The following is a 104,587-nucleotide window of genomic DNA, read 5'->3' as shown; positions in this document are numbered from 1 at the left end:
CCCCCAACGAATCCAGCGAACCAATAACCTCCCCCAACACATCCGACTCGGTCATTTCCTTGAGCAGCGCCACAACGGCGTCAGAAGTATCCACACACAGAACGTACAACCGACCACCGACAGTTTTCGATGTCATAGACATCGCTGGCGTTGCCGTTTTCCGGTGACGACACAAATTGGTTCGGCAGTAGTGCCGCTACTCGCCCAACGGTGGGGCCGGGAAGTCCCATACGCAGGGGGATCTTCCAGCGTCCGGTTCACAGGTGCCACGAGCGTCGCCGTTTTCCGGCGACGACGCAAACCGGCTCGTAGTGCTGCTACTCACCCAAGGTCGGGTAGTCCTGAACGTAAAGGAGATCTCCCGACATCCGTCCCCGTGAGCGTCGCCGTTTCCCGGCAACGAAACAAACCAGCTCAGTAGTAGTGGCGCAACTCGCCCCACAACACGGACCAAGGCCGGGAAGTCCCCGCGCACAAGGAAATCCGCACCCCTTGCTCGTCGTTCTCCACTCCGAGCCCGTTGTCGTGAACGGCCTCCTCGCGACATCCGGTGAACCACGCCGGAAGATACGGGCCCACGACGACCACGGGCCCGACAGCCTCAGCGGGAGGTGGCCCCCAGTCCGCATAGGACATGTGTCCCGAGTGGACAGTGGGAAGCCCGTAGTACTCCAAGGCCCCGGCTTGCCCGTAGTTCCGCGTGAAGATCACCGCGGTGGATCGCTGCTCGGCGGGGATCCGTGACCAGACCTGCGTGACCGTCGAAGCCAGCTCCGGCCAGCCTGCCTGCTCGCCTTGTTCTTTGTTCACCACCAAAACCGGCGCCAGCGCGGACACTGGCAGCAAGGGCAGTCCGACGACGAGGGAGACGGCCGCGCCGACGAAAGCCAGCGCGGCAGCGAGAGCGCGGCGCCAGGTGCGGTCGAGCAGGCGCAGGCAGGGTTCGGCGCCGGCGGCCGCGAGCAGTAACAGAAAGGGTGCCGAGTAGTACGGTTTTCCGCCCAGTACCAGCAAGATCACGCACAACACCGGATAGGCCAAGGCCAACGAGCGAGCCCAGCGCAAATCCGGATCGCGCCAGAGCCGGAGGGCGCCGGCGACCCAGACCGGCACGACCACGGGGGAGAGATAGAGCAGCTGCATCGGCACGAACAGGATCCGGTTCTCCGCACCGTCGTCCTCGCTGATACCGGAAGCCACGGTCAGCAAAGGGAAACCGTGGGCCGCCTGCCAGATCAGTCCCGGTGCGGCCAGCGCCAGCGCGAGCAGAATCCCGGCGGGAAGCCAGCCGCTGCGGAAGATCTTCCGCGGGCCGACGGCGAGGATCGCCAGGCCGATCGAGGCGACCATCAGCAGGACGAGCCATTTGGCCGCCAGCCCGACGCCGACGACGGCGCCGATCGCGAGCCACCACCGTCCGTCGCCGGTGCGGAGAAGGCGCAGCACCACCAGGCCGAGCGCACTCCAGACCAGCATGTCGACGGTGGCCGTCGACAGCATGTGCCCGTCGACCACGACGAACGCGGCCAACGCGGTCATCGCGGCGGTGAGGACCTGCGCGCCCCGGCCACCGCCGAACTCGCGGGCGACCAGTGCCAGCAGGACCACCGTCGCGGCGGCGCACAACGTGGCGGCCACGCGCAGACCGGCAGGAGTGGCGCCGAAGACGTCCGTGGAGATCCTCGCGAGAAAGGGTGTCAGCGACGGCTGGTCGACATAGCCCCAAGCGAGCCGCTTTCCGGCGGCGAGAAAGTACAGCTCGTCCCGGTGGAAGCCGTACCGGCCCGACACCAGGGTCAACACCAGGACCTGTATCGCGACGACCAGACCTACCGGACCCCGAGCGAATCGCTCCATCGCGCCTCCCCAGCCGAGGGGAGCCTACTGCGTGGGAGGGGCGAGTTCGACGCGGTTGCGGCCACCTTGTTTCGCTCGATACAGCGCGGTGTCCGTGGCGACGAGAAGGTCGTCGACGCTGGTGATGTTGGCCGCCGGGTACAGCGCTCCGCCGATCGACACCGTCAGATCCGTGAGCACGGTGTCGCGATCGGGCAGCGCGACCGAGACCACCGCCACCTGGTGCCGGATCCGTTCGGCCACTTGGCGCAGCGTCTCCTCGCCGTGGATGTCCGGGATGACGATCGCGAACTCCTCGCCGCCCCACCGCCCGCAGACGTCCTGCTCGCGGATTTCGGCGCGCAGCGCGTCGCCGACCGCGCGCAGGACGAGGTCGCCGTTGGGATGCCCGTAGGTGTCGTTGATCGTCTTGAAGTTGTCGAGGTCGAGGAACAACACGCCGAGGTTGCGGCCGGCGCGCGTCCGGCCGAGGTGCTCTTCGGCCAGCTGACGCCACCGGCGTTTCGTGACGAGGCCGGTGGTGGCGTCGGTGTGCGCGTCGCGCCGGTACTGCGTCAGCAGCAGCCCGCGGTGCAGCGCGACCAGCGCGATGACGACCCCGACGAGGACCAGCGGGTTGGCCTGCACGAGGACGACGGCCGTCACGAGACCGAGGCCGAGCGCGCCCGCCTCCAGGATCTGGTCGCCGAAGCCGGAGAACAGTTCGCCGATCGACTTGGGCGGCGAGGAGAGCGCGATCGCGATCATCACCAGCACGGTGTTGATCGCCCAGCGCAGGGCCGCGGCCACGATGATGACGGCGAGATCGCCCAGCCCGGCGAGCAGCCCGGAGTCGGGCGAACCGGGGTAGTGGCGCATGCCGAGGCTGAGGACGACTACGGCGGCCTGCGTGCCGCAGAGCACCGTCGCGGCGGAAAAGATCCACCGATGGGGGAGTACCGGCCGTTGGTGTGGCCAGATCCGCAGCCATGCGATGGTGTAGGTCACCACGACCATCGCGGCGGCGAGTACCGGAGGCAGCGCGATGACGGCGGCGACGCTCCAGACCGCCTTGGTGTCGACGTAGGCGACCGACGGGGCCCTGTCGTACTCCCGTTGGCGTTCGATCTGCCGGGTGCCCTCGATCGCGATGGCCGCGCACAGCGTCAGGACGCCGAATCGGGCGAGGTCGGTACCGGTCACCGGGACCAGCCGGGCCGTGGCGGCGGTCGAGAGGACTGCGATGAGATTCACGACCAGGACGTAGGAACGCACAGGTCGCGGCAGGCTCCACAGGTGCCAGGCCTTGAGCCGCCGCCGCGCGCCGCCGAGTCGTCCGTCCACGCACCCTCTTCCGTCGGTGATCTACACCGTAATCGAACCGGGACGGCGACGACCGCGTTGTCTCCGACGATAAGACACGCGGCCGCGAATTCCCCCGGACAGCCCAACCAAAACGAGGGAGGTGCACCGATGCAGGACAACAACTGGTGAGTGTTTTGCCGGATAAATCGCTATTTCGAGGGAGGTGAACGACATGCGGGACAACAACTGGACCTGAGTGATCCGGCCCACAAGAGCGTGCGGCATCACGAAGGGAGGTGAACGTAATGCGTGACAACAACTGGACGACCCGTCGTGACAACAACTGGACGTGATGTGTCAGGAACCGTGCTCGCCAACGGGTGTCGTCCCGCCGGCCGGACCCGCGGGATCTTCGGATTCCTCCGGGCCGCGGCGGGACGACACCGCCCGTGACCAGCCCACCCCGGCGACGCAGGCGACCACCACGCCCGCGCCCGCCGCGACGGTGACCACGGTGGTCGGCGCGACGAGCTGGGCCAACAGCCCGGCCACCGCGATCCCGGCCGCCTGAGCCGCCCGCAACGCCGCTATCGCGACCCCGATCACCTGGCCGCGATGGGCGGCCGGCGCGGCGAGGCTGTACTGCGTCTGAGTGATCATGTCGTGCGCGGAGAACACCCCCGAGAGCGTCCACAGCACGACGATCGTGACCAGGCCCGGCGCCCAGCCGGTCGGGATCAGCACCAGGCTGCTCGCCACCGTCAACGCGCCCAGCACCTTGACCTGCCGTTCCCGCGGGATCCGGCTCAGCAGGATCCCGCCGAGCACCGAACCGACCGGGTTCGCGGCCAGCAGCCACGGCAGCGCGTCCGCGCCGCCCAGTTCGGCGGCGACCGGGACGGCGAGGCCTTCGGGTACGACGTAGAAACCGCAGCAGCAGGCGATGAGCAGCAGCCAGCGCAGCTTGCGGTCGCGCGCCACCAGACGGCAGCCCGCGATCAGGGACGGGCGCTTGTGATGGCTCGGTGCCGACGGTGGGAACCGTTCGAGCCCGAAGTGGAGCATGAGCGCGGAAAGCGCGAACGTGCCCGCGTCGATCAGCAGCGCGCCGGGTACGCCGAGGCTGGTGACGACTGCGGCTCCCGCGCCGAAGCCGACCACGAGCCCGGCTTGGTAGGTGGAGGAGATGACGGCCTGTCCGACGACCAGCCGGTCCGGATCGAGCAGGTCCGGCAGCATCGCCTGTCGGGCCGCGTGGAACGGCCCGGCCATGAGCTGCACGACGAACAACAGCGCGGCCGCGGCGGGCAACGGCAGACCGGGCACCGCCATCAGCGCGATCAGGACCGCCCGGCCGACGTCGGTCACCACCATCACGGTGCGCCGCGAGAACCGGTCCGCGATGCCGCCCAGCGCGCCGCCGAGGAGATCGGGCACGAACGTCAGCGCGTACGCGGCCGAAGCCCAGCCCGCCGAGGACGTCCGGTCGAACACCAGCACCGTGAGGGCGACCCTGGCCAGCTGGTCACCGGCGACCGAGAGCAGATGCGCGAGCCAGATCCGGCGGAATCCGGCGACCGCGAAGACGCTGCGGAACGACGCCGCCCGTGCTGGCATGCGCTTCAGGCTGTCGTGAGGCGGCCACTTTGCGCAACCCTCGAGAAAAATCCGGCCGCCGTGTCGAACCACCGAGGGCCCGTTCGACGTGTGGGTAAGAGAAGGAACGGAGAATCCGATGTCGCATTCACTGGGCCCGCTGGCGAACAACCTGGCCGCCTACGCCATCTACTCGACCGCGCAGACCGAGATGCGCCACGCCTACAAGCTGATCGAGGCGGGCGACTACCTCGGCGCCGCCGCGGAGATCGATTCCGCCGCGCACGCCGCCGAGGTGCTCGCCCGCGCGACCTCCGCACTGGACGCCGAGCGTTCGGAACGATGGCTCAGAGTCGTCGTCGCCCGAAGGCGGTTCGCCGAACAGGCCCGCGTGCGCGCCTCGGACACCGCACCGGCCCTTGCCGCTTAACGGAAAGCGCGTCGATAAGTGCCGGGGCTGACGCCGGTCGTGCGCTTGAACCGGTCGCGGAACGCGGTGGGCGAACCGAAACCGACTTCGGCGCCGATCCGTTCGACGGCGTACTGGGTGGTCTCCAGCAGATGTTGTGCCTGCCGGACACGCGTCCGGTGCAGCCACTGCAACGGTGTCGTCCCCGTCTGCTCACGGAAGTGCCGGATGAGCGTGCGCGTACTCATCCCGGCGCGTGCGGCGATGTCGGCCAGTGTCAGCTCGCGCGCGAGGTTTTCCTGCATCCAGAGCAAAGTGGGTTCCAGCGCCGAGCCGCGGGGAGCGGGAGGATGCCGCAATGCGATGAATTGTGCCTGTCCGCCTTCGCGTTCCAGCGCCATCACGGAAAGGCGGGCGGCGTCGGCCGCGATCGCGGAGCCGTGGTCCCGGCGGATCAGGTGCAGGCACAGGTCCAGGCCCGCGGCGGCGCCCGCCGACGTCAGGATCTGCCCGTTGTCGACGTAGAGCACGTCCGGATCGACGTCGACCTCCGGGTACGCGGCGGCCAGTGCCTCGGCGGCGACCCAGTGGGTGGTGGCGCGAAGCCCGTCGAGCAGGCCCGCGGCGGCGAGGATGAAGGTCCCGGAACAGATCGAGGCGATCCGCGTACCTCTTTCGGCGGCCGAGGTGAGCGCGTCGTGGACGGCTTCCGGCAACGGTCCGGTGGGGTCGGCGGTGCCGGGGACGATGATCGTGTCGGCTTCGCGCAGCGCCTCCAGCCCCCACGGGGCGCGCAGAGTGAAGTGGCCCGCGTCGACGTCCGGCTGTTCGGCGCAGACGATGACCCGATAGCCCGCGCTCCCGTCGGCGAGCCGCGTCCTGGTGAAGACCTCGATCGGTGTCGAGAGGTCGAACGGGATCACCTTGTCCAGCGCGAGGATGGCGACGGTGTACATGACCGCAACCTACCCGCCCGGTGGCGAGATCCCGTTGGAAGGCGTCGTTCGCGCCACTGGGACCGGGCTCCGTCCGCTTCTAGCGTCGAACCATGATGATCATCGCGCCGATTCTCGTCGGCCTCGTCTACGTCGTGCTGATGTCGCTGATCCACGAGCCGCACCGTCGCCGCTTCAACGCGGTCATGGTGGCGGGCGCCGGCGCCGCTTATCTGAGCGGAGGCGGCCTCGGGATCTGGGAGTTCGCGTTCGCCGCCGTCGTGACCTATGTGGCTTACCGCGGCCTCGAGTCCTGGACGTTCATCGGTATCGCCTGGCTGCTGCACACCGGCTGGGACGTCGTGCATCACCTCAAGGGCGCCCCGATCATCCCGTTCGCCGGGCATTCTTCGTTCGGCTGCGCGATCTGCGATCCGGTGATCGCGATCTGGTGTTTCGCGGGCGGGCGATCGGTGACGGATTTCTTTCGCGCCCGTGTCGGTTCCCGTCGTTCGCGTTCGTCGGTGGGGTGAAGGACCGAACGAAGGGATAGCGAGATGACCGTGATCGTTGCGGGCAAGGTGTACGTCGACCCGGAGGAGCGGGACCGGTACGTGGCCGGGCACCAGGTGATCGTCGAGAAGGCGCGGGCCCACCCCGGATGTCTCGACGTGGTGATCTCGGCGGACACGCTCGAGCCAGGCCGGGTGAACATCTTCGAGTACTGGGAGTCGGAGGAGGTGCTGAACGCCTGGCGCGCGATCTCGCCGGGGCCGACGTATTCCGCCGAGATCCTGGACGGGGAGGTCTTCAAGCACCGGGTTTCCCGCTCCGGACCGCCGTTCGACTGATCGGGCGGCTTGGCCCGTGGGCCGTTCGATGCGAACATACGTTCTATGACGCCCGAGGGTCCTATCCTGCACGCCGACCTGGATTCGTTCTACGCGTCGGTCGAGCAGCGTGACGACCCGAGCCTGCGCGGACGTCCGGTCATCGTCGGCGGGGGCGTCGTCCTGGCGGCCAGTTACGAGGCCAAGGCGTACGGCGTCCGCACGGCGATGGGCGGCGGCCAGGCGCGGCGGCTGTGCCCGCACGCGATCGTGGTCCCGCCTCGGATGCGCGCGTATTCCGAGGCGAGCAAGGCGGTCTTCGAGGTCTTCGGCAACACGACGCCGCTGGTGGAAGGCATCTCGATCGACGAGGCCTTCCTCGACGTCGGCGGGCTGCTGAAGATCGCGGGCACGCCGAGCCGGATCGCCGCGAAGCTGCGGAAGGACGTCCTGGAGCAGGTCGGCCTGCCGATCACCGTCGGCGTCGCGAGGACGAAGTTCCTCGCGAAGGTGGCCAGCGGCGTCGCGAAACCCGACGGTCTCCTCGTCGTGCCGCACGACAAGGAGCTGGAGTTCCTGCATCCGCTCCCGGTCGAGCGGTTGTGGGGCGTGGGCAAGGTGACGGCGCAGAAGCTCCGCGAGCGCGGCGTGACGACGGTCGGGCAGATGGAAGGCTTCGGGGAGAAGGAACTCGTCCGGATGCTCGGCCGCGGCGTCGGCGCCCACCTGCACGCCCTGTCCCACAACGACGACCCCCGGCGCGTGCAGACCGGCCGCCGTCGCCGCTCGATCGGGGCGCAGCGCGCGCTCGGCAGCAGGCCGCGTTCGCCCGCGGAACTCGACGCGACGCTGCTGACGCTGGCCGATCGCCTGTCCCGCCGTCTGCGTTCGGCGCACCGGGTGTGCCGCACCGTCGTGCTGCGGATGCGGTTCGGCGATTTCACCAAAGCGACGCGTTCGCACACCCTGCTGGAGGCGACCGAACAGACCGGTGCGGTCGTCGCGGCGGCCCGTGGCCTGCTCGCCGCGGCGAGACCGCTGATCGACGAACGCGGGCTCACGTTGATCGGGCTCGCGCTCACGAACCTGTCGAAGGACGACGCCATCCAGCTGGCCTTGCCGTTCGGGGCGAAGCCGAGGGACCAGCTCGACGCGACGCTCGACACCGTCCGGGACCGGTTCGGCTCGAAGTCCATCACGCGCGCGGTGCATCTCGGGCAGGCCGAGGAGCCGTGGGTGCCGCTCCTGCCGGACTGAACCCCGTCGCTAGGGTGTCCCGGTGGCGGAAGTCGAGATCTACACCGATGGTGCGTGCAGCGGGAATCCCGGTCCCGGCGGCTGGGGCGCGCTGCTGCGGTACGGCACGGTCGAGAAGGAGATCTACGGCGGGGATCCCGGGCCGACCACGAACAACCGGATGGAACTGACCGCGCCCATCGAGGCGCTGGAAAGCCTGAAGCGCCGGGTCGCGGTCGACATCTACACCGACAGCACCTACGTCCGGAACGGCATCACCAGCTGGGTGCGGAACTGGAAGAACAACGGCTGGATGACCTCGGCCAAGACACCGGTCAAGAACGCCGATCTGTGGCGCCGTCTCGACGAAGCCGCTTCGAAGCACGACGTCGAATGGCACTGGGTCAAGGGCCACGCCGGGCATCCGGAGAACGAGCGAGCGGACCGGCTCGCCGTCAAAGGCGTGGAAGAGGTCGTGGGGCGACCCGTGATCCAGCCCGGCGAGCGGTCCGCTCCGCGGCGCTAGCAGCTGACGTTGACCTTCGCGCCCTTGGCGAAGGAGACGTGCACGTGGTCCATGTGGTTGGCGGTCGCGCCGCCGCGGTCCTCCATGGTGTCCCAGCCGCTGCCGTCGTTGTAGCGCTGGCGCCAGATGACGTAGGTGACGCCGAAGTCCTTCTGGTTGGCCAGGAGGTACTCGGCGATGGCGTTGCCGGTGGCGGTGTCCACCATGAAGTCCAGCGCGAGGCCGGAGGGGTGGTCGCTGGCGTTCGCCCGGCCGGCGACGCCGCCGACGTTCTTGACGCCGAACTTCGCCTTGACGTGGTTTCCGACCTGGGCCACGTGCGGCTTGGTGCCGGCGAGGTCGGTCGAACACGCCGTCGCGGCGGGCACGGTCTTCTTGACCGGCGCGGGGGCCTTGGTCGACGTCGTCGGCTTCGGGGGAGCCGAGGAGGTCGACGGAGGCGGGGTCGTCGTGCTGGAGGAGGGCGGGGTGCTGCTGGTCGACGGCGGGGGAGTCACGCTGGAGACCGGGGGAGCCTGCAGCGCGAGCGCGGCACTTGCCGCTTCGACGTCAGGGGAACCTGCGGTGGTCAGCCACATCGACGCCGGGAGCGCCGTGGCGACCGCTGCCGCGATACCCGCGGGGAGCTTCCACTGCGGAGCCTTGTTCTTGCGATGTCTGCCGGCCATTTCTCTGATCACTCACCACTTCGGGGACGGGAACTCGCGTCGGGGGCCGCGAGCTCCGGGCAACATTACGAAAAGGACACGGCAATGTCACGCCCGAGTGTGTTCGCCCACAGTTACCTTGATCGTTGAACCAAAAGAGGCTCACAGCCGTACAGACACAAGAAGTGCTTTTATGTGACCACCGTGAGTGACGAAGTCAGTCCGCTTTGCAGGACTGGAAGTACATGTCCCCGTCCGGCGAGGTCACGTTCACTCCCGAGGAGCTCGGAGTCCGCGTGGTCGCCGCCGAGGCCGCGATCGTGGTGCAGACCAGCTGGTTGATGGCCTGATTCGACAGTTTTCGCATACTGAACGGCAGCACGATGGCGGTCGGATCGCCCGAGTACACCTCGACCCGCCCCACCTCCGCCGGGACGAACGTGGTGAGCCCCTGCGCGGCTTCCCGCTCCGTCGGTCCCTTCAGCAGCATCGTGAGCGCGCCTTCGGGTGACATGAAACCTTCGGTGGGCCGCGTCACCGGGATGACCCGGCCGTCGGAGACGAAGTACAGCGTCAGACCGTTGCCCACGTTCGGCCCCGTGGTGGCGCGGATCGACGGCCCCGGCCCGGCCGGGACGACGCCGGTCGGCTGGACGCCGCAGGCCGCCACCAGCGCCGCGGCCGCGAGAGCGGGCAGCACCCGGATCCTCCTCATCGCGTCCCTCCTTCGGTCCGGTGCGGCAGGCGCAGGACGAACCGGGCGCCGTGCCCGGTGTCGGCGGCGGTGAGGTCACCGCCGTGCAGGCGGGCGTTCTCCAGCGCGATCGCCAGTCCCAGCCCGCTGCCCTCGGAGCGGGCGCGGGCGGTGTCGGCCTTGGTGAACCGGTCGAACACATGCGGCAGGACCTCGGGATCGATCCCCGGCCCGTGATCTTCGACCTCCAGCGTGACGCCGTCGTCGCCGGCGCGCAGGCGGACTTCGACCGGGGCCGCGCCGTGCCGGAACGCGTTGCCGACGAGGTTGGCCACGATCAGGTCGAGCCGCCGCCGGTCCACCCGGGCGAGAACGCCTTCCGGCAGGTCGGTGACCAGGTCTTCGCCGTCGCGCCAGCCGCGCGCGTCGAGGCTGTCCCGGATCGCCGTCGCGAGATCCCATTCGTCGAGCACGAGTTCGGCGCGGCCCGCGTCGAACCGGGAGATCTCCACCAGGTCCTGGACGAGCCGGGTCAGCCTGCGGGTCTCGCCCGAGACCAGCCGCGCCGCGACGGCGGTGTCCGGCGGCAGCGTCTCCGCGTCCTCGTCCAGGACATCGGTGACCGCGTTCATCGCCGCGAGCGGTGTGCGGAGCTCGTGCGAGACGTCGGCGACGAACCGGCGCGCGTCGGCCTCCATGGCTTTCAGCTCGCCGACCGTACGTTCCAGCTCGGCGGCGGTGTTGTTGAACGTGGTGACCAGTTCGGCCAGCTCGTCGGATCCCTTGGCGGGCAGCCGGACGTCGAGCCTGCCTTCGCCGAGCTGGGCGGCGGCGGTGTTGAGCGCCCGGACCGGCCGCAGCACCTGTCTCGCCGCGAGCAGGGCGAGCGCGGCGGCCAGCGGCAGCACCAGCGCGGCCGTCTGCCAGGCGGATCTCGCGAGTTCTTCGATGGCCTTTTGCTGCTGGACGAGAGAGGTGAGCGAGTACACCTCGACGCCGCTGGGCCCCATCAACCCGTCCGGCTGCCGCACCAGCACCGGCAGGCCGACCAGGAGTTCGGGGATGGGTTCCGGGCTGGCGTCGCGGTTCACCCGCTGGAACTGGATCCGGGTGTTGTTCGCGATGCTCTGCCGCAGCTCGAGAGAGAAGGTGGTCAGATCCGGGCCGTTGACCGACCGCAGGTTCCGGTAGACCGCGACCGCGTTCAACCGCAGGCTGCCCGCGAAGTCGTTGAGCTGTTCCTGTGTCGGCGGCGTGGACAACGGGCGGGTGTAGGCGCTGACCCGGTCCTTCAGCTGGTCCATCGCCGCGTCTTGGACGGATTTGAGGATCGCGTTCCTTGCCGAGACGTAACTGACCCCCGCCGTGGCCGCCGCCCCGATGATCGTCATCGCCGCGAAGGCCAGGATGAGCCGGGGCCGCAGCCCGGAGAGCAGCCTCATGAACGGCCGAATCGGTACCCGAAGCCACGGACGGTCTGGACGTGTTCGGGTTTCGCGGGCACGTCTTCGATCTTCGCGCGCAGCCGCTGGACACAGGCGTCGACCAGCCGCGAGTCGCCGAGGTAGTCGTGATCCCAGACGGCGGAGAGGATCTGCTGGCGGCTGTAGACCTGCCCCGGCGTGCGCGAGAGCTCCAGCAGCAGCTTCAGCTCGGTCGGGGTCAGCGAGACCGGCTCGCCGTTCTTCGTGACCACCAGCCCGGCCCGGTCGATGACCAGACGGCCGTGCCGTTCCCCGCCGGGTTCGTCGTCGTTCGCGGGTTTCTCACTCACCGCGCGCCGCAGCACGGCCCGGATCCGGGCGTCGAGCACGCGGGGTTCGATCGGCTTGGTCACGTAGTCGTCGGCGCCCGCCTCCAGGCCGGCCACGATGTCGAAGTCGTCGCTGCGGGCGGTGAGCATGATGATCGGCACCTCACCGGCCGAGCGGATGCGGCGGCAGGTCTCGAAGCCGTCGATCCCGGGGAGCATCAGGTCCAGCACGACGATGTCGGGCTGGAACACCCGCAGTTTCTCCAGCCCGAGCTCACCGCTCTCGGCGGTGTGGACGGTATGCGCCTGCCGGCGCAGCGCGAGTTCCAGCCCCTCCCGGACGGACGCGTCGTCTTCGATCAAAAGGACACTTGCCACGCCGCCATTATTCGGATGTCGCCGCGCGTGTGCGACTCGGCTCGATCTTGTAGCAGAACCATGACATTGTCCGGACCTCCCGGCTAAACGGCGTGGGGACAGTGAGACGCATGGCCCTACTCACCCACGAAGCGAAGCCGACCCCCGCCCACCGTCCGCTGCCGGGACGGCACGCCGAGCCGAGGCGCACCCTGTCCAGAGCAGTGTTCCAGCTCGCCACCGGACTGGGACTGGCCGCCGCGTTCGTCGTGACCTACGTGCTCTTCGTGCACACGTCGGCCGGGCAGCTCGCGGAAAACGGCGTCGTTCGCAGCGCGCAGTCCGGTCGGTGGTCCACAATGGACTGGTCGGGACCGCTGCGCGATCAGGACATGGTGCTCGTCATCGGCGCCGCCGGGATCGTGCTCGTCGTACTGGCGCTGCTCCGGCGCAAACCCGGCCTTCTGATCCCCGCGCTGAGCGTGCTCGTGCTCCCGCTCGTCGCCGCGCAGTTGCTCAAGCTCTACGTCCTCGTCCGCCCCGAACTGCCCGACGGCGGTCGCGGGCCGGGGCACAACAGTTTCCCGAGCGGACACGTCAGCGCCGCCATGGCCATTCTGATGGCCCTCGCTTTGGTTCTGCCCCAACGGTTTCGCCCGGTGATCGTCGGGATCGGCGGGGTCGCCGTCGCCTGGGTCGCGTCGTCGACCATCGCGCTGGGCTGGCACCGGCTCAGTGACACGGCGGGCGCCTGCCTCCTGGGCGCGTCGTTCGCCTGCCTTCTCGCCGCCTGGCTGACCACCCGGCGCCGAGACCTGCGCCGCACCCCGGCCGCGCTGGTGGCGCTGGCCACGGTGCTGCCCACCGGGATCGTCCTGATCGGCTTCGCGGTGCTGAGCACGGCGACCGACGGCGCCGCCCAGTTCGTCGCCGCGCTGGTGCTGGCCGCCCTCGCCGCGGTGGGCATCGTGCTGGTCGCGCTGTGGCCGTTGCGCGGATCCGCGTTCGAACGGCGGACCGGCGTGGAGACCCGCGTGGTCGACGACCTGCTCGAGACTCGCCTCGTGACCCGCCGCTGACGCGGGCTTCAAGACGTAACTCGCGTGATTCAAGGCGTAACTCGCGTGATTGGAGCCGTAACTCACGAGTTACGGCTCCAATCACGCGAGTTACGCGCCTGGACACGCGAGTTACGTCAATCCCGGCGTGAGTCTCCGGCCCTGCTCAAGGGCGACATCGGGGCCCGCGGCGAAGGAGGAACGACGGAAGGCGCCATGACCACGCGGTTGCGCCCGTTCCGTTTCGCTTGGTACATCGCCGAGTCGGCCGCACGGAACAGCTCGCCGTAGTCCGTCGAGTGCTCGGGCGAGAGCCCGACGCCGATCGACACGGTGCAGCCGAGGATCGGTCCCACCGCGCGGGGTTCGTTGGTGGCATGTCCGCTGGCGAGCTCGGTCAGGCCGGTGATGGCGGTCTTCGCGACGGCCTCCCGGATCCGCTCGGCGATCCGCATCGCCACTTCGCGGGTGGTGTCCGGCAGCAGTACCGCGAACTCCTCGCCACCCCACCGCCCGACGACGTCGGTGGCGCGGGTGTTCTGCCGCAGCACGGCGCTGACGCAGCCGAGCACGATGTCGCCGCCGGAATGCCCGTACTTGTCGTTCCACTGCTTGAAGTGGTCGAGGTCCAGCATCAGGAACGCGGTCGGCCGCCGGTCGGTCTGGTCTTCGAGCAGCCGCAGGGCGGCAGGGGCGTGGAAGGAGTCCTCGGTGAGCAGCCCGGTCTTCCGGTCACGCTGGCTGCGCGCGATCGTGTCCGCCAGCGCCTGCGAGAGCCGGGTCGAGCGCAGCGCGACACCGATCATCACCAGCGGCACCAGTGCGATGTTGACCGCGCCGAGGATCGTGGTGCACGCGGCCAGTTGCAGCGCGTAGACGAAGTCCGCGTTGTCGGCCCAGCTGCCGATCAGCTTCTGCCGCCGCCAGCCGCCCCACGCCAGGCCGCGCGCGATGCTGATCAGGAGGGTTTGCGACGCGAAGTACCAGAGCGCGGCGCCCACCAGCGCGACGGCGGCCATCACGATGTCCTCGGCCCGCTGGGGGAGCGTGCCCGAAGCGAGCCAGGCGTGCAGTGACGTCAGTTCGGTGATCGTGTGCACGCCCAGGATCGACGCGGCGTGCGCGGCGGTGGTGAAGAGGAACGTCGTCATCGCCTTGTGCGCGATGGAGTAGCGCTGCACACGCACCATCAGCAGCAGCACGAGCGACAACGTGGGCGGCAGCAGGACGGCCGCGCTGCCCAGCCAGACGGCGGTCTGGTCGATGTGCTCGCCGCGCCGGTCGTCGGCGCGGCGCTGTTCCTCGGGATGCTGCGTCTGGACGAGGTACCAGATCGTGCAGCCGGCGATCACACCGAAACGGACGAGGTCCGTGGCGGTGACGGAGTCCTTGAAACCGCTGTACAGGGCCCAGACGGCGACCGCGATCTCGGTGCCGAGCATCCAGAAGACCGCCGCGGGCGGCAGCCGCCACAGTTCCCATCCCGCCGGATGCCGCAGGGTGTTCCAGGCGCGTCCGCGCAGCCGCCAGACGCGGGCGGCGGCGAGGCCGACGGTGTCGGCGAAACCCCGGAGCGAACCGCGCGGGCGCTCCGAGACCGGGTCACGGTCGTGCTCGGTGAACTCGCTGACGAGGGTCACCTCCATCCGTCACACACCGCACCCGCTCGATCTTGCTGGGTCACCACGAGGGGGTGACAGGGGGACCGCGTTGACGATCGCGTGAGACAGGCCGATGCCTGCGTTCGCCGGACGCGATACCGCCACAAGCTGGCATGGTGACTCGTATGCCTGATGCCGCATACGACGACGCCGCGGTCCCCGTGATGTTCGGCCCGGAATTCGACAGGGATCCCTCGCCCGCATACGAATGGCTCCGGGCGAACGCCCCGGCGTTCCGGCTCCCGCTCCCCGGCGACACCTGGACCTGGCTGCTGACCCGGCACGCGGACGTCGTCTCCGCGATGGCCGATCCCCGGTTGTCCAAATGCCCGTCCGTCGCGGCGGAACACTGGCGCAAGGCCAACCTGGGCCTGCCCGCCGACCACCGGCCGTCGCTCATCGGGCATATGAACAACTTCGAGGGCGAGGAGCACGCGCGGCTGCGCAAGGCCTGCGCCGGCGCGTTCGGCCCTCGGCGGTTGCAGCATATGCGCGACCGCACGCATCGGCTCGCGAACGAACTGCTGGACCCGATCCTGGACCGGGGTGAGGGCGACCTCGTCGAGGATTTCGCGTACCCGCTGGGAATCCGGTCGATCTGCGAGCTGATCGGCATCCCGGACACCCTGCTGGACGAGGTCCGCCCGCCGGCGCTGGTGGTCGCCGCCGGCGACGTCACCGACATGGCGTCGATGCTCAAGGCGACCGACGATCTGGACGCGTTGCTCGCCGACGTCGTCGCCCGCAAACGCGCCGAACCCGGGGCGGACCTGATCAGCGACCTGCTCACGCAGGAAGCCGCCGGGAAGCTGACCGACGAAGAGGTCGCCGCGACGGCGTTCCTCTCCTTGATCGCCGGGCACGAGACGACGATCAGCCTCATCGCGTCCACCGCGCTGACCCTCATCACACATCCGGAGGAGGCGGCCCGCGCCCGCGCCGATGGCTCGTATCTGACGCTCGTCATCGAAGAGGTCCTGCGCCGCGACACCCCGCTGCAGAACACCAGCTGGCGGTTCGTCACCGAGCCGATGGAACTCGCCGGGCAGCGGATGGAAGCGGGCGATCCGATCCTGTTGTCGTTGCTGGCGGCCAACCGCGATCCGGAGGTCCACCCCGAACCGCTCGCCTTCCGCCCTGGCGAGCGGCCGGTGCGGCACGTGGCCTTCGGCGTCGGCCCGCATATCTGCATCGGCGCCGCGCTCGCGCGCATGCAGGCGTCCGCAGCCCTGGAGACGCTGTTCGGCCGCGCGCCGTCGATGACGCTGACCGTGCCGGAAGACCGGCTCGTGTGGTGGCCGAGCGCGATCACCCGCGGCCTGCACAACCTGCCGGTGAAGCTCTAGGCCGGAGCTGAAGGCGCTGTTTGCGGAGGGGCCGTGAGTGGCGATTCGGGTTAGAACCCGAATCGCCACTCACGACCCCGGTCGAAAACCGGACATGGCAGCGTAAGCCGAACGGCCACTCAAGCTCTGCCCCTTCGGACAGTCGACGATATCCGGTTCGAATCATCAAGAGCGACACCGACCAGCGGATATTCGACGTTGCCGGGACCCTGGCGCCTAGTACAGGAAGGGGTCCTTCATGTACTTCAACGCGCTCTAAACCGCGCCTTCGAGGCGGCCCCGCAGCACGCTCGCCTTCCGGTCGTCGAGATCCATGACGAGCTGGAGCGCGTCGCGCCAGGCGGTCATGGCCTCATCGGCCCGCCCCCGCGCGGCCAGCGCGCAGCCGCGTTCGTCGAGTGCGTCGGCCTGCCCCCAGACGTCGCCGCAGTTCCGGTAGGCGGTCAGCGCCTGCTCGCAGTACGCGAGCGCCTGGTCCAGATCGCCGAACCGGCGGCCGGTCCTGGCGAGCGGCACCAGCGCGAAACCCATGCCGTGCTGGTCCGCGTCCTTCGCGTACGCCTCGAAGGCGCGGAGCCCGTGGTCGAGAGCGAGGTCGCGTTCGCCGAGATCGCGGTACGCACGGCCGAGGTGGACCCGCGCGGTCGCTTCACCGAGCCGGTAGCCGATCCGCGCGTTCACCTCGACGCTCTTTTCGGCCAGCCGCACGGCTTCGGCGTAGTCCTCCCGCTCGTGCGCGATGTTCCCGAGCCCGACCAGCGCCCAGCCGAGGCTCGGGTTCTCGCCGATCTCATCGGCGATCTCGACGGCTTGGCCGAACAGTTCGTGCGCTCGGTCGAGGTCGCCGCGCCGCCGGTGCGCCTCGGCGAGGTTGATCGCCGACCACGCCAGCCCGCCGAGGTCGTCGCCCGCCTTCGCGGACTCGATCGCGACTTCGTGGCTGGAGATCCACGTCTGCCATGGCCTGCCGAGCAGGTGGTAGTCGAACAGTTCCACCGGCAGCCGCCAGCCGATCTCGTACAACCCGTGGTCCAGCGCCAGCCGGGCGACGCCGGTGATGCTCGGCATCTCCGACGCGCACCAGATGTAGGCCTCGTCGAAGGTGGCGAACCGGAGCGGCTCGACGCCTTCGGGTGCGGGACCGAGGTCGACGTGGTGGTCACGGGCCGGGGTGAGCGTCCAGCTCGCCGCGTTGGCCGCGTGGAGATACCAGTGGGTCAGCCGGGAGACCGCCGCCTGCCGCTCGTCCCGCCATTGCCCGGCTGCGGCTTCTTCGGCGGCGTAGACGCGGAGCAGGTCATGGAAGCGGTAGTACCGCGCGCCGATCTGCTGGACGAGATGGGCCTGCACGAGTTTGTCGAGAAGCCGGCGCGCGTCGTGTTCGGGCAGCCCGGCGAGTGCGGCCGCCGCGCCCGCGGTGAACCGCGGGCCGGGGTGGAGGCCGAGCAGCCGGAACATGCGGGCGGTGTCGGCCTCCAGCGCGCGGTAGGACCAGCTGAACGCGGCCCGGACGCCGACCGCGTCGTCGTCGACCGCGAGCAGTTCCAGCCGCCGCCCCTCGGCGACGAGTTCGCGGGCGAGCTCGCCGACACTCTGATGCGGATGCGTGGCGACCCGTTCGGCGGCGATGTTCACCGCGAGTGGCAGCGCCGCGCACAGCCGGACGAGCCTGCCGACACCTTCGGGATCGCCCGCCGCGCGTTCGTCGCCGATGAGGTCGGCCATGAGTCGCGTCGCTTCGAGTTCTTCCAGCGGTTCCAAGGAAACCTGGACCGCGCCGCTGCCGACGACCAGTCCGGACAGCCGGCGTCTGCTGGTGATCAGCACGGTGGTGTCCGGCGTGCCGGGCAGCACCAGCCGCACCTGCTGCGAGTCGAGGGCGTTGTCCAGCACCACGAGCGCGCGCTGGCCGCGCAACAGGCCGCGCAGGAGCGCGAGCCGCATGTGCTCCTCGGCGGGGATGCGGTCGGGGCGGACACCGAGGCAGCGCAGGAGGTCGTCGAGGATGTCGGCGGGTTGCGCGGGGGAGCCCGCCGCGTAGCCGCGCAGATCCGACCAGAGGACGCTGTCGAACTCCTCCTGGCGCCGGTTCGCCCAATGCAGGACGAGCGCCGTCTTCCCGACGCCGGGCGGCCCGGCGACGAAGACCACTTTGGCCGCTTCGGTGAACACTTTTTCGTCGAGCAGGGCGAAATGTTCCGCACGGCCGACGAAATGGCCCGGCGGCGGTGGAAGGTGCACATACGGTTCGGCGCGGGCGGCTTCGGCGAGCACGATCAGCGTCCCGCCGGCCCCCAGCGCGCGATCGCAGGCCGCGGCGAATTCCGCGCTCGGCGGGGTGAGGCCGCGTTCGACCCGGCTGATCAGACTTTTGTCGACATAGGCGAGTTTCTGGAGATCGCGCAACGCCAGTCCGACGTCCTGCCTCCGCTGTCGCAGTGCGCGCCCGAACGTCAACGCGGCCGTGGAAACCGGTCTCGGTTCCGCGCGTGCTTTCCCGGTCTCACCGGATCTGGCGGAGCCGGAATTCTCGGTCACCAGAAGCACCTTTCTCCCCGCTTCGCGGCAGATCGTGCCACAACCTTCCCATTGCCTGGGTCACAACACGGACACCGGGTGTGCGGAGGTGCGAAGACAGCCCGCAAACTGAGCGAGAACGCGCCCGTTCCCCACCGGTGCGCCAGTCGAAAGGGAGGTGGATCATGCGCGACCGCGAAATGTGAGCAGGCCCTGTTCCGCCTTGCGAACAACCGGGCGAGTACTGATCTCCTCGGAAACCGGTCGTGGCCGCCTTTCCCGGCGGCCACGGCCGGGACCCTTTCGGAACATGTAGGAGCGCTTAACGTCGGTGTAGATCTTTTCACTTGTCCTGACGAGTCGCCCGAGGCAGCTTGGAGAGGTATCGAAGCGGCCCGGCGAAAGGAAACAAGTGGGCATCGGCGCGCCGGGAACCCTGGTCCGGATGGGTGTTCTCGCCCTGTTGTGGGGATCGGGGTTCCTCTGGATCAAACTCGCGCTGACCGGGCTTCCGCCCGTTCAGGTCACCGTCATCCGCTGCGCCCTCGGCGCGGCCGTCCTTCTCGTGCTGAGCCGCTGGGCCGGGCAACGCCTCCCGCGCGGCCGCCGGATCTGGGGCAGGCTCCTCGTCGCCGCCTTCTTCTGCAACGCCTTGCCGTTCGCGTTGTTCAGCGTCGGTGAACTGACCGTCGACTCCGGTGTCGCGGGGGTGATGAACGCGACGACCCCGTTGTGGTCGTTGCTGATCGGCATCGGGATCGGCACCGAACGCCGGATCACCGTGTTCCGGATGGGCGGGCTGATCCTCGGTTTCAGCGGCATCCTGCTGATCTTCGCGCCCTGGCAGAAAAGCGGCCTGCTCGGCTGGGGGACACTGGCCCTGCTCGGCGCCGGCATCAGCTACGCCATCGCTTTCGCTTACATGGGAAGGAAACTCGTCGGCGAAGGCGGCCCGATCGCGATCTCCGCCGCTCAACTGCTGACCGCCACCGGGTTGAGCGCGCTCGCCCTGCCGTTCGACGCGGCACCGGCCGGACCGCTGAACGTGACCGCGTTGATCGCCGTCGTCGTCCTCGGCATCTTCGGCACCGGCGTCACGTTCTACCTCAACTACCGGCTCATCGCCGACGAAGGCGCCACTTCCGCGGCGACCGTCGGCTACCTGCTGCCGGTCGTCTCGGTCGCGCTGGGCGCGATCGTGCTCGGCGAGGACCTCGGCCCGCGGGTGCTCGCCGGGATGGCGGTGGTGCTGCTCGGAGTCGCGCTGACGCGTTACGTGAGGTCTTCGGCGAGCAAATCCATCAACAGCCCGTCGTGCCAGCCGTCGCCATCGGTGTCGCGTTCGTAGCCGCGCATCACCCCGACCTCGCGGAAGCCGACGGCCTTGTAGCAGCGGATGGCGGCGTCGTTGTCCACGGCGGGATCGATCACCAGCCGGTGGTGCCCGCGATCGTGCAGCAGGTGGCGGGCCATCGTGCGGACGGTGTCCGTGCCCAGCCCGCGGCCGTGCGCGGCCGGATCGAGGAACAGATCGACCGACGCGTGCCGGTACATCGGGTCCTCCTCCTCGCCGTATTGGACGAAACCGCGGACGACGCCTTCCTCGAGGACGGTGAAGCAGGCCGTCGTGGGGTCGTCGAACGGCCAGGTGGGGGAGTCGTCGACCGAACCCCAGCGAGCCCCGACCTCGGCCGTGCCTCGGATCCGCCGCAGATCGGCGACGTGGGCTTCGGTGACCGGGGTCAGCGTCACGATCTCCCCGCGCAACTCGGTGGTCAGTTCCCGCTCCGTCCACTCGTACGAATGGCGCCAGTCTAGGGAGAAATCGGCGGGGGCGCCGCCGGAACAGCACGGAGAGAGGGTGTCTTCCCGGCCCGGATCAGGTATCAACGAAAGGGAAGGTGGAGGTGGGTCATGGGGAACCCGATCGAGGGACTTCGTCCGGTGGAAGAACTGGCCGACGGCGGCCCGACGGCCGTGCGGGCCGCGGTGCTGCGCAAGGCGACCGAAGCGGTCGTCGGGAACGCCCGCGACGCGACGGATTGCCGGATGCTGCTGGAGATGCTGGGGCTGCATTCCGAGCCGTCGGTCCGGGCAGGCGATCAGGCGGCTTGAGCCCCGGCGGAGCCGCGCTGCTCAACGGCGCGGCAACACGCAGAATTCGTTGTCCTCCGGGTCGGCCATGACCACCCAGTGATCCGATTCGGGGTCCTCGACGATCCTGGCACCGAGTGACACGAGCCTCGCGACCTCCTCGCGTTGCTCGAGTTCGGTGGGGGCGAGGTCGAGGTGCAGCCGGTTCTTGCCCGACTTCCCCTCGGGGACCGGCTGGAAGAGCAGGCTCGGCACGTCCGGGCTCTTCAACTCGACATAGGTCACGCCGTGACCGTCGGTCCAGCGTTCGGTTTCGGGATAGCCGAGTGCTTCCTTCCAGAACGCGGCCAGTGCTTCTGCCTCACGGCAGTCGACGGCGACGGCGATCATCCGGGTTCGCATGATTCCACGGTGGCACGGAGCGGCGAGGTTTGCCGGATGCGCGGACGGGCATCCGGCGGAGAACTGGTCCACTCGCCGAAGGGAGCACCATGAAGGCCGTCACCTGGCACGGGAAACGTGATGTCCGGGTGGACACCGTCCCGGATCCGAAGCTGGTCGAGCCGACCGACGCCATCGTACGCATCACCTCGACCGGTATCTGCGGCTCTGACCTGCACCTTTACGAGGTCCTCGGCGCTTTCATCGACGAGGGCGACATTCTCGGGCACGAGCCGATGGGCGTCGTCGAAGAGGTCGGCGCCGAAGTGACGAACCTGAAACCCGGTGACCGGGTCGTGGTGCCCTTCAACATCTCCTGCGGCCACTGCTTCATGTGCGACCGCGGTCTGCAATCGCAGTGCGAGACCACGCAGGTCACCGACCACGGCAAGGGCGCGGCACTGCTCGGCTACACCAAGCTCTACGGCCAGGTCCCCGGCGGCCAGGCCGAATACCTGCGGGTCCCGCAGGCCCACTACGGCCCGATCAAGGTGCCGGACGGCCCGCCGGACGAGCGGTTCGTGTATCTCTCGGACGTCGTGCCCACGGCTTGGCAGGCCGTCGATTACGCGAATATCCCCGAAGGCGGCACGGTCGTGGTCTTCGGGCTCGGCCCGATCGGCCAGTTCTGCTGCCGGATCGCGAAACACCGGGGCGCGGGCAAGGTGATCGGCATCGACCTGGTGCCCGAACGGCTCGCGAAGGCCGCCTTGACCGGCGCCGTCACCTACGACACGCGGGAGCACAAGCGTCTCGGCGACCTCATCCGCGAGACCACCGGCGGCCGGGGCGCGGACTCGGTGATCGACGCCGTCGGGATGGAGGCGCACGGTGCCCCGGTCGGGCGACTGGCGCAGAATCTCGTCGGTCTCCTGCCCGATCCGATCGGCGCGAAGATCACCGAAAAGGCCGCGATCGACCGGCTCAGCGTGCTGTACGCGGCCATCGACTGTGTCCGGCGCGGCGGCACGATCTCGCTGAGCGGCGTCTACGGCGGCATGGTCGACCCGCTGCCGATGATGGATCTCTTCGACAAGCAGATCACCTTGCGGATGGGGCAGGCCAACGTCCGGCACTGGCTCGACGACATCATGCCGCTGATCGCCGACCCCGCCGACCCGCTCGGTGTCGAGGGCTTCGCGACGCACAAGCTGCCGCTGGCGCAGGCACCGCACGCCTACGAGATCTTCCAGAAGAAGCAGGAGGGCGCGGTCAAGATCCTCCTCGAACCGTCTGCGGCCTGAGGTGTCGGCTCGCGGATGGCGGGTATCCGTAGGCGGATCCTGACGAAAGGAGCGAAGGGATGACCACGGCACGAGAGATCATGACCGCCGACGCGACCTGTGTGTCCGCGTCCGACACCGTGCTCGACGCCGCGAAGAAGATGGCCGCCGAGTCGGTCGGCGCACTGCCGATCTGCGGTGAGGACGGCAAGCTCAAGGGCATGCTGACCGACCGCGACATCGTGGTGAAGGTCCTCGCCGAAGGCAAGGACCCGAGGGCGCTGCACGCCTCGGAACTCGCTCAGGGCGAGGCGGTGACGATCGGCGCCGACGACGACGCCGAGGCGATCATGCGCACCATGGCGAACCACAAGGTCCGGCGTCTGCCGGTGATCGACGGCCACAAGCTGGTCGGCATCGTGGCGCAGGCCGACGTGGCGAGGGCGCTGCCCAACCCGGACAGCGGCGAACTGGTGGAAGCGCTGTCCTACGACTGACCGGCCATACTCCTTCGGTGGCGTTCTTCGACATCGAAGGTTATGCACCCGTGTGGCTCTCCGGACTCGAGACGATCCGGAGGGCGCACGGGGATCGTTTGCGCGCGTTGGTGGGCGAACGGCTCCAGCGCGTCCACCTCACCTGGTTCGTCGAGTACGCCGAGTGGCTTTCGGACGCGCCCGTGGTGGTGGACTTCGGTGCCGAGCGGCTGGAGATCACGCACTGGAAGTTCGACGAGCTTTCCCTGACCTGGAACACGATCGACCCGTACGGCAGGTCCGCATGGGACTGGGGTGACCCGGCCGAGCCCAGCCCGCTCCGGTGGCGGCAGGACGTCCACCCGGAACTGTCCGCTTTGGAGGGTCAGGTACTGCAGGATGTCGAGCTCCTGCAATCCGTGAGCCGGGACATGGCCGGACGCATGGTGGCGCTCGGGTTTGTCTTCCCGCGGGGCCGGTTCACCGTCTTCAACGCGCTCGACGAGAACGGCATCGAGTTCGTCGAGCCGGACTCCTCCTACCGGAGGCATTCCCTGGCGGGCTGAAAACGGGATGCGGCGGTCTTCGATCTTGGCGATACTTCCCGGCATGTCCCGGATCAAGCTGGCCGAAGCGCTCGCCTTGCGCGCCGACGCGACCAAGAAGGTGGAGGCACTGCGCTCCCGGATCGTCGACAACGCGCGGCACCAAGAGGGCGAGGAACCGTCGGAAGACGCGTCCGCACTACTCGTCGAGGCCGAAACCGCTTTGGACGAACTGGAATCGCTGATCCAGCGGATCAACCGGACCAACGCCGCGACCCCGCTCGGGGACGGCACGATCACCGACGCGATCGCGCGCCGCGACGTCCTCCGCCTCCGGCACGGGGTGCTCACCGCGGCCGCAGACGCCGCGGCCGGTCGCAACCAGGGCGGCTACGGCCGCCAGCTCCGTTCGGAACTCCGGTATCTCTCCGCGCTTCCGGTCGCGGAACTGCGGTCCCGCGCGGACCGTGTCGCGGGGGAGATCCGGGTGGTCGACGTCGAGATCCAGCGCACCAACTGGGAGACCGATCTCCTGGACTGAACGTGGAAAGCAGGTAGCCCTCCGGGAAGCGGGCACAAGCCGAGGGCCGGCGGTACTCCGGCCCACCTCCTGGCACGTGGCGGGCAGCGTGGGGTTCGACTCCCCGATCACAACTCCGCCCAGCACGACGCACAGGTGACGGCGCAAACGGCACAGTTCATCACCACGTGCCGGTCCCGGAAGGCGAGGGTGGGTACGGGGTCTTTCCACGATCCGGCGGTTCCGCACCGCATTCCCCTCCGCACAGTGGTGTTCCCGACACCCGTCACTCGGTCGAGGCATGGGCGGAGCTGATCGACTCTGTGCCAAGGTGAAGAGCGGAACAACCCAAGAGCCCAGGTGGTGACCCCGGATGGCACTGAAGATCGGTTACAAGGCGTCGGCCGAGCAATTCGGCCCGCGCGACCTCGTCGAGTACTCCGTGCTCGCCGAGCAGGTCGGGCTGGACAGCGTGATGGTCAGCGACCATTTCCAGCCCTGGCGGCACCAGGGCGGGCACGCGCCGTTCTCGTTCGCGTGGATGGCGGCGGTCGGCGAACGCACCGAGAGGGTCGTTCTCGGCACCAGTGTGCTGACGGCGACCTTCCGCTACAACCCTGCCGTGGTGGCACAGGCGTTCGGCACCCTCGGCAGCCTGTACCCGGGCCGCGTACTGCTCGGTGTCGGCAGCGGCGAGGCTCTCAACGAGGTCGCGGTCGCCCGCATCGAGTGGCCCGCGTTCAAGGAGCGGTTCGCACGGCTGCGCGAGGCGATCGAGCTGATGCGCAAACTGTGGACGGAAGAGCGCGTCACGTTCGAGGGCGAGTACTTCCAGACCACCGACGCCACCGTCTACGACCGTCCCGAGGGCGGCGTGCCGATCTACATCGCGGCAGGCGGCCCGGTGATGGCGAAATACGTCGGCAAGCAGGGTGACGGCTTCATCTGCACCAGCGGCAAGGGGATGGAGCTTTACACCGAGAAGCTGCTGCCCGCGGTCGCGGAAGGCGCGGAGCAGGTCGGCCGCGGCACCGGCGACATCGACAAGATGATCGAGATCAAGCTGTCCTACGACCCGGATCCGGCGCAGGCGCTGGAGAACACCCGGTTCTGGGCGCCGCTCTCGCTGACGCCGGAGCAGAAGGCGGGCATCGAGGACCCGGCCGAAATGGAGAAGGCCGCGGACGCGCTGCCGATCGAGCAGGTCGCTCGCCGCTGGATCGTCACCTCCGACCCGGCCGACGCCGTCGAGCAGATCAAGCCGTACGTCGAGGCGGGCTTCAACCACCTCGTCTTCCACGGCCCCGGCCACGATCAGGAGCGGTTCCTGCGCTCGTTCTCCGAGCAGGTCGTCCCGGGTCTCCGCGAACTCGGCTGACCCGGCGCGGGCGGCGGCACCGCGCGGACGGTGCCGCCACCCGGCTCCCGGGTGGTGAGACCTTGTCGACCCGTCCCGGTGAACGATCCGCTGCTGTGCGACCAAGGGCCGGATCGCCTGGAACATCGTGACGTCCTATTCGGACAGCACGGCAAGCTGCGAAGGGGTGCTCGCCCTGTCCGGCTGTTCACCGACCTCGTGGTCCCGGAATTGCGGCAGTGCGGATCGGGCGCCGCGTTCGCGAGCATCCCGCCGGCGATCAGGACTCGGTGACGAGTTTGCCGATCTCCTGGTCGAAGTCGAACCATTCCGGCTCGGAGCCGGCGGGCACGATGTCGTAGGTGCGGTCGAGGAATTCGGCCAGTTCCTGTGCCGGGGCTTCGAGGACCGCGCAGCCGTCGGGCGCGCTGAGGGCGAAGATCACGATCGAGGTGTCGTCCGCCGGGCTGATGATCACGTCGCCCTCACCCGATGGAGTGAGGAGTCCGTCAGCGAGGAGGTCACGGCCGAACATCCACCGAACCGTCCCCCCGCCCGAGTGGTAGGCCACCACGACGGCGTAGGGATCCTCCGGGTCGTATTCGAGATCGGCCTGGACCGGGAGCGGGTCCGCACCGAAAGTGCGCAGGCCGAAGACGATCGTCCCCCGGATGAGGTCGCTTTCCTTGTCCAACGCTTCAGCCCCTTACGTTCGGTTGCTGTTGATCTTCAGCTATTGATAACGCAATGTGAAGCCTTTTCGTGACCCGAGTTGACAAGGTTCACACGTTCGGCTGAGAGCTGCGTCTCAGGTGCTCACGGACGGTTCCTGCCGGGCACGTGGGGTGAGCAAGCCGGGAATGCGATCATTCGTGCAAAAGAAAGAGATTCCGCACGTGCATATTCCGGTGAATGAAAATAGCCAACCGTTCGGCGGAGTGCATCGGTATTTGTCGTGGTTAGCATCATTGTGCGTCGTTCGCGTATTCCAGGAGATCGGCGTTGCTCCGTCCTGGACCTTGACGAGCTTGATCGTTGTGGATCGGGAGGGAGCGATAATGGGCGTACGAATCACCGTCACCATTCCGGTGCGTCGACCAGGCGCGTCGCCGTGATCGACCGGTTGCCGCTGCGCGTCGGGCGGCCCGATATCGACCGGCTGGAGGGCGTCATCGCCGCGCTCCGGGCGCGCGACTACCGGGAAGGCGGCGGGTCCTGCCGGGAACTGCTGCGCGTGCTCGAGCCCTATGGTTCGGCACTGCGACGGGGAATGATGTCCGATCAGCTGGCCAGGCGGCTGGCGGGAGTGGTCGCGGATCTGCACAACCTGAGGGGCTGGACGGAATTCGACTCCGGCCGCCCTGTCCGGGCGGAGCGGCACTTCCGCTGCGCGCTCGGGCTCGCGGCGGAGGCGGGCAACGACGACCTCGTCGCCAACGTCCGTTACCGGCTCGGCCGGATGTATCTGCATCATCGCACTCCGGCGGAGGCGCTCGAGCAGTTCGGTCATGGGCAGGTCGCGGCGCGCCGGGCGGGAAGGTCGTTGTCGCAGGCGATCCTGTCGGCGAACGAGGCTTGGGCTTATGCGCTGCTCGGTGACGTGCGCCGGGCGCTGGACAAGCTTTCCCTTGCCCCGGAACAGTTCGCGGAGTCCGTCGGGGACGCGGTCCCGTCGTGGTCCGCCTTCTTCACGGCCAATGACCTCGCCGCGATGATCGGCACGGTGCGCACCGAACTCGCCAGGCTCGTCGACGTCCGGCACAGCCGGGAGGCCATCCCCGCACTCACCGAGGCCATCGACGGCTACGGCCCGGACATGGTGCGCAGCCGGTCGCTGACGATGATCTGGCTGGCGGTCGACCACGCGCTGGAAGGCGACCTCGACCGCGCGGCGGAGGTCGGTCTCGCCGCGATGGAGATCGCGGACGGAATCCGTTCCGCCCGGACACTAGACCGTTTGCGGCCGCTGTCGGAAAGCGTGCGGAGGCGGGTGGGTGACATTAATGCACGGGATCTTCTTGACCGGATCGCAACATTTCGGGCCAGCGCCTGAGCGTCGGAGAATAGGTGGAGGAATGACCGGATCAATTTCGCCGGGCGTAGGCTCGCGGGCATGAAACGGACTTCGTTCGCGCAGTGGCCGTGTTCGATCGCGCGCACCATGGACCTGCTCGGCGACTGGTGGACGCCGCTGGTCCTGCGGGAGGCCTTCTACGGGATCCGCCGGTTCGACGAGTTCCAGCAGGAGCTCGGTATCGCGCGGAACACCCTCGCCGACCGGCTGCGCCGCTTGGTCGGGGAGGGGCTGCTGGAAAAGCGCGCCTACCAGGCCGACCCGGTCCGTTACGACTACGTCCTGACCGAGAAGGGCGCGGATTTCTACGGTGTGCTCGCGGCGATGTCGCGCTGGGGCGACCGCTGGCTCGCCGAGGAGGCCGGGCCGCCCATCGCCCTCCACCACGAGACCTGCGGGCGCGATACGCACGCCGAGGTCGTCTGCGCGCACTGCGCCGCGCCGCTCACCGCCGAGAACACCCGTGCACGACTGGGGCCCGGCTACCCGCCGAAGCTCGCGAACCGGCCTGACGTGGTGCGCCGCTTCGCCGCGCAGGAGGGTTTGACAACGTAAGTCCATCTACGCAACTATCGAGGTCACGAGCACGGGAGGGCGACCACGATGGAGTGGACGGGCGCCAAGTACGCCGACAAGCCGACGGTCGAGGTCGAGGCCTGGGTCGACGCCGATCCGAAGCAGGTCTGGTCGATCGTCTCCGACGTGCGGCTGATGCCGGAGATGAGCCAGGAAGTCCGATCGGTCGAATGGTGCGATGGCGCGGCCGGTGAAGCCACGGTCGGCAGGCGGTTCGTCGGCCGCAGCAAGCACGATTCGTTCGGCGAATGGGAGACGACCTCGTACGTCGTCGAATGCGAGGCGCCGCGTGTCTTCGCCTGGGCGGTGCAGGATCCCGAAACGCCGACCGCGGTGTGGCGCTTCACGCTGGAATCCGAGAACGGCGGCACCAAGCTCCGGCAGTGGATGCAGATGGGGCCGGGGCGGTCCGGGCTTTCGCTGGCCATCGACCAGATGCCGGACAAGGAGCAGAAGATCGTCTTCGTCCGGTTGCGCGAGTTCGAGAACGCGATGACCGGGACCCTCGCCGCGATCAAGGAGCGGGCAGAGGCCGGCGGCGCCTGATGCGGACGGCGACCACGGTCGAGGCCTCGCGCGGCCGGCGTGAAACGCTGGACTTCGTGCTGGAGGCGGAAAAGCTCGGTCTCGACGACTGCTGGGTCGCCGAGGCGTGGGGTTCGGACGCGCCGTCCGTACTCGGCTACCTCGCCGCGCGGACCGAGCGGATCCGCCTCGGCTCGGGGATCATCCAGCTCGGCACCCGGACCCCGGTGGCGATCGCGCAGGCCGCGCTGACGCTCTCGGACCTGTCCGATGGCCGGTTCGCCCTCGGGCTCGGCGCTTCGGGGCCGCAGGTGATCGAGGGCCTTCACGGTGTTTCGTTCGCCCGGCCGCTGACGCGCATGCGGGAGACGGTCGCGATCATCCGTCAGGCGTTCGCGGGGGAGAAGATCTCGTTCTCCGGCAAGGAGTTCGAGATCCCGCTGCCGGGTGAGAGCAGGCCGATGCGGCTGTCGGCCGCGCCGAACCCGGACATCCCGATCTATCTGGCGACGCTCTCGCCGAAGCTGCTGGAACTGACCGGCGAGATCGCGGACGGCTGGTTGGGCACCAGTTTCGTCCCGGAGGGCGCGGAGGCCTACTTCTCGCATCTCGACGCCGGACTCGGGAAGTCGGGCCGGTCGCGGTCGGATCTCGAAGTCTGCCAAGGTGCCGAGGTCGCCTTCGCCGCGGACGAGGACGAGTTGCGCGGGATGGTCGCCGGCCGCAAGGGCGAACTCGCGTTCAGTCTCGGCGGGATGGGTTCGGCGAAGACGAACTTCTACAACAACGCCTACAGCAGGCAAGGCTGGGCCGACGTCGCCGCCGCGGTGCGGGAGCGCTGGCAGTCGGGCGACCGGGAAGGCGCCGCCGCGCTGGTGACCGACGAGATGGTGCTCGGCACGACGCTCATCGGCACCGAGCCGATGGTGGCGCGGCGGCTGCGCGTCTGGCGTGACGCGGGGGTCGACACGGTCCGGCTGTACCCGGCGGGGGAGACGGTCGCGGATCGGCTCACCACCCTCGGCCGCGCGCTGGACCTGGTCCGCGCGCTGGGCTGAATGCCCGCGCCGGTTGAGGTGACCGGCCGAGCGAAGCCGGTCCTGCCTGCTCCAAGCGGGTAGAACTTGTTTCACTTTCGTCGTCGGCTGGAGAACATGACCTCGCTCGATCCCCCACGCGAGGAGGATTCATGAGTCCCGATTTCCGCCTTTCCCGGCGTCAGGTGCTGCGCGGTACGGGGATCGCGCTCGCTTCGGGACTGCCGTTCGCCGGGACGGCGTCGGCCGAGGCCGCGGTGCTCGGCGAATACGACGTCGTCGTGGTCGGGGCGGGCGCGGCGGGGATGACCGCCGCGCTGACCGCGGCCAGACGCGGACTCAGTTGCGTGGTGCTGGAGAAAGCGGCGAAATTCGGTGGCTCGGCCGCCCGTTCGGGGGCGGGGATCTGGATTCCGTGCAATCCGGTGCTGGCCGCGGCCGGCGTCCGCGACACCCCGGAGCAGGCCGCACGGTACTTGGCCGCCGTGGTCGGCCCGTCGATCCCCGCCTCGCGGCAACAGGCCTTCCTCGCCAACGGCCCGGCGATGCTGTCGTTCGTGATGGCCAACAGCCCGCTGCGGTTCCGGTGGATGGAGGGCTACAGCGACTACTACCCGGAACTGCCCGGCGGGATGCCGGACGGCCGCTCGATCGAGCCCGACCAGCTCGACGGGAACATCCTCGGGGCCGAACTGGCCAACCTGAACCCGCCCTACCTCGCGACGCCCGCGGGGATGGTCGTCTTCAGCGCCGACTACAAATGGCTCGCGCTGGCCGCGGTCAACCCGAAAGGCGCCGCGGTGGCGGCGGCCTGCCTCGCCCGCGGCACGGCGGCCGCGCTCGCCGGGCAGAAACCGCTCACCATGGGCCAGTCACTCGCCGCGGGACTGCGGGCGGGGTTGCAGCGTGCCGGTGTCCCGGTCTGGCTGAACACGCCGTTGACCGATCTCGTCATCGAGAACGGGAAGGTCACCGGCGTGACGGTCGCGGCGGGTGTGGTGAAGGCCCGGCGCGGTGTCATCGTCGGCTCGGGCGGATTCGAGCACAACGCCGCCATGCGGGCGGAATACCAACGCCAGCCGATCGGTACACAGTGGACGGTCGGCGCCCGGTCGAACACCGGAGACGGGATCCTGGCCGGAAAACGTGCCGGAGCCGCACTGGACCTGATGGACGACGCCTGGTGGGGACCGGCGATCCCGCTGCCCGGCGAACCGTACTTCTGCCTCGCCGAGCGGACCCTGCCCGGCGGGCTGATGGTGGACGCGGCGGGCAAGCGATTCGTCAACGAGGCGGCGCCGTACAGCGACGTCGTGCACACGATGTACGACCGGAACCCGACGTCGCCGACCATTCCGGCGTGGCTGGTCGTCGACCAGCACTACCGCAACCGGTATCTCTTCCGTGACGTCGCACCGCTGCTGCCGCTTCCCAGCGAGTGGTACTCGGCGGGCGCGGTCAAGAAGGCGTGGACCGTGGAGGCGCTCGGCACCGCGATCGGTGTCCCGCCGCAGGCGTTGCGCGCCACGGTCAACCGGTTCAACGGACAGGCACTGTCCGGTGTGGACAGTGACTTCCGCCGGGGCGCCAGTGTCTACGACCACTACTACACCGACCCGCACGTCCTGCCGAACTCGTGCCTCGCCCCGCTCTGGGAGCCGCCGTTCTACGCGTTCAAGATCGTCCCTGGCGACCTCGGCACGAAGGGCGGGATGCGCACCGACGCGCGGGCGCGGGTCCTGCGGGCGGACGGCTCGGTCATCGCCGGCCTGTACGCCGCCGGGAACGCCAGCGCGGCGGTGATGGGCAACAGCTACGCGGGCGCCGGTTCGACGATCGGGCCGGCGATGACCTTCGGGTATGTCGCGGCGAACGACCTCGCCGAGCAGGCTGTGGGCTGAGGGTTCGCTGACCCGGTGCTCCCAATGTGGCATTGGGGACGCCGAGTGTCCCCAATGCCACATTGGGAGCACTCGCAGTGCGGCTCCCGCGCGGTCACTCGCCCGTGAGCTCGCCTTCGACGAGCTGGACCGCGATGATGGCGCCGAACGCCAGGAGATGGACGAAGCAGTGGTCGGTGTACCCGCCCGCTCGCCAGGTCTTCACGTCGGTTTCGGTGATCCGGCCCGGCGCGACGCCGGCCAGCACGGCGAGTGTGGCGCCCGCGCGGTCGGCCGGGTCCAGGGCGGCGAGGGAGTCGGTGAGCCGGCCGCGGTCGCCGTCCAGGGCGGATCGCCGATGGCGCGCGATCGTTTCACGCACGACGGACTGGGCCGGTTCGGACAGGAGGCCGCCTCCGCGCTCGGCCGCGCGCGACAGCGCGGCGTAGGCGGGGCCGACCGCGCTGGTGCCGGCCCACGCGGGTAGTCCGGTGGACGGGACGTCGTCGAGCAGGGAAAGGCTGTCGCCGTTGGTTCGCTCTCGGTGTATCGCGCGGGCGATCGGCGCGCCGTCGAAGGCGGCGGGGACGTCATCGCGCATGGCACCCGGAAGGAGCTTTTCGTTCAGCAGTACCAGGACCATCCGATTGATGAAGTGCAACGCGAGTGCCGTTCCGAGGTATTCCGGTGCTTCTCGGGCGGGGAAGGGCTGTGGTCCGCCCGATCGCGCCCAGCGGGCGAGTGCGGCGAGGTCCTCGTCCGCCGGTTCCTTGCCGTGTTCCAACGCGTCCGCGGCGTCCTCGCCGCCTGCCAGGCGCAGGAACACCAGATGCCCGGCGGTGTCGTAGGCGCAGTCGTTGCGCTGTGAAACGGATACCGTGACGATCTCCTTGCGCCATCGGGGAACCGCGCCGGCAACGAGCGACTCGCGCAGCAGCGCCCAGCACGGGGCGAGCAGTTCCGGCGCGGGGGAGAGCATCCGGACCGCCGGCCCGATACTGCTGAACTCGGTGTCGACTTGCCGGTAGACGTCGGCGACCGGGCCGGTCGCGTCCTCGGGGGAAATCGGCGTGATGTGACGGAAGAGCATGGTGGGGACCTTTCGGGTCAGTGCACGCGGTCGAGTCGTGAAGCGACGATGATGAGCACGAAAGCGGTGAGCGCGGCGACGGTTCGGATGACGTTGTAGGTCTCCCAGCGATCGAGGATCGCCGCGTGGTCGGCGGGTGCCGAGGTGACGGCCCAGACCTTGATCCGGCCGTTGATCGGGACGTTGCCGAAGCGGGTGACCAGAAACGACGTCACGACCAGGACGGCGGCGATTCCGGCCAGTCGCCGGGTCCGTCCGCGGTTCAGGAAGGCGAGCGCGGCGGAGCTGAGCGCCGCGAGCGCCATCGCGGTCTGCATGACGACGCCGTTCCGCTGCATGAGCGCGGAGTGGAAGGTCAACCGCACGTCGAGCGGGACGACGTCGAAGGTGGCCGCGACATTGACCACGCCGTAGCCGAACGCCCCCGCGAGCAGACCCGTCGACGAGAGGGCGATGCCGGTGACCAGACCCGACCTTAAATTTGACATGCTGTCAAACATAGCGGCCTGCGTTAAGCTTGACAACATGTCTGAGATAGTCGCGGGCCGTCGGAGGCGACGGCGGACCGATGCCGACCGCAGTGCCGCCTCGATCCTCGCCGCCGCCAAGGAAATCCTCGGTACGCGAGGTGCCGCGAGCGTCGAAGACATCGCGACAGCGGCCGGGGTGAGCAGGCAGACCGTCTACGCGCACTTCAAGACCCGGGAAGCGCTCCTGAGCGCGGTGATCGACGCGGTGTCCGAGGAAGCCGCGAACGAGATGGACGCCGCGCGTCTCGACGAAGGTCCCGCCGCGGACGCCCTGCTGCGCTTGCTCGGCGTCGGGTGGCGGACGTTTCGGCGCTATCCCCTGCTGCCCGCCGGCGCCGCCGAAGAGAACGACCCCGAGGCCGACCGGGCCCGTCATTCGGCGGTGTCCGATCATCTGGACCGGCTGCTCACCCGTGGCAAGGCGTCGGGGGAATTCGACCAGGCACTCGGGAACCCCTGGCTCGTCGACGCGATCGTGGCGCTCGGCCATTCCGCCGGACAGGCTGTGGACGCGAAGCAGATGACGTTCGAGGACGGTGTCGACGCGCTCGCCGAGAGCGTGCTGCGGCTCTGTGGTGCTCACGGGCGGTCCCGGACCGGTTAAGGTGGGGCGTTCGCGTGGCATCAAGGGCTGGGGGGTCCGCCATGATCATCAAACGTGCCTATCACCACGGGGATCTCCGACGTGCGCTCGTCCTCGCCGCACGGGAGCTCCTCGTCGAACGAGGTCCCGAGGGGGTGAGCCTGCGCGGCGCGGTCGCGAAGGTGGGCGCGTCCACCGCGGCGCCGTACCGGCATTTCCGCGACAAGGACGCGCTGCTGGTGGCGGTCGCGCTGGAAGGGCATGCCGAGTTGCAGGGTTGCCTGCGTGGCTGCGGCGCCGGGACGGTGACCGTGCTCGGGCATTCCTACCTCGGCTTCGCACTGGAGAATCCGGCGTTGTACCGCCTGATGGCCGGTGCCGGAATCGGGGACCGCGCCGCGTATCCGGAACTGGCCGAGGCGCATCGGGCGACCTGCGCGGCGCTGGCCGACCGGGTCGGGGAGCGGCACGATCCGGGCGGGTTCGCCGTCACGCTCTGGTGCTTGCTGCACGGGCTGGCCACACTGGTGATCGACGGCCACGTCGAGCGCGGCTCCGCCGTCGCGGAAGCCGAACGCAGTCTGGCGCTGCTTCGCCCAGCCGGAAGTGCATGAAGGCCCTGAGCGTCCACCTGACACGACACTTTTGACTTTCGGCTTCCGAATCAGGCACTTCCGCGCCGGAAAGTGTCCCTTGTGGACAGTTGAGCCCGCCGCGGCTCACTGACCGTCCGTACCGCTCACGAGGTGAGCGAGCGCGGCGCTGAACGAGCGCGCGGTGCTCGCCAGTCCGGCGACCGCGGAAACCGGGTCGCGGTGGACGGGGACGACGGCGGCGAGGGCCGCGCCGACCCGGCCGTCCGGGGTCCTGATGCCGACGGCGGCGCAGCCGAGCCCCGCCGTGATGGTCTCCGACTCGGCGGCGTAACCGGCCGCGCGGATCTCCAGCGCGTCGGTGTCCGGTTCGGCGAGCGCGGAGTGGTGAGCGGCGAGGAGCCGCCCGGCGGCGGTCCCGGGCGGCAGCGGGCTGCCCGGCGACACGGGCACCTCGTCGGCGGGCAGGACGGCTCCCGCCGCGACCAGCGCGCGGCCCTCTCTCGGGACCACGAGCACCAGGCTCGCGCGCATCCGCGCCGAAAGCACCGGCAGCCACTCCTTGGCGATGTCGCGGATTTCGGGCTGCCAGAACCGCCCGAGCCGGAACACCCGCGAACCGATCCGGTAGCCGCGGCCCGCCCGCTCGACCGCGCCGAGGTCGGCCAGCTGGTCGAGGAGCCGGTGCACGGTGGTCTTCGGAAGCCCGGTGGCCCGCACGAGCTGGGTCAGCCCGGCTTGCCCGCCGCGCTCGTTGAGTGCTTCGAGCAACGCGAACGCGCCTTCGAGCACGCCGCGTCCGCCGATGGTTTCCCGCATCGCCGACCTTTCCCGAAAACAGGCCACACCGGAGAAGTAAAGTGCGCCCACGGCAGGCCGGGATACGAACTTCCGGGCAGCCGTTGGGGCGGGGTTCCGCTGAACGGCCCAGCAGGCGACGTGACCGACACCGCCCCGGAAACCACCCTGCCGGGTCCTGCCTCCCGGCACGTTCCTGGCATGCTGGCAAGGTTCGCGCGAACATCACAGCTCCAGGGGGACGTCGACAATGGAGGAGATCCGCCGCCTCGCCGACCGGTTCGATCTCATCGAGCCCGTCGGCGGTGGCTCCATGGGCACCGTGTGGCGGGCGCGCGACGAGAACCTGGAACGCATTGTCGCGATCAAGGAACTCCTTCTGCCGCACGGTGCCGGTGAGCAGAAGGCGGACGAGGCCAAGAACCGCGCGCTGCGCGAGGCCAGGATCGCCGCGCGGCTGGTGCATCCGCACGCCATCACCGTCTTCGGCGTGATCGACGAGCAGGACCGCCCGTGGATCATCATGGAGTACCTGCCGTCGAGGAGTCTCGCGGACAAACTGCGTGACGGGCCGATGGAGGTCGACGACGTCATCCGCCTCGGCATCCAGCTGTGCTCGGCGCTGGCGGCCGCGCACCGCGCCGGCATCGTCCACCGCGACATCAAGCCCGGCAACGTGCTGCTCGGCGAGGACGAGACCGTCAAGATCACCGACTTCGGGATCTCACGGGCGATGGGCGACGTCCAGCTCACCGCGACCGGCGAGATCTCCGGCACGCCGGCGTTCCTGGCGCCCGAGGTGGCTCGCGGCGAGGACGCCACGTCCGCTTCCGACGTGTTCTCGCTCGGCGCGACGCTGTACACGGCGCTCGAAGGCGGGACGCCCTATGGCACGGCGGAAAACCCGATCGCGTTGCTGTACCGCGCGTCGAGCGGCGAGATCACCCCGCCGGTCAGGTCGGGGATCCTGACGCCGCTGCTGAACCGTCTTCTCGACGTCCGGCCCGACAGCAGGCCGACGATGACCGAGACCGAACGAGAACTGCGGGCGTTGGCGGCGGGGGAGCCGACGACCCTCGTCGCCGAAGAGCCGCCACCGAAGGCGCGCAAGGGAATGCTGATCGGCGTGATCGCCGTGTTCCTCGTGCTCGCGGCGGCGGCCGCCGCGGCCGTGGTCGTGGTGCTCACCCGCGGTGACGACACTCCGTCGGGCACGGCGCCGCCGCAGGGTTCGCAGTCACAGGTCGTCACCCCGACGTCGTCGGAGCCGGTCGCGCCGCCGCCGTCTCCGGCGCCGTCCTCGACGGCGCCCCCGTCCTCGTCGTCCTCGTCCGCGCCGCCTCCGGCGCAGACGCCGGGACAGGCGCTCGCGGCCTACTACGCGCTCATCCCGGGGAACCTCGAGGCCGGGTTCGCGACGTTGACCGACAACTTCAAGACGAACAGGAAACAGAGCTTCGAGCGGTACTCGAGCTACTGGAGGCAGTACAGCGCGGTGACCGTGTCGAACGTGACCGAATCCGGGAACACGGTGTCGGCGACGCTCACCTACGTCAAGGCCGGCGGCGGCACCACGACCGGGCGGGAGACCTTCGTCCTGGTCCAGCAGAACGGCCGGTACCTCATCGACTCGCAGCGGACAGGCTGAGTTTCCCGGCGAGGCGCTGAAGCCAGGCTTCGACCTCGTCGGGGGAGCGGTCCGGGAGGCCGAAGATCGTCTCGGTGACCCCGGCCGCTTCCAGTTTGGCCAGGTTCTCCGGATCGGGACGGACGCCGAGTGCCGAGATCTCCGGTTCGCCGGCGCGGCCCGCTTCGTGCCAGATCTCGCGCAGCCGCCGTGCCTTGTCCTCGATGTCCGTGTCGCCGGGGGTGGTGAGCCAGCCGTCGGCCGACTTCGCGATCCAGCGGAACGTCTTCTCCGTCCCGCCCGCGCCGACGATCACCGGGATGTGTGCCTGAGCCGGTTTCGGCCACGCCCAGCTGGCGCCGAACGAAACGAACTCGCCCGCGTACGAGGCTTCGTCCTGTGTCCAGAGCGCGCGCATCGCTTCCACGTACTCGCGCAGAACCGTCCGCCGTTTGCCGCCCGGGACGCCGTGGTCGGCCAGCTCGTCGACGTTCCAGCCGAAGCCGACACCGAGGGTGACCCGCCCGCCCGAGAGGTGATCAAGGCTGGCGATCGTCTTGGCGAGCGTGATCGGATCGCTCTCGACCGGAAGGGCCACCGCTGTCGCGAGCCGGATCCGGGTGGTCACCGAGGCAGCCGTGGCCAGCGCGACCCACGGGTCCAGTGTGCGCAGGTAGCGGTCGTCGGGGAGCGACGAGTCGCCGGTGCGCGGATGCGGCGCTTCCCGTTTGACCGGGATGTGCGTGTGCTCGGGTACGTGGAAGGCGTCGAAGCCCGCGGCTTCCGCCGCCTGTGCGGCGGCCGCCGGGGTGATGCCCCGGTCGCTGGTGAACAGCACTATCCCGTGTCTCACAAGCGGCCACGTTATTAGAACGTGTTTCAGTTTGCAACCGTAGTCCGCAGCTTGACCGGCAGGGCGTTCAGTCGCCAGGTGCCCGGGTCCGGGATCCGCAGCGGGCCGCCGTCGAGCGCGAGATCGGGAAACCGGCGCAGCAGGGCGGTGAGCGCGACTTCCGTTTGGGCTCTGGCCAGTGAAGCGCCGAGGCAGAAATGCGGCCCGTGGGCGAACGCCAGATGCCAGGCCGGTCCCGCCGCGCGGCGGATGTCGAAGACGTCCGGATCGGGGAACGCTCGCGGATCCCGGTTCGCCGCGGCGACCGCGACGGTAACAGGTTCTCCTTCGGGGATCAGGACGTCGCCGATCCGCACGTCGGTGGTGGTGAACCGGGGGATCGTCAGCAACTGCGGGCTCTGCCAGCGCATCACTTCCTCGACGGCGCCGGGCATGAGCGCCGGATCGTCGCGGAGTTCGGCCAGTTGATCGGGGTGGGAGAGGAGGATCTCGACGGCGTTGGCGATGAGATTGCCGGGCACCTGACCGCCGAGGACGAGCTGCCAGACCAGGGCGACCAGTTCGGTTTCGCCGAGCCTGTCGCCGTCTTCGGCCTGGATCCGGAGCAGTTGCGAGACGACATCGTCGGCGGGCTGGAGCTTCCGGTCCTCGATGGCGGCGAGGGCGCCCTCGACGATTCCCGGGACCGCCTTCGCGAGCCCTGCCCCGTCGCCCGCCGAGATCAGGGCGCCGTACTCGCGCCATCGCGGGCGGTCGGCGGCGGGGATGCCGACCAGTGCGCAGATCACGTCGACCGGCAGTGGGCGCGCGAAGGCGGTGACCAGGTCGATGTCGGTTTTGCCGTCGAGGCCGTCGAGGAGGTCGTCCACGAGCCGCTCGATTCCCGGGCGGAGGGCGGCGGCCTTGCGCGGCGTGAACGCGGGGGCGACCAGCCGTCGGAGCCGGAGGTGTTCCGGGCCCTCGACCTCCTGCATCGTCCGCAGGTAGGGACGGCAGTGGTCGGGGACGTCCATGCGCTGGTAGCTGTCCGGGCTCAAGGCGAAACGAGGGTCGCTCAGCATCTTCCGCGCCTCTTCGTGGCGCAGGACCGCCCACATCGCGAATCCCGGCGCGACCAGCTTGGCGGCCGGGGAGCGCTCGCGGACCGGACCGTAGGCGGTGAACGGGTCGTGCAGGACCTCGGAGTCGGTCAGGAGGATCTCGGGAACGTCGGACAAGGCGGGCCTCCCAGTTCGAATGCTGACACCATCTGAATGATGACGGTATCTCGATTCGGGGGCGAGAGCAATCGCGCTGGGTGAGAGGAGGTTCGATGGCCCGGCTGAGCGGGGCCTCGGGTGAAGTGTCCCGCGTGGACGTTGTTAGACGATGTCCGTGTGGCGGATCCGGTACACCTGCAGGCGAAGCCCGTAGTACTTGTCGGTTTCCCCGACCCAGTTCATCCCGAGCCGTTTCGCGGTCGCGATGGCACGGGTGTTGTTCGGCCGCGCGACGGCGAAGAGTTCGTCCGTGTCCTGGGTGAACGCCCAGCCGATCAGGGCGCGGGCCGCCTCGGAGGCGTACCCCTCGCCCCAGGCGTCCGGATGCAGCTGCCAGCTGATCTCCAGGTCCTCTTCGTACGGGGGCAGCAGGTGGATGCCCAGCCCGCCGACGACCGCGCCGTCCTCCTTGCGCCGCACCGCCCATCTTCCCCGCGGGGGCACGAGATTCGGCTGCGCCTGCTGCCAGGCCTGTAGCACCGAACGCATGGCCGCCGCGTCGGTCACCCGGTCCATCGCCGGGGTGAGCCACCGGGTCACGTCGGTGGTGCCGTAAATCGCCAGTGCGGCTTCGGCGTCGTCCTCGGACCAATCACGGACGACGAGCCTTTCGGTGGTCAAGTCCATGACAGAACGTTACGCGCACAGATGGGTTCATGGGGTGTCCGGATCATGACAAGTCGGCAACCCGCGTACCTTGGCTTCATGCGCGCCGACGCCACGACGACCCCCGAACAGGCCTGCCCGATCGCCCCGGTGGTCGACCTCGTCTTCAGTCGCTGGACCACGCCGATCCTGTGGGCGCTCAACGAATTCGGCAGGCAGCGGTTCGTCGAACTGGAGCGGCGGATCGGCTCGATCACGCCGAAGGTGCTGACGCAACGCCTGCGGCAACTGGAACGCGACGGCCTCCTTACCCGGACCTATCACGCCGAGGTGCCGCCCCGGGTCGAGTACGAGATCAGCGATCTGGGCAGGAGCCTCGCGCCGTTGTTCGCGACCCTCGCGGATTGGTCGACGGAGAACCTGCCGAAGGTGGAGAAGGCCCGGACGACTTACGACTCCGCTTCCTGAGCTTCCCCCCCGCAAGTAGGTGACTAGTTGCGAGGATCGCTTTCTTGACCGATCGGTCCAGATGTGGCTAAGCTCCCCTCATGTCCCGGGTGAAGGAATTCGACGTCGACGCGGCCTGCGACGCCGCGCTGGAATTGTTCTGGCGGCAGGGGTACGAGGCCACCTCGGTCAGCGACCTCGTCACCGAGCTCGGCATCGGCAAGGCGAGTCTCTACGCGACGTTCGGCACCAAGCACGAGCTGTACCTGACCGTCTTGAACCGCTACATCGCCAGGGGGAACGAGCGGTTCGTCGAGGACTTCGCCGGGCCTGGGCCCGCGCTCGCCGGGGTGCGGCGGCTCATCGACCGCTATCTCGCCGAAATACTCGGGGAATCGGGACGCAAAGGCTGTTTCGTGGTCAACGCCGCCATGGAGATGATGCCGAGGGATCCCGAGGTCGCGAGGGTCGTCGAGCGCAGCTGGGACGCGCTCGAGCTGGCCTTGCGGATGGCGTTGAGCCGGGCCAAGGCACAAGGCGAGCTCGCCGCCGCCGCCGACCCCGAAGCGCTGGCCGGCTTCCTGCTCACCGTCCTGCAGGGGATGCGGGTGATGGGCAAGGGGCCGGATCCCGCGGCGCGGGCCCGTGCGGCGGCGGGGCAGGCCATCGCGGTTGTCGAAGCCGCTCGCAAGCACTGATACTAGAACGACCGGACCAGAAAGTTGGGTACTGTGGGTAGTGCAGGGAAGCGATTCAGCGGCAAGGTCGTCCTGGTCACCGGAGGCGGTTCCGGGATCGGCCGCGCCACGGCGACGGCTTTCGCGCGTGAAGGCGCTCAAGTCGTCGTTTCGGGCCGGGACGGCGAGAAGCTACGTCAGACGGTGAAGGAGATCGAGGTCGAGGGTGGCACCGCCGACGCGGTGACCGCGGACGTGGGTGTCGGTGCCGACGTCGAGCGTCTCGTCGCCGAAACCGTGCGGCGGCACGGCAAACTCGACATCGCGTTCAACAACGCCGGCGTCCTCGGCAGTCCCGCGCCGACGGCGGATCTCGACGAGGACGGCTTCGACGCGGTCGTGCGGACGAACCTCACGGGCACCTGGCTGTCCATGAAGCACGAGATCGCCCAGATGCGGGCGAACGGCGGCGGAGTCATCGTCAACATGGCGTCCAACATCGGCTCGCACCACCGCTTGCCGGGAATGGCCGCCTACGCGGCCTCGAAGGCCGCCGTGGACGTGCTGACCCGCACGGCCGCCCGCGACCACATCGCCGAGGGCATCCGGATCAACGCGGTCAGCCCCGGTGCCACCGACACCGGCATGTCGTTCCGGCCCGGCGAGACCGAGGCCGACCGCGCCGAACGGCTCGGCGCGGTCATCCCGATCGGCCGGATCGGCGCGGTCGAAGAGATCGCCGCGGCGGTCCTCTGGCTGGCCTCCGACGAGTCCGCGTACGTCGTGGGGCACGACATCGTCCTCGACGGCGGCGCGAGCGCCTGAGGGTCAGCGGCGCGAAGGCAGCAGTTCCTGCATCTTGGTCTTGATCCCCTGCGTCACCATGTGCCAGGCGTCGGGTTCGCCCTTGAGGACCGCTTCGGTCATCGACTTCATCTGCTCGATGGTGGCGTGCGGCGGGATCGGGGGCACCTCGGGATCGCAGCGGACGTCGAGCACGGTCGGCACATCGGTCGACAGCGCGACGTCCCATGCTTCGCCGAGCATGGCAGGATCGTCGACGGCGATCCCGCCGAGGCCGACCTCGAGAGCGAAGTCCGAATAGGACACTTCCGGCAGGCTCTGCGACGGCTCGAACTTCGGCGAGCCGCCCATGGCCCGCAGCTCCCACGTGACCTGGTTCAGGTCGCCGTTGTGGAACACGCAGATGACGCATCGCTGATCGGACCACAGTTCGCGGTACCGGGCGATGGTCAGCAGTTCCGCCATCCCGTTCATCTGCATCGCGCCGTCGCCGACCAAGGCGATCACCGGCCGGTCGGGATGGGCGAACTTCGCGCCGATCGCGTAGGGGACGCCGGATCCCATCGTCGCGAGGGTCCCGGAAAGCGTACCCCGCATCCGGCCGCGCATCCGGAGATTCCTGGCGTACCAGTTGGTTGCCGAACCGGAGTCGGCGGTGACGATGGCGTCTCCGGGGATCCGCTCGGACAGTTCGTGCACGATCCGCATCGGGTTGACCGGGTCCGCCTCCAGCATCGCCTGGCGGGTCACCGTCTCGTGCCAGTCGCCGACGTCCTTTTCGATCTTTTCCCGCCAGCCAAGGTCGGTTTTGCGCTCCAGCAACGGAATCAGCTGTTGCAGTGTGCCCTTCGCGTCGCCGAGCAGGTTGACCTCGGTCGGATAGCGCAGCCCGAGGAACCGGGGATCGATGTCGATCTGGACGGCGCGGGCCTGGCCGAATTCCGGCAGGAACTGCGCGTACGGCATATTCGAGCCGACGATCAGCAACGTGTCGCAATCCCGCATCATCTCGTACGTCGGCCGCGTGCCGAGCAGGCCGATCGAGCCGGTGACGTACGGCAGATCGTCGGGCAGGACATCCTTGCCCAGCAACGCTTTCGCCACTCCGGCGCCGGTGAGCTCGGCGACCTCGCGCAGTTCGGTGACGGCGTTACGCGCGCCCTGCCCGACCAGGATCGCGACCTTCTCACCCGCGTTCAGCACCTCCGCGGCGCGGGCGACCTCCTCCGAAGGCGGGATGACGCTGGCCCGCGGATGGTCGGGCGGGGAGGACGGCACGTGCTTGAACTCGTGCCGCGGCGGGTGGTAGGTCTCCTCCTGCAGATCCGCCGGGATGATCAGCGCCGTCGGCGCGCGCTGCGCGATGGCCGTGCGGAGGGCCCGGTCGAGCGCGTTCGGCAGTTGTTCGGGGACGTTCACCTCGACGAGGTACTCACTCGCCACGTCCTTGAACAGTGCCTGGAGATCCACCTCCTGCTGGTAACTGCCGCCCATCGCGCTGCGCGCCGTCTGCCCGACGATCGCCACCACCGGCACGTGGTCGAGTTTGGCGTCGTAGAGACCGTTGAGCAGGTGGATCGCCCCCGGGCCGGACGTCGCCATGCAGACACCGGGCCGTCCGCTGAGTTTCGCGTACCCGACGGCCGCGAACGCCGCCATCTCCTCGTGGCGTGTCTGCACGAAGCGAGGGTTGTTCTTCGCCGCGCCGAACGCGCTCACCAGCCCGTTGATCCCGTCCCCGGGATAGGCGAAGACCTGCTCCACGTCCCATTCGCGCAGCCTGGTCAGAACATGGTCCGCAACGGTTTCGCTCATGGTCGCCGGATACCGCCGCCCTCCGGCGGCTAAACGTCCTCGAGGATCTTGGTGATCCCCGCGACGACATCCGGATGCCCGAGAGTCAGCGGCGGCGGCAGCCGGTTGTACGGTTCGCCGGTGCTGTGGGGGAGGACGTCCACCGCGGTCCCGGCGGAGCGCACCCGGTCGGCCAGTTCGGACGACCCGTCCGGTACCGGGTCGATCAGCAGGACGTGGGACGCGGCGCCCGGGTGTCGTTCGGCCAGCCGGAGCGCGTCTCCCGCCGCCTCGCCGGCGGCCACGACGTCGATCGGCGGGCCGCCGGGTTCCGCGTCACCGAGTACGTCTTCGGCCTGGCTGAGGGCGCCGTCGACCGGCAGCCGGCACCAGATCACCTGACGGTGGGCCGCGAGTGGCCGCCACGTCGCCGGGAGTTCGCCGTGTTTGGCCTCGCCCGCGGGGTCGAGGACCAGGAGCTTCGCCCCGCTGTCGCCGTCGATGACCACCGAGGGGCCTTCGGCGCGGGCGGAATCGGTTTCGGCGGTCATGGTCGTCTCTCCTCTAGCAGTTCGTGCGGGGGAGTTCGGGGGAATCCGTGTCCAGCGGCACCGAACCCGATCGTACGAGTCCTAATTGGACTGTCTGCCGCTTCGTCACCGCTTCGAGCGCCCAGTCGGTGGCGGTGCGCAGCCGGTTGCCTGGCATGGCCAGCAGATGGTAGCCGCGGGTGACCGCCTTGGCGGCGAATCCGGAAAGCGGGATGTGCAAGGGATTCGCGGCGGCCTGGCGGGCGCCGAGGTCGACGACGAATCCGAGATCGTGGTGCCGGTAGGTGCCGTGTGAACCGTGCCCGAGCGAAGCGGCCACGTTCCGCCCGGCGAGTTTGCCCTGCCGTTCGGCGTGCTGAGCCGTCATCGCCGTGTATTCGCCGGGCCTGGTCAGATCGGGGACGGCGGCCGCGTCTCCGCACGCGTACACGTCACGTCGTCCGGGGACGTTCAGCTGCGCTGTCACGACGAGCCTGCCCTTGGCCGTCTTCAGTCCCAGATCCTCGATCAGCGGATCCGGCCGGACCCCGACGCACCACACGAGGGTGTGCGTGGGCACGGATTCACCGGAGGTCAGCGTGACCCCGTTTTCGCCGGCGTTGTCGATCGAGGTCTTCATGAGCACCTCCACGTCGCGTTCCCGCAGCACCTCGTCGGCGGTGTCGCCGAGGCGCCGGTCGAGTTCCGGCAGGACACGTTCGGCCAGGTCCAGCAGCAGCCAGCGGATCTTCTGATCCTTCAGTTCGGGATGCCGGGCGGCGAGCGCGGCGGTGAACGCCGGCCCCTGCGCGGCGACCTCCGTGCCGGTGTAGCCGGCGCCGACCACGACGAACGTGCAGCGCGCGTCGCGTTCTGCCGGATCCTGCGCGGAAGCGGCGAGTTCTATCTGGCGGGTGATGTGGTCCCGCAAATAGAGGGCCTCGGGCAGACCACGGAAGCCGTGGGCGTACTCGGGCACACCGGGGATCGGCAGCAGCTTGTTGACGCTGCCCGCGGCGAGCACGAGGCGGTCGTAGCCGAGGGAGTGTTCGCGGTCCTCGGGGTCGACGTAACTCACGCTGCGGCCGTCGAAGTCGACGGATCTGGCGGTGCCGAGCACCAGCCGCACACCGCGCAGCGTGCCGGGGATGGACACCGAAATCCGCCTTGGCTCAAGGATTCCGGCGGCGACTTCGGGCAGGAGGGGGAGATAGAGGAAATAGTCGGTCGGGTTCAACACGACGATCTCCGTGTCGTCGCCGACCGATTTGAGGAGGGTTTTGGCCGCGTTGTAGCCGGCGAACCCGCCTCCGATGATCACCACGCGCATAGTCAGTCCTCCGTGGGCCAGTCGCCGGTCGCCTTGCGGTAGCCGACCGCGCCCGCCCGTTCGGTGGCGGCCTTGACCGCGCCGAAGATCGCGCCCTGCGCGGCGGCCGCGACTTCACCTGTGTCCAGGTGAAGTCGCGGTCCGTGGCGTCCGGCGCGTCTTCCTCGCCGCTCACGCGTTTCCAGATCTGCTTGAACGCGATCCCGGCGAGTATCCCGCCCGCGGCGCTGACGACCATGTTCAGCGGCTTGTAGAGAACCTTGTTCACGACGAAGACCTCTTTCGCATGATCAGCCGGATCGTCACGAGCAGTGCGAGAACACCGGCGAAGATCGGCAGGGGATTCGCGCGGACGACTTCGGTGCCCTGACGGAACTTCTCCGCCGCGGGCTCGGAGACCTTCTCGGAGATCGCGGCGCTCGCCTCGTCGACCTTGGCGTCGAGGTTGTCGTTCACCCTCGATTTGACGTCCAGTTTCCGGCCGAGCGCGTCGAGCGTCTCGGTGAGCTCTTCGCGGGTCACGTCGCGATCCGCGCGGGCTTCTTCCGCGTTCTTGGGGAAATCGTTCATGAGCGCACTCCTTGCTTGACGGTGTCGACGTCCTCGCGGACACCCGCGATGGCCTCTTCCGGCACCGGCGGGGTTCCGCTGGTGATCTCCTTCTTGCCGATGAGGGCGGAAATGCCGCCGATCAGCAGCAGCGCCGCGCCGGTCACCACGGCCGCCAGCCACGCGGGCATGACCATGGCGAGTGCCAGCACGGCAGCGGCGATCAGGGTCGCGAGGCCGAAGAGCGCGAAAATGCCCGCGGCACCGAACAATCCGGCGCCGGCCCCCATTTTCTTCCCTTTGCTCTGCAACTCGAACACGGCGAGCCGCATTTCGTCGCGGACCAGGTGCTTGACCTCGTCGCTCAGGTCGGAAACCAGTTCGCCGACCGACTTTTCCCCGGACGGCTTCCGGTGGGTTTCTTCGATCATGGAGCACCTCCTCGGAGCGTTCTGCCCGGCGGGTACCCGGCGTCCCGCCCGGTCAATCACAGCGTGTTTCGCCCCGCTGAGCGCCGGGTAGCCGGGGAGTGCCGGCTCGAAAAGACCGAACCGACAGGAGGATGCATGAGCACGATCACCGAAATGGTGGACGTCCAAGTCCCGGTGAAGACCGCGTACAACCAGTGGACCCAGTTCGAGAGCTTCCCCCAGTTCATGGAAGGTGTCGAGGAGATCCGCCAGATCGACGCGACACACACCCACTGGGTGACCAAGTTCGGTGGGGTGAGCCGGGAATTCGACGCGACCATCACCGAACAACATCCCGACGAGCGCGTCGCGTGGACGTCGGACTCCGGTCCCGACCACGCGGGCGTCATCACCTTCCATCGCCTTGACGACAACAAAACCCGTGTCACGGCGCAGATGGAGATCGACCCGGAGGGCTTCGCCGAGAACGTCGCCGACAAACTCGGTGTGCTCGACCGCCGGGTCAAGGGCGACATGAAGCGGTTCAAGGAGTTCATCGAGAGCCGCGGCCGCGAGTCCGGCGCGTGGCGCGGTGACGTGGACCGCCCAGGCAGCTGATCATCACCCGGGACCTCCCCTGGAAGACGGCGTTTTCCCGGGGGAGGTCCCGGGTATCTCAAGGGCGAGTCCATTACGAAGGGAGCGTTCCGGCATGACTACCAACGCATACGTGGCCTTCCTCGTCATCGGGGTGGCTCTGGTCATGCTCGACGGTCTGATCATCTACCAGAGCGGTAAGCGCTACCTGCGAGGTTCCCACGGCGACCCGGCCGCGGGCGCGTCCATGACGTGGCTCGTCACGGTGTTGTTCCATCTCGCGACGCTGGGCGTTTTGGCGCTGCTGTCGACCGTCGACATCGGGGGCAGCGACCTTCCGGGTGTGGTGGGCAGGCTGGGCGTTCTGTTGCTGGTCCTGGCCGTCGCGCACGCGATCACGCTCAGCGTGCTTTCGCGGATCCGTGGGGAGCAAGAGGCCGAAGCGGTCATCAACCGGCCGAAGCGCGTCGAGCCCGAGCAACAGGGCACGACGGTGACGCCGGTGCCCGGCCAGGACGGTCGTTACCCGGCCGCGAGCCCGTCCATCGAACAGCGGGCGCCGTACACGACACCGTAGGAAGTCGAGTGCTGGCAGGAGGTTTCGCCGTGCACGAGATCGAAGACGAACTGTGGGAAGAATTCCACCGCGTGGTCAACATGACTTCGCGGGAACTGGCCGAGTGGTTGCGCACGCGGTCGGCCGACCCCGAGGACGAAGCACTGCCGGACCAGGCGGGTACCCCGACCGGACGGCATGTGCTCGGCATCCTCGGCAAACGCAGGACCGACCTCACCGCCGACGACGAACGGGTGATGCGCTCGGTCGTCCAGCGGGTGGCGGACGAGCGACGCGACGATCTGGAACCGGTCGCGGGCGAGGCGCACTGGCGGCACAAGCTGATGTCGATCGGGCACGATCCGCTCAAGCCCGCTTGACCGTGGCGGATGGCTTGCGCCCCCTCGGAAGTCCGTGAAGGCCTCCTTGAGGGACTCTGGGTCCCTCAAGGAGGCCTTCACGGACCTTCGGCAGCCCGAATCGCCACTCACGACCCCCGGCGCACCTGGTAGCGCAGATGAAGCACCCGGTCGCCCTGGATCACCACGTCGGGATCCTCCAGCAGATGCCGCGCGTCGACCGGCCCGAAGTAGCGCTTGCCGGACCCGAACACCACGGGTACGACGTCCATGCGCACCTCGTCGACCAGGCCCGCGGCGAGCGCCTGGCCACCGACGTCGCCGGCGGCGACCTCGACCAAGCGGTCCCCCGCGAGCTCCTGCGCCTTGGCCACGGCCGCCTCGACGCCGTCGACGAAGTGAAACGGCGCCTCCGGGTCCCAGCCCTCGGGCGACGGCCGGTGCGTCACGACGACCACGTGGTCGATCCCGCTCGGCGGCTTCCCGTCCCAGCCGTCCGTCAGGTCGAAGACGTGGCGGCCGGCGATCGTCACCCCGATCTGGTCCCAGTAAGGCCGGGTGTGGTCGTAGGAGGCCTGCGACACCTTCAGCGCGCCGCTCTCGTCCAACGGGACGTCACCGCCGGACAACCAGTCGAACAGCGGCCCCGGCTGGTCGTTCTCGTCCGCGACGAAGCCGTCCACCGACACCGAGCCGTACATGACCACCTTGCTCACGGGGCGCTCCTCTGCTTGGGGAGCCCTCAAATTAGCGTGTCGTGAGCTGCCGCTCTTGTAAGAAATCAATCGGCGGGCAGCGGCCAGCCGTCCAGCGTGTGGCCGGGATGTTCGCGCAGGAACCGCCGCCGGACTTCGAGGTACCGGGTCGGGGTGAGCCCGGTGAACGCCCGGAACTCGTGGCCGAAGTGGGCCTGGTCGAAGTACCCCGCGCGACCGGCGAGGTCGCCCCAGTCGACCGGTCCGGTGGGATCGATCGCGAACACGGTGGCGGTGAAGCGGTAGGTGCGGGCCAGCCGTTTCGGCGTGACGCCGACGATCTCCTTGAACCGCCGTGCCAGATGAGTGCCGCTGACACCGGCCGCCTCGCTCAGATCGCCGATCGCCACCGCCCCGCCTGCCGCCGCGATGACACTGCTCGTATGGCGGACCAGCCCCAGGCCGTCGGTTTCGCACAGCCGCCGCATCAGCTCCTCCTCGAGCAGCGTCAGCGTCTCGTGCGGTCCGTCCGCGGTGGCCAGCCGATCCCGCAGCTCGGTGACGGCGGGCCGTCCCCAAACCTGCTCCACCGTCACCGGCCGGTCACACAGCTCGGCCGCGGGCATCGGCAGGAACGGCGCCGGCCCCCACGGCTTGAAGTGCACGCCGACGGACCGGGACCGTGCTGGATAGCCGAACTCCCACGCGCGAGTGGGCGTGGTGACCACGCAGCCGTCGGCGTACTCGGCCGTCTCGATGTCGGTCACGGCACGGATCCGGAACGGCGCCCCGAGGTTGACGATGAGCAACGCCGACGGCGACGGCGGCAGTGTCAGCCGGGCGTACGGCGGCGAACCCTCCAGGTAGTAGAGGTCGTCGATCAGCCCGTCCAGCGGCGGTCGCGGCACTCTGGACACGTACTTCACGCACACAGCATCGCATCGCGCGCCGGGATGCGGAGCCTTACTCCGAGAGCTTGCCCCGCAACTGGTCCAGCGTCTGCGCGAGAAGGCGCGACACGTGCATCTGCGAGATGCCGATCCGTTCCGCGATCTGCGTCTGCGTGTAACCGCCGAAGAAGCGCATCACGAGGATCGCGCGCTCCCGTTTCGGGAGTTCCCGCAGCAGCGGTTGCAGCGCCTCGTGGTTCTCCACCAGAGCCATCTCGTGGTCCTCTTCGCCGATCGTGTCGGCGAGCGAAAGGGCCTCGGTGGCGTTGTCATGGACCGGCTTGTCGACCGACAACGTCTGGTACGCCTGGCCTGCGAGCAGCCCTTCGCGCACTTCGTTGACCTCGAGCCCGAGATATTCGGCGAGTTCGGTCGGGGTCGGCGCGCGGCCGAGCCGCTGGGACAGCGCGGCCGTGCCCTGGCTGAGGGAGACGTGGAGTTCCTTGAGCCGCCTCGGCACCCGGACCGACCAGCCGGTGTCCCGGAAATGCCGCCGGACCTCGCCCATGATGGTCGGGACGGCGAAGGAGAGGAAGTCGTGCCCGCGGCCGGGATCGAAACGGTCGACCGCGTTGATCAGGCCGATCCGCGCCACCTGCACCAGATCTTCCCTTGGCTCGCCCCGGCCGGAGAACCGGGTGGCGATGTGCTCGGCGAGCGGCAGCAGTTCGGTGACGAGGCGGGCACGCAGATCCTGGCGGCGTCCGGAATCCTCCGGCAACGAGGACATCTCGTCGAAGAGGACTCCGCAATGAGCGTAGTCGTCCGCCTGCCGCGTGAGGGTCTTGCGCTCGCCGCTCACCCGTCGCTCGTTCCCGGGGCCAGGACGAGGTCGATCGTCGTCGTACCCCCCAGTTCGCCGGGAATCGGCTCGCATCGTGCGGCCACCGAGCCGGCCAAGGTCGTCAGGACGTGCCAGCCGAACGTCGTCTCGCTCGGCAAGAAGGGCTTCGCCGTCCGTGTCGAGATCGAGACGGCGATTCCTTCCGGTACCTCGTGAAACACACAACAAAGTACGGCTCCCAGTGCAGCGGGCTGGACAAGTTGGGAACAGGCTTCGTCGACGGCCATCTTCGCGTCTGAAATGGCGTCCAAGCCGAAGTCCGCACGGGACACCACACCGTGGGTGAGCGTGCGGACAAGGGGAATCTGCTCCGCCTCGGCAGGAAGGCGGAGTTCGACCCGGTCGGACAGCCCGTCCGACTGTGGCCGGGTTTGGGGAGTCAGGCCGCCCCGTCCGTGTGCATCCATTATGAAACCCATCCGTCCGTGGCCGTGGGGTGATCGCGGCGGGAACTCGCCGCGAGACGCTTGATCAACGGCCCAGGGCGCGCTGAAGCTCCTTTTTGGACATCTTCGACCCGCCCTCGACGTTGCGCTGCTTCGCTTCGTTGTAGAGCTGGTCCTCGGTCGGGCCGTCCGGGCCCAAGCGGTTCCCGGACCGTATGCCGCCCCGCCGCCGAGGTGACATGTCCTGGAGGGATGTCCGGCTCGCCTCGCGCGACTCGCCCGCCCGCGCGCGGTTCTTGTTGACCGTGCGCGCGGCGATCTCCTCGGCCGAATCCTTGATGTGCTCGTACTGACGTTCTCGTTTGTCGCTCCAAGCCTGCTGCGGCATCGCGCCTCCTCTCTTCCCGGGTCAGGTACCCCGTTCGATTCGCCGGATAAACGTCCGGTTGACCCCGGGAACGGGCGGGTACGCGGGGGTCGGACGCGAAGGAGGCTTCGATGCGCATCGGCTACACACTCATGACCGAACAAACCGGCCCGAAGGACCTGGTGAGCTACGCCGCCGGGGCCGAGAAGGCGGGTTTCGACTTCGAGGTGATGAGCGACCACTATTCGCCCTGGCTGGACGCGCAGGGACATTCGCCGTACGCGTGGAGCGTGCTGGGAGCGGTCACCCAGAGCACCGAACGGGTCGAACTGATGACCTTCGTGACGTGCCCGACCATGCGTTATCACCCGGCGGTGGTGGCGCAGAAGGCGGCGACCGTGCAAGCGCTGTCGGACGGCCGGTTCACGCTCGGGCTCGGTGCGGGGGAGAACCTCAACGAGCACGTCGTCGGACGCGGCTGGCCGCCGACGAACGTCCGCCACGAGATGCTCGCCGAGGCGGTCCAGATCATCGGCGGGCTGTTCGACGGCGGGTACTTCAACTACGCGGGTGACCACTTCCGGGTGGACTCGGCGAAGCTCTGGGACCTCCCGGAGCAGCGCGTCCCGATCGCCGTCGCGGTGTCCGGGTCGCAGTCGGTGACGCGGTTCGCGCCGATCGCCGACGCGATGATCGCGGTGGAACCGGACGGATCGCTGGGCGGGGAGTGGGACGCCACCAGACTCGGCCCGCCCGGCAGGAAGATCGCGCAGATGCCGGTGTCCTGGGGTGAAGACCGCGACGCCGCGATCCAGCGGGCGCACGAACAGTTCCGCTGGTTCGCCGGCGGCTGGAAGGTCAACGCCGAACTGCCGGGGCCCGCGGGGTTCGCCGGGGCCACCCAGTTCGTCAAACCGGAGGACGTCGCCGCGGCCATCCCGTGCGGATCCGACGTCGACCGGATCGTGAAGCAGGCGGGCGAATTCGAGGCGGCCGGGTTCACCGACCTCGCCCTGATCCAGATCGGCGGCGACCAGCAGGAAGGCTTCCTCCGGTTCGCCGAGGACACGCTGCTGCCGGCGTTGCGAGGGTGATTCACCCGGAACGGGAGTGTGCGAACCCGCGGACGCGGGTACCAATGCGGCACGTCGTCCTTCACCCAAAGGGGGAACTGATGAACAACGAACTCGGACTTCATCCGGTACCCGACCTGTTGCCGGAAGGCCAGGACACGCCGGAACAGGAGGCGATCCGCCGCAAGGCGGCCCTCGCCGTGGCTTCACGGGCGAGGAGTGCCGAAGACTGCGCGACCCTGCTGGACATGCTCGGCCTGCACGACGGCGGCGGCAGCAGTAGCTCCGAAGTGGCTTGATCAGCGACCGCGCGCCGTGACGAGGTCCGCGACGAAGGCCTGATAGGCCTCGTCGCGGTCCGGCACGCGTAGCACCGCGGACGGGTGCACCGTGGCGACCGCGGTGATGTCGAACTCCGCCAGCTCGATCCGCTCCCCGCGGCTTCGGGTGACGCGGAAGTCGTCGCCGAGCAGCGCCTTCGCCGCGGTCGCGCCGAGGAAGATCAGCAGCTCCGGGATGGACCGCCGCCAGTTCGGCGTGCAGCCACCCCGGCCCTGCTGCGCGAGATCACGGCCGAGACCGTCTGGGGTCGCGCGGGAACGACGATCCTGATCTTCACCCCGTTCTTCCACCGCGACCCCGAATCCCTGCCCTGCGCCGACCGGTTCGAACCCGGGATCTGGCTCGACGGCAGCGCGGCGGCCAATCCGGCGTTGGTCCCGTTCAGCGCCGGACCGGCCATTTGTCCCGGCCGGGATCTGGTGCTGTTCTGCGCGAGCACGATGCTGGCGCACCTGATCCGGGATCGCCGCTTCGAACTGGCCTCCGGCGGCGTACTCGGGCCGGAGCGGCCACTGCCCGCGACGCTGGACAACTTCCACCTGAAGTTCTCGGCGGCCTAGGACTCGTCTTCGACCCACTCGAGCAGATCGCCGGGCTGGCATTCGAGCACCCGGCACATCGCTTCGAGGGTGCTGAACCGGACGGCCTTGGCGCGCCCGTTCTTCAGCACCGCCACGTTCGCCGGGGTCAGCCCGACGAGTTCGGCGAACTCGCCGACACTCATCTTGCGCTTGGCCAGTTCGACGTCGATGCGGACGACGATCGGCATCAGATCACCTGCTCCAGATCGGACCGCAGGGTGGTGGCCTGGCGCAGCAGCGTGCGCATCACGACCATGAGGAGGCCCAGCACGGCGACGCCGATCAACGCCAGGAACAACAGCAACGGCAGACCCGGGTCTTCGGCGTTGAAACCGACGTAGAGGAACACGCCCGCCAGCACCACCCAGCCGGCGAGGATCGCCCACACGATGGCGTCCACCCACCGCAGGGACGCCTCGGTGAAGATCTGGTCCTTCTTGACCAGGGTGAGCAGTTGCCAGGTGGCGACGACCACGACCTGCACGCACAGCACCCAGAAGATGGAGACCGCCGTCGCCGGCCAGCGCAAGTACGCCATCTCCGGGTCCTGTCGCGCCATATGCGCGAACTGCCCCGGCAGGGACATGGTCTGGAAGAGGACCAGGATCCCGAACAACAGCAGGAGGAACACTCTGAGCGGCGCGACGGCCCGTTGCCCTGTGATCATGCATCGAGTTTCGCGCGTTATCTATCGAAAGTCAATCGGTTGACATCGAAGTTCGATGACTCATGGTCAAGGAGGCATCGAACGGCCCCGATTTCGGGACGCGGCCGGTGAGAGCGGTGACCTACGACGATCTCGGCGGGCCGGGCCGACGATGGAGGATTCGGGACACTCAACGTCCCGAATCTTCCCCGCTCACCGGGGTACTGAGCCGAGGTCGCGCGGAGGTGCCCAGGCCGAGGCGCATCAGCAGACGCGGTCATGCCACGCCGCCCGTCGCCGGGGTATCCGAAGTGCGGGCATACGCGGACACTGAATCGGCATTCGCGACGAGTCCATGAGGGAATCGCTCACCGCATTCGGTGAAGGGGTTGAATTTTCGTTGTGCGAAGGAATTCACCCGGCGGTAGCTCAGCCGTTGTCGCGCCAGGAGGGGTCTGTCAGGATGCTCGTGACCCGACCAGAAGGAGCGTTCCAGTGGCTTCCCGTCTCAATCCTTACATCAGCTTCGCCGGCGACGCCCGGCAGGCCATGGAGTTCTACAAGTCGGTGTTCGGCGGAGAACTGACGCTGAATACGTTCGGTGAATCCGGGATGGCCGGTTCGCCGGTGGAGAACCAGATCATGCACAGTCAGCTCGACACGCCGAGCGGCTACACGATCATGGCGTCGGACACGCCGCCGGGAATGGAGCACAAACCGGGCACCAACCTGTCGGTCAGCCTCAGCGGCGATGACGGCGGGGAATTGCGCGGATACTGGGAGAAGCTGTCCGCCGACGGCACGGTTTCGGTTCCGTTCGAAAAGCAGATGTGGGGTGACGAATTCGGTGCCTGCACCGACAAGTTCGGCATCTCGTGGATGGTGAACGTCATCCAGTCCTAGGGCTTTCCGGCCCGATCCACCCCCTGCCGAAGCTCCTGGCTTCCGGGGACTTCAGGCCTCGATCACGCGGTTCTTGTCACGGCACCGGTGAAATCGCCGTTCTCCTCCGGAGAGGGTCCGGCGGTTTCATCGGGAGGCAAGGATATGAACAGGATGATCGCGGTACTGCTGGTTTCGGCCGGTGCCGTCGCTTCCGTCGTGGGACTGGGCGGTTGTGGTACACCGACCGCCGGTACACCGATCACCGTGGTGCGCGAGATCGCACCTCCCTCGACCACCACCGCCGTTGTCGTCGCACCGCCGCCGCCCGCTTCGGTGGTCGTGGTGGAGCCACCGACGACGGTCACGCGGGCGCCCGCCGTCCAGCGCCTCACTTCGTGCCGGCGGCTTCTCGCCGAGGGTTACTCCTTCGAGTACGCGTTCAGCGCCTGGGTGAACGCGGGCCGTCCGCTGAGCTGGGACGCCGATCGTGACGGATACCCGTGCGAGCAGTCCTACGGGAACCGGAACTAGGCGGGTCCGCCCATCCCCTGAAGTCCGTGAAGGCACCCGCGCCGTAAGTGTCTAGGGCGTACTGAGGTTCTGTTGAGGGGTAAGGCAAGGGTGGCGTGGTCGGTGCCGGGGGTCGTGAGTGGCGTTTCGGGTTAGAACCCGAATCGCCACTCACGACCCCCTCGCGCCTGACACGGCACGTTCGACCTCCTTGGGCCTGACCGCCATTACCGCTCACCAGGCACACCAGCGCCACGCGTCGGCGTTGATTGTTCTTCCCGAATCAAGGGTTCCGGTCAACCCGTCCCCGGGATGTAGTAGCCCGCGACGAAGCGACGGGCTGGTGGGGAGAGGGAATGAGCTCAGCGGAGGGTGTTGTCCTGGTGATCGGCTGCGGAGCGCGGCCGTACCGGGAGTACCTGTTGGCGTCGGCCGGGCACCGGCATCCCTTGTGGCTGTTCAATGGGACCGAGCCGACCTGGCAGGAGCGCTACATCACCGGCGCGACGGTGCTGGACACGCAGGACCAGGACGCCGTGCTGGCCGAGGCCCGCGCGCTCCACGCCACGACGCCGGTGCTCGGCGTGGTGTCCTGGGACGAGGCGTTGATCGTGGCGGCGGCACACGTCGCGGACGAACTCGGCGTGCCGGGCCCGGGGATCTCCGCGATCGAGGGCTGCCGTGACAAGTGGTTCAGCCGCCGGACGCTCACCGCGGCAGGCGTCGCCCAGCCCGATTTCGGCTTCGTGCACGACGAGGACCAGGCGGTCCGCGTGGCGGAGCGGATCGGGTTCCCGGTCGTGGTCAAGCCGCGTGGGGGAGGCGCCAGCATCGGCGTCAGTCTCGCGGAAGACGCCGGCGCGGTGCGGAAGGCGTTCCACACCGCCGAGGACGCCAGCTTCGACGGCTCTCCCGCGTACATGGGCGGAGCGCTGGTCGAGGAGTACCTGAGCGGTCCGGAGATCAGCGTGGACGGCGCCGTCGTGGACGGTGAGTACACGCCGATGTTCGTGGCGCGCAAGACGGTCGGCATGCACCCGTACTTCGAGGAACTCGGTCATCTGGTCAGCTCCGCGGACGAACTGCTCGCCGACCCGGCCCTCTGCTCGACGCTGGCCCGCGCGCACAGCGCGATCGACTTCCGGTACGGCATCACCCACACCGAACTCAAGCTCACCGAACGCGGACCGGTGATCGTGGAGATCAACGGCAGGCTCGGCGGGGACCTGATCCCGTTGCTCGCCAAGTTCGCGACCGGGGTCGACCCTGGCGCGGCCGCGGTCGACGTCGCGCTCGGCATGCGTCCCCATCTCCCGCACGAGGCCGAGCCCCGCTGGGTCGGCGTGCGGTTCGGTTACCCGAAACAGGACTGTGTCGTCGAGTCCGTGTCCGTCCCGGGTTCCCTGCGGGACAACGGAATCCTCGCCGCCGACGCGCTCGTCGAGCCGGGCGCGCGCCTGCGCCTGCCGCCGGCGGCGTTCATCTCGCGGCACGCGTACGTGATCTGCGCGGGCGCCGATCCCGAAGACTGCGAGGCGGTTCTGGACAAGGCCATGGCCCAGGTCCGGCTGACCGCGCACCCGCTGCTGCCCGCGGTCGCCGCCGGTGGCTGATCGCGCACGCGCACCGCAGAACACCCTTCCCAGCACTCTCAACGATGGCGGAGCAAACAATGGCGAACCGTGATGTCGAGCTGCTCGCAGTCGGAGCAGGACCGTCCAACCTGGCCCTCGCCGTGGCGCTGGAGGAGCTCGCGCCCGGCCTGGCCCGCGAATCGGTCCTGCTCGAACGCGACGAAGAGGTCTCCTGGCAGCGGGGGATGCTCCTGCCGGAGGCGCTGTCGCAGGTCTCGTTCCTCAAGGATCTGGTGACCCTGCGCAATCCGCGCAGCCGCTTTTCCTTCCTCAACTACCTGCACGCCACCAACCGGCTCAACGAGTTCGTGAACATGGGCAGCTTCGTCCCGTACCGGGTGGAGCTCGCCGACTATCTCAAGTGGACGGCCGACTCGCTTTCGCTGGTGGATCTGCAGCGCGGCCGGGAATGCCGCGAGATCACTCCCGTGTGGACGGACGGCACGCTCACCGGCTGGGACACCCGCGTCGCCGACGGCGAGGTCATCCGCAGCCGGTACCTGGTGGTCGGCGCCGGCCGCGACGCGCGGATCCCCGACCGGCTCCGGACGGTGAACCAGGACCGCGTCATCCACAGCACGCAGTACCTGCCGAGGATCGCGAAGCTGCGCAAGGACCTTCCGTACCGCGTCGCGGTGATCGGCGCCGGGCAGAGCGCGGCGGAACTGTTCAGCTCGGTGCAGACCGATCTGCCCGAATGCAAGCCGACCATGGTGATGCGTTCGATCGGCCTGAACTACTACGAGAGCAGCAAGTTCAACAACGAGCTGTTCTTTCCGTCCCATGTGGACACGTTCTTCGGCTCGCGGCCGGAAGCCCGCGAACAGATGCTCAAGGAGATGCACCACACGAACTACTCCGGGCTGGCGCCGGGCACGATGGACGCGCTCTACCGCTCCGTCTACCTGGACCGCCTCTCCGGCCGTTCCCGGCTGCGGATGATCACCATGGCCGACCTCACCGACGCCCGTGACGAGGGCGACGAGATCGTGCTGGAACTGACCGACCGGCGCACCGGCGAGACGCAGGAACTGCGCACCGACCTCGTGCTGCTCGGCACCGGTTTCTCCCCGGAGATGCCGAAGATGGTCCAAGAGATCGCGAAGTCGATCGGCCTCTCGGAGATCAAGGTGACCCGCGACTACCGGTTGGAGATCGACCAGCCCGCCACCGCGGCCGTGTACCTCCAGGGCGTCAACGAGGCCACGCACGGGATCGCGGACTCGCTGCTGAGCGTCCTCGCCCCGCGCGCCAACGACATCCTGCAGGACATCCTCACCCTCCGTGGCGAAAACCCCTCGGTGCCGCCGCAGCCGACGTCGGACACCGCGCCCATCGTCGCCACCCGCTGAGTCCCAGGAAAGGAAGAAGACAGTCATGGAGATCCGTCCGCTCGAGCGGGAAAAGATGGTCTTCGAGAACGGAGCCTACGGCCAGCGGCTCCTGCCGTGGGCGGCGCTGAACGCGCCGTTCGAAGGCGCGTGGGTCACCGTGCCGGCGCACGGCGCGACGGGTGCGCATTCCCACCACGAGTACGAGATCTTCATCGCCGTCAACGGGGAGGCGGTCGTCGAGTCCGGGGGAGAGCGCCGCGCCTTCCGCCCCGGTGACGTCGAGTTCCACCAGCCCGGCACGGAGCACCGCATCCTCAACGACGGCGCCGAGGACTTCGAGATGTACGCGATCTGGTGGGACTCCGACATGACGGCGAAGTTCGCCGCCCGGCATGCGGAAGAGTCGTGAGCATGGCCGACACGCGACCGGTGGTGATCATCGGCGGCCCCCCGACGTCCAACGGAGACCTGCACATCGGGCATATCGCCGGCCCGTACCTCGGTGCCGACGTGCACCGGCGGTACCTGCGGGCGGCGGGCCGCGAGGCCGTGTTCGCCTCGTGCACCGACGACAGCCAGACCTACCTCGTCACCAGCGCGGCCCGGGTCGGGCAGACGCCGCCCGAACTGGTGGAGCAGTCGACCGAGAACATCCAGCGCACGTTCGAGGCGATGGGCGTCGAGGTCGACGGCTTCTCGCCGACCGACGACGGCTACAAGGCGCTGGTCTACGACTACGTCAAACGCCTGTACGACAAGGGAAAGCTCCGCCTGCGCAAGGTGCGGCTGCCGTACAGCGAGAGCAGGGGCGAGTTCCTGGTCGAGGGTTTCGTCGGCGGTGGCTGCCCGACGTGCCTCGCCGACAGCCGCGGCGGATTCTGCGAGGGCTGCGGGCATCCGATCGACTTCGACGCGCTGATCGAGCCGTACTCGGTGCTCGACCCCGCCGACGAGGTGACCTACCGTGAGACCGAGATCATGGTCTTCCCCGTCTCGGAGTACCGCGAGCAGCTCCTCGCCTACTACGAGGAACGCGGTCCCGCGTGGCGACCGCACGTGCTCGGGCTCATGCGGGAACTGCTGGCCGGGCCGCTGCCCGATTTCGCCATCACGTACCCGGTGAAGTGGGGCCTGCCGGCGCCGTTCCTCCAGACGCCGGGGCAACGGCTCAACGCGTGGGTCGAGGGTATGCCCGCCTCGATGTACTGCACCGAGTACGCGTTGCGGCGCAACGGGAAACCGAAGGCCGCCGCCGACGACGCCTGGCTCGCGGAGAACGACGCGCGAGTCGTGGTGTTCATGGGGTTCGACCCGCTGTTCACCTGGGGCGTCGTCCACGTCGCCGAGCTGATGGCCCTCGAGGGCCGCTATGTCCTCCCGGACACGCTGCTGGTCAACGAGTTCTACGAACTGGAGAACGAGAAGTTCTCCACCAGCAAGGGACATGTGGTCTGGGCCAGGGACCTCGCGGCCGAGGTGCCCCGCGACATCGCGCGGTTCCACCTCAACCTCACCGCCCCCGAGTTCGCGCGGACCAACTTCTCCCGCGCCGCGCTGGAGAAGGTCGCGGGGGAGCGGCTGGTCGCGCCCTGGAACGAACTCGCCGAGACGCTGGCCAAACTCACCGCCGAGGTCGGCGGGGAGAACGGCTCGCTCCCGGTGTCGGCCGAGGCCACCGAACGCGCGGCCGCGATGGTCTCCCGGTTCGCCTTGAACTACGAACTCGAGGACTTCAGCCTCAGCCGGGCCGCCGATCTGGTTGTGCAGCACGTCGAACGCCTGCGGGCGGCGACGGAACGCACGCTGAAGGGCAACCTCGACCAGGAGATGCTCCGCGCGAGGCTCGGCGACCTCTTCCTCGAACTGCGGGCACTGATCGGCTGCGCGTCGCCGATCCTGATCGACCTCGCCGAGCGTGCCGCCGAGGCAGGCGGGTTCGAACTCAGGATCGCCGCGGCCGCCTTCGACGTCACGCACACCACGGCCTTCACCGTGCCACCACTGGAATTCCCCCCGACGAGCGAGGTCTGAGACCCCATGTCACTCGACAGCACCCTCTCCCCCGACGTGGTCAGGAGTTCCCGGCTCGCCGAACGCCTGCTGGTGCCGGCGGGCTTCGTCACCACGGCGGGCAACGCGTTCCAGATCACCGCGGCCGCCATCCTGGTCTTCCACGCCGAACAGACCACCCTCGCCGTCGGCTGGCTGTTCATCGCGGTGTCCATCCCGCAGGTCGCGCTCGCCGTCCTGTTCGGCAAACTGGTCGACAAGGTCGACCGCCGGATGCTGTGCGTGGCGGCGGATCTGGTGAGCGCGATGACCGCGCTGGCGCTGCCGCTGTGGCTGTGGCTGGGCGGCCCGGCGAATCTGGGTTCCTACATCGCGAACTTCATGCTCGCCTGCACCGCGGCGTTGTTCATGCCCGCGAGCAACGGCCTGATCAAGGAACGGATCCGCGACGAGCGGCTCGGGAAGTTCAACTCGCACTTCGAGATGGCGAGCAACTCCGGCATGCTGCTGGCGTCCTCGCTGGCGGGCTTCCTGGTGATCTGGTTCGGCGCCACCCCGTTGTTCGTGTTCAACTCGCTGAGCTTCGTCCTCTCGGCCGTGCTGGTCTACGCGATCGGCCGCAAACCGGTCAAGACGCCGGTGACCGTCGAGACCACGACGACCGAAACCCCGGCGGCCCCGGCCGAGACGCCGGTGCGCCAGCCGGTGAAGCGGCTCGCGCTGTTGTACGCCAACGGGAACATCGGCCTGATGGTCGCCAACGTGATCCTGACGACGCTGATCCTGCAGACGTTCAACCAGGGCGCCTGGATGATCGGGGTGGTCGACGCGCTCGCCGGTGCCGGGTTCATCATCGGCGCCGCGGCGTACGGCAAGGTCAGCAAGCGGTTCAAGGGTATCCACCTCGCCGTGCTCGGCACGCTCGGCAACCTGATCTGCCTGGCGATCCAGCCGTTGCACTACATCGCGCTGATGGCGGCGATCCCGTTCGCCGGGTTCTGCTTCGCGCAAGGCCGGATCGCGGCCCGCACCCTGTTGATGCGGGCCAGCCCGGAAGAGCGCGTCGGCCGGATCTTCGGCGGCACCCAGGCACTGGGCCTCGGGCTCGGTGTCGGCGCGACGGTCGTGCTGTCCTCGCTGGCGGACGCGACTTCCGTGCCCTACGCCTTCTGGGGACTGGCTCTCCTGCAGGGCGCGATCGTGATCGGTACCTACTTCAGTCTGGCGAAACCGTTGTCGGCGCAGGAAAAGCGGCCGGCCGAGGTTCTCGAGGCGACCGCCGCCTGAGTGCGGCGACGAGCGGAGGAAACGAAAGTCATGACGGAAAAGCCGATCAAGGGCGGCGTGGCGACCTGGGCCTGCCTGCCCGGATTCCCGCCGGCGATCATCTTCCCGTTCACCCCAGGTGAGCGGTACGGCATGCGGAACCTCTACGAGTTCCAGATGCTGATGTACCGGCCGCTGTACTGGCTCGGCCGCGACGGCGAGCCGACGGTCGACCACGACCTCAGCATCGGCGAGGAGCCGGTGTGGGACGAAAGCGGCCGCACCTGCACGGTTCGCATCAAGCCGTGGAAGTGGTCCAACGGCGAGACGGTCTGCGCGGACAACGTCATCTTCTGGGTCAACATGCTGAAGGTGAAGGGGCCGAAGTTCGGCGCCTACACCGAGGGGTTCTTCCCGGACAACCTGGTGTCGTTCGAGAAAGTGGCCGAAGACAAGGTCAGTTTCACCTTCGACAAGGCGTATTCGAAGAACTGGATCCTGCTCAACCAGCTGACCATGATCACGCCGATGCCGAAGGCATGGGACCGCACCGCGGACGGACCCGCCGACGCCACGCACGACATCGGCCAGGCCGAGGCCGTGTACGAGTACCTGATGGCGGAGAACGGCGACCCCGTCGCCGAGGACAACAGCCACCGAACGCGCTGGGCGGACAGTCCTGTGTGGAGTGTCGTCGACGGTCCGTGGAAGCTGAAGAGCTACACCGAAGAGGGCGTCGTCACCTTCGTCCCGAACGAGCACTACAGCGGCCCGAACCCCGCGCACCTCGACGAGCTGCGCCAGGTCCCGACGTCGTCCGACGAACAGCAGTACGCGCTGCTGGAGTCGGGCGACGTCGAGGTCGGCTTCCTGCCGCTGGGCATGGGCGTCCAGCCGGACGGCGATCCGACCAAGGGTGGCCCCAACCCGCTCGGCGACGGCTTCCAGCTGGAACCGCAGATCCTGTTCACCATCAACTTCATCGCGGTGAACTTCGGCAACCCGACCATCGCCGGCCACCTGATCCGGCAGCCGTACATCCGGCAGGCGCTGCAGAGCTGTCTCGACCAGGAATACGGCGCGCGCGAGATCTACCAGGGTTACGGATGGAGCCAGACCGGCCCCATCCCGGTGCTGCCGACGAGTGACCTCGTCTCGCCGAAGATCACCGAACGTGGCGGCTTCTGGCCGTTCGACCTGGAGAAGGCGCGGAGCCTGCTCTCCGAGAACGGCTGGGACGTCAGCGTTTCCCCGGCGGTCTGCGTGCGTCCCGGCACCGGCCCCGGCGAGGCGGGCGAGGGCATCCCCGCCGGCACCGAGCTGAGTTTCTCGCTGCGGTACTGGGAAGGCAGACCGGCGCTGACCCGGCTGATGGAGCAACTGCGCGACAACGCGGCCAAGGCGGGTATCGAGATCCGCCTGCAGGAAGTGATGGGCTCGGTCCTGGTGGCGCAGGACGGCCCCGGCGAGGCGCGGATGTGGGAGCTGTCCTGCTGGGGCGGCGGCTGGGTCTACAACTATCCGACCGGCGAGAACCTGTTCCAGAGCTCGGCTTCCTGCAACTTCAGCAACTACCGCGACGCCAAGGCGGACGAGCTGATCGCGAAGACGGTCACCTCCGACGACCTCGAAGCGCTGCACGAGTACCAGGAGTACATCGCCGACCAGGCCCCGGTGATCTTCATGCCGACGTTCCCCCGGCGGTTGTTCGAGGTCAAGGGCAACCTGCGCGGGTTCTCGCCGATCAACCCGTACGGGCTGATCAATCCCGAGAACTGGTACTACGTCGAGGATGGGTCATGACGCGGCCGGTGCTGTTGGTCGGGTTCGTGGCCGCGGCGCTGGGTTCGTCCATCAAGGACTTCCAGCCCGACGGTTCGGTGATCTTCGTCGAGGAGCCCGACGTCGTCCGCAAACGCGACGCGCGGAAGACGGTGGCCGGTTCGGCGCTGGTGCGCGAGCTGATCGAATGGGAGTTCCACCTGCCGGGCAAGGCGGACGAGTTCTACCACGTCCACCACGACCTCGACCCGGCCGCGGTGGTGCCGCTGACCGAGTACGCGACCCCGTTCGCGGCCCGGCTCGCGGAACGCTACGGCCTGCCTGGCGCGGGGTTCGGCGCGGCGCGGATCCTGCGGGACAAGGCGGTGCTGCGCCTGGTCAGCCGGGCGGCGGGGATCGCGAACCCGGCTTCGGCGCGCGTCGAAAGCCCGGCGCAGGTCCGCGAGTTCATGGCCCGGCATCCGGGGAAGATCGTGCTGAAGCCCGCGAACCGGCAGGCGTCGGTGGGGACCAAGGTGCTCACCGACGAGGCCGAGGCCGAGCAGGCGTGGGCGAACTGTGTCGTGCAGGACGAGGGGATCTTCGTCCCGGACCGCGCGATGGAACTGAAGATGCTGGCCGAGAGCTTCGTCGAGGGCGACGAGTACAGCGTCGAGATGCTGCTGCGGGACGGTGAGCCGCTGTTCGCCAACGTCACCGGCAAGCAGCTGTTCCCCGGTCCGCGCCCGATCGAGCTCGCGCATATCGTTCCCGCCGACATCCCGGACGAGCTGACCGCGCTGCTGAACGAGGAGACGCGGCGCCTCACCCACGCGGCCGGGTTCCGCACCGGGATCGTCCACTGCGAATGGATCGTCTCGGACGGCGTCCCGTATCTGGTCGAATGTGCCGGCCGGTTCGCGGGCGATGGCATCATCGAGCTGATCCAGCGCGCCTACCCGGTCGAGCTGAACCGCGCCTACTTCTCGGTGATGAAGGACGAGCCGGTCGCGGACCTGTTGCCGCGCAAGGCCGAAGGCGGCGCGGCCGTCCGGTTCCTCTCGATCGAGCCCGGGCTCATCGAGGACGTACGCGGAGTGGAAAAGGCGTCGCAGTCCGAAGGCGTGTTCATGTGCGACGTCGGCGTTTCGGCGGGTGACCGGTTCGACGGGCTGCGCAGTTCGTGGGACCGCGTCGGCGATCTGATGGTGACCGCGGACAGCCCGGCGGAGGCGTTGCGCCTGGCCGAAGAGGCGGTCGCGCTGATCGAGATCGACGTGCGGCCGGATCGCGAAGAGAGGGAGAACGCCGCACCATGACCATCGAAGCCGTCCAGTCCGTACTCCCGGACGCCGGTCTCGACGTGATCGTCACCGGGCTCTCGTCGGACGCGCACACCTGGAACCTGGTGTACCTCGAGCTGTTGCTGGAGGAGCTGGGCTGCCGGGTGACCAACCTCGGCGCCTGCGTGCCCGACGCGGTCATCGTGCGCGAATGCGTCGCCCGGCGGCCGGATCTGGTGGTGATCAGCAGCCTCAACGGGCACGGTCGCCAGGACGGCGTCCGGTTGATGGAAGCCTTCCGCACGCGGGCGGAGCTGGTCACGACGCCGGTCGTCATCGGCGGAAAGCTCGACGTCACGGGCGGCAGCAACGCGGCACGGCTGCTGGAGGCCGGTTTCGACGCGGTGTTCGAGGACTCCGGCGGCCTGACCCCGTTCCGCACCTTCCTCCGCACGCTGTCCGTGCGCACCGGTGTCCCGCTGGGCGCCGGATGAGCGTGCTCGCCCCGCCGCGGGGACTGTCGTTCGGCGAGGTGATCGCGCGTCACCACGCCAAGGGAGAACTGGTCGTCCAGCCCCGGATGGGGTTCGCCGATCCGGGGCGGATGACCAGAGGGTTGCTCGCGACGAGGGCGGCGCGGGCCGCGACGGTCGGCACCATCACGATCGACAGCTACACCAGGGTGGGCGACCACGAGGCGGCTCGCGCGGCGCTGGCGGCCGACGCCGATCTCAACGGGTACCCGCTCGTCGACCACGATCCCGCGACGACGACGGCGTTGCTCGACGGCGTGCTGAGCAGGGACTTCCCGGTGCAGATCCGGCACGGTTCGGCGGACCCCCGCCGGATCGTGCGGACGTTGCTGGACTTCGGGCTGCACGCGACCGAGGGCGGGCCGGTGTCGTATTGCCTGCCCTACAGCCGGATGCCGCTCTCGGCGGCCGTCGACAACTGGCGGCGGTCGTGCGAAACGCTGGCCGAGGCCAGGGGCCCCGAGCTGGAGCCGCATCTGGAGACCTTCGGCGGCTGCATGATGGGCCAGCTGTGCCCGCCGGCGCTGCTGGTGGCGCTGAGTGTGCTGGAGGGGATGTTCTTCTGGCGGCACGGGATCCGCTGCCTTTCCTTCAGCTACGCGCAGCAGACCCACGCCGGGCAGGACGAGGAGGCCGTCGCCGCGCTGCAGGCGCTGATCAGGGAATACGTGCCACACGCGCGGACCCATGTGGTGATCTACGGCTACATGGGCGTCTATCCGAGGACCCCGGACGGCGCGCTCGCGCTGATCGCGGAGTCCGCTCGGCTGGCCGCGCGGACCGGGGCGAGCAGGCTGATCGTCAAGACCACCGCCGAAGCGCACCGGCTGCCGACCGTGGCGGAGAACGTGACCGCGCTGGAACACGCCGCCGAGGCCGCGCGGGGCGTGTCCCGTATCGGCCGTCTCGGCGACACTGGGATCCACGCGCAGGCGAAAGCGTTGGTGGACAACGTCCTTTCGCTCGACAGCGACCTCGGCAGGGCGCTGGTCACCGCTTTCGCTCGGGGCCAGCTGGATGTCCCGTTCTGCCTGCATCCGGACAACGCCGGCCGCGCGCGCGGCCGGCTGGACGCCGGTGGCCGCCTCGAATGGCAGCGGATCGGCGCGATGCCGCTGGGTGACCTCGTCGACCTGCCGGCGGACCGGCGGATGACTTCGAGCGACCTGCTGGACGCGCTGCGGTACGTCGAGCGGTCGTTCGACGAGAAGTACGGGCTGCCCGGAATCGAGACTGTACAACCAATACAGGGGAGTGGAACATGACCGGAACATCGGAAGCCGGGCTGCCGCCGGGCACCCGCGAACACCTGACGTCACCGGTGACGCAGGCGGCGTTGCGCATCCAGAACAGCATCACCGCGGGCACCCGCGAGTACCTCGGGATGAACGGGTTCGTGGAACTCCAGCCGCCGCTGATCGGACCGGTCACCGACCCTGGCTGCCGCGGTGCCAAACAGGTCGATGTCGACTACTACGGGCACAAGTACAAGATGATGACCAGCGTCATCCTGTACAAACAGGCGTCGTTGCTCGCGTTCGACAAGATCTTCTACGTCGCCCCGAACGTGCGGCTGGAGCCGCTGGAGACCTCGACCACCGGACGGCATCTGGTCGAGTTCACCCAGATCGACGTCGAGGTCGCGCGGGCGAGCCGCGAGGAGGTGCTCGACGTCGCTCAGGGCCTGCTCCGGCACGTGGTCACGTACACCCTGCGTGAGTCCAAAGTGGACCTCGCCACGCTGGGCCGGGACCAGGCGGCGTTCACGGCGCTGCTCGAAGAGGACTTCGAGCGGATGACGCACCGCGAGGCGGTGGCGCGGTTGCAGGGCCTGCGGCACGGGCAGAGTGCCGACGCGGAGATCGACTGGCAGGGCGAGCGGATCATCTCCGAGCAGACGAACCGGCCGTTCTTCATCGTCGACTATCCCAAGGGGTCGCGCGGGTTCACCGACGGCGAGTCCAGCACCGAACCCGGGGTGCTGCGGAACTTCGACCTCATCGCCTCGGACGGGTTCGGCGAACTGTGCAGCGGCGGCGAGCGCACGCACGAGTACCGGCGGCTGATCGAGCGGATGCGGGAGACGGGGGAGAACCCGGCGAAATACGCCTGGTACCTCGACCTCGCGCGCGAGGGGCTGCCGCCGAGCGCGGGTTTCGGGATGGGGCTCGAGCGGGTGACGCGGTACATCGCCGGGCTGGACGCGGTCTGGCAGGCCAACGCGTACCCGAAGCTGCCGGGGATCGCGGCGCCGTGATCACCGCACGGCAGCTCCCCGAAGACGCGATCCGCGCCAGGGCGCGGGAAGGCAGCGCGGCGATCTTCCCCGACGTCGCGGGATACGGCCGGTCGCTGTTCGGCGCGGACGTCGAATCGGGTACCGACGAACTCGACCGCGCGCGGATCGTGCCGCCGGTGTTCGTCCCGCGACGCCTGGAGAAGATGTTCGACCTCGCCCGCGAACCGGTCTACGGCGACGTCGGACTGTCGACCGTGCTCGGCGGCTTCACCGCGCCGTCGCCGGTGTTCCTGTGCGCGTTCGGATCCACACAGGTGGCGGGCAGCGGGCTCGGCATCGCCGTGAGCGAGCAGGCGGGCAGGCTCGGAATGCCGATGGTGATCGGCGAGAACGTCGTGCCCATGCACGGATACGGTCGCATGGGCGAAAGCGCCGAAGACGGCCTGCTCGGCCGGATCCGCGCGTACGCCGGCGTGGTGCCAGACGGGCTCGGCGGCGTCGTCGTCCAGCAGAGCACCGAAGACGCCGACGCGGAAGTGTGGAACCTCGTCTACAGCGACCCGTCGGCGACGAAACTGCTGGAAACCGGGCGGCTGGCCTTCGAGCTCAAGGTCGGTCAAGGCGCCAAACCGGGCCTCGGCGGGATGACCGTGCTCTCGCGCACGGCCGCGGGTGAGATCGCCGAACAGTACACAGTGGACGAAGCCTTCGGCGACGGCACGGCCATGGTGCTGCGGTCCAGCAGTCCCGGCACCTTCACCGGGGAAATCCTGCGCCAGCAGATCCACCTGATGCGCAACAACTACCCGCGGGCCCGGGCCTGGGTGAAACTGCACCCGGGCCGTGACGTCGGCGAGGCCGCGCAGGTCGCGTGGGCGGCGGGCGCGGACGCCATCACCGTGGACGGTGCCGAGGGCGGCACCGGCTGGGCGCCGTCGGTGTTCCTCGACCAGGTGGGGTTGCCGCTGGTGGAATGCCTGCGCAGGGTCGGCAAACATGACGCGTCGCTACTCGTGTCGGGGCGGATCTGGGAAGGGGCCCGCGCGCTGAAATGCCTGGCGATGGGCGCTTCCGCGGTCGGCCTCGGCCGGGCGGCGCTCCTCGCCGTCGACGAGGACGCGACCGAAGGGCTCGTGCGGCTGGTGCGCTGCCTCGAACTCGAACTGCGGCTCCTGGCCAGCGCGCTCGGGAAGTACGACCTCGCGGATCTCACCTCGGACGACCTGTGGTTCCCGACTCGAACGGAGCAGCACGGATGATCAACTACGACGGGAAACGGTTCCGCAAGGTCAGTGCCGACCCGAACGCGCCGGTCACCCTGTACCGGCAGAAGGACGACCTGGTGTGGGCCGAACTGACCGGCGGCGGTGTGCGGCTCGGGTCGCTCACCGGGAAATGCGGCGAGGACGGGACCATCGACATGGCGTACACGATGGTCCTGGCCGGCGGTCAGGTGATCGCGGGGCACAGCACGAACACCCCGGAGTTCCTCCCGGACGGGAGGATCCGGCTGAACGAGGTCTGGGAGCGGTACGGGACTCCTGGCTCTCGCGGAACCTCCGCTATCGAAGAGGTCGCCGAGTAGGTCTTTTGCGCGTGAAGGCCCCCTTCCCTCGGCTGAGCCGAGGGAAGGGGGCCTTCACGCGCTTATGGGGTGCGGCAGGCGTTCGGTGCAGGTGGTCGTGGCGAGGACCGAACACACGTGATTGAAGGCGTAACACACGTGATTGAAGGCGTAACTCTCGCACCCGGCTGTCATCCGTCCCCAGACACGCGAGTTACGGCTCCAGACACGCGAGTTACGGCTTCAATCACGCGAGTCACGCGTCAACACGATGCCGGGCCGCCGCAGCACCGGATTTCTACCCGCTTCATCGGCCGAATGGCGATTCACGCGACCGAAAAGGGCAGTCGAGGGGGCCGAACGGCGCACGCCGAAAGGAGGATTTCACCGCGGGTTCTTTTCCAGGTATTCCGTCCAGACCTTCTTGGGCACGCACATTCGCCAAGAGTCGACGATCAGCTCTCGTAACTCCTCGTAATCGATCGCGGACAGCCGGACGCGAACCCACTGATAGCGCATATCGGAGGGAATCGGCATCATGAACTTGTCCGGCTCGCCTGCCACCAGCGCTTCCCGCTCTTCTTTGGGATAGCCGAATCCCATCACGGTTTCGTCGGGTGAGAGCGAAAGGAAGACGATTCGCCCCACGCGGAACTTCGCCCGGTCCCGGACCAGTGCCTCATAGGCGCGGGGTAGCTCCGAAGCGATCTTTCTGACGTCATCCCCGGTTACCATTTTTCCACCATTCTCCGCTGTCTGTTCCCCAGTCACCCTTGGCGCCCATGGTGAAGGCGACGTAAAGGTATTCGTCGAGGACCTTCGCCAGTGACACGGGCCTGCCCACCAGGGCGGGGATGTCCTCCCCGCCGTCTCCCGCCTCCGCGATCACCGCGGCGGCCCAGTCGCGGCCGAGCCGGAGGTGCCTGCCGAACGCGGCGCCGTCGCGGGCGCCGTGGAGGGCGGCCGCGATGGCGGCGTCCCACGGCATGATCGTGTTGGGCAGCAACGCATACAGTGCCTTGGCCGCGGCGGTCGGACCGAGGGTGCGCCGGGCCCGTCCGGCTGAGACGACGACGCCCGAGAGGTCCGCGTACGCCTTCGCGGCGGTGTCGATCCCCGTGTCGGTCAGGTCGGCGAGGTCGACGGATGGGAGCGTAGTGCCCCAGGTCTCCCACCAAGCCCGGACCCCCTCGTCGAAGGGGGCGGGTTCGCCGTCCCGAGGGTAGCGGATCCGGCATCCCCACGAGTTCAACCAGCGAAGAAGAATTGTGCGATGTGCGGGCTGTGACAGGTCGATCGCGGACCGCGTTTCTTGTACGAGTCGAAGCCATGAGGTGTCGGCATTCGCGAAGCCGTTGAACACTTCGGCGGCCCGCCGGAGTTCGGCGAGTGGCGGCAGGGCGTCAGACATGCGCGAACTCTATCCGGTGCCACCAAGGGGGTGAATTTCCGCGTCCAACTATTGGACTTTGTACATTGAGTCACCTATTTGTATCTGCTGCATGGTTGATTGGTCCTTTAGGGTTGTGGCCAGGAAGGCCGCAGGGGTGGTGGTCACGCAGCGCGATTGCGTTACCCCATCCAGGGGAGGAGATGGCATGGGCAGACCCGAGCGACCGTTGGACGGCACAACCGGTCCGATCGCCGCATTCGCTCACGATCTGCGCGTTTTGAGGAACCGAGCGGGAAACCCGAGCTACCGGGAACTCGCGAGGACGGCACTGTTCGCACCTTCCGTGCTGTCCAGCGCGGCCAGCGGCCACCGACTGCCCACTCTCGCCGTGACCTTGGCGTTCGTCTCCGCGTGCGGTGGGGATCGTGCGGCGTGGGAACGACGTTGGCGGAGTGTCGCCGGGCAGACCGGGAGCGGCGCCGAGGTCCGGGAGGACCGTGCGCCCACGTCACCGCAGGCGGAGGTTCCGCCGGATGCCGCGCACGCGGTGTCATCCGGCGTCATCCGTCTCGCCCATCCGGCTCAGCTGCCCATGGGATCGAGGACTTTCGTCGGCAGGGAACGGGATCTGGCCGACGCCGCCGGGATGATCGGGTCGACCGGGCCGGTCAAGGTGCCGTTGCTCGTCAGCGGGCCGATAGGCGTGGGGAAGACGGCCTTCGCCTTGCGGCTGGCCGAAGAGGTGGCGGCGGACTTCCCGGACGGGCAGCTCTACGCCGATCTGGGGGACGGCGGAACCGGTGGCCGGTCGGCCAACGGGATCGTGCGTGGTTTCCTGCGCGCGCTCGGCGTGCCGGCGCATCTCGTGCCCGACGACCCGATGCAGCGGATCGGGCTGTACCGATCCCTGCTCGCGGAACGCAGGTTGTTCGTGCTCCTCGCGGGCGTCAGCGACGAAGGACAGGTGCGGCCGCTGCTGGGCCGGGCCCCGCACAGCCAGGTCGTGGTGACCAGCCGCGCCCGGCTGCTGGGGCTGGAGGACACGAACCGGATCGAGCTGGACACGTTCTCCCGCAAGGAATCGCTGACATTGATCGGCAGGATCGCCGGCCAGGGCCGGGTGCGGTCGGAACACGACGCCACCGACACGATCGCCGAGTTGTGCGGGGATCTGCCGTTGGCGATCAACATCGTCGGCCGCAAGATCGCCGCGCGTCCGGAATGGGCGATCGCGTACACGGCGGGCCAGCTCGCCGATCGCGAGCGGCTCATGGACAGTCTCGCCGTGGGAGACGTCAATGTCCGGGACCGGTTCACCTCGGCGTATGAACGGCTTTCGGTCGCCGAACGGGAGGCCGTCCATCACTTCGGGCAGAGTGGGGCGGGCTGGACGACGTCGATCGGCATCGCGGCGGCGATGGGCATCATGATCGAAACCGCCGACGAACTCCTCGAATCCGTAGTGGACGCCGGACTTCTCCGGCGTGCCAGCGTCGCCGGCCGGTACGCGGTCTCCCGATTGGTCAGTGCGTTCGCCGCCGAGCGGCAGCGCGAACCGAGCCCGTTCGCCGCCGCCGTCCCGATAGTGGGCCGCAGGGCCAGGAAGAACGCGTTCGAATCGCTGCGCCACGAGGCCGTGCGCACGCTGCCGGGTGGCTCGTCCGAAGGTTGATTGTTCTCCCCGTGCGGCGCTTCCGGTCAACGAGCCGCGCGGTTTGAATGAGTCGACGAATGAAGGCGAGCGAAATTCGGTGACACAATGCTGATTCTGTCGATGAAGGAGGGTCACGATGGCGGGATCGTGGCGATCGAGGACGGCAAGCTGCTGTTCGCGCTGGAGTCGGAAAAGGACAACTACCCGCGCTACGACCGGATCACCGGCGAGCTGATCGCGCGTGCGGCGGGCATGCTCGACTCCCGTCCCGACGTGGTCGCGCTCGGTGGCTGGGTCAAGGGGGAATTCTCGGTGGAACCGCCCTCCCGCACCGGATACTTCGGTGTCGGCGAGGGCGCGATCTCCGATGAGGCGGGCAAGTTCTTCGGCAAGGACGTGCGCTACTTCTCCTCCACTCACGAGCGCTCGCACATCTACACCTCCCTCGGGATGGCGCCCGCCGCCCCCGGCCAGGAGTACTACTCCCTGGTGTGGGAAGGGAACATCGGCGACTTCTACCGGATCGACGAACACGGTGAGGCCACACATCTGAAGCACGTGCTGACCGACCCCGGTGCGAAGTACGCGTACCTGTTCGCGCTGGCGGACCCGGGCTTCCCGATGGGCAAAGGAAAGTTCCGGTTCAACGACGCCGGCAAGCAGATGGCGCTGACCGGGTTCGCCGAGCCCGGCCCGCTCACCCCGGACGAGCAGAAGACCATCGACTTCATCCTCGACCGCGACGGCATCATCCTCGGTCTGTCCAAAGAGGAGATGTCCTGGTCCCATCTGTACAACGCCGGCGTCTGGTCGCAGGAGTACCGCAACGCGGCGGCGAAGCATTCGCAGGCGATCTTCGACCGGTTCCACGACTACGCCGAGAAGAACCTGACCGAAGGCCTGCCGCTGCTGATCTCCGGCGGCTGCGGTCTGAACTGCGACTGGAACCGCTTGTGGCGTGAGAGCGGCCTGTTCTCCTCGGTGTTCGTGCCGCCTTGCCCCAACGACAGCGGTTCCGCGCTGGGCACGGCCATCGACGCGCAGTGGTTCTACACCGGGCAGGCGACCATCGATTGGGACGTCTACGCGGGGGAGAACTTCGTCGAGGACGTCGTCCCGGATCCCGCCAAGTACGAGACGCGGCCGCTCGTGGCGAGCGAGGTCGCGAAGTACCTCAAGGACGGCAACATCATCGGCTGGGCGCGTGGCCGGTACGAGATGGGCCCGCGGGCGCTGGGCAACCGGTCGATCCTGGCCGCGCCGTTCACCGTGGACACCACCGTGCGGCTCAACAAGATCAAGCGCCGCGAGGACTACCGCCCGATCGCCCCGATCGCGCTGGAATCCGACGCCCCCAAGTGGTTCGTCGGCTCGGTCGAGGATCCGTACATGTTGTACTTCAACCACGTCACCTCCGACGAGTTGAAGGCCATCACGCACATCGACGGGACCGCGCGCACCCAGACGGTGACGCGGGAACGCAACGCCGGCATCACCGACCTGCTCGAGGCGTTCCGCGAGCAGACCGGGTTCAGCGTGCTCTGCAACACCTCGCTGAACAACAACGGGCGCGGTTTCCTCAACCGCACCAGCGATCTCATCGAGTACGGGGAGACGTACGGCCTCGACGGCTACGTCATCAACGACACGTTCGTGACCCCGCGCGACTCCTGAATCCTTGCCCAACGGGGGCAAGACCCGGATGCCACGCGCCCAGTCGTGGCATCCGGGGACCTCGTCGCGTCCATCGAACTTTTCGCCAGGAGGGGGAAGGCCATGCGAGTCGTGCTCGCGGGCGGCGGGGTCATCGCGTTGCTGACCGCCGTGGAATGCGTGTCGGCCGGGCACGAAGTGGTGATCGCCGATCAGGCGGACATCCCGTTCTCCGGCGCGACTTCGTTCGACCGTCATCGAGTGCTGCGCGCACTGCACCCCGGTGACCTCGCCACGACGGCGGCCGCCGTCGGTGCGCACCACGCGTGGATCGAACTCGAACACCTGCTGTCCACGGCGTTCTACGAACAGTCCGGCGCGCTCACCGCGCTCGGGACGGACGACGCGACTGCAGCGCGGGACCTGCTGACAGTGGCCGGATCGAAGGCCGAAGTGTTCGGCGCGGACGAACTCGCCGCCGAGTTCCCGCACGCCGGATTCGCCCCTGGGACGGGCGCGGTCTTCGAGTCGCACGCGGGGATCCTGCTCGCCGATCGCTTGCTGGCGGCCTGCGCCGGCTGGCTGCGTTGGCACGCGCACGCGGAACTCCACCCGCATCGCAAGGTGGTCGGGGTCGACGCCGACCGGGCCGAGGTCCGGCTTGCCGACGGCGAGATGCTCCGCGGGGACGCGGTCCTGCTGGCGGCGGGGCCGTGGTCGCGGGAGCTGCTGGCGCCCGAGCTGTCCAGGGAACTCGTGCTGCACCGGCAGACCATGCTCTACTGCGACGTGCCGCCCGCCGACGCCGCCGCGTGGGCCGCGACCCCGGCGATCACCTCGCTCGGCTCCGACGGCGGCGCCTGGCTGGTGCCGCCGGTCGCCGGGACGCCGTTGAAGCTCAGCGCCGCGAGCGCGTGCCGGGTGGTCGACGAGGTCGGCGGCGCCACCGTGCCCTCGTGGTGGCGTGAGCACCTGATCGACACGTTCACCGCGCTGATCCCGGGCTTCCGCCGGGACTGGCTGATCGACACCCGGGACTGCCACTACCTGGCCCGGCGCTCCACCCTCGGCCCGATGCTCGCCGTCCTGGGCGACCGGGTCCTGTCCTACGCGGCGTGCGGCGGCTCGTCGTTCAAGTTCGCCCCGCTGATCGCCCGCTCCCTCGCCGCGCGCCTGACCGGCGCCGAACCGGCCCCGACCGGACTCGAACCGCTCGACCGGCCGCTCGTGCGAGCGGACGGTGTCCACCCGATCCGTCCTGCCCTACGAGGTGTGTCGTGAAACTGCTCGCGCTGGAAGCCAGCCAGAACTCCTACTACTACCTGCCCCGGTACCAGCAGATCGAGGACTTCGGCGGGGTGCTGTACGTGCTCAACGGGATCGGGACCGAGGATCTCTGGCCGTCCGAGCGTTACCGGGTCGCCGGCAGCAACCACATCGACGACCTGATCCGGCACGCGAAGGCCTGGCACGCGGAAGAGTCCTTCGACGGAGTGCTCACCTTCTCCGAGTCCGGTGTGGTCCTGGTCGCCGCGGTGGCCGAAGCACTCGACCTGCCCGGCGTGGGAGTGGACGCGGCGCGGACGAGCCGGAACAAGCTGATCATGCGGCAGGCGCACGAAAAGGGCGAGGCCGCACATCCGAACTTCCGATTCGTCGAAGACCTCGATTCGGCCCTTCGAGCGGCCGAAGACTTCGGCTATCCGGTGATCCTCAAGCCGACGCTCGGCGCGGCCAGCAACTTCGTGTTCCGGGTCGACGACGAGGAGAAGATGCGGGAGCGCTACGCACAGGCGCGCGAAGGCATCGACGGCATGAGCTGGTACAACATGGAGGCCGAAGGCCTGGACCTCGGCCCGCACGGCCTGCTCGTCGAGTCCTTTCTGGACGGTCATGAGCACCTCATCGAAGCCGTCGCCTGGGACGACGAGGTCTACCTCGGGTCCATTGTGGACAGGGTCACGTCGGAGGGCGAGACCTTCGACGACGACGTGCACCACGCGCCCACGTCGCTCACCGCCGAACAGGTCGCCGAGGTGCACGCCGTGGTGACCGCCGGGGTACGGGCACAGGGGCTCACTCGCGGCGCGTTGCACGCCGAAGTCCGCTTCCACCAGGGCAAACCGTTCCTGCTGGAGATCGCGGTCCGCCCCGGCGGCGGCGGACTCGACCACATGGCCCGGCTTTCGGCGGGCTACGACCCGATCAAGGGACTCATGGACGTCTCCCGCGGGGTGCGGCCGGACGTCCGCCATTTCAGCCCGACCGGACTGCACACCGCCGCGATGTGCCTGATCTGCCCGGGCGGCGTGATCGCCTCGATCGAGGTCCCGCCGGCGGTGAACGACTCGGAATCCCTGTACTACCTCAAGATCTTCGCGAAGCCGGGTGACCTGATCAAGCGCCCGCCGCTGGGCAACAACATCTTCGGCGGCATCGGCGCGCTCGGCTCGACCTTCGACGAAGCCATGCGCAACGCGAACGACCTGGCGGGCAAGATCGAGGTCAAACTCTCCGAAACCCAGAAGTAGTACCGAATCCTGTTCGACGAAACCGGAGCCTCACCCAGGGTCCGGTGGCGGAAGACGCCCAAAACCGCGTGGAGGAAGCGTGTCACGGACTGCCACCCAACGGCAATACCTGATGGTCAGACCGACGTACTTCGACGTCGAGTACTCGATCAATCCCTGGATGGACCCGAAGAAACCCACGGACACCGAGCTGGCCGTCGCGCAATGGGAGTGGCTGCGCGATCTGTACGTCGACCTCGGCCATCGTGTCGAGCTGCTCGATCCGTTGCCCGGCCTGCCCGACATGGTGTTCGCGGCCAACGGCGCCACCGTGGTCGACGGGCAGGTGCTCGTCGCGCGATTCCACCACGTGCAGCGGGCGGGCGAGTCCGAGGCGTACCTGGAATGGTTTCGGGCCAGCGGATACCGCTACGTGCGGCAGGCGCAGTGGGTGAACGAGGGCGAGGGCGACTACCTCGTCACCGGGAGCACGATCCTCGCCGGGACCGGGTTCCGCACGAACCCCGAGGCGCACAACGAATCCCGCGAGTTCTTCGGCCGTCCGGTGACCAAGCTGACGTTGATCGACCCGCGGTACTACCACCTCGACACGGCGCTCGCCGTCCTCGACGAGGACACGGTCATGTACTACCCGGGTGCGTTCTCCGAGGACAGCCGTCTGCTGCTGAAGGAGATGTACCCCGACGCGATCCTCGCCTCCGAACGTGACGCGTCCGTCTTCGGTCTCAACGCCGTCTCCGACGGCAAGCACGTCGTGCTGCCGCAGGCGGCCACCGAGCTGACCGCGCAGTTGCGGGAGCACGGCTTCGAACCGATCGGTGCCGACCTGTCCGAATTGCTCAAGGCGGGCGGCAGTGTCAAATGCTGCACGCTGGAACTACGTGCCGGTTAGGGAGAACTCGATGGATACGGCTGTGCGGGATCGGGTCGGGCGCACCACACTGCGCCGGATCTTCGTCGGGACGGCGTTGATCGCGGTCCCGGCGGTGGTCGTCGTCGTGGTGCTCGGACTGGGAGCGGCCAACGCGCCGGTCGTGAGCACGGCGGCCAAGGCCGCGGGCGGCGGACCCGACGTCTACGCGCGCCTGCTGGTCGCGCTGCCGGTGATCCTGGGCGCCTGCCATCTGGCAGGCGTCCTGGCCCGGCGGCTCGGCCAGCCCGCGGTGATCGGCGAGATCGTCGCGGGCATCCTGCTGGGGCCGTCGCTGTTCGGGATCGTCTGGCCCGGCGCGTTCGGCTGGTTGTTCCCCGGCGGAGTGGTCTCGGCGATCGACATCCTTTCCCAGCTGGGCCTGATCTTCTTCATGTACCTGGTCGGATCCGAGATCGATGTCGACGCGGTCCGCAAGCGCGGCTTCACGGCGGTGACGGTCAGCCAGGTCAGCATCGCGCTGCCGATGGTCTGCGGCATCCTGCTCGCGCTCGGCATGTATCCGACTTTCGGCGGAGACGTCGGCTTCCTCGCGTTCGGACTGTTCATCGCGGTCTCCATGAGCGTGACGGCCTTCCCGGTGCTGGCGAGGATCCTCACCGACCGGGGGATCTCGAAGACCCCGCTGGGCGCGCTCGCGCTCACCTGCGCCGCAGTCGACGACGTCGCCGCGTGGTGCCTGCTGGCCGTCGTGGTCGCCGTCAGCCAGGGCGGGGCGCCGTCGGAGGTCTTCCTGACCGCCGGGCTCACCCTCGCGTTCGTCGTGGTCATGATCTATGTCGTCAAGCCACTGCTGGGCAAGGTGCTCAGCCGGGTGCCGGAACCCGCGGTGCTCGCGATCCTGCTCGGCGGGATCATGCTGTCGGCCTTGGCCACCAACGAAATCGGCATCCACGCGATCTTCGGCGCCTTCCTCTTCGGCGTGATCGCGCCGAGGACGGACCCGGTCGTCGCCCGCGCGGCAGGGAAGCTCGGCAGCGTCACCCTCACCCTGCTGCTGCCGCTCTTCTTCGCCTACACGGGACTGCACACCGAGTTCAGCCTGCTCGGCTCCGGATCGTTGTGGCTCTGGACCGTGCTGATCACGGCGGTGGCGGTGTTCGCGAAGTGGGCGGGCAGCACCGCGGCGGCGCGGTTGACCGGTGTCGGCTGGCGCGAGTCGCTGTCGCTCGGGGCGCTGATGAACTGCCGGGGGCTCACGGAACTGGTGGTGCTCAACGTCGGCCTCCAGCTGAAGGTGATCAGCCCGGCGGTGTTCGCGATGCTCGTGATCATGACGCTGGTCTCGACGATCGCGACCGCCCCCGCGCTCACCCTGATCGCCAAGTTCGGGAAGAAGTCCGGAAAGGACTTGGACAAGACCGCCGGTCCAGCGGCGGCGGAGAGCAGATAGGACACCATGACCAGTAAGCAGGAAACCCTAGTCAGCACCTTCGCCGAGGTCGTGCTCGCCGACGAGGTCCGGGACACCATCGGCAGCGAGCTGCGGTCCTTCCCGAACCCCGCCGACGACATCGACCGCTCGCTCGCGATGCTCCGGGTCGCGTTCTCGAAGCTGCCGATCGAGCAGTTGCAGACGATCCTGGACTTCGGCAGGCACGTCGACACCCCCGGCGTCGCGCTCGTGCGCAACCTGCCGGTGGACCAGGAGCTCCCGGAGACGCCGGTCGACGGGGAACCCAGCAAGGACAAGAAGACGTTCGTCGCCGAGACCGTCCTTTTGGGACTGAGTCAGCTGCTCGGCGAGCCCGTCGGGTTCACCACCGAGAAGAGCGGGCGGCTCGTGCACGACGTCGTCCCGGTCTCAGCGGGGGCGCGGAGCCAGACCAACCAGAGCTCGCACGTGTTCCTGAACTTCCACAACGACATCGTGCACGACGACCTCGGTCGCTACGACGTGTCCAATCCGGACTTCCTGGTGCTGAACTGCGTACGTCAGGACGGGAACAAGGAGGCCGTCACCTACTACGCCGACGGCCGGGACATCTCCGCCGCACTGGCCCCCGAGGTGCTCGACGTCCTGCGCCGCCCGCTGTTCCGGCTCAACGCGCCCGGCAGCTACGTGCGCGACGTCGCGAAGGGGGCTGACGTGCTGTCCGACCTCGTGCCGATCATCTCCGGGCCGGCGGACTCGCCGGAAGTGGCGGTATCGGCCAACGGTGTGGTGGGGGAGACCGTCGAGGCGGAACAGGCGCTCGAGGAACTGCAGCGGATCTGCCGCGAGGTCGCGCACCAGGTCAGACTGGAGCCGGGGACGGCGCTGCTGATCAACAACCGAAAGGGCCTGCACGCGCGGTCGCAGTTCTTCGCGCGGCACAACGGGCGGGACCGGTGGTTGCAGCGCACCTACATCCGCCGGAGCCTGTGGACGATCCGGTACCGGGGCACGGCGGAGGACCGGCGGGTGCACTGAGCCTTCCTGCCCGTAGTCCGCGACGTGGCCGGACGGACGCCACGCGTGACTGGATGGCCGACACGCGTGATCCGACGGACGACGCACGTGATCAGAGGGACGACACGCGTGTCGTCCCTCTGATCACGTGTGTCGTCCATCCCAACACGCGTGTCGTCCCTCCAAGCACACGTGACCGCCCTTGGCCGCGGGTGATGCGAAAGCCACTTTCGCAACGTTGAAGGTTGCGAAAGTGGCTTTCGCAACGCTTGACCTGGGCGCACCGGTTCGTGGTGCCGTGGTCGCGTCGGGGTGGCGTGCTCCCAATGTGGCATTGGGGACGGTGAGCGTCCCCAATGCCACATTGGGTGCGCCGCGGCGGCCGCGCATGTTCGAGAGAGCGGCCATCCGGGTAACCGTCGGCGAAAGCACCCGACGGGAGGATTCCGATGCCAGACAAGTTACGGCCACCGCAGCAGCAGGAACCGCCGGGCGTGACGTCGAAGATGGACCCGCCGCCTCGCGACTCCATGGAGGACTACGAGGGCCGCGGTCTGCTGAGCGGTAAGCGTGCGCTCATCACCGGCGGCGACTCCGGGATCGGCCGCGCGGTCGCCATCGCCTTCGCGAAAGAGGGCGCCGACGTGGCGATCGCCTACCTGAACGAGCACGAGGACGCGAAGTACACTGAAGAGCGCGTACGAGCTGAAGGGCGCGAGTGCCTCCTTCTGCCGGGTGACCTGGCTGAGGCGGCGCAGTGCCGCGAGATCGTCGACCGGACGGTGAACGAGCTCGGCCGCTTGGACATCCTGGTCAACAATGTCGCCACGCAGTGGCCGGTCGATTCCCCGGAAGAGCTCACCGACGAGCAGTGGACCCACACCTTCGACGTGAACATCCACAGTTTCTTCCGGGTCACCAACGCCGCCTTGCCCCATCTGGGGGAGGGCTCGGTGATCATCAACACCGGTTCGGTGAACGGCTTGCGGGGCAACAAGTCCCTGATCGACTATTCCGCGACCAAGGGTGCCGTGCACGCCTGGACGTACGCGATGGCGCAGGCACTGGCCGATCGCGGGGTGCGGATCAACTGTGTCGCGCCCGGTCCGGTGTGGACACCGCTGATCCCGTCGACCTTCCCGCCCGAGAAGGTGGAGAAGTTCGGCCTCCAGGTCCCGTTCGAGCGCGCGGCTCACCCCGACGATCTCGCGCCGTCGTACGTCTTCCTGGCGTCCAACCGGCTTTCGTCGTACTACAGCGGCGAGGTCATCGCCGCGCTGGGCGGCGAGACGACACCGGGATGAGGCTCGCGACCGCGTCGACGACGGTTTCGGGCGCGATACGGTCCAGGCACGGATGGCCGGGCACGGGGCAGACCCGGGCACCGCTGTCCTTGCAGGCCGCGTGCTGGTCGCCGAGCACTTCGGACGGCACATCGTGCGGTGCCCAGCGCGACGACGGCACGACAGGGGCGAACAGCGGGCAACCGGCCTCCGAATACTTCGAGGAGGTGCGAATGACGACGGTGGACCGACCTGTCGTACTGGAGATCCGCGACCCCGCGCTGCAAACCGTGCAGGGTAAAGCGAGCGTCGGCGCGGAACTGGCGGCCCACACGGAGGCGATCGCGCAGGGCGCCGATCCGCTGGTGGGCGGTGTGCTCCCGGACGGCCCCGGTGCCTTCTACCCGGCGACCGTCCTCGCGGGATGCACCCCGGGTATGCGGGTCCTCACCGAGGAGACCTTCGGCCCGGCCGCACCGGTGACGGTGGCCGCGGACTTCGAGCAGGCACTCGAACAGGCCGCCGCCGGCGACTACGGTCTCGCGGCCACGGTGCTCACCCGCTCGATGGCGCACGCGCAGCGGGCTTGGCGCGAACTCCCGGTCGGCACCGTGAAGATCGACAACGTGTTCGGCGGCGCGCCCGGCGGGGCCGCCCAGCCACGAGGAGCCAGCGGCAGCGGCTACGGCTATGGGCCGGAACTGCTCGACGAGATGACCCAGACCAAAGTCGTCCACCTGGCGCCACGGGGGTCGTGATGGACCTCCGGAGCCGTTGGGCGGCGCCGTTCGCTTGGGCCGCCCGCGCTTTCCGGGTTCCGGGGGAAGAACGACGGAGTCTCATCCAGACCACGAAAGCCGCCGCGGCCGCGATGATCGCGTGGATCATCGCGACGGCGGTGCTGCGGCTGCCCCAGCCCTTTCTGGCGCCGTATGCGGCGGTGTTCCTGGTGCAGGCCACCGTCTACCGCTCGTTGCGCGGCTGGGCGCAGCAGGTCGGCGCGGTGAGCGTGGGGGTGCTGCTCGCGGCGGGCGCCGGACAGCTCATTCCCTCGGTGACGGTGGCGCTCGGGCTGGTCATCTTCATCGGCTTGCTGATCGGCACCTGGCGGGGTTTCGGCGATTCGGGGGTTTGGGTCGGGATCACCGGCATGCTGCTGATCTCCTACGGCAACGCGACCGAACCCGTCCTGCTGGCCGACAGGCTGCTGGAAACCGCGCTGGGCGCGGCGATCGGCGCGGTGCTGAACGCGGTGATCCTGCCCCCGTTGCACGGCGAGCGCCTGCGGGCGGCCGCCTCCCGGCTGGCTTCGGCGATCGCCGACGTCCTCGAGGAAACCGCGGCACTGGTCCGCGACGGCGAGCCACCCGAAGCGACCGAAGCCCTGCACGACCGCGTGCGCGACGTCCGCAGCCTGGTCGCGGAGGCGGAGGACGCGATCGGCTGGACCAGGGAAGGCCGGTACCTGAACCTCCGCGGGCGGCGTGAACCGGGGGAGGAGTCCTTGTCGAACCTCATCTCCCTGTGGCAGCCGCTCGCCCAGTTGATCGACGCGGTGAGCGAAGCCGCCCGCCGCGAGCGGCCGTTCCGGCATCCCGGCGAATACGCGCGCGGGGTGGTCGGCGATCTGCTCGAAGCCCTCGCCGAAGTGGCCCGTTCGGGTGACACGGACGAACTCGATCGATGCCGCGAGCTGCTCGACGAGATCGACCAGCTGCTCCTCACGCCGACGGACGAGGTCACCACTTCGATCGGACTGGGGGCGATGGCGCTGCCCGCCCGCCGTCTCGTCCAGCGTCTTCGCGCCGATTAAGCCGGGGCGACGGCGGGTAACCGTACCCATGACCAGCAGCGGTAAGCGGATCGTGGTCACCGGCGCCACCGGCAACGTCGGGACGGCGGTGGTCCGCGCACTGGGCGCGGACCCCGAGGTCGGCTCGATCGTCGGCGTGGCGAGGCGCCCGAGCCGCTGGGAGAGCCCGAAGACCGAGTTCGTCACCGCCGACGTCACGCGTGACGACCTTCGCGCTGTGTTCGACGGAGCCGACGCGGTGATCCACCTGGCCTGGCTCTTCCAGCCGACGCACCGGCCCGAGGTCACCTGGCGCTCCAACGTGCTGGGGTCGATCCGGGTCTTCGAAGCCGTCCAGGCGATGCGGGTGCCGGCGCTGGTGTACGCGTCGTCGATCGGCGCGTACTCGCCGAGGGACGACGACCACCCGGTGACCGAGGACTGGCCGACCCACGGATCGCCGAGTGCGGCGTACACGCGGGAAAAGGCTTATGTGGAAAGGGTTCTCGAGGCATTCGACCGGAGTCATCCGTGGCTGCGGGTGCGCCCGGGGTTCCTCTTCCAGAAGGCCGCCGCACCCGAACAGCGCCGCCTTTTCGCCGGGCCGTTCGTACCCGGCGAACTCGTGCGGCCGTCGCTGATCCCGGTGCTCCCGGACATCCCGCAGCTGCGGATCCAGACCGCGCACACCGACGACGTGGCCGACGCGTACCGTCGCTGCGCGCTCCAGGACGTCAAAGGCGCCTTCAACATCGCCGCCGATCCGGTGCTGGACACCCGTGCGCTCGCGCGGATCTTCGGCGCCAAGCCGGTGAAGGTCCCGGCGATCTTCGTCCGGCGCGCGCTCGCCGCGGCCTGGTCGCTGCACCTGATCCCGGCCACGCCGGGACTTTTCGACGCCGTCCTGCACCTTCCGGTGATGGACTGCACACGCGCCAGGGAAGAACTGGGCTGGACGCCGCGATACTCCTCGGAGGAGGCGATCGAAGCGTTCCTCAAGGGGCTGCGGGAAGGCGAAGGATTCCCGACCGAACCGCTGAAAGCCGACGTCGGGAGGGGCCACGAACTGGCCACCGGAGTGGGGGAGCGGCCGTGAACGAGAAGGAACTGCTGCACACGCTGACCAAGGTTGTGTCCACTTTGGACAGGACGTCGGTGCGGTTCGCCGTCGCGGGCGGACTCGCCGTGTACGCGCGGGGCGGACCGCCGTCGGATCACGACGTCGACCTCTTCCTCAAACACGAAGACATCCCCGAAGCGACGAAAGCCCTGGAAGCTGCGGGGCTGAGACGGGTGCGCCCGCCGGAGGACTGGCTCACCAAGGTCTACGACGGCGACTGTCTCGTCGACCTGATCTTCCGGCCAAACCACCGCCCGGTCACCGACGAGATGCTCGACCGCGCTTCGCTGATGCGGGTCGGGCCGACCGCCGCTCCCGTGCTCAACGGGACCGATCTGCTCGTCGACAAGGCCCTCGTCCTCAGCCCGCACCGATGCGATTTCGGGCCGCTGCTGCGGATCGCCCGCGACCTCCGTGAACAGGTCGACTGGCACCGGGTGGCGGAAGAGACCTCCGAATCCCCGTACGCGTGGTCGTTCCTGACCCTGCTCGCGGCACTGTCCATCATCGACGGAAAGGAGCTCCCGATGCCCGCGGAAGCACCCCAGTACCTGGTCGCCAGGCTGACCAAGGCACTGGCCGAAGATCCGAGGACCGCCGAACTCGGCGTGCACGTCACCGTGCGCGGCGACCAGGTCCGGCTCAGCGGCGAGGTCGCCTGCGCCAACCGCAAGGCCGACATCGAGGCGGTCGTCTGCGAACACATCGCGGCCGAACTGGTGCACAACGACGTCCGGCTGGCCGACATCCGCGAACCGGCGCACGCCGAGGAGATCCGGTGATCCGGGTCGCCGCGGTCGGGGACGTCCACCTCGGGGAGGACAACCGAGGCCTGCTGCGGCCGGCACTGGACAACATCGCCGAACACGCCGACGTGCTGCTGCTCGCGGGTGACCTCACCCGGCACGGCAGCATCGAGGAGGCCAGGGTGGTCGCCGACGAGTTCGCCGGACTCGACGTCCCCGTGGTGTCGGTGCTCGGCAACCACGACTACCACTCGGACGCGGCCGAGGCGGTCAGCGGACTGCTGGAGGAAAGCGGGATCACCGTCCTCGAAGGCTCGGCCACCACGGTCGAACTGGAAGGCGGGAAGCTCGGCGTCGCCGGGGTGAAGGGTTTCGGCGGCGGGTTCGCGGGCAAATGCGCGAGCCGGTTCGGTGAACGCGAGATGAAGGACTTCGTCGAGCACACCATGGCGGCCGCCAAGCGGCTGCGCACCGCGCTGGAAGGGCTCGAACACGAGCAACCCGACGTGATCGTCGCGCTGACGCACTACTCGCCGATCCCGGGCACACTGCACGGCGAACCGCCGGAGATCCACCCGTTTTTGGGGTCGTATCTGCTGTGCGAGCCGATCGACGACGCGCAGGTGGCGCTCGCGGTCCACGGGCACGCGCACTACGGCAGCGAGCAGGGGGTCAGCCCGGGCGGGGTCCCGGTGCGCAACGTCGCCCAGCCGGTGATCCGCGCGGCGTATGCGACGTACGTCCTCGAACCCGCGAAGGTGCCGGCATGAGGGAGCGATTCCACGGTCAGCTGAGCGGCCTCGGCGACCGCCTGTCGGGTATGTGCTGCATGGCGTGCGAGGAACTGCGGCTGGCCAACCGGGTCTTCCTCGACCGGGACGCCGAGGCCGCCGCCGAGCTGGGGACGGTCGAGGCGAAGTTGAACGCGGCGCGGACCGAATGCGAAGAGGCCGCGCAGAAACTGCTCGCCCTGCAGGCGCCCGTCGCGCGGGACCTGCGGACCGTCCTCGCGGCGGTGTACTGCGCCGACCGGCTGGAGCGGATGGGCGACCTTGCCCGGCACATCGCCGAACAGGCCGCGCGAGCGCCCGAATTCGCCGTCCCCGACGCACTCGCCGGACGCTTCGGCGAGATGGCCGGGCTGGTCGTTTCGATGGCGGAAGACCTCGGTGTGGCGATCGAAGGACCGACGGCGGAGGTGTTCCCTTCGCTGGCCCGGTCCGATCAGCGCGTCGACGCGCTGTACGAGGAGCTGATGACGATGGTGACCGCGCCGGACTGGGCCGACGGTGTCGCGCCCGCGATCTCGGTGGCGCTGCTGGCGCGGTTCTACGAGCGGTTCGCGGACCAGGTCGTGTCCGTGGCGCGGCGGGTGGACTTCGCGCTCACCGGGGAACTGCCCGAATCTTCCGTGCGGGACGTTCCTGCCGGGCTCTGAGGTCGCTGGCGCGTTTTGCGCGCGATTTGCCGGCTGGAGCGGCGGGTGCCACCGGAGGCTGTTGCGAAAGCCACTCACGACCCCACGCGGGCAACCCGATGCGGATGCCCGAGAGCGAGCCGTCCGAAACACCGGTGATCGCGCGGCGGATCTTCCGCACCACGGCCGCCCGCCGGCGCGCGTTGGCTTCATGGCGTCGCGGAGGATGCCGAAGTCGACGCCCGCGTGTTCGGCGGTCCGCAGCAGCGCGGCGATGTCCTTGGGGCAGGTACGAGGTGGACCAGCGCGATGACCAGTACCACCGCTCGCAGTGGGGAGCCTGCCGCACGTCGGTTCATCGGGAACGCCTCCGTTGCGCCGCCAAGTCCGTCGGATACCCCGAGAAGACGTCGTGAAACGCCCCCGGCCAGTGGGAGCCGGAGGCGATTCCGCCGTGTGATCAACCCGATTGCGGGTCGGTGTCGTCGTGGGGGTCACCGGAGGACGTGCCTTGTTCCCCGCGGACCTCTTCGCGGTCTTTCTCGTCCTGTTTGTCTTCACTCCCGGACTTGTGCTGGGCGTCCATGGCGCTTCTCCTTCGGTCGCTTTCCTTGTGGCTACCCCTTTCGCGCCGTTTCAACCCCTTGAGCGCCAGACCTTTGTGGACGTTTGGCGCCACCTGGACGGGGTAGTCCTCGGCAACGACGGTGAACCGGAGGGGACATGACCGCGATCTCCAGCGCAGCGATTCCACTTGTCCGGACGCGGCCGTGGCTGCTGCGGCCACCGGGCGTCTATCGCCCGCAAGACGACACCTGGCTACTGGCGCACGCGTTGAGCACGTCCGGAATGCCCACCGGAGCAAGAGTTCTCGACCTCTGCACCGGAACAGGGGCGCTCGCGCTGACGGCCGCGGCGCACGGCGCGGGGTCCGTGACCGCCGTGGACATCTCCCGGCGGGCGCTGGCCGCGGTCTGGCTCAACTCGCGGTTGCGCCGTCTTCCGGTCCAGCCCCTGCGAGGTGGCCTGGCCGAGGCGGCCCGTGGAGGCCCGTTCGACGTCGTGCTGACGAACCCGCCCTACGTGCCGTCCCCGGTGCGGGCGGTCGGGGCCGCGCGGGCATGGGACGCCGGACCGGACGGCCGGATCGTGCTCGACCAGGTCTGCGCACAGGCGTCGTCCCTGGTGGCGCCCGGCGGGTACCTGATGATGGTCCACTCCGCGGTCGCGGGACCGGACAAGTCGTTGGATCAGTTACAGGCGGCGGGATTGACGCCCGAGGTGGTCGCCACCCGATCGATCCCGTTCGGGCCGGTGATGCGGGCGCGGGCGGCCTTCCTCGAAGCGGCGGGCCTGATCGTGGCCGAGCAGCGGCACGAAGAACTGGTGGTGATCCGTGCCGACCGGCCGTAGGACCAAGGTCCGGCTCGATCCCGGCGGGCCCCTCCTGGTGGAGGGGCCGGTCGAGATCGTCATGGAGGACGGCGAGACGGTGACTTCGGACCGCTTCCTGGTCGCGCTCTGCGCCTGCCGCCGCAGCAAGCGTTACCCGTTCTGCGACACCAGCCACCGCCGCCGCTCACGGCAAGGGGTGCAGCGGCCTCAGGAGTGACGTTTCCCCGGCTGACCAGGTGCCAAGCAGGTGCTCGGTCAGCCGGTTCTCCAGCAGGTCGGTGGCCTGGATACCCAGCGCGATGTCCGCCGCCAGTTCCGGCTCCCGGTCGAGCAGATCCCCGACGACGTCGTGCCGCAGCACTTGTTCGTGCACCGCGTCGGCCTCGATGTGCTCGGTGTAGAAGTACCGGCACTCCCCGGGCGCGCCGAGACGCTCCAGCGCCTGGTCCATGCGCCGGGCGGCGGGCGCGGTGGTGATCTCGGCGGCGGCGAAATGCCCGACGAGCGCGCCACGCAGGCTCCGGTGCAAACCGAACAGCGACATCATGTTCACCGTCGCGAGCGGCTCGGCCGGGACGTGGTCGAGGTAGGCGAGGTAGCCGCCGGACAGGCCCGCCGCGGTCAGCAGATCCGCGAACAGGCGGGAATGCGCCTGGTCGGCCCGGCCGCCCCCGAACTCGTCGAACTCCACGGCGACCAGCGCCGCCTTGGCCTTCCCCCGCAGCCGCGGGATCACCCAGGCGTGGGGGTCGGCCTCTTTGAGGTGATAGATCGACCGATGGGCGAAGTACTCCTCGACGTGCCGCCATTCGCCCTCGTCACGCAGGAAGTGCGAAACACCGCCACCCTCGACCGGCTCGATCAGCAGGTCGTCGAGCAGGCCGTGGACGTCGTCCCCGCCGGGCACGGTGGCGCGGATGCCGTCGAGGAACGCGTGCTCAAGAACGGACCGGAAGGCGAGCAGGCGGTAGTCCCATTCCCATTCGGAGTCGACGCCGTCGAAGCCTTGGTAGTGCAGCTCGTAGCAGACATGCAGCGCCAGCTGCAGGTCCTCGCCGAACGGATCGGCGTCGGTCGCCGCATCGAGGTCGAAGTCGTCACGGCGTCCGCCTGCCAGGGTGTCCACCACGGCGGCCGAGAGCGGGCCGCGGATCTCGGGCAGCCTCGCGGCCACCTCACGGTCGATCGTCGTCATGCCAGGGGAGTACCCGATCTAGCCGTGCGGAACCGTCTCTTCGGTCAGCATCCGCAACACCGCGACCTCCCCGTCGGCGGCGGCCCGGCGCTGCCGTTCGGCGCCGGTGCCCTCCCGGTCCAGCCGGCCGAGGAGGGTGCGCACGAGACCCAGGTCATCGGTGTCCTCCAGCGCCTGCTCGGTACGCGTGAGCAGCGCGGCGACCCGGTCGCCCACCGGAACCGGCTTGCCGGCCACCGGATCGACGGCCGGCCCGGAAAGGCCGTGACGCGCGGCCGACCACACCGCGGCGGCGGCGATCTGCGGATCCAGCGGGATCGCCTCCGTCCCGTGGTCCAAGTCGGCGAGCGCGGTGCGCACGAGCGCACGCGTCAGCAGCCCCTGCAAGACGGCTTCGTCCACAGTCGACGCGGTGTCGGCGACGCGGACTTCGACGGTCGGCCAGCGCGTGGACGGCCTCGCGAGCCAGAAGGTCTGGTTCTCGTCCACCAGCACCCCGCAGTCCACCAGCTTTCCGACCTGCTCCTCGTATCCGGCGGCGTCCGCGAAGTACGGGGCGATGCCGGAGCCGGGGAAACGGCTCTGCTCCACCATCCGCCAGCTCTCGTATCCGGTGTCGCGGCCCCCTTCGAACGGCGAATTGCCCGACAACGCCAGCAACGTGGGCAGCCATTCACCCAGATGGTTAACGACGGCGACCGCGGTCTCGCGGTCCGGCACGCCGATGTGCACGTGGCAACCGCAAGCCTCGTACGCCTTGACCACCCCGGCGTACAGCGCGTCGACCTTGCCGAAACGGTCGCCGGCGCCGTACTCGCGGTCGGGCGAGCGACGCGGGGGAGTGCCGGAGGCGATGATCGCGCAGTCCTCGCCCGCCGCCGCTTCGGCGAGCGTGCGACGCCCCGCTGCCAGGTGTTCGTACAGCTCGTCGGCGGTTTCGCAGACGCCGGTGGCGGCCTCGATCTGCGTCGGCCGCAGTTCCCGGTGGACCGCCGCGCCGTCCGGCAGCGGGCAGCAGACCCGGTGCCGTTCGAGCACGGCCTCCGCCCGGGGACAGCTCACCCCGGTCCTGGGGTCGACCAGCAGGAATTCCTCTTCGACACCGATGCCGGTCATCACCGCTCCCGCTTCTTCGGCAGTGCGCGCACGGCCGGACCTTGGATCACCGACCCGTCCAGACCGAACCGCGAACCGTGACAAGGGCAGTCCCACGTCTTCTCCGCGTTGTTGAACGCGACGAGGCAGCCCAGATGGGTGCAGTGGGCGCCGACGGCGTGCAATTCACCGCCCGGGTCGCGGTATCCGGCGACAAGTTCTCCTCCATCGCGGGTCACCTTGGCCTCGCCGGGCAGGAGTTCGTTCAGGGAGGCGGGTTTGCGCAACGCGCTGAGGTGGTCGCCCACCAGGAACTTCGCCACCGTGGCGTTGTTCTCCACCGTCGAGATCGCGGACCGGAGGTCGAAGCGGTTGGGGTCGTACAGGCTCGCCGACGGATTGTCGCGGCCGGTCAGCAGATCCGCGAGCAGCAACCCGGCCGCGGTGCCGCCCGTCATCCCCCACTGGCCGAAGCCGGTGGCGACCCACAGGTGACGGCTCGCCGGATGGTAGCGCCCGACGTACGGAACGGAGTCCAAAGTGGACAGATCATGGGCCGACCACCGATGGGTGACCCGGCGTACGGCCGCGTGTTCGCCCGCCCAGCTCGCCAACCGTTCGTAGCGGCTCTCGACGTCGACGGAGTCGCCGACGCGGTAGTGCTCGCCGCCCGCGATCGCGTACGGAACACCGTCTTTGAGGTAACTCCGCACGGAATGGTGGGTATCGGCGTCCAGGTACATCCCTTCCGGCGGGCGGTTGCCCTCGACCGGCCCTGCGACCACGAGGTCGCGGACCGGGTCGAGCCGGGCGAAGAACAGGCCACGGTCGAAAACGGGGTAGTGGGTCGCCACCACGACCTCGCCCGCCCGCACCTCGCCGGAACTGGTGCGCACCTTCACCCCGCCGAGTTCGTCGACGCCTTCCGCGCGAACGCCTTCGACGATCGTCCCGCCCGCACGTTCGATCTCGACGGCGAGGGCGAGCAGCCAGCGGCGCGGGTGGAAGTGCGCCTGCGACGCGAACTTCACCGCGCCGAGGGCAGGAACGTCGAGGTCGACTTCGGTGACGTAGGAAGCGGGAAGCCCGGCCTCGGCCGCGGCTTCCGCCTCTCGTTCGAGGCTTTCGACCGTTCCGGGATGGGTCGTGTAGACGAAACTGTCGGCGCGCGTGAACCCGCAGTCGATGCCGAGTTCGGCGGTGGCCGCGGCTATCCAGTCCAGCGCGGCCGCCTGCGTGTAGGCGTACGTCGCGGCGGCTTCGGTGCCTTTGGTCTTCGCCAGCGTGGCGTACTTCAGCCCGTGCTGGGTGCTGACCTTCGCCGTGGTGTGGCCGGAGACCCCCGCCGCGAGGCGACCGGCCTCCAGTACCAGCACCGAGCGCCCGGCCCTCGCCAGCCGGTAGGCCGTGGTGAGGCCGGCGATCCCGCCGCCGAGCACGGCGACGTCGACCTCGGCGGGCAGCGGCGTCCCGGTGCGGTCGGGAGCGGGAGCGGTGTCGAGCCACAGTGAACGCGTTCCAGGCAACTCCGTCATGGCGCCCGGATTCCCGCGTGGCCACGTGGGCAAACCAGGGTTTTCCGGATCGTCGGAGCGGGTAGCACTGGCCTATGACCACATCCTCCAGTCCCCCAGAGGAAAACAACACAGAGGAAAAGAACATCTTCGTCATCGGTCTCGACGACAGCAACGAAGAGGTGCTGAGACGAATCCCCGGCGCTGGGCGGTATCGCTTCCACGGGCTGCTGTCGCCGGACGAACTCCAGCACGGGCAGATCCCGATCGTCGAACTCGTGGAGAAGGCGGTGTCGCAACTGGACGCCTTCGACGGATCGATCGACGCGATCGTCAGCTATTGGGACTTCCCGTCTTCGACGATGGTGGCCATGCTGTGCGAGAAGTACGGCCTCCCCGGTGTCTCGCTCGAGGCGGTGCTCAAGTGCGAGGACAAGTACTGGAGCCGCCTCGAACAGGCGAAGGTGATCGACGAGGTGCCGTCGTTCGGCGTCGTCGACCTGGACCAGGACGACCCTCGGCCGCCGGAGGGTGTCGACTACCCCATGTGGCTCAAACCGGTGAAGTCGTTCTCCTCGGAGCTGGCCTTCCACGTCGCCGACGACGACGAGTTCGAGAAGGCCGTCGCCGAGATCCGGGCGGGTGTCGACAGGATCGGCAAGCCCTTCGACCGCATCCTCGGCATGGTCGACCTCCCCGCCGAGGTGGCCGACGTCGGCGGGTCCGCGTGCCTTGCCGAGGGCGAACTCAGCGGCGTGCAGGCGGCGACGGAAGGGTATGTCTACAAAGGACAGGTCACCGTCTACGGTGTCCTCGACTCGATCAACTACCCCGACACCCCTTCTTTCCTGCGGCATCAGTACCCGTCGCAGTTGCCCGAGGACGCCGTCGAGCGGATGAAGGAGATCTCCGTCCGCGTGATGGAGCAGATCGGCTTCGACAACGCCACTTTCAGCATCGAGTTCTTCTGTCACCCCGAATCCGGGCAGGCCTGCCTGCTGGAGATCAACCCGCGGCATTCGCAGTCCCACGCGGAACTGTTCGAGTACGTCGACGGGGTGGCGAACCACCAGATCATGGTGCAGCTTGGCCTAGGCCAGGATCCCGGACGGCGCCGGAACCAGGGTGACTACCGGATCGCGGGCAAGTGGTACCACCGCCGCTTCCGTGACGCGCTGGTCACCAGGGTGCCCACCCGCGGCGAGATCGCGGACCTGGAGGCGGATATCCCCGGGGTGAAGATCGAACCGGTGGCCGAGAAGGGAATCCGGCTCTCGGAACTGCCCGAACAGGACAGTTACAGCTACGAACTCGCGCATATCTTCGTCGCGGCGCAGACCGGACGGGAGATGGAGAGCAAGTACCGCCGGTGCGTCGAGGCGCTGCGGTTCGACTTCGAGGAGGGATAGCCCATGCGGACGGTGGCCTCGCTGCCGTACGAGATCACGGAGGAGGACCACGTCTGGATCCCGGTCTCCGACGGCGTCCGGCTGTCGGCGCGGATCTGGCGGCCGGTCGCTTCGGACGGCGAACCGGTCCCGGCGATCCTGGAGTACATCCCGTACCGGCACCGCGACCTGACCTCGGTCCGGGACTCCGTGCACCACCCGTACCTCGCGGGGCACGGCTACGCCTGCGTCCGCGTCGACATCCGCGGTTCGGGGGAGTCGGAGGGCGTGCTGGCCGACGAGTACCTCGAACGGGAGCAACTCGACGCCGAGGACGTCCTGGAATGGATCGCCGCGCAGCCCTGGTGTTCGGGCCGCACGGGGATGATGGGCATCTCCTGGGGCGGATTCGCCGCCCTCCAGGTGGCGGCACGTAAACCGCCGAGCCTGACCGCGATCGCGATCTCGTCGTTCACCGACGACCGGTACTCCGACGACATGCACTACATGGGCGGCTGCCTGCTCTCGGACAACGTCGCCGAGGCCTCCACGATGTTCGCCTACGCGACGTTGCCGCCCGACCCCGCGCTGGCGGGTGAGCGGTGGCGGGACCTGTGGCACGAACGGCTGGAGAACTGCGGACTCTGGGCAGGCGAATGGCTGGGACACCAGCGCCGGGACGACTACTGGCGGCACGCGTCGGTCTGCGAGAACTACAGCGACGTCCAGGTACCCGTCCTCGCCTCCAGCGGCTGGGCGGACGGGTACTCGAACGCGGTCTCCCGGCTGCTGGCCAATCTCGACGTGCCGAGGCTCGGCCTGATCGGGCCGTGGTCGCACAAGTATCCGCACCTCGGCCGCCCCGGGCCCGCCATCGGCTATCTGCAGGAGCTGGTCCGCTGGTGGGACCACTGGCTGAAGGACGTCGAGAACGGCGTCATGGACGGGCCGATGCTCCAGACCTGGATGCAGGACAGCGTGCCACCGTCGACCTCGTACGAGGACCGCCCCGGCCGGTGGGTGGGGGAGCCGTCCTGGCCTTCGCCGCACGTCCACCCGTCCGAGCATCGGCTCGCCCGGCACCGGATCGCCCGTCCGGGCGAGGACGTCCCGGCGGAGAACCTGTCGGTGGAGTCGCCGCTTTCGGTCGGTCAGTTCGCCGGTAAGTGGGCCTCCTACAGCGCTCCGCCCGATCTGCCGTACGACCAGCGGGAGGAGGACGGCGGCTCGCTCGTCTTCGAAACCGACGAGCTCACCGAGCCGTGCGAGATCCTCGGTTCGCCGGTGGCGGACCTGGAGGTCTCGGCGGACAAGCCGGTCGCGCAGGTCGCCGTCCGGCTGTCCGACGTCGCGCCGGACGGCAGGGCCACGCGAGTGACCTATGGGCTGCTGAACCTGACCCACCGGGACGGGCACGAAGATCCGGAGCCCTTGGAGCCGGGCAAGCGGTATCGGGTGCGCGTCGAGCTCAATGCCGTCGCGCAGGCCTTCCCCGCCGGGCACCGGATCCGGTTGTCGATCTCGTCGTCGTACTGGCCGCTGGCGTGGCCACCGCCGGAACCGGCGATGGTGACCGTCCACACCGGACAGAGCACGCTCACGCTTCCGGTGCGGCCGATAGCGGAGGCGGACGAGGTCCCGGCGCGGCCGTTCGGCGAACCCGAGGGCGCGGAACCGCTGCCCGCGACCCAGGTCGAACCCGGCGAACAGCGCTGGACCGTCTCCCGTGACCTGATCGACTACCGGTCCGCGCTCGACATCGTGAAGAACGAGGGCAAGGTCCGGTTCGACGACATCGATCTCGACGTCACCAGGAACGTGTTCGAGCGGTACTCGTGGGTGGCCGACGACTTCTGTTCCCCGGTGGCGGAGACCTCGTGGTCGATGTCGTTCGCCCGCGGCGACTGGGAAGCCCGGTCCGAGACCCGCACCCGGGTGTCCTGCACTCCCACCGAATTCGTGATCGACGCACAGCTCGACGCATACGAAGGGGAGCGAAGGACGTTCTCCCGCAACTGGCATCGGACGGTTCCCCGTGATCAGGTCTAAGACGAGTCTCGCCGCGAAGTCGCTGCTCGCGTGGCTGCGCCTCACCAACCGGAAACGCACCTACGCCGAGCTCGACCGCTTCCGCCGGAGCATCGAAAGCAGCCAGGCGAAGGGTGACAGGGGGCCGATCCGCGCGATCTGGCGCCGGTTCGACGTCACGTGGTCCGAAGTGGACGGACGACCCTGTTACACGATCCGCCCGGCGGGCGGCGGGGGCGACGGCAACCACGTGCTGTACTTCCACGGCGGCGCCTACGTGCACCAGATCCAGCACGACCACTGGCGCTTCTTCGGACGGCTGATCGACCGCACCGGCTGCTCGGTCACCGTGCCGATCTACCCGCTCGCCCCGGTGCACCAGTGCCCGGAGACCACCGCGTTCGTCCGCCGCGCCTACGACGAGTTCGCCGCGGGTGCCGCCCCGGAGGACCAGATCGTGATGGGGGATTCCGCCGGTGCCGGGATCGCACTGGCGCTCACCAAGGCGTTGCGGGACGAAGGCAGGCCGATGCCCAAGGAGACCGTCCTGTTGTCGCCGTGGCTGGACCTGACACTGTCCCATCCGGCGCAACCGGCGCTGGACGAGCGCGACCCCTATCTCGCGCTCACCGGACTGAACGAGGCGGCCCGGCTCTACAGTGGACAGTTGTCGCGCACGGATCCCAGGCTCAGCCCGTTGTCCGGCGATCTTTCCGGGCTCGGGGCCTTGACCGTCTACATCGGGACCAAGGACGTGCTCCTCTCCGACGCCCGGCGGCTGCACACCCTGTGCACCGAACAAGGGGTGCCGCTGAGCTATCACGAGTACGAGGGCATGATCCACGCGTGGATGCTGGCCTCGATCCCGGAAGCGAGGCTCGCGCTGGAGGAGATCGCGCATCTCGTGGATCGATCACTGGTGAAATCGGTGTAGCTCCCTCGTGAGCGGGTAACCGAAACGCAACGGCCGGTGCAGCGAGGTTGTATGTCCACTGGCCGTGAGGTGGACCGGCGTGGGCAGCCCCGGCGGAGCAGGGCCGCCGGCGCGCCGGTCACCGAGTCCATCCTTCGCACAGGAGCGTTCGATGCGGCAGTTGGAATCCCTGGGGAACTCGCCGCGCTGGTCCGGCGACGGAAAAGCCTGTACGTGCGCTGGGCGCCGTCTCCCGAACGTCGCCCCGGCACGAGCCGGGACGAACTCACCGGCACGGAACTGCCGGGCCTCTCGGTGAACCCCCTCGATCCCGAACCGTGGTGGCGGGACCAGCCGCTCGAACTCTGGCCGGCCAGACGGCTTTACGACTACTGCCACCTCAGGCACGACCGGCCCCGCGAGACCAAACCGTGGGTGCTGGCGGGCCGGGTGGTCGGTTCGGGACCGGACAACGAGCCACTGCCGACCGACCCCGAACCCGTCGGGCGGATCTCCACCGCCGTCCTCGACGAGGCTCGCGGCCTGTTTCGCGAGCGAGCGCGGAACGACGCCGACTGCGGCCCGCTACGCCGGCCGTCAGAACTCGGCCAAACCTGACCGCCGCTTGCCGTCCGCCTGATCACGCGAGTTCCGCCTTCAATCACGCGAGTGACGCGAACCCGCCCCCTGTCGAGGGGTAGGCAAAGGTCGCGGGTCGCGGTGAGCGGTCCCTCGTGGCCGTTGGGCGACACACTTCGACCATGGGGTTCAGCGAGGGGCCCCTCGTCGCCACACCCTGCCCCCGGACGTTGCGAAAGCCACGTTCGCAACGTTGAAGGTTGCGAAAGTGGCTTTCGCAACCTGCCACCTTGCCTTACCCCTCAACCCGGCCGGACGGCCAACAGGTCCACGACGTCTTCCGCGCGTTGACGCTTCTCGAACCGCGCCCGTTGCCGGTCGGCCCCGCTGCCTTCGGCGAACAGCTTGGCGAGGCCGTCGCGGACGAAGTCGAGGTCCCCGGTCTCCTCGAGCGCGCCGGCGGCGAAGGTGACGACGTCGTCGAGCACTTCGCTCGCCGGGGCGAGGTCGCCGGTCCGGAAATGCGGGCAGCGACCCGAAAGCCCTTCCCGCGACGCACGCCAGATCTGGGCCCGCAAGACTTCGTTGGACAAATCCACGGGGTGCTCCTCCGTGCCGAGCACCGTGCCGACCAGACCGCGGATCAGCACCCCGAGCAGCACCGCTTCGCCGGGAGTGACCGCGACGTCGGCGAACCGGAACTCCACGGTCGGCTGCTTCTCGGAAAGCCTTACGTCCCAATAGACCATCGCGCGATCGAGGATGGCGCCCGCGCGGAGCCAGGCGTCGACGATGCTTTCGTAGTGGTCCAGTGAGGTGAACAGCGGCGGCGAACCGGCCGAAGGCCAGCGGTTCCACTGCTGGTAACGCCAGCTGGCGTACCCGGTGTCGTAGCCGTCGCAGATCGCGGAATTGGCGGTCACGGTCAGCAACACGGGCAGGAAGGGCCGGACGCGGTTGATCACCCGGATCCCGGTTTCCCGGTCGGGGATGGCGATGTGGACATGACAGCCGCAGGTGTGCGACGTCCGCGCGGTCGCCCCGAAATGTTCGGACATCCGTTCGTAGCGCGGATTCGGTGTGATGGCGGGCAACTCCGTTTCCGCCAGTGGTGCGCTGCCGCTTGGCAGCAGACGGCAACCCCGCCGGGCGGCGCCTTCGGCCAGTTCCGCGCGCATCGCCGTCAGCTGCCGCTCGGCTTCAGCGTGTGTCTTGCAGACGTCGGTGGCCGATTCGGCCTGGGAGCGGGTGAGCTCCTGCTGGAGTTCGCCTTGATCCTCCTCCGCGGCGTCCACGACGGCGTCCCCCGCCGGGGAAAGGTGGCCGTCCCGGCCCACCACGAAGAACTCTTCCTCGACCCCGAAGGTGAGTACGTTGTCGTTCACAACCGCTGATACCCCCGGCCCTCTCGGCACAAACTTTGTTTTCGCAGGTCGTGGACGGGGTATTTCAGGGCAATGAACCCGAAGTCGGCGGAGCCGCCGTATCTGCTGGCCGCACAGGCCGGCACAGTCGTGCGCCACCTGTACAGCCGGCTGCGGACCGAGGAACAGGCCTCGCCTGGTGACCTCTGCCGCACCATCGGCGCGTTGCAGCAGCTCGCCGACGACCTCGCCAACGTCTTGCCCGGCTTGCAGGCACAACTCGAACAGAGCCTCCTGTCCGGTCAGGTCGGCGCGACCGACTCGGCGGAGGAGGCCTGGGCCAAGGTCGCCGACGTCGGCTACGCGCTCGCCCAGGCTCGCACGGGCGGTCTGCTGATGGCCGCGGAACTACGCGCTTCGCGGCGGACTCTCGGAGAACTCGCTTCCTCGTGACGTGCCGCGCTCAGCCCACCGGCTGAGCGCGGACCACCGCCACCGGGCAATGGGCGTGGTGCAGCGCGTCGTCGCTGATCGAACCCAGCAGCAGCCGCCGGAGATCGCCGTGATCGCTCCGGCCGAGCACCAGCAGCGCGGCCTCACTGGACTGCACGGTCAACGCCTGCGCCGCGGGTCCCACCCCGTGCACCAGCTCCACGGGGACCTCCGGATAGCGCTCGCGCCACGGCTCGAGCTGCCGGGCGACGAGCTCGTCGGCCACCTCCTGAGGGATACCGGGCGCCGGATCCAGTACCGGTCCGCCGAGCAGAGGCTCGCTCGCGGGGCCCCAAAGCGGCATGCGCGCGACGTGGACCGCGTGCACGGTGAGCCTGTGACGCGAGGCGAAGTCGAACGCGAAGCCCGCCGCCTGTGCGCTGTGCTCCGAGCCGTCGGTCCCGAGGATCACCGGCCCGCCCGGAGGCGGCTCGTCCCCGCGCACGACCACGACAGGACGTCCGGCGGTCTTGGTCACCTCGGATTCCGTCGAGCCGAGGACGGCCCTGGTGAACAACCCGGAGTGGGATTCGCCCAGCACGATCATCGCCGCGTCCGCCTCGTCGGCGACCGAGGTCAGGACCTGCTCCGGAGTGCCGCCGCGGACGACCGTGCGGACGTCGAGATCGGGCTCGGAGCGCTTCAGGGCCTCCGCCATCGAAGCGAGCTGCCGTCGAGCGGGCTCGACGGCAGCTTCGTCGGCGGCTTGCGGAACGGCTTCGTTCAGCGGCGTCGCGACAGGATCCGAGCCGGGCGGGGGAAGACGGTCGTGGGTGCAGTAGGCGAGAACGAGGCCGAGGCCGCGCGTTTTCGCCTCGGCGACCGCCCAGCGGACGGCGCGGCGTGCCTCCGGCGATCCGTCGAAACCGGTCACCACCGGCCCTGTGCCGGTCTGTGCAGCGGACATGGGACATCACCTCCGACGTGGGCGGTGATACCCGCTTTCGGCGGTCTTCAAGCGGCCGGACGGTTTCATCGCACCGGTCGGCTGGGTACTTCCACACATGACTTCTCTGTCGACGCCCCGCGCGCTTGACAAGAAGCGCGCCTTTTCAACGTCCTCCGGGCTGCGGGCACTCGAAGAACCGCGAGGGCGCCTCCACCTGCACGTGAGCAGGCCGACCAGGGAAACCGCGGTCGTCAAAGCGAACGGCGAGGTCGACCTCGCTACCGCGCCGAGGCTGTGGGAGATGCTGGACCAGCGGCTCCACGGCAGCGGCACCAGGTTGATCCTCAACCTGTCCGAAGTCGAGTTCTTCGGCGTGCCGGGCGTCCGGGTGCTCGAACGCGCGCAGCTGCTCGCCGAGGACACCGGCACGCAGCTCTTCGTCTTCCCCGGTGAATGCCGGTCCGCCCGACGGCTGCTCGACCTTTGTGACGGTCTCCGAGTCTTGTAGGCACCTTTCGTGACGCGTCACAAGGGGCCCGTGGCCGAGCGGGCCGCGAGGGCCGCCTGCAGCAGGGCGACGTGTTCGAGCCGGGTGGGGTCCAGCCCGGTGAGATCGGCGATCCGGCGCAGCCGGTAGTCGACGGTGTTGGGATGGACGTGCAGGGCGGCGGCGGTCTGCCGGCGTCCTCCGCGGCGAAGGAAGGTCTCCAAGGTGTGGACGAGTTCCTCGTTGCCGTCCAGCGGTGCCAGCCGGGTGGCCAGCCGGTCGAGCGCCGGGCCGGGGCGCGAAAGCTGGTATTCGAGCAGGACGTCGTCGAGCCGGTACAAGCCGGGTGGACGCCCGGATCCGGTGGCGACCGCGAGTACTTCCTGCGCGAGCCTCGCCGCCGCGGGCACCCCGGACGGCTCGGCCGCGGCGGTGCCGGCGGTGACTTCCGCGCCCGCCGTGCGGGCGACGTCGGCAAGGACCCGCTCCAGCCGCGTCCAGTCGCGTGTGGACAGTTCCCCGGCAGGGGTTTCGTGCGGTAGCAAGGCGATGCCGCCTTCGGGGGTGAGCGAGGTCAGCACCGTGCCTCGGACCTGGCGCTCCAGCTCGACCCGGAGCCGCCGCAGTTTCCGGCGTCCGGCGACCAGCGGGTCGACCCCGGTGGTCGCCTCGTCCGGATGCGCCCCGACCGACGCCGCGAGCACGATGTAACACGGTGGCAGGCGCAGACCGGCCTGGCCTGCCGCGACTTCCGCCGGTTCGCCGTCGAGCAGGGCGGAGAGCACCGCGTGCCGCGCCGAACGCTCGTCGTCGAACATCGTCTGGCGCTCGTCGAGATACCCCGCGCCGACCGCGGGAGTGACCACTTCCAGATAACGCAGGGTGAGCGCGTTGACCGCGAGGACGTCGGCGACCTCGTTCGGCCGCGCGTCCGGCGTCAGCGATGCCCAGACCACCTCGATGCCGATGTGGTACGCGGTGAGCACGATGTCGATCGGGATGCCCTCCTCCGCGCGCCGGGCCGCCGATTCGCGGAGGAAGTCGAGCTCCTCCCTCGTCGGCGTGGACCCGGTGCGCAGAGTGTCGATGAACGAACGCAGGTTCTGCTCGATCACGTGCGTGATGTCGCCACTGAGTTCCTCGGCGGGCAACAGGCCGTACTCGGGGACGCGGGAGACGATCTCGGCGAGGACCGTCTTCGCGAGCGACGGCAGGACCTCGGTCAGCCGTTCCGCCAGTGGACGCCCGCCGATGCGGAACCCTGGATCCTTGTCACCCGTCACAACCGCCCATCATGACAGCTGGTCAGCGAGTGAGCGCGTCCCGTGCCGAATCGAGGGTCGGGTGCACGGTGAAGACGGCGTCGAGGCCGAGCAGCGACATCGGGCGCAGCAAAGCTCGCTCCCGAGTGACGATGACGAACGGGACGCCCGCCTCTTCGGCCTTCGCGCGGACCTGCACGAGAGCGGTGAAACCGGACGAATCACAGAAGCTCACCGTGGACAGGTCCGCGATCAGCGCCGCCGGAGTGAACAGGAGCTCCTCTTCCATCGCCCGTCGCAGATCGGCGGAGACGGCAAGATCGATTTCACCCGACACGGTGATGACCGTGTCGGTACCGGACGCGGTGACCGAGATGTCGAGAGGGGACACGAATCTCCGTGCTGACCGAGGCGGATCGGATGCGGGAGCGCGGTAGTCGGTCAAGTGGACTCCTTGCCGGTATGGGGGCCGGCTCCTGCCCCGGAGGGCATGCCGGACCCGGAAGAAAGGACCCGGCGGCTGGTGTCTGAACCGCGACAGGGGTCAACCGTAGCAGCCTTGCGGGTCGACCCGCCGGATGAGCGGCGTCCGGACTCGTCGCCGGTATCCCGGCTCAGGCCGTCGCGCCTCCGCGCGCACGGCTTTCACCGACCATGACCTCGTCGAGATCGGGATGGACCTCGTCGGCTCGATTCCACAGGTCGGCCGCCAGCTCGGTGGAGCCTTCAGCAGCCGCGACGTTCCCGAGGCCGACGTAGGCGCGCGCGGTTTCGTACCGGCTTCCGCAGGCTTCGGCGCGGTCCGCGGCCGCGCGATAGGCTGAGGCGGCCTGGTCGTGACGCTCCGTGTGAAACCAAGCCCAGCCCATGCAGTTGAGGGCCATCGCGGCGTCGAGGTCCAGCCCCAGTTCGTCGAAGACGGCCAACGTTTCGGCGGCGAGCGTGGCGGCTTCGACCGGCTGCCCGAGCGCCGTCAGGACCAAGGCGATCCCGCGGTCGGTGATCGCGGCGTTGCGGCGATTGCCGTCACGGACGTAGGCAGCGTGCGCCTGCCGGAGATCTCGCAGCGCGTCGTCATGGTTGCCCCGATAGTGCTCGGCCCAGCCGCTGTGCGCGAGTGTCGTGGTTTCCCCGTGACCGTCACCGATCTGCCGGAACAGCGCGAGCGCTTCGCCGTAGCATGCCGATGCTTCGTCCAGATCGCCGCGATCGACGTGCGCGACCCCGAGATTGGCCGTGGTGGTGGCGAGCGCCCACCTGTCGCCGACGGCCTCGGCGGACGCGCGCGCCCACCGATGGGTTTCCAGCCAGGGATCCCAGAGTTTGGCCACGAAGAAGTAGTCGCGCAGGAAGAAGGCGAGCTGCCAGCACCGGTCGTACTCACCGCGTTCATGCGCCGTCCTGCACAGGGCGACCAGCCCGGGCCATTCGGCGCGGAACCAGGACATCGCCATCTCGCCGTCGTCCAGCCGTGCCGGTTCCGGGATCCCCGGGTCGAAGACGATCTCCGGGACGAAGCGGTGCGGGGTGAGTTCCTTATCGGCCTGAGCCGCGGTTCGCACCGCGAAGGCGGCCAGCCTTCCGAATGCTTTCATTCCGTCCTCCGCGTCGGTCAGTACGAATTCGGTCGCGAACGCGCGCAGCAGGTCATGGAATCCGTAGCGGTCGGATTCCGGTTGGGTGAGCAGATGGGCTTCGTGCAAACGGTCCAGCAGCCGATCGGTCTCCCGGAACGAAAGCGCGCTCAGCGCACTCGCGGTATGGATGTCGACGTCGGTCCCGGGGTGGACGGTGAGTAGCCCGAAGAGCCTCGCTTCGGCGGCGCTCAGCTGCTTGACGGACAGCCGGAACGCGACGGCGAGCGAGCGTTCGCCGTCGTCGAGCTCGCCGAGACGAGCTGTTTCGTCGGCCAACCGCCGCTCCAGTTCCGCGACGTCCCAAGACGGGTGAGCGCGAAGCCTCGCCGCGGCGATCCGGATCGCGAGGGGGAGCCGGGCGCATCGTTGGACCACCCGGGTGACGGCGGCGCTGGAGGGAACACCGGTGACCGTGGTGAAGAGGCCGGCCGCCGCATCGAGCGGGAGCATGTCCAAGGAGATGTGCGCGGCGTCGTCGAGCGCGCTGAGCCGGGACCTGCTCGTGATCAGCACCCGGCATTTCGGCTCGGCCGGGAGCAGCGGGCGCACTTGAGCCGCGTTCACCGCGTTGTCGAGTACAAGGAGCACGCTGCGGCCCCGAAGCCGGGACCGATACAGCGCCGCCCGATCGGCAGGATCGGCCGGGATGCGGTCCGCCGGCACGCCGAGGACGCGCAGCAGTCTGTCGTGCACCGCGGCGGACTCGCCGGATTCGTCGCGCAGATCGACGAACAGGCAGCCGTCGGCGAATCCGGACTCCAGCCGGTGCGCGCACCGCACCGCGAGTTCCGTCTTGCCCACGCCGCCCATGCCGGACACGACGCAGACGCCTCCGTCGGCTTCGAGCGCCGTGCGGATCGCCCGCAGTTCGGCGGTTCGCCCCGTGAAGGAGGGCGTCGCCGGCGGTAAGCCGGACGGCCGGACGTCCGGCCGCGTCCTGCGCCGCACGGGTTCACCGGGCAACAGCGGTTTCAGCGCTCCCTCCGCACCGAGTTCGGTCTCGCACAATGCGGCGAGTGCGGGGTTCGGCGCGGAAAGCCCGGTCTCGACCTTGCTGAGGTAGCCCTTGCTGTAGTGGGTGCGAACGGCGAGTTCGGTGAGTGAAAGGCCGGCCGCCTTGCGGCGGCGTCTCAGCTCGGCTCCGAACGTGGCTCTCTCGTTCATCGGCCCCCACCCTCGTCGGAGGATCAGTATGGCCGTGTGGAAGACGTTTCGGCAGCCGCCTCCGGCCGTCGGCCGGATCCGTGGACCCGGCCGGCGGCCGCGTGTGCGTTCCATGGTCGTCGATCGCCCTCAGCCGAAAACGAAGCCGAGCAGGGCCAGGATCAGGCCGATGGTGTGGGTCTGCATGGTCAGTCCACCTCCTTTCCGTGTGTGGCGACCGCCGGCTGGACCGGGTTCGCGGGCGCGGTTCCCTGTGCACCGCCGAGCACCACCCCGACGACGAGCGCGATCACCCACAGCCAGAAAGCCAGCCGTAAGAGCAGTGAAAGCGAGCACATGACCTTCATTCCGACTCCTTGGGTGTGCGCGTCAAGGCAGCACTCGACAGCACGGAAACCGCTGGTTGGAGTGTTATTCGCCGCGAATTTCGGCGACTCACCAAGAATGCGTCGCGGGTCTGGCAGCGACAAGGAGTTTCCTGTTTCCCGTATGGGCGGGAAAGGGAAACCCGAATAACGATCGTCGATACACGACCGCGACCGGCTGGACACGGGCCGCCGGGCTGACGACTATTGACCACCGTGCTCGAACCATTAGGGGAGGACTGGTGACCGTCAGCGCTGTTGATCTCGCCGGCGAATTGAAGCTGCTTCGACGGGGTAGGGGAATCGCGGCACCTCACCTCGCCGAGCGGGCGGGTCCCGCGCTGCGCGCGGTCTGCGGAACGGCCGGGGATGCCGGAAACGCGGCGATCCGGAGCATGCTGAGCGAATGCCTGTCCGAGTGGTCGCGTTCGTTGCCCGAGGATCTGTGCACCGCTGTGCTGGCCGCGCTCGGACTGCACCCGGAGGCGGTGCACCCCTTCTATCAGGAACGGGTGAGCTGGCTGGCCGGGCATCTGCAGCGTGACGACCGGACCGCCCGCCGACGTATCGACGAAGGAATCGATCGGCTCGCCGAGGTCGCCGTGGCGTCCACGAACGAATCCTTCGAAGCGGAAGCGGTCCAGCCCAGTAGGAGGTGGCACACGGAGGAGCTGCGAGTGACGCTGGCGCTCGACCAGCCGGTTCCGGAGGTTTTCGAGTTCCGCCGGATCGTCGCGGACGCCGACGACATCGCCGAGCTGGACCTCGCCCTGACCCTCACCGACTCGGTCTATCGGGGTGAAGCAATCGGCGCCGACGATCTCCGGGTGGACGTGTTCCACGGTGGACGGCTGATCGGCCGGGCGATGGAATCCACTGATCGCGTCGGCTTGGCGTTACACCTGCCCGAACCGCTTCAACGGCAGAGCAAACACGAGATCGCATTGCGGTTCAGAGCGGAATTCAGGCACCCGCATTTCGTCTGCGTCCCCCGTCATCCGGTCGACCTGTTCGATCTGCACGTCCGGTTTCCCCTGCCGATCCCGGCGGAAGTGGTGCGGTTGGAGCGGGTCTTCCAGGACGACGCGAGTGATGAGGCGGCGCGAGGATTCTCTCTGACGCCGGACGCTTCCGGCGAGGTCCATGTCCAGTTCCGGCGCCTGACACCGGGTTTCGCCTATGGAGTGCGATGGAGGGCGCCAGTACCGCTTGGGGAACCTCTCGTGAGCGGTAAGGACGGCTAGCGAGTCAACGCGTGCCGGTGTGCGGGCGGCGGTTTCGCGTGTCCGGCTGGACGACACACGTGTCGTCCGCCGGATCACACGTGCCGTCCGTCCTGACACGCGAAACCGCCGGATCGGTCTTCAGCCACGCCGACGCCGGGCCTCCGGCGTGTAGTGATGCTGTCCATGGCGGCGAACCACTTCGGCTACGCGCTGCCGGAAGAGAAGGGCCTCCCGCACCAGGTCGTCGGCGTAAAGCTCTTATGTCGTGAAGGGCCCCTTTGAGACCTTCATCGTCTCAAAGGGGCCCTTCACGACATCCCCACGGACCGCGAC

109 protein-coding genes and 5 pseudogenes are annotated in these 104,587 nt (G+C 68.8%); 69 read left to right on the top strand and 45 right to left on the bottom strand.

All coding sequences use genetic code 11. The annotated features are described in order from the left end of the window. Positions 1–414: 414 nt before the first annotated feature. The 3 genes from DL991_RS33445 to DL991_RS33435 form a co-directional block, all read right to left on the bottom strand. On the bottom strand, positions 415–1,857 hold the full coding sequence (locus tag DL991_RS33445; RefSeq protein WP_125788346.1) for a glycosyltransferase family 39 protein: 1,443 nt from the start codon (positions 1,855–1,857) through the stop codon (positions 415–417). Between the two features lie 24 nt (positions 1,858–1,881). After that, positions 1,882–3,180: a GGDEF domain-containing protein gene (locus DL991_RS33440; RefSeq protein WP_370308568.1), complete on the bottom strand. Its 1,299-nt coding sequence runs from the start codon at positions 3,178–3,180 to the stop codon at positions 1,882–1,884. Positions 3,181–3,498: 318 nt separating this feature from the next. Next, positions 3,499–4,758, bottom strand: a complete 1,260-nt coding sequence (locus DL991_RS33435; protein ID WP_125788345.1) for an MFS transporter — start codon at positions 4,756–4,758, stop codon at positions 3,499–3,501. Positions 4,759–4,876: 118 nt separating this feature from the next. Between DL991_RS33435 and DL991_RS33430 the strand changes: the two genes are divergently transcribed. Then, the gene (locus DL991_RS33430; protein WP_125788344.1) at positions 4,877–5,167 is read left to right on the top strand and encodes a hypothetical protein; all 291 of its coding nucleotides are present in this window, start codon (positions 4,877–4,879) and stop codon (positions 5,165–5,167) included. Here the strand turns inward: DL991_RS33430 and DL991_RS33425 are convergent. Beyond that, positions 5,164–6,102 (bottom strand): GlxA family transcriptional regulator, encoded by a 939-nt coding sequence (locus DL991_RS33425; protein ID WP_125788343.1) that lies wholly within the window; start codon positions 6,100–6,102, stop codon positions 5,164–5,166. The two genes, DL991_RS33430 and DL991_RS33425, sit on opposite strands and share 4 nt — an antisense overlap. A 92-nt stretch (positions 6,103–6,194) precedes the next feature. Between DL991_RS33425 and DL991_RS33420 the strand changes: the two genes are divergently transcribed. Genes DL991_RS33420 through rnhA form a run of 4 tightly spaced genes read left to right on the top strand, consistent with a single transcriptional unit; the run spans position 6,195 to position 8,673 of the window. Then, on the top strand, positions 6,195–6,614 hold the full coding sequence (locus DL991_RS33420) for a DUF6010 family protein (RefSeq protein ID WP_125788342.1): 420 nt from the start codon (positions 6,195–6,197) through the stop codon (positions 6,612–6,614). A gap of 24 nt (positions 6,615–6,638) precedes the next feature. Then, on the top strand, positions 6,639–6,932 hold the full coding sequence (locus tag DL991_RS33415) for a putative quinol monooxygenase (protein WP_125788341.1): 294 nt from the start codon (positions 6,639–6,641) through the stop codon (positions 6,930–6,932). Positions 6,933–6,977: 45 nt separating this feature from the next. Next, complete coding sequence (gene dinB / locus DL991_RS33410; RefSeq protein ID WP_125788340.1) at positions 6,978–8,168, top strand: DNA polymerase IV; 1,191 nt, start codon at positions 6,978–6,980, stop codon at positions 8,166–8,168. 22 nt (positions 8,169–8,190) lie between these two features. Next, positions 8,191–8,673 (top strand): ribonuclease HI, encoded by a 483-nt coding sequence (gene rnhA / locus DL991_RS33405; protein ID WP_125788339.1) that lies wholly within the window; start codon positions 8,191–8,193, stop codon positions 8,671–8,673. Here rnhA and DL991_RS33400 read toward each other — a convergent pair. From DL991_RS33400 to DL991_RS33385, 4 genes are all read right to left on the bottom strand, one after another. Further along, positions 8,670–9,341, bottom strand: a complete 672-nt coding sequence (locus tag DL991_RS33400) for a hypothetical protein (RefSeq protein WP_125788338.1) — start codon at positions 9,339–9,341, stop codon at positions 8,670–8,672. The two genes, rnhA and DL991_RS33400, sit on opposite strands and share 4 nt — an antisense overlap. Before the next feature lie 196 nt (positions 9,342–9,537). Beyond that, positions 9,538–10,035: a hypothetical protein gene (locus DL991_RS33395; protein WP_125788337.1), complete on the bottom strand. Its 498-nt coding sequence runs from the start codon at positions 10,033–10,035 to the stop codon at positions 9,538–9,540. Next, positions 10,032–11,456, bottom strand: coding sequence for a HAMP domain-containing sensor histidine kinase (locus DL991_RS33390; protein ID WP_125788336.1), 1,425 nt, complete (start codon positions 11,454–11,456; stop codon positions 10,032–10,034). The genes DL991_RS33395 and DL991_RS33390 overlap by 4 nt, the downstream gene beginning before the upstream one ends. Then, a complete protein-coding gene (locus DL991_RS33385; RefSeq protein ID WP_125788335.1) occupies positions 11,453–12,145 on the bottom strand; it encodes a response regulator transcription factor in 693 nt (230 codons plus the stop codon). The genes DL991_RS33390 and DL991_RS33385 overlap by 4 nt, the downstream gene beginning before the upstream one ends. A 110-nt stretch (positions 12,146–12,255) precedes the next feature. On the opposite strand from DL991_RS33385, the gene DL991_RS33380 reads away from it, so the two are divergent. Next, positions 12,256–13,203 (top strand): phosphatase PAP2 family protein, encoded by a 948-nt coding sequence (locus tag DL991_RS33380; RefSeq protein ID WP_125788334.1) that lies wholly within the window; start codon positions 12,256–12,258, stop codon positions 13,201–13,203. 116 nt (positions 13,204–13,319) lie between these two features. Here DL991_RS33380 and DL991_RS33375 read toward each other — a convergent pair whose 3' ends face one another. Continuing rightward, positions 13,320–14,828: a diguanylate cyclase gene (locus tag DL991_RS33375; protein WP_125788333.1), complete on the bottom strand. Its 1,509-nt coding sequence runs from the start codon at positions 14,826–14,828 to the stop codon at positions 13,320–13,322. Between the two features lie 140 nt (positions 14,829–14,968). Here DL991_RS33375 and DL991_RS33370 point away from each other — a divergent pair, with 140 nt between their 5' ends. Beyond that, positions 14,969–16,189, top strand: a complete 1,221-nt coding sequence (locus tag DL991_RS33370) for a cytochrome P450 (protein WP_125788332.1) — start codon at positions 14,969–14,971, stop codon at positions 16,187–16,189. Between the two features lie 255 nt (positions 16,190–16,444). On the opposite strand, the gene DL991_RS33365 is transcribed toward DL991_RS33370, so the two are convergent. Next, positions 16,445–18,727: a helix-turn-helix domain-containing protein gene (locus DL991_RS33365; RefSeq protein ID WP_233599148.1), complete on the bottom strand. Its 2,283-nt coding sequence runs from the start codon at positions 18,725–18,727 to the stop codon at positions 16,445–16,447. A gap of 391 nt (positions 18,728–19,118) precedes the next feature. On the opposite strand from DL991_RS33365, the gene DL991_RS33355 reads away from it, so the two are divergent. After that, the gene (locus DL991_RS33355) at positions 19,119–20,054 is read left to right on the top strand and encodes a DMT family transporter (RefSeq protein ID WP_125788330.1); all 936 of its coding nucleotides are present in this window, start codon (positions 19,119–19,121) and stop codon (positions 20,052–20,054) included. Here the strand turns inward: DL991_RS33355 and DL991_RS33350 are convergent. Further along, complete coding sequence (locus tag DL991_RS33350; protein WP_370308573.1) at positions 19,979–20,485, bottom strand: GNAT family N-acetyltransferase; 507 nt, start codon at positions 20,483–20,485, stop codon at positions 19,979–19,981. The two genes, DL991_RS33355 and DL991_RS33350, sit on opposite strands and share 76 nt — an antisense overlap. Before the next feature lie 135 nt (positions 20,486–20,620). Here DL991_RS33350 and DL991_RS33345 point away from each other — a divergent pair, with 135 nt between their 5' ends. After that, entirely contained in the window at positions 20,621–20,821 is a 201-nt protein-coding gene (locus DL991_RS33345) for a hypothetical protein (RefSeq protein ID WP_125788329.1), read from the top strand. 21 nt (positions 20,822–20,842) lie between these two features. On the opposite strand, the gene DL991_RS33340 is transcribed toward DL991_RS33345, so the two are convergent. Next, positions 20,843–21,202 (bottom strand): VOC family protein, encoded by a 360-nt coding sequence (locus DL991_RS33340; protein WP_125788328.1) that lies wholly within the window; start codon positions 21,200–21,202, stop codon positions 20,843–20,845. Positions 21,203–21,291: 89 nt separating this feature from the next. Here DL991_RS33340 and DL991_RS33335 point away from each other — a divergent pair, with 89 nt between their 5' ends. The 5 genes from DL991_RS33335 to fgd all read left to right on the top strand — a co-directional run bounded on the left by DL991_RS33335 (position 21,292) and on the right by fgd (position 25,383). Next, positions 21,292–22,485, top strand: coding sequence for a zinc-dependent alcohol dehydrogenase (locus DL991_RS33335; protein ID WP_125788327.1), 1,194 nt, complete (start codon positions 21,292–21,294; stop codon positions 22,483–22,485). A gap of 59 nt (positions 22,486–22,544) precedes the next feature. Further along, positions 22,545–22,961, top strand: coding sequence for a CBS domain-containing protein (locus tag DL991_RS33330; protein WP_125788326.1), 417 nt, complete (start codon positions 22,545–22,547; stop codon positions 22,959–22,961). Positions 22,962–22,978: 17 nt separating this feature from the next. After that, positions 22,979–23,506, top strand: a complete 528-nt coding sequence (locus tag DL991_RS33325; protein WP_125788325.1) for a hypothetical protein — start codon at positions 22,979–22,981, stop codon at positions 23,504–23,506. 43 nt (positions 23,507–23,549) lie between these two features. Next, complete coding sequence (locus DL991_RS33320; RefSeq protein WP_233599145.1) at positions 23,550–24,026, top strand: DIP1984 family protein; 477 nt, start codon at positions 23,550–23,552, stop codon at positions 24,024–24,026. A 352-nt stretch (positions 24,027–24,378) separates the two neighbouring features. After that, positions 24,379–25,383 (top strand): glucose-6-phosphate dehydrogenase (coenzyme-F420), encoded by a 1,005-nt coding sequence (fgd, locus tag DL991_RS33315; protein WP_125788324.1) that lies wholly within the window; start codon positions 24,379–24,381, stop codon positions 25,381–25,383. Positions 25,384–25,642: 259 nt separating this feature from the next. Here fgd and DL991_RS33310 read toward each other — a convergent pair whose 3' ends face one another. Continuing rightward, positions 25,643–26,056: an SsgA family sporulation/cell division regulator gene (locus DL991_RS33310; protein ID WP_125788323.1), complete on the bottom strand. Its 414-nt coding sequence runs from the start codon at positions 26,054–26,056 to the stop codon at positions 25,643–25,645. A 435-nt stretch (positions 26,057–26,491) separates the two neighbouring features. Here DL991_RS33310 and DL991_RS33305 point away from each other — a divergent pair, with 435 nt between their 5' ends. From DL991_RS33305 to kstD, 5 genes are all read left to right on the top strand, one after another. Next, entirely contained in the window at positions 26,492–27,415 is a 924-nt protein-coding gene (locus DL991_RS33305; protein WP_125788352.1) for a tol-pal system YbgF family protein, read from the top strand. 60 nt (positions 27,416–27,475) lie between these two features. After that, entirely contained in the window at positions 27,476–27,991 is a 516-nt protein-coding gene (locus tag DL991_RS33300; RefSeq protein ID WP_125788322.1) for a helix-turn-helix domain-containing protein, read from the top strand. Between the two features lie 48 nt (positions 27,992–28,039). Then, positions 28,040–28,558, top strand: coding sequence for an SRPBCC family protein (locus DL991_RS33295; protein WP_125788321.1), 519 nt, complete (start codon positions 28,040–28,042; stop codon positions 28,556–28,558). Next, positions 28,558–29,595 carry an LLM class flavin-dependent oxidoreductase gene (locus DL991_RS33290; RefSeq protein WP_125788320.1) on the top strand — a complete coding sequence of 346 codons (1,038 nt, stop codon included), beginning with the start codon at positions 28,558–28,560 and terminating at the stop codon, positions 29,593–29,595. Before DL991_RS33295 ends, DL991_RS33290 begins: the two co-directional genes overlap by 1 nt. A 131-nt stretch (positions 29,596–29,726) precedes the next feature. Beyond that, a complete protein-coding gene (gene kstD / locus DL991_RS33285) occupies positions 29,727–31,475 on the top strand; it encodes a 3-oxosteroid 1-dehydrogenase (RefSeq protein WP_125788319.1) in 1,749 nt (582 codons plus the stop codon). A 94-nt stretch (positions 31,476–31,569) separates the two neighbouring features. On the opposite strand, the gene DL991_RS33280 is transcribed toward kstD, so the two are convergent. Both DL991_RS33280 and DL991_RS33275 read right to left on the bottom strand, forming a co-directional pair. Then, entirely contained in the window at positions 31,570–32,544 is a 975-nt protein-coding gene (locus DL991_RS33280) for a DNA-binding protein (RefSeq protein ID WP_125788318.1), read from the bottom strand. A 17-nt stretch (positions 32,545–32,561) separates the two neighbouring features. After that, complete coding sequence (locus tag DL991_RS33275; RefSeq protein ID WP_125788317.1) at positions 32,562–33,032, bottom strand: DUF1772 domain-containing protein; 471 nt, start codon at positions 33,030–33,032, stop codon at positions 32,562–32,564. A gap of 37 nt (positions 33,033–33,069) precedes the next feature. On the opposite strand from DL991_RS33275, the gene DL991_RS33270 reads away from it, so the two are divergent. Both DL991_RS33270 and DL991_RS33265 read left to right on the top strand, forming a co-directional pair. Then, the gene (locus DL991_RS33270; protein ID WP_125788316.1) at positions 33,070–33,678 is read left to right on the top strand and encodes a TetR/AcrR family transcriptional regulator; all 609 of its coding nucleotides are present in this window, start codon (positions 33,070–33,072) and stop codon (positions 33,676–33,678) included. Positions 33,679–33,719: 41 nt separating this feature from the next. Further along, entirely contained in the window at positions 33,720–34,271 is a 552-nt protein-coding gene (locus DL991_RS33265; RefSeq protein WP_125788315.1) for a TetR/AcrR family transcriptional regulator, read from the top strand. A 105-nt stretch (positions 34,272–34,376) separates the two neighbouring features. Here the strand turns inward: DL991_RS33265 and DL991_RS33260 are convergent, their stop codons facing one another. Further along, on the bottom strand, positions 34,377–35,069 hold the full coding sequence (locus DL991_RS33260; protein ID WP_125788314.1) for an IclR family transcriptional regulator: 693 nt from the start codon (positions 35,067–35,069) through the stop codon (positions 34,377–34,379). Positions 35,070–35,298: 229 nt separating this feature from the next. Here DL991_RS33260 and DL991_RS33255 point away from each other — a divergent pair, with 229 nt between their 5' ends. Further along, the gene (locus DL991_RS33255) at positions 35,299–36,696 is read left to right on the top strand and encodes a serine/threonine-protein kinase (RefSeq protein WP_125788313.1); all 1,398 of its coding nucleotides are present in this window, start codon (positions 35,299–35,301) and stop codon (positions 36,694–36,696) included. Here the strand turns inward: DL991_RS33255 and DL991_RS33250 are convergent. From DL991_RS33250 to DL991_RS33240, 3 genes are all read right to left on the bottom strand, one after another. Next, positions 36,671–37,528 (bottom strand): LLM class F420-dependent oxidoreductase, encoded by an 858-nt coding sequence (locus DL991_RS33250; protein ID WP_125788312.1) that lies wholly within the window; start codon positions 37,526–37,528, stop codon positions 36,671–36,673. The genes DL991_RS33255 and DL991_RS33250 overlap by 26 nt on opposite strands. 26 nt (positions 37,529–37,554) lie before the next feature. Then, positions 37,555–38,745 (bottom strand): cytochrome P450, encoded by a 1,191-nt coding sequence (locus DL991_RS33245; RefSeq protein WP_125788311.1) that lies wholly within the window; start codon positions 38,743–38,745, stop codon positions 37,555–37,557. Positions 38,746–38,889: 144 nt separating this feature from the next. Beyond that, positions 38,890–39,414, bottom strand: a complete 525-nt coding sequence (locus tag DL991_RS33240; protein WP_125788310.1) for a GNAT family N-acetyltransferase — start codon at positions 39,412–39,414, stop codon at positions 38,890–38,892. Positions 39,415–39,492: 78 nt separating this feature from the next. Between DL991_RS33240 and DL991_RS33235 the strand changes: the two genes are divergently transcribed. The 3 genes from DL991_RS33235 to DL991_RS33225 all read left to right on the top strand — a co-directional run bounded on the left by DL991_RS33235 (position 39,493) and on the right by DL991_RS33225 (position 41,342). Next, entirely contained in the window at positions 39,493–39,861 is a 369-nt protein-coding gene (locus DL991_RS33235; RefSeq protein ID WP_125788309.1) for a helix-turn-helix domain-containing protein, read from the top strand. An 80-nt stretch (positions 39,862–39,941) separates the two neighbouring features. Then, on the top strand, positions 39,942–40,538 hold the full coding sequence (locus DL991_RS33230; RefSeq protein WP_125788308.1) for a TetR/AcrR family transcriptional regulator: 597 nt from the start codon (positions 39,942–39,944) through the stop codon (positions 40,536–40,538). Between the two features lie 33 nt (positions 40,539–40,571). Next, positions 40,572–41,342, top strand: a complete 771-nt coding sequence (locus DL991_RS33225) for a glucose 1-dehydrogenase (RefSeq protein WP_125788307.1) — start codon at positions 40,572–40,574, stop codon at positions 41,340–41,342. 3 nt (positions 41,343–41,345) lie between these two features. Here the strand turns inward: DL991_RS33225 and DL991_RS33220 are convergent, their stop codons facing one another. The 6 genes and pseudogenes from DL991_RS33220 to DL991_RS33195 all read right to left on the bottom strand — a co-directional run bounded on the left by DL991_RS33220 (position 41,346) and on the right by DL991_RS33195 (position 45,955). After that, complete coding sequence (locus DL991_RS33220) at positions 41,346–43,136, bottom strand: thiamine pyrophosphate-requiring protein (RefSeq protein ID WP_125788306.1); 1,791 nt, start codon at positions 43,134–43,136, stop codon at positions 41,346–41,348. A gap of 29 nt (positions 43,137–43,165) precedes the next feature. After that, positions 43,166–43,666, bottom strand: coding sequence for a hypothetical protein (locus DL991_RS33215; protein ID WP_125788305.1), 501 nt, complete (start codon positions 43,664–43,666; stop codon positions 43,166–43,168). 13 nt (positions 43,667–43,679) lie between these two features. Continuing rightward, positions 43,680–44,975, bottom strand: coding sequence for an NAD(P)/FAD-dependent oxidoreductase (locus DL991_RS33210; RefSeq protein WP_125788304.1), 1,296 nt, complete (start codon positions 44,973–44,975; stop codon positions 43,680–43,682). A 2-nt stretch (positions 44,976–44,977) separates the two neighbouring features. After that, positions 44,978–45,243, bottom strand: a pseudogene (locus DL991_RS33205) (DUF4235 domain-containing protein). Beyond that, on the bottom strand, positions 45,240–45,545 hold the full coding sequence (locus DL991_RS33200) for a DUF3618 domain-containing protein (RefSeq protein ID WP_125788303.1): 306 nt from the start codon (positions 45,543–45,545) through the stop codon (positions 45,240–45,242). Before DL991_RS33200 ends, DL991_RS33205 begins: the two are co-directional and overlap by 4 nt. Beyond that, entirely contained in the window at positions 45,542–45,955 is a 414-nt protein-coding gene (locus DL991_RS33195) for a phage holin family protein (RefSeq protein ID WP_125788302.1), read from the bottom strand. The genes DL991_RS33200 and DL991_RS33195 overlap by 4 nt, the downstream gene beginning before the upstream one ends. A 135-nt stretch (positions 45,956–46,090) precedes the next feature. On the opposite strand from DL991_RS33195, the gene DL991_RS33190 reads away from it, so the two are divergent. From DL991_RS33190 to DL991_RS33180, 3 genes are all read left to right on the top strand, one after another. Then, on the top strand, positions 46,091–46,552 hold the full coding sequence (locus DL991_RS33190; RefSeq protein WP_125788301.1) for an SRPBCC family protein: 462 nt from the start codon (positions 46,091–46,093) through the stop codon (positions 46,550–46,552). A gap of 94 nt (positions 46,553–46,646) precedes the next feature. Next, positions 46,647–47,108 (top strand): hypothetical protein, encoded by a 462-nt coding sequence (locus tag DL991_RS33185; RefSeq protein WP_125788300.1) that lies wholly within the window; start codon positions 46,647–46,649, stop codon positions 47,106–47,108. A gap of 29 nt (positions 47,109–47,137) precedes the next feature. Beyond that, positions 47,138–47,467, top strand: a complete 330-nt coding sequence (locus tag DL991_RS33180) for a DUF3140 domain-containing protein (RefSeq protein WP_125788299.1) — start codon at positions 47,138–47,140, stop codon at positions 47,465–47,467. A gap of 107 nt (positions 47,468–47,574) precedes the next feature. Here the strand turns inward: DL991_RS33180 and DL991_RS33175 are convergent, their stop codons facing one another. From DL991_RS33175 to DL991_RS33165, 3 genes are all read right to left on the bottom strand, one after another. Then, positions 47,575–48,162, bottom strand: a complete 588-nt coding sequence (locus DL991_RS33175; RefSeq protein WP_125788298.1) for a dihydrofolate reductase family protein — start codon at positions 48,160–48,162, stop codon at positions 47,575–47,577. Between the two features lie 65 nt (positions 48,163–48,227). Then, on the bottom strand, positions 48,228–49,049 hold the full coding sequence (locus tag DL991_RS33170) for a helix-turn-helix domain-containing protein (protein WP_125788351.1): 822 nt from the start codon (positions 49,047–49,049) through the stop codon (positions 48,228–48,230). A gap of 55 nt (positions 49,050–49,104) precedes the next feature. Further along, positions 49,105–49,893 (bottom strand): SigB/SigF/SigG family RNA polymerase sigma factor, encoded by a 789-nt coding sequence (locus DL991_RS33165; RefSeq protein WP_125788297.1) that lies wholly within the window; start codon positions 49,891–49,893, stop codon positions 49,105–49,107. On the opposite strand from DL991_RS33165, the gene DL991_RS43100 reads away from it, so the two are divergent. After that, positions 49,843–50,091: a hypothetical protein gene (locus tag DL991_RS43100; RefSeq protein WP_199746370.1), complete on the top strand. Its 249-nt coding sequence runs from the start codon at positions 49,843–49,845 to the stop codon at positions 50,089–50,091. The genes DL991_RS33165 and DL991_RS43100 overlap by 51 nt on opposite strands. A 315-nt stretch (positions 50,092–50,406) precedes the next feature. On the opposite strand, the gene DL991_RS33155 is transcribed toward DL991_RS43100, so the two are convergent. Beyond that, positions 50,407–50,709, bottom strand: coding sequence for a plasmid stabilization protein (locus DL991_RS33155; RefSeq protein WP_125788295.1), 303 nt, complete (start codon positions 50,707–50,709; stop codon positions 50,407–50,409). Positions 50,710–50,819: 110 nt separating this feature from the next. On the opposite strand from DL991_RS33155, the gene DL991_RS33150 reads away from it, so the two are divergent. After that, positions 50,820–51,782 (top strand): TIGR03557 family F420-dependent LLM class oxidoreductase, encoded by a 963-nt coding sequence (locus DL991_RS33150; RefSeq protein ID WP_125788294.1) that lies wholly within the window; start codon positions 50,820–50,822, stop codon positions 51,780–51,782. Between the two features lie 80 nt (positions 51,783–51,862). Continuing rightward, complete coding sequence (locus tag DL991_RS33145) at positions 51,863–52,060, top strand: hypothetical protein (RefSeq protein WP_125788293.1); 198 nt, start codon at positions 51,863–51,865, stop codon at positions 52,058–52,060. Here DL991_RS33145 and DL991_RS33140 read toward each other — a convergent pair. Further along, positions 52,061–52,307, bottom strand: a pseudogene (locus DL991_RS33140) (uracil-DNA glycosylase family protein); the annotation flags it as partial. It abuts the gene before it with no gap. Between DL991_RS33140 and DL991_RS33135 the strand changes: the two are divergent. Then, a pseudogene (locus tag DL991_RS33135) lies at positions 52,307–52,663 on the top strand (cytochrome P450); the annotation flags it as partial. The pseudogenes DL991_RS33140 and DL991_RS33135 overlap by 1 nt on opposite strands. Here DL991_RS33135 and DL991_RS33130 read toward each other — a convergent pair. Together DL991_RS33130 and DL991_RS33125 are read right to left on the bottom strand one after the other, a co-directional pair. Beyond that, the gene (locus DL991_RS33130; protein ID WP_125788292.1) at positions 52,660–52,872 is read right to left on the bottom strand and encodes a helix-turn-helix transcriptional regulator; all 213 of its coding nucleotides are present in this window, start codon (positions 52,870–52,872) and stop codon (positions 52,660–52,662) included. The pseudogene DL991_RS33135 and the gene DL991_RS33130 overlap by 4 nt on opposite strands. Next, complete coding sequence (locus DL991_RS33125; protein ID WP_125788291.1) at positions 52,872–53,351, bottom strand: DUF2975 domain-containing protein; 480 nt, start codon at positions 53,349–53,351, stop codon at positions 52,872–52,874. The genes DL991_RS33130 and DL991_RS33125 overlap by 1 nt, the downstream gene beginning before the upstream one ends. Positions 53,352–53,825: 474 nt before the next feature. Between DL991_RS33125 and DL991_RS33120 the strand changes: the two genes are divergently transcribed. The 14 genes from DL991_RS33120 to DL991_RS33055 all read left to right on the top strand — a co-directional run bounded on the left by DL991_RS33120 (position 53,826) and on the right by DL991_RS33055 (position 68,370). Beyond that, a complete protein-coding gene (locus DL991_RS33120) occupies positions 53,826–54,233 on the top strand; it encodes a VOC family protein (protein WP_125788290.1) in 408 nt (135 codons plus the stop codon). A gap of 144 nt (positions 54,234–54,377) precedes the next feature. Continuing rightward, a complete protein-coding gene (locus tag DL991_RS33115) occupies positions 54,378–54,746 on the top strand; it encodes a hypothetical protein (RefSeq protein ID WP_233599143.1) in 369 nt (122 codons plus the stop codon). A gap of 335 nt (positions 54,747–55,081) precedes the next feature. Further along, on the top strand, positions 55,082–56,338 hold the full coding sequence (locus tag DL991_RS33110; RefSeq protein ID WP_125788289.1) for an ATP-grasp domain-containing protein: 1,257 nt from the start codon (positions 55,082–55,084) through the stop codon (positions 56,336–56,338). A gap of 59 nt (positions 56,339–56,397) precedes the next feature. Continuing rightward, on the top strand, positions 56,398–57,711 hold the full coding sequence (locus DL991_RS33105; protein WP_125788288.1) for a lysine N(6)-hydroxylase/L-ornithine N(5)-oxygenase family protein: 1,314 nt from the start codon (positions 56,398–56,400) through the stop codon (positions 57,709–57,711). A 25-nt stretch (positions 57,712–57,736) separates the two neighbouring features. Next, positions 57,737–58,102: a cupin domain-containing protein gene (locus DL991_RS33100; protein ID WP_125788287.1), complete on the top strand. Its 366-nt coding sequence runs from the start codon at positions 57,737–57,739 to the stop codon at positions 58,100–58,102. Between the two features lie 2 nt (positions 58,103–58,104). Then, positions 58,105–59,724: a class I tRNA ligase family protein gene (locus tag DL991_RS33095; RefSeq protein ID WP_125788286.1), complete on the top strand. Its 1,620-nt coding sequence runs from the start codon at positions 58,105–58,107 to the stop codon at positions 59,722–59,724. 6 nt (positions 59,725–59,730) lie between these two features. After that, the gene (locus DL991_RS33090) at positions 59,731–60,990 is read left to right on the top strand and encodes an MFS transporter (RefSeq protein WP_125788285.1); all 1,260 of its coding nucleotides are present in this window, start codon (positions 59,731–59,733) and stop codon (positions 60,988–60,990) included. 30 nt (positions 60,991–61,020) lie between these two features. Then, positions 61,021–62,772, top strand: a complete 1,752-nt coding sequence (locus DL991_RS33085) for an ABC transporter substrate-binding protein (protein WP_125788284.1) — start codon at positions 61,021–61,023, stop codon at positions 62,770–62,772. Beyond that, entirely contained in the window at positions 62,769–64,049 is a 1,281-nt protein-coding gene (locus DL991_RS33080; RefSeq protein WP_125788283.1) for an ATP-grasp domain-containing protein, read from the top strand. The genes DL991_RS33085 and DL991_RS33080 overlap by 4 nt, the downstream gene beginning before the upstream one ends. Beyond that, positions 64,046–64,507, top strand: a complete 462-nt coding sequence (locus DL991_RS33075) for a cobalamin B12-binding domain-containing protein (protein WP_125788282.1) — start codon at positions 64,046–64,048, stop codon at positions 64,505–64,507. Before DL991_RS33080 ends, DL991_RS33075 begins: the two co-directional genes overlap by 4 nt. Continuing rightward, positions 64,504–65,811, top strand: a complete 1,308-nt coding sequence (locus DL991_RS33070; RefSeq protein ID WP_125788281.1) for a methylaspartate mutase — start codon at positions 64,504–64,506, stop codon at positions 65,809–65,811. Before DL991_RS33075 ends, DL991_RS33070 begins: the two co-directional genes overlap by 4 nt. Further along, on the top strand, positions 65,808–66,803 hold the full coding sequence (locus DL991_RS33065) for an asparagine synthetase A (protein WP_125788280.1): 996 nt from the start codon (positions 65,808–65,810) through the stop codon (positions 66,801–66,803). The genes DL991_RS33070 and DL991_RS33065 overlap by 4 nt, the downstream gene beginning before the upstream one ends. Next, complete coding sequence (locus DL991_RS33060; protein WP_125788279.1) at positions 66,800–68,044, top strand: glutamate synthase-related protein; 1,245 nt, start codon at positions 66,800–66,802, stop codon at positions 68,042–68,044. The genes DL991_RS33065 and DL991_RS33060 overlap by 4 nt, the downstream gene beginning before the upstream one ends. Next, entirely contained in the window at positions 68,041–68,370 is a 330-nt protein-coding gene (locus DL991_RS33055; protein WP_125788278.1) for a hypothetical protein, read from the top strand. Before DL991_RS33060 ends, DL991_RS33055 begins: the two co-directional genes overlap by 4 nt. A 363-nt stretch (positions 68,371–68,733) precedes the next feature. On the opposite strand, the gene DL991_RS33050 is transcribed toward DL991_RS33055, so the two are convergent. Together DL991_RS33050 and DL991_RS33045 are read right to left on the bottom strand one after the other, a co-directional pair. Continuing rightward, positions 68,734–69,084: an MmcQ/YjbR family DNA-binding protein gene (locus tag DL991_RS33050; RefSeq protein ID WP_125788277.1), complete on the bottom strand. Its 351-nt coding sequence runs from the start codon at positions 69,082–69,084 to the stop codon at positions 68,734–68,736. Then, entirely contained in the window at positions 69,068–69,760 is a 693-nt protein-coding gene (locus DL991_RS33045; protein WP_125788276.1) for a hypothetical protein, read from the bottom strand. The genes DL991_RS33050 and DL991_RS33045 overlap by 17 nt, the downstream gene beginning before the upstream one ends. 187 nt (positions 69,761–69,947) lie before the next feature. Between DL991_RS33045 and DL991_RS33040 the strand changes: the two genes are divergently transcribed. The 8 genes from DL991_RS33040 to DL991_RS33005 all read left to right on the top strand — a co-directional run bounded on the left by DL991_RS33040 (position 69,948) and on the right by DL991_RS33005 (position 80,207). Continuing rightward, positions 69,948–71,414, top strand: coding sequence for an NB-ARC domain-containing protein (locus DL991_RS33040; RefSeq protein WP_125788275.1), 1,467 nt, complete (start codon positions 69,948–69,950; stop codon positions 71,412–71,414). Between the two features lie 87 nt (positions 71,415–71,501). Beyond that, complete coding sequence (locus tag DL991_RS33035) at positions 71,502–73,070, top strand: carbamoyltransferase C-terminal domain-containing protein (protein ID WP_125788274.1); 1,569 nt, start codon at positions 71,502–71,504, stop codon at positions 73,068–73,070. Positions 73,071–73,172: 102 nt separating this feature from the next. Next, positions 73,173–74,330, top strand: coding sequence for an FAD-binding oxidoreductase (locus DL991_RS33030; protein WP_125788273.1), 1,158 nt, complete (start codon positions 73,173–73,175; stop codon positions 74,328–74,330). Then, a complete protein-coding gene (locus DL991_RS33025) occupies positions 74,327–75,580 on the top strand; it encodes an ATP-grasp domain-containing protein (protein WP_125788272.1) in 1,254 nt (417 codons plus the stop codon). The genes DL991_RS33030 and DL991_RS33025 overlap by 4 nt, the downstream gene beginning before the upstream one ends. Positions 75,581–75,659: 79 nt before the next feature. Continuing rightward, positions 75,660–76,472, top strand: coding sequence for a dimethylargininase (ddaH, locus tag DL991_RS33020; RefSeq protein WP_125788271.1), 813 nt, complete (start codon positions 75,660–75,662; stop codon positions 76,470–76,472). Between the two features lie 10 nt (positions 76,473–76,482). After that, positions 76,483–77,904, top strand: coding sequence for a cation:proton antiporter (locus tag DL991_RS33015; protein WP_125788270.1), 1,422 nt, complete (start codon positions 76,483–76,485; stop codon positions 77,902–77,904). Between the two features lie 6 nt (positions 77,905–77,910). Further along, the gene (locus tag DL991_RS33010) at positions 77,911–78,924 is read left to right on the top strand and encodes a TauD/TfdA family dioxygenase (protein ID WP_125788269.1); all 1,014 of its coding nucleotides are present in this window, start codon (positions 77,911–77,913) and stop codon (positions 78,922–78,924) included. Between the two features lie 428 nt (positions 78,925–79,352). Beyond that, positions 79,353–80,207, top strand: a complete 855-nt coding sequence (locus DL991_RS33005; protein WP_125788268.1) for an SDR family oxidoreductase — start codon at positions 79,353–79,355, stop codon at positions 80,205–80,207. On the opposite strand, the pseudogene DL991_RS43560 reads toward DL991_RS33005, so the two are convergent. Further along, positions 80,170–80,382 (bottom strand): annotated as a pseudogene (locus DL991_RS43560) (glycosyltransferase family 9 protein); the annotation flags it as partial. The gene DL991_RS33005 and the pseudogene DL991_RS43560 sit on opposite strands and share 38 nt — an antisense overlap. A 136-nt stretch (positions 80,383–80,518) precedes the next feature. Here DL991_RS43560 and DL991_RS32995 point away from each other — a divergent pair. The 6 genes and pseudogenes from DL991_RS32995 to DL991_RS32970 form a co-directional block, all read left to right on the top strand. Continuing rightward, positions 80,519–80,944: pseudogene (locus DL991_RS32995) on the top strand (aldehyde dehydrogenase family protein); the annotation flags it as partial. Beyond that, positions 80,944–81,999 (top strand): aromatic acid exporter family protein, encoded by a 1,056-nt coding sequence (locus DL991_RS32990; RefSeq protein ID WP_125788267.1) that lies wholly within the window; start codon positions 80,944–80,946, stop codon positions 81,997–81,999. The pseudogene DL991_RS32995 and the gene DL991_RS32990, both read left to right, overlap by 1 nt. 28 nt (positions 82,000–82,027) lie before the next feature. Further along, entirely contained in the window at positions 82,028–83,074 is a 1,047-nt protein-coding gene (locus DL991_RS32985) for an NAD-dependent epimerase/dehydratase family protein (protein WP_125788266.1), read from the top strand. Beyond that, positions 83,071–83,880, top strand: a complete 810-nt coding sequence (locus DL991_RS32980) for a nucleotidyltransferase family protein (protein ID WP_125788265.1) — start codon at positions 83,071–83,073, stop codon at positions 83,878–83,880. Before DL991_RS32985 ends, DL991_RS32980 begins: the two co-directional genes overlap by 4 nt. After that, a complete protein-coding gene (locus tag DL991_RS32975; protein ID WP_125788264.1) occupies positions 83,877–84,614 on the top strand; it encodes a metallophosphoesterase in 738 nt (245 codons plus the stop codon). Before DL991_RS32980 ends, DL991_RS32975 begins: the two co-directional genes overlap by 4 nt. Further along, positions 84,611–85,282, top strand: coding sequence for a PhoU domain-containing protein (locus tag DL991_RS32970; protein ID WP_125788263.1), 672 nt, complete (start codon positions 84,611–84,613; stop codon positions 85,280–85,282). The genes DL991_RS32975 and DL991_RS32970 overlap by 4 nt, the downstream gene beginning before the upstream one ends. 439 nt (positions 85,283–85,721) lie before the next feature. Here the strand turns inward: DL991_RS32970 and DL991_RS43840 are convergent, their stop codons facing one another. Continuing rightward, complete coding sequence (locus DL991_RS43840; protein WP_255431337.1) at positions 85,722–85,847, bottom strand: hypothetical protein; 126 nt, start codon at positions 85,845–85,847, stop codon at positions 85,722–85,724. 137 nt (positions 85,848–85,984) lie between these two features. On the opposite strand from DL991_RS43840, the gene DL991_RS32960 reads away from it, so the two are divergent. Continuing rightward, complete coding sequence (locus tag DL991_RS32960) at positions 85,985–86,674, top strand: HemK2/MTQ2 family protein methyltransferase (protein ID WP_125788262.1); 690 nt, start codon at positions 85,985–85,987, stop codon at positions 86,672–86,674. Continuing rightward, complete coding sequence (locus DL991_RS32955; RefSeq protein ID WP_125788261.1) at positions 86,658–86,873, top strand: CDGSH iron-sulfur domain-containing protein; 216 nt, start codon at positions 86,658–86,660, stop codon at positions 86,871–86,873. The genes DL991_RS32960 and DL991_RS32955 overlap by 17 nt, the downstream gene beginning before the upstream one ends. Here DL991_RS32955 and DL991_RS32950 read toward each other — a convergent pair. From DL991_RS32950 to DL991_RS32940, 3 genes are read right to left on the bottom strand one after another with little or no spacing between them, the layout of a single operon-like run. Continuing rightward, positions 86,841–87,851 (bottom strand): iron-containing redox enzyme family protein, encoded by a 1,011-nt coding sequence (locus DL991_RS32950; RefSeq protein ID WP_125788260.1) that lies wholly within the window; start codon positions 87,849–87,851, stop codon positions 86,841–86,843. The genes DL991_RS32955 and DL991_RS32950 overlap by 33 nt on opposite strands. Before the next feature lie 18 nt (positions 87,852–87,869). Next, the gene (locus DL991_RS32945; RefSeq protein WP_125788259.1) at positions 87,870–88,967 is read right to left on the bottom strand and encodes a glutamate--cysteine ligase; all 1,098 of its coding nucleotides are present in this window, start codon (positions 88,965–88,967) and stop codon (positions 87,870–87,872) included. Further along, the gene (locus tag DL991_RS32940) at positions 88,967–90,481 is read right to left on the bottom strand and encodes an FAD-dependent oxidoreductase (protein WP_125788258.1); all 1,515 of its coding nucleotides are present in this window, start codon (positions 90,479–90,481) and stop codon (positions 88,967–88,969) included. The genes DL991_RS32945 and DL991_RS32940 overlap by 1 nt, the downstream gene beginning before the upstream one ends. A 74-nt stretch (positions 90,482–90,555) precedes the next feature. On the opposite strand from DL991_RS32940, the gene DL991_RS32935 reads away from it, so the two are divergent. The 4 genes from DL991_RS32935 to DL991_RS32920 are packed head-to-tail and all read left to right on the top strand — an operon-like array spanning position 90,556 to position 95,407. Further along, positions 90,556–91,869, top strand: coding sequence for an acetyl-CoA carboxylase biotin carboxylase subunit family protein (locus DL991_RS32935; RefSeq protein ID WP_125788257.1), 1,314 nt, complete (start codon positions 90,556–90,558; stop codon positions 91,867–91,869). Between the two features lie 3 nt (positions 91,870–91,872). Further along, positions 91,873–93,897 carry a CocE/NonD family hydrolase gene (locus DL991_RS32930; RefSeq protein WP_125788256.1) on the top strand — a complete coding sequence of 675 codons (2,025 nt, stop codon included), beginning with the start codon at positions 91,873–91,875 and terminating at the stop codon, positions 93,895–93,897. Then, the gene (locus tag DL991_RS32925) at positions 93,884–94,810 is read left to right on the top strand and encodes an alpha/beta hydrolase (protein WP_125788255.1); all 927 of its coding nucleotides are present in this window, start codon (positions 93,884–93,886) and stop codon (positions 94,808–94,810) included. The genes DL991_RS32930 and DL991_RS32925 overlap by 14 nt, the downstream gene beginning before the upstream one ends. 51 nt (positions 94,811–94,861) lie before the next feature. Continuing rightward, the gene (locus DL991_RS32920) at positions 94,862–95,407 is read left to right on the top strand and encodes a DUF6098 family protein (protein WP_233599142.1); all 546 of its coding nucleotides are present in this window, start codon (positions 94,862–94,864) and stop codon (positions 95,405–95,407) included. Positions 95,408–95,670: 263 nt separating this feature from the next. Here DL991_RS32920 and DL991_RS32915 read toward each other — a convergent pair whose 3' ends face one another. Next, entirely contained in the window at positions 95,671–96,753 is a 1,083-nt protein-coding gene (locus DL991_RS32915) for a glutamate--cysteine ligase (RefSeq protein WP_125788254.1), read from the bottom strand. A 72-nt stretch (positions 96,754–96,825) separates the two neighbouring features. Between DL991_RS32915 and DL991_RS32910 the strand changes: the two genes are divergently transcribed. Next, complete coding sequence (locus tag DL991_RS32910) at positions 96,826–97,185, top strand: hypothetical protein (RefSeq protein ID WP_125788253.1); 360 nt, start codon at positions 96,826–96,828, stop codon at positions 97,183–97,185. A 10-nt stretch (positions 97,186–97,195) separates the two neighbouring features. On the opposite strand, the gene DL991_RS32905 is transcribed toward DL991_RS32910, so the two are convergent. Beyond that, positions 97,196–98,131, bottom strand: a complete 936-nt coding sequence (locus tag DL991_RS32905; protein ID WP_125788252.1) for a universal stress protein — start codon at positions 98,129–98,131, stop codon at positions 97,196–97,198. Positions 98,132–98,228: 97 nt separating this feature from the next. Between DL991_RS32905 and DL991_RS32900 the strand changes: the two genes are divergently transcribed. Next, positions 98,229–98,621 (top strand): STAS domain-containing protein, encoded by a 393-nt coding sequence (locus DL991_RS32900; protein WP_233599141.1) that lies wholly within the window; start codon positions 98,229–98,231, stop codon positions 98,619–98,621. Between the two features lie 17 nt (positions 98,622–98,638). Here DL991_RS32900 and DL991_RS32895 read toward each other — a convergent pair whose 3' ends face one another. The 4 genes from DL991_RS32895 to DL991_RS42755 all read right to left on the bottom strand — a co-directional run bounded on the left by DL991_RS32895 (position 98,639) and on the right by DL991_RS42755 (position 103,010). Beyond that, positions 98,639–99,883: a CdaR family transcriptional regulator gene (locus DL991_RS32895; protein WP_125788251.1), complete on the bottom strand. Its 1,245-nt coding sequence runs from the start codon at positions 99,881–99,883 to the stop codon at positions 98,639–98,641. Positions 99,884–99,905: 22 nt separating this feature from the next. Further along, positions 99,906–100,253: an STAS domain-containing protein gene (locus tag DL991_RS32890; protein WP_125788250.1), complete on the bottom strand. Its 348-nt coding sequence runs from the start codon at positions 100,251–100,253 to the stop codon at positions 99,906–99,908. Positions 100,254–100,476: 223 nt separating this feature from the next. Further along, on the bottom strand, positions 100,477–102,663 hold the full coding sequence (locus tag DL991_RS32885; protein WP_125788249.1) for a tetratricopeptide repeat protein: 2,187 nt from the start codon (positions 102,661–102,663) through the stop codon (positions 100,477–100,479). Positions 102,664–102,851: 188 nt separating this feature from the next. Then, positions 102,852–103,010, bottom strand: coding sequence for a hypothetical protein (locus tag DL991_RS42755; RefSeq protein WP_158632604.1), 159 nt, complete (start codon positions 103,008–103,010; stop codon positions 102,852–102,854). 260 nt (positions 103,011–103,270) lie between these two features. On the opposite strand from DL991_RS42755, the gene DL991_RS32880 reads away from it, so the two are divergent. Next, on the top strand, positions 103,271–104,272 hold the full coding sequence (locus DL991_RS32880; RefSeq protein WP_233599140.1) for a hypothetical protein: 1,002 nt from the start codon (positions 103,271–103,273) through the stop codon (positions 104,270–104,272). The last annotated feature ends 315 nt before the right edge of the window (positions 104,273–104,587 follow it).

Source organism: Amycolatopsis sp. WAC 01375, assembly GCF_003947325.1.
Classification (GTDB): domain Bacteria; phylum Actinomycetota; class Actinomycetes; order Mycobacteriales; family Pseudonocardiaceae; genus Amycolatopsis.
The sequence above is the reverse complement of the archived record's forward strand: the minus strand, read 5'-3'. Positions and strand labels throughout refer to the sequence as shown.

What these genes read in the sequence shown, in the direction of transcription:
- DL991_RS33185 (WP_125788300.1), top strand. Translation starts at nt 46,647, where the DNA reads ATGACTACCAACGCATACGTGGCCTTCCTCGTCATCGGGGTGGCTCTG.
- DL991_RS33050 (WP_125788277.1), bottom strand. Translation starts at nt 69,084, where the DNA reads ATGGTAACCGGGGATGACGTCAGAAAGATCGCTTCGGAGCTACCCCGC.
- DL991_RS33105 (WP_125788288.1), top strand. Translation starts at nt 56,398, where the DNA reads ATGGCGAACCGTGATGTCGAGCTGCTCGCAGTCGGAGCAGGACCGTCC.
- DL991_RS32960 (WP_125788262.1), top strand. Translation starts at nt 85,985, where the DNA reads ATGACCGCGATCTCCAGCGCAGCGATTCCACTTGTCCGGACGCGGCCG.
- DL991_RS32950 (WP_125788260.1), bottom strand. Translation starts at nt 87,851, where the DNA reads ATGACGACGATCGACCGTGAGGTGGCCGCGAGGCTGCCCGAGATCCGC.
- DL991_RS32985 (WP_125788266.1), top strand. Translation starts at nt 82,028, where the DNA reads ATGACCAGCAGCGGTAAGCGGATCGTGGTCACCGGCGCCACCGGCAAC.
- DL991_RS33150 (WP_125788294.1), top strand. Translation starts at nt 50,820, where the DNA reads ATGCGCATCGGCTACACACTCATGACCGAACAAACCGGCCCGAAGGAC.
- DL991_RS33215 (WP_125788305.1), bottom strand. Translation starts at nt 43,666, where the DNA reads ATGACCGCCGAAACCGATTCCGCCCGCGCCGAAGGCCCCTCGGTGGTC.
- DL991_RS33375 (WP_125788333.1), bottom strand. Translation starts at nt 14,828, where the DNA reads ATGGAGGTGACCCTCGTCAGCGAGTTCACCGAGCACGACCGTGACCCG.
- DL991_RS32945 (WP_125788259.1), bottom strand. Translation starts at nt 88,967, where the DNA reads ATGACCGGCATCGGTGTCGAAGAGGAATTCCTGCTGGTCGACCCCAGG.
- DL991_RS33115 (WP_233599143.1), top strand. Translation starts at nt 54,378, where the DNA reads ATGAACAGGATGATCGCGGTACTGCTGGTTTCGGCCGGTGCCGTCGCT.
- DL991_RS33280 (WP_125788318.1), bottom strand. Translation starts at nt 32,544, where the DNA reads ATGCTCTTCCGTCACATCACGCCGATTTCCCCCGAGGACGCGACCGGC.
- DL991_RS33145 (WP_125788293.1), top strand. Translation starts at nt 51,863, where the DNA reads ATGAACAACGAACTCGGACTTCATCCGGTACCCGACCTGTTGCCGGAA.
- DL991_RS33370 (WP_125788332.1), top strand. Translation starts at nt 14,969, where the DNA reads ATGCCTGATGCCGCATACGACGACGCCGCGGTCCCCGTGATGTTCGGC.
- fgd (WP_125788324.1), top strand. Translation starts at nt 24,379, where the DNA reads ATGGCACTGAAGATCGGTTACAAGGCGTCGGCCGAGCAATTCGGCCCG.
- DL991_RS33430 (WP_125788344.1), top strand. Translation starts at nt 4,877, where the DNA reads ATGTCGCATTCACTGGGCCCGCTGGCGAACAACCTGGCCGCCTACGCC.
- DL991_RS32990 (WP_125788267.1), top strand. Translation starts at nt 80,944, where the DNA reads ATGGACCTCCGGAGCCGTTGGGCGGCGCCGTTCGCTTGGGCCGCCCGC.
- DL991_RS33400 (WP_125788338.1), bottom strand. Translation starts at nt 9,341, where the DNA reads ATGGCCGGCAGACATCGCAAGAACAAGGCTCCGCAGTGGAAGCTCCCC.
- DL991_RS32935 (WP_125788257.1), top strand. Translation starts at nt 90,556, where the DNA reads ATGACCACATCCTCCAGTCCCCCAGAGGAAAACAACACAGAGGAAAAG.
- DL991_RS33290 (WP_125788320.1), top strand. Translation starts at nt 28,558, where the DNA reads ATGCGGACGGCGACCACGGTCGAGGCCTCGCGCGGCCGGCGTGAAACG.
- DL991_RS32905 (WP_125788252.1), bottom strand. Translation starts at nt 98,131, where the DNA reads ATGTCCGCTGCACAGACCGGCACAGGGCCGGTGGTGACCGGTTTCGAC.
- DL991_RS33345 (WP_125788329.1), top strand. Translation starts at nt 20,621, where the DNA reads ATGGGGAACCCGATCGAGGGACTTCGTCCGGTGGAAGAACTGGCCGAC.
- DL991_RS33395 (WP_125788337.1), bottom strand. Translation starts at nt 10,035, where the DNA reads ATGAGGAGGATCCGGGTGCTGCCCGCTCTCGCGGCCGCGGCGCTGGTG.
- dinB (WP_125788340.1), top strand. Translation starts at nt 6,978, where the DNA reads ATGACGCCCGAGGGTCCTATCCTGCACGCCGACCTGGATTCGTTCTAC.
- DL991_RS33005 (WP_125788268.1), top strand. Translation starts at nt 79,353, where the DNA reads ATGCCAGACAAGTTACGGCCACCGCAGCAGCAGGAACCGCCGGGCGTG.
- DL991_RS33265 (WP_125788315.1), top strand. Translation starts at nt 33,720, where the DNA reads ATGATCATCAAACGTGCCTATCACCACGGGGATCTCCGACGTGCGCTC.
- DL991_RS33155 (WP_125788295.1), bottom strand. Translation starts at nt 50,709, where the DNA reads ATGCCGCAGCAGGCTTGGAGCGACAAACGAGAACGTCAGTACGAGCAC.
- DL991_RS43100 (WP_199746370.1), top strand. Translation starts at nt 49,843, where the DNA reads ATGAGCGTAGTCGTCCGCCTGCCGCGTGAGGGTCTTGCGCTCGCCGCT.
- DL991_RS33090 (WP_125788285.1), top strand. Translation starts at nt 59,731, where the DNA reads ATGTCACTCGACAGCACCCTCTCCCCCGACGTGGTCAGGAGTTCCCGG.
- DL991_RS33240 (WP_125788310.1), bottom strand. Translation starts at nt 39,414, where the DNA reads ATGGACTTGACCACCGAAAGGCTCGTCGTCCGTGATTGGTCCGAGGAC.
- DL991_RS33130 (WP_125788292.1), bottom strand. Translation starts at nt 52,872, where the DNA reads ATGCCGATCGTCGTCCGCATCGACGTCGAACTGGCCAAGCGCAAGATG.
- DL991_RS33390 (WP_125788336.1), bottom strand. Translation starts at nt 11,456, where the DNA reads ATGAGGCTGCTCTCCGGGCTGCGGCCCCGGCTCATCCTGGCCTTCGCG.
- DL991_RS33380 (WP_125788334.1), top strand. Translation starts at nt 12,256, where the DNA reads ATGGCCCTACTCACCCACGAAGCGAAGCCGACCCCCGCCCACCGTCCG.
- DL991_RS33420 (WP_125788342.1), top strand. Translation starts at nt 6,195, where the DNA reads ATGATGATCATCGCGCCGATTCTCGTCGGCCTCGTCTACGTCGTGCTG.
- DL991_RS33235 (WP_125788309.1), top strand. Translation starts at nt 39,493, where the DNA reads ATGCGCGCCGACGCCACGACGACCCCCGAACAGGCCTGCCCGATCGCC.
- DL991_RS32900 (WP_233599141.1), top strand. Translation starts at nt 98,229, where the DNA reads ATGACTTCTCTGTCGACGCCCCGCGCGCTTGACAAGAAGCGCGCCTTT.
- DL991_RS33010 (WP_125788269.1), top strand. Translation starts at nt 77,911, where the DNA reads ATGACCAGTAAGCAGGAAACCCTAGTCAGCACCTTCGCCGAGGTCGTG.
- DL991_RS33095 (WP_125788286.1), top strand. Translation starts at nt 58,105, where the DNA reads ATGGCCGACACGCGACCGGTGGTGATCATCGGCGGCCCCCCGACGTCC.
- DL991_RS33045 (WP_125788276.1), bottom strand. Translation starts at nt 69,760, where the DNA reads ATGTCTGACGCCCTGCCGCCACTCGCCGAACTCCGGCGGGCCGCCGAA.
- DL991_RS33320 (WP_233599145.1), top strand. Translation starts at nt 23,550, where the DNA reads ATGTCCCGGATCAAGCTGGCCGAAGCGCTCGCCTTGCGCGCCGACGCG.
- DL991_RS32940 (WP_125788258.1), bottom strand. Translation starts at nt 90,481, where the DNA reads ATGACGGAGTTGCCTGGAACGCGTTCACTGTGGCTCGACACCGCTCCC.
- DL991_RS33260 (WP_125788314.1), bottom strand. Translation starts at nt 35,069, where the DNA reads ATGCGGGAAACCATCGGCGGACGCGGCGTGCTCGAAGGCGCGTTCGCG.
- DL991_RS33330 (WP_125788326.1), top strand. Translation starts at nt 22,545, where the DNA reads ATGACCACGGCACGAGAGATCATGACCGCCGACGCGACCTGTGTGTCC.
- DL991_RS33040 (WP_125788275.1), top strand. Translation starts at nt 69,948, where the DNA reads ATGGGCAGACCCGAGCGACCGTTGGACGGCACAACCGGTCCGATCGCC.
- DL991_RS33030 (WP_125788273.1), top strand. Translation starts at nt 73,173, where the DNA reads ATGCGAGTCGTGCTCGCGGGCGGCGGGGTCATCGCGTTGCTGACCGCC.
- DL991_RS33230 (WP_125788308.1), top strand. Translation starts at nt 39,942, where the DNA reads ATGTCCCGGGTGAAGGAATTCGACGTCGACGCGGCCTGCGACGCCGCG.
- kstD (WP_125788319.1), top strand. Translation starts at nt 29,727, where the DNA reads ATGAGTCCCGATTTCCGCCTTTCCCGGCGTCAGGTGCTGCGCGGTACG.
- DL991_RS33300 (WP_125788322.1), top strand. Translation starts at nt 27,476, where the DNA reads ATGAAACGGACTTCGTTCGCGCAGTGGCCGTGTTCGATCGCGCGCACC.
- DL991_RS33425 (WP_125788343.1), bottom strand. Translation starts at nt 6,102, where the DNA reads ATGTACACCGTCGCCATCCTCGCGCTGGACAAGGTGATCCCGTTCGAC.
- DL991_RS33075 (WP_125788282.1), top strand. Translation starts at nt 64,046, where the DNA reads ATGACCATCGAAGCCGTCCAGTCCGTACTCCCGGACGCCGGTCTCGAC.
- DL991_RS33210 (WP_125788304.1), bottom strand. Translation starts at nt 44,975, where the DNA reads ATGCGCGTGGTGATCATCGGAGGCGGGTTCGCCGGCTACAACGCGGCC.
- DL991_RS33035 (WP_125788274.1), top strand. Translation starts at nt 71,502, where the DNA reads ATGCTGATTCTGTCGATGAAGGAGGGTCACGATGGCGGGATCGTGGCG.
- DL991_RS33100 (WP_125788287.1), top strand. Translation starts at nt 57,737, where the DNA reads ATGGAGATCCGTCCGCTCGAGCGGGAAAAGATGGTCTTCGAGAACGGA.
- DL991_RS33220 (WP_125788306.1), bottom strand. Translation starts at nt 43,136, where the DNA reads ATGAGCGAAACCGTTGCGGACCATGTTCTGACCAGGCTGCGCGAATGG.
- DL991_RS42755 (WP_158632604.1), bottom strand. Translation starts at nt 103,010, where the DNA reads ATGAAGGTCATGTGCTCGCTTTCACTGCTCTTACGGCTGGCTTTCTGG.
- DL991_RS33340 (WP_125788328.1), bottom strand. Translation starts at nt 21,202, where the DNA reads ATGCGAACCCGGATGATCGCCGTCGCCGTCGACTGCCGTGAGGCAGAA.
- DL991_RS33055 (WP_125788278.1), top strand. Translation starts at nt 68,041, where the DNA reads ATGATCAACTACGACGGGAAACGGTTCCGCAAGGTCAGTGCCGACCCG.
- DL991_RS33295 (WP_125788321.1), top strand. Translation starts at nt 28,040, where the DNA reads ATGGAGTGGACGGGCGCCAAGTACGCCGACAAGCCGACGGTCGAGGTC.
- DL991_RS33270 (WP_125788316.1), top strand. Translation starts at nt 33,070, where the DNA reads ATGTCTGAGATAGTCGCGGGCCGTCGGAGGCGACGGCGGACCGATGCC.
- DL991_RS33255 (WP_125788313.1), top strand. Translation starts at nt 35,299, where the DNA reads ATGGAGGAGATCCGCCGCCTCGCCGACCGGTTCGATCTCATCGAGCCC.
- DL991_RS32910 (WP_125788253.1), top strand. Translation starts at nt 96,826, where the DNA reads ATGAACCCGAAGTCGGCGGAGCCGCCGTATCTGCTGGCCGCACAGGCC.
- DL991_RS33275 (WP_125788317.1), bottom strand. Translation starts at nt 33,032, where the DNA reads ATGTCAAATTTAAGGTCGGGTCTGGTCACCGGCATCGCCCTCTCGTCG.
- DL991_RS33335 (WP_125788327.1), top strand. Translation starts at nt 21,292, where the DNA reads ATGAAGGCCGTCACCTGGCACGGGAAACGTGATGTCCGGGTGGACACC.
- DL991_RS33415 (WP_125788341.1), top strand. Translation starts at nt 6,639, where the DNA reads ATGACCGTGATCGTTGCGGGCAAGGTGTACGTCGACCCGGAGGAGCGG.
- DL991_RS33445 (WP_125788346.1), bottom strand. Translation starts at nt 1,857, where the DNA reads ATGGAGCGATTCGCTCGGGGTCCGGTAGGTCTGGTCGTCGCGATACAG.
- DL991_RS33110 (WP_125788289.1), top strand. Translation starts at nt 55,082, where the DNA reads ATGAGCTCAGCGGAGGGTGTTGTCCTGGTGATCGGCTGCGGAGCGCGG.
- DL991_RS33200 (WP_125788303.1), bottom strand. Translation starts at nt 45,545, where the DNA reads ATGAACGATTTCCCCAAGAACGCGGAAGAAGCCCGCGCGGATCGCGAC.
- DL991_RS33070 (WP_125788281.1), top strand. Translation starts at nt 64,504, where the DNA reads ATGAGCGTGCTCGCCCCGCCGCGGGGACTGTCGTTCGGCGAGGTGATC.
- DL991_RS33015 (WP_125788270.1), top strand. Translation starts at nt 76,483, where the DNA reads ATGGATACGGCTGTGCGGGATCGGGTCGGGCGCACCACACTGCGCCGG.
- DL991_RS43840 (WP_255431337.1), bottom strand. Translation starts at nt 85,847, where the DNA reads ATGGACGCCCAGCACAAGTCCGGGAGTGAAGACAAACAGGACGAGAAA.
- DL991_RS32920 (WP_233599142.1), top strand. Translation starts at nt 94,862, where the DNA reads ATGTCCACTGGCCGTGAGGTGGACCGGCGTGGGCAGCCCCGGCGGAGC.
- DL991_RS33435 (WP_125788345.1), bottom strand. Translation starts at nt 4,758, where the DNA reads ATGCCAGCACGGGCGGCGTCGTTCCGCAGCGTCTTCGCGGTCGCCGGA.
- DL991_RS33190 (WP_125788301.1), top strand. Translation starts at nt 46,091, where the DNA reads ATGAGCACGATCACCGAAATGGTGGACGTCCAAGTCCCGGTGAAGACC.
- DL991_RS33195 (WP_125788302.1), bottom strand. Translation starts at nt 45,955, where the DNA reads ATGATCGAAGAAACCCACCGGAAGCCGTCCGGGGAAAAGTCGGTCGGC.
- DL991_RS32970 (WP_125788263.1), top strand. Translation starts at nt 84,611, where the DNA reads ATGAGGGAGCGATTCCACGGTCAGCTGAGCGGCCTCGGCGACCGCCTG.
- DL991_RS33085 (WP_125788284.1), top strand. Translation starts at nt 61,021, where the DNA reads ATGACGGAAAAGCCGATCAAGGGCGGCGTGGCGACCTGGGCCTGCCTG.
- DL991_RS33065 (WP_125788280.1), top strand. Translation starts at nt 65,808, where the DNA reads ATGACCGGAACATCGGAAGCCGGGCTGCCGCCGGGCACCCGCGAACAC.
- DL991_RS32885 (WP_125788249.1), bottom strand. Translation starts at nt 102,663, where the DNA reads ATGAACGAGAGAGCCACGTTCGGAGCCGAGCTGAGACGCCGCCGCAAG.
- DL991_RS33080 (WP_125788283.1), top strand. Translation starts at nt 62,769, where the DNA reads ATGACGCGGCCGGTGCTGTTGGTCGGGTTCGTGGCCGCGGCGCTGGGT.
- DL991_RS33125 (WP_125788291.1), bottom strand. Translation starts at nt 53,351, where the DNA reads ATGATCACAGGGCAACGGGCCGTCGCGCCGCTCAGAGTGTTCCTCCTG.
- DL991_RS32930 (WP_125788256.1), top strand. Translation starts at nt 91,873, where the DNA reads ATGCGGACGGTGGCCTCGCTGCCGTACGAGATCACGGAGGAGGACCAC.